The following is a 96,615-nucleotide window of genomic DNA, read 5'->3' as shown; positions in this document are numbered from 1 at the left end:
CGTCCAGTGATACCGGAAACAAACTGTCCTGATTGCGCGCCTCGCCTTGGATGTAATGCATAACCAAAAATGCCCATATCTCACGATATGGGCATTTTCTACATCTCCAGCTCAGACCGCCAGGTTTTCACACAGTCTGCTAGGGCCGGTTTCTCTGGGTCTGTAGCCTGGTAGAGGCTTACAGATACTGCTATTTGGTGCCGAGGGAGACTATAACTATCCAGTAAATACGTGGCCTGTAGGCTTGTTGGCTGCTTAGGGATACACGTGGGGATACACCGCGCCGGCTGCTGGCCTGTTTGTGATCGTTTATTAGCCAGACTCAACTCACAGTCGCGCACCTTCGAAAAGGCCCCCCCACCCTATTTTTCCCGCCGTTGTGAACGAGGTTCCCCCCGTCGTTCGACATCCGGCCTTGGCTAGATCTTCGACCCCCCCCTATCTGAAATCACAGCGTGCGGCGCTACGTGGCTCCCCCCGTCGTTCGGGCGTACCAAGCACTAGAGGACATGCACCCCCCCTACCCAGCGCCATAGCTCGCCAGTGCCACGCACGGTAACGAAGCGTACACGCGCAGCTCATCGCAGCAACCGGCCCGTACACAGCAGCCTAAGCCGCTGCCTTTAAGGCTGGTACGGTGTGATATTGCCAGCAAAACACCAAGAAGTTGCCGGCATAGGGGACTAATTGGCTGTCTGGTATATGGGCTAGCTGGCTTGTAAGGGATGGACGCGGGCGGTTGTAGACAACGGTTGTCAGCAGACTTCGAGCCAACCCCCTACATGAGTGGTTTTCATTGAGACCAGCACGGCACATAGACTTCGGCCGCTGCTGGCCTATTCAATTGTCGGGGCGTTGGGGGCGGTGCTTGGCCATGCCCTTTAAAAAGCCGTGTTCTTGGTGTTCTTCGTGTTCCGCACCCACTGCAAGCCAGTAGCGGCGCGCCTTACAGCCAGAACACCAGAGGCAAAAAAACTGGAACACGTGGTGTTCTGAGCTTCCAAGGTGTTCCGCATTAAGGCCGTGCGCGGGAACACCGAGGAGGTGAGTGGATCGGATTGAAGGAGGCCGGAGGCTGAATACTCGGCCGGGCACAGCAGGCCAGCAGGCAGGCGCAGGCGGCCGAATGGAACACTAACCACGCACTAATTGGCGGCTAGATGGGTTGGCCACGGAGTTGGTCGGCTTACTTGTTCCAGTGACGTTTGATCGTCGGCAGGCTTAGCCCAAGCTCGGTAGCCGTCTGGCTTTGGCTTAGCTCCTTTAGCTTGCAGGCTTGCACCGCCTTGGTGGTGTCTACAGCCTCAGGGCGTCCGCCTTTCTTGGTGGTGCGAGCCAAGCCTTCCTTGGTGCGCTCTTTGATTCGGTCACGTTCAAAGGCGGCGACGGCGGCCAGTACAGTAAGTTGCAGCTTGCCGGCTGCGCTGGTCAGGTCTACCCCGTCAAGGTCAAGGCTGCGCACATGGATATTGCGAGTGGCTAATACTTCGATTGTGGCAAGCACGTCTTGCACGTCACGGCCTAGGCGGTCGAGCTTGAGCACTACCAGCACGTCGCCGGCTTCCATGCGGTCTGCCATGCGGGAGAACTCAGGACGTTGCATGGCAGGCACGCCGCCAGATACCTGCTCGGCAAACCAGCGGTGCGGTTGAATGTCGAAGCCCTTTTGTTGCAGTGCCACCCATTGGTTTTCAGTTGATTGCTCTAGGGTGGAAACGCGACCGTATGCAAAGACTCGATTCATGGTTGTTCGCTCGACTGGTATCAAATAACGTGGGTTCATTATTGTTGGGTATCAACAATATGTAAACCACTATTTGTTGATACCAGATAGAGAGGGTGTTTTTCTGGTGTCTTAAAACGGTCGTTTGTTGATACCGGCGCGGTCGCGGCTGCCGGGTGCGCGCCTCGGTACTGTCGCAAAGTGCTGGTGATCAATGGCGACAAGCGGCTAAGTCAGGCGGCGGCCGCCAAGGGTTCGTCATCATCAGCCAGCAACGCGCTGGCATTAATCACATAGGCCCGCCCCTTGGGCATGCCCGGCAGGGTGACCGACTGGGACGCCTTGCCGGCTGAATCGGCAATCAGTATGCCGCGCGCGATTAGCTCCCGATTCACTGCGCGCGGGTTCATACCCTTAAACACGTCGTCACTCCAAGCGGTGGCGAAAAAGTAAAAGGTGTTGGTGGTGTAAATATCATCACCGACGCCGTGCATTAAGCCGCGCCGAAAGCCAAGGCGGTTTACCGTGCGCGCCGCGTGGTCGTCAGTCTTGGCGGCGATGGAATCCCAGCGGGTAAAGCGGCTTTCACCGTCGCGCTCAATAACCAAGCGCAGGCGGGCGACAATGGCGTCACCTTCCAGATTACCCACACTGCCGCGCTCGCCAAGCCAAGCGGCAAAGCAGGCGCGACACGCCTTGGTAGCGGTGCCATCAGCCCAGCCAGTGACGCCCCAGCTAGTGGCCAACTCACCAGCGGCGGCGGCCAAGGCAAAGCGACCCGCCACGCGGACAATCTGCGAGTCTGCGCCGGGTGGCACGGCGTCTTTGATAAACCGGCTGATAGTGGCGCGCACAATACCCGGCACGGCGTGGTAAGCATCGGGCTTGCACAGCTCTTCCAGAAAGGCCCGGAATGGGTGCCCGTAGTCTTTGCTTACGCGCTGCTCTAACGCCTTGGCCAAAGCGCCGGAATCATCAAAGCCGTGCAGGCTCTCGAACACGCCAAAGCCACAGCCGGCATCACCGGGGATACCAGGCATGCGCACATCTAGGCCGGCATCCATATCAATGCGCCCGCGCTCAAGGTGTTGCTTGATGGTCAGCTCACCATTGGACAAAAATATAAGCCGCCATTGGTTGTCGGGTCGCGCTGTGCCTCGGTCTGTCGAGCGGGCTTTGCCTTTGCCGTTGCCCATCATGTAGATGGCCTTGCTCGCCACCTCGGCGGTGCATTCGCGCATTTCATCAAGTATCAGCAGGCCGTCGTTATGCGCCACGCACTTGCCTTCCAAGGCGTTGTCGGTAGCGCGCCACGTGCCGCGCATATCGGGGGTGCCCAGCACCGAAGCGGCCACGCGCAGCGCCACTGTCTTGCCCTTTGAGCTTGAGCCGTAGAAGTGAAAGCCGCCCGACTCAGCACCGATTAGCGCCAGCAGCGGCCCCGAGAATGCTGCGCTGATAGCCAGCATTAAACGCGTGCTTGAAGTCGCCAGCGCCGCCACATTGGTTTGCCAACTTGCAAGGCTGCCAAGGCAATCCATCGGCGGCAACGGTGCGCCAGCGTCACCAAAAACCAAGCGTTCGCGGTTATCGCCTATCTGCTCATCCGGGCGCAGGTACGCCGCGCCATGCCAGCCCAGCTTGTTGACTAGGCGGGCGCGCTCGGCACTCTCGAAGCCTTGCAGGTAGCTTTGCAAATCGTTGCGGGCATTGCGCCCTGAGCGGCTGCCAGCCAGGCGCAGGCCCATATCAACCAGCGGGCCTAACACCTCTTTGCCGAAGTCGCCGGCCATGCTGCGTTGTGGAATGTTCCAGCGTTTTTTGTTGCCGTCGGGGTCGTCAAACTCAACCAGCAAACCCCAGTTGCTGGCGACGGCATCACGGGTGCGCGCCAGTATCTCTAGGTGTGAGCACACTGGTCGCGCCTCGCCATCGTCGCCCGCATAAAACACCCCGTCCGCCGTCACGCGAAAGCCACCGGGTAGCGTATCGGTCTTGGGCTTTGGCTTGGCGGTTGCCTTGCGACTGTTGGCCGGTTTGGCTGGCGACTTATCGGCAATGAGTGCGGCGGCTGCCGGCGCTGGTGCTGGTGCTGGTGCCGGGGCGAACAATTCACCGCTGCGCACCAGCACGGCCAGGTGGGCAGGCGTCCAACTTTTGGCCACGGCATCGGCGGCATCATCACCAGCGGCCCATGCGCCACCGAAGGCTAAGGCGGGTTTGCCGTGAGTTAGGCACGGCTGCTGGCTAAAGCCCCCCATCGCCACTACGCGCACAGAAGCGGCCCCAAGCTGGCGCAGGTGCTCGGCTAGGGCCGCCATGCAGGCGAGGCCGGGGGCGTCATTGTCGGGCCATAGCAGCACGTCGCGGCCGGCCAGTGGGGCGAAATCGGCTTTCTGCCAAGCGTTGGAACCGTTCGGCCAGCAGGTAGCCACATGGTCGGGCAACAGTTCGGCAGCGGCATCGGCGGATTTCTCGCCCTCGCACACGACAACCGGGGCCGCGTTACGCTGTGCCAGCTGGTCAAGGCGCAGCAGCGGCCGCGCCTCGGTCAAGCCTTGCCAGCGCCATTGCAGCGTGCCGTCAGCGGTCGAAGCGCACCACGTCAGCGGGGCGAATACTTTACGCGGCTTGCCGTCTGCATCCGGGCCAAGGTCAAAGCGATACAGCACAAACAGCGGTTGGGCGGCGGCGTCTTTGTAGATCCACAGCTTCGACGGCTTGCCGTGCTTGTAGTGCTTGGCCAGGATGCTTTGCATAGCGTCAGCTGGGATCGGTAGCACTGCCACCCAATCGGCTACTTTGGCCTTGCTGGTGCTGGTGCTGGTGCTGGTGCTGGTGCTGGCCGGCGCTGCGCTGCTGGTCGCGGTCACGTTAAGGAAGTCCGCCAGCTTGTTGCAGGCTTCTATATCGGTGCCGCCGTCCAAGTAATGCACCAGGTCAATCAGGTCGCCGCCTTTGGCACCCGTGGCAAAATCCGACCATGCGCCCTTGGCCAAGTTGACCTTGAGCGAGCCGGCGCGCTTATCGGTGCGGGTCGGGTTGGGCACGGTGTATTCCTTGCCGCCGTCTACGCGCTTGCCACCGGGTAACCAGTGAGCCAGCACGCTATCAATCGCACGCAGGGCCGCGTCTTTTACTTGGGCAAAGGTCGGGTGTTTAGGCTTGCTGTCTTTGGGTTGGGTCATTGCTTGACCTCCGAATAAAAGGCACCCGAGGCGCAGGAATCAATCAGCGCTTTAACCATCTCGGCTAGGTAATGAACGGCGAATGCTTCACCCCCTTCGGCTGTTTCGGTTGCGACAGTCAGAGATAGGCGCGCCGCGCATTCCATCAGGCAGGACGCATGCTCTAGTGCGTCAACCGCTGGCACGTCAGCGTTAACGGAAAATAGGGGCTTACCGCCAATAACGCTAAACGGCTGTGCTGTGGTTAGGGTCGGGCGGGCGCGGCTCATGGGCGCACCTCCTCAAGCGCGGCTTGAGTAAGCCGGCTGCTGAATCCCTCAATATCCACGTCCAGCATGTTGGCCCAGTCTTCGGCTATGTACTTGCCGACCATGGCCAGGGCGACTGTTTCTTCATTGCCCAGTTTGCCTATGGCGGTAAACAAGCCACGCAGCATAACCAGCCCGTCATGGGCCGCTTCCAGTCGGTCGATTGCGTCCCGGATGGTTTGATTTTTAGTCGTCATTGCACACCCCCAGCTTCCAAGGCTCGGGCTTTGGTCATGTGGTGCTGATAGCGGGCGACGCGGGTGCTCAGGCTTGAGTCAGCATGCAGGGCAGCGAAGGCCATGCGGCGGTGGGCGGCGGCGCGGAATTTGGACGGATTGAGGGCGTGCAGGTATTTCATGGGCGGTGCTCCTAGAGTTGAGGAGCTGCCACGTCCGTGACCAAACGAATGGGTGGCAGCTGTGCGCAGGTTGGTCAACCGGGACTCTAGGCACCCGGCGCACCCGAAGGTGCCCCACGCACAGCCGCCATAAAGCATTGCGGCAGGCACAAAAAAAGCGCCTGCAATACTTATGGTGGCGCTTGTGCGCCTAGAGATGCTCGAGTGACCAAACCCGGTCGCTGATTTTGCAGCGACGGCGGCAGAGTAGCGTGGCGGTTTGGGGAGTGCAAGCGCGGTTAGCGGGCGCAGGGCTTGCGCGATGACTGACCAAGGCATAAATTGAGCGTGCATAGTGATTTACCTCTAACGCCTCCGGTTACAGCCGGGGGCGTTTTCGTTTTAGGCGTGGGAGTCGAAGCGTATGGCCAGCAGGGGTAGGCGATTGACGTTGGTCAGTTCGCTGGCTTGTCGGTAGGCATCGGCCTTTTGTTCGTCCGATAGCAGCACGGCGCGCAGGTGGCCGGCATGCAGCGCCAGTACGCACCATGTGCCATCTGGCCAGCTCAGCAGCAGCACGGCAGCGCCTTGCCGTTCGCGCTTGCGCCGGTAGCGCTCTAGCCGTTGCAGGCAGGCCGCAGACACACCGGCTTGACGGATAAGGGAGAACGGATGCAGCCGGCCAGCACGGGGCAGGGCAATCGCAGCAGGGCAAGATTGGGCGGCAGTCACCAGGCCGCCCCTTGCATCAGTGCCAGTAACGGCGGTTCGCCTACATCACCGCGCAGCCAAGCGGCTACGGCATCGTCTTTGGCTTTTTCTTGGCGGTAGTGTTCCGCCAATTCGTCGCGGCGTGCGGCCAAGCCCTCGCGTAAGTTGCGCTCAAGGTCGGGCGCTTCTATGGCTTGGGGCTGGGCTTGGGCAGGCCAAGGCAATGCAATCTCACTGGTCTGCTCGGCAAGCTGGCGGCGGTGCAGTATGTTGTACAGCTCAACCAATGCCGGGTGGCCCGCCTCGATAACCCGCCGCTCTTCCTCAAGCTCGCGGGCTACATGCGCGGCCCATACAGCAGGGTCGTTGGCGTACCCGTTCGGCTGCGCAAGGTGGTAGATAATCCAGCGCTTAAGCTGGCCCGAGCTGGCCATGCCACTGACCCGCGCAGGCTTTAGCGCGAACTGCCCAAGCCCTTCTAAAAAGCCGTACTCCCGCGATACAGCACGGGCCAGCAGGTGGCGCAGTTCGTATGGGTGCGGTTCCAGCGGCACGGCATAACCGGCGGCGTTAAGGAATATCGCGTCTTCGCGATCAAGCGGACTACAGCAGACAGTCACAATCGAACGCGCCCGCCAGTTCATCACCGCTGGGTGTGGCGGTGTGAAGCCAAGGGCGGCGTGGTCGCAGTAAGGGCCATCGAATGGCACGCGGCGAAAGGTCACGCTGCCACCTTCCCGCGTGCCGCAATGCGCCCGAGCACCCAGCTTTGCACCTCAGCCAAAACCCATGCAACCGGCGCGCCACGGGCGGTGCTGTCGCTTAGCGGCACCGGCTTGGGGAAGGTCGGATCATCCTTCAAGCGCTTGTACACCGTGGCCCGTGCATAGCCGGTTAGTGCCTCAAGTTCTTGCATGCGGATTAACGTGGTTGCCGGGTCGAACGTGTGCCGCGCAGCGGCCGCCGGGCGCAGCGGTTTAACATTGTTGGGCGGCGATATCGGCGCAAGTGCAGCAGGGCCGGCAGGCAGGGCGGTGCGTGTTGAAGCCGATTGCTTGGGCTTGGTCATCACGCCGCCCCCTTCACTGCGTTAGCAGTGCTGGTGCTGAGCCGGCCTTGCAGCCAATTGGCCAGATCGTCGCGCCGGTAGCGGATGCGGGCACCGCAACGCAGGAATGGCAGTGCATAACGCCCTGTGCTGCGCCAAGTGGCTAGCGTCTTATCTGATAAGCCAAGCACCAGTGCCGCTTGCTCGGGCGTTAGTAGGTCGGCAGGGTTAAGAATTACATCAGCGGCGGCGCGCTGGTGCTGGATAGCTGCCGAGATAGGCGGCGATATTTGGGCGTGCATGTGGTGCCTCCGAGTTTGCTTGTGATCCCGGCGGCATGTTCGATGGCGGCGTTAAGTTGGTCAGCCCTGAGTCTTGAGATACATGTTTTTTTGGCGCGTGTATTCGGCGGCAAACCATCGCTTAAGGGTGTCAATTGCGCTACGGGTTGGCCCGCCATCTTGCTCGGCTGGTGGCATGTAAGCGTCTGTTTCGGTACGGCCATGTTCTCGGAGCATTGCCCACACCGCGCGCGCCAATGTCACTTGGTTTGCCGGCTTGCCGTTGCTGCCAATAAAGTTTGCCGCGACGTATTGGCGCGCTCGTTTTTTGGCCTTGTCGGTATTGCCGTCGCGGGCAAGTTGCGCAGCCTTGGCCTTGCTGATTGCGGTCGGTCGTTGGGTATCAGCATAAAACGCCACGAGCTGCGCCAGCCTGTAGCAAAGACGCCACAGCTCGCATTCAGTTTGCGACCAGTGCGAGTCGGTAAATGTCATCGCCAGAAAGAGCGCGTCAGCAAGGCACAGCCCGCGCGGATCGTGAATGTAGGAATCATAAAATTGGGCGGCATGCTGGGTGTCGCTGAGCGTGTCGAGCCTGTCGCTATATCCATAGGCGCGTAGACTTTTGGCAAGGACAGGCACAAGCACTGCGCATGCGCTGTTTTTTAGGATGCGTTCGCGCACAGCGGGTAGCGAAGAATACTCACCCTGTAGTTCGCTAAGCGTTTCCGTCATGTGCTCCCGGAATACCTCAATATCCTCGGTGCTAGCAATTAAGCCGCCCAGCGTGTCGTCGTGTTTAGCGTTTTCTTTGGCCATCCTAGCGCCCAATTATCCCAATCTTAGCCATCCCCTCGCCCCGTTCAACGCTCGGCATATCCGCGCCCGAATGCGCTGCCGTGTGCTGGCGCTTGCCCGACAAAGAGCGGCCAGCAGGCAAGAGCAGGCGGCTTGTCGTGTTCGCTACGGCACGCTGCTGGTGCCGCTCGATTAGGTCGGGCGTGTTCCGCTTGCGGGTCATCAATGCGGAACACCTTGGCGGCGCTGAACACCACGTGTTCCAGTTTTTTTGCCGCTGGTGTTCCGGCTGTAAGCCTCGCCGTTGCTGGCTTGCGGTGGGTGCGGAACACGTTGAACACCAAGAACACGGTTTTTTAGAGGGGTACGGGTACGCATGCCTAAACCGCCTTGCCAAAGTGACCTTGCACCACGTTGCCTTTTGCTAATTCGTCAAGGTAGTCGGCATACCACTGCATCATCACTACGCGCTTTTCTAGGTACTGGGCTTTGTTGTAGATACCCGATATGCCCTCTTCCTTGTGGGCGAGCTGCGCCTCTACATGTTCTTTTGGCCAGCCATGTTCGCGTAGCAGGGTGCTGGCGGTATGGCGGGTGCCATGCCCGACCAAGCGACCCTTATAGCCGATGGTGGCAAATACCTTGTTAATGGTGTTTTCACTGATAGTCGGGTTCTTGCTGCCGACTCCCGGAAACAGCCAGCGGCTACGCCCCGTCACCCGGTACAGCTCACGCAGGGCAATGACTGCTTGCTTAGGCAGAGGTGCCACATGGTCGCGGCCCATCTTCATCTTGGCGGCCGGGGTAGTCCAGGTGCCTGCATCAAGATCAATCTCTAACCACTCAGCCAGGCGCACCATACCGGGCCGGGATGCCGTCCAGATGCAAAGCCAAGCAGCGGTCTTGGCCGGCAGGCGACTGGGGGTGGTCTTCAGTGCCCGAAGAAACCCCGGTAACTCGGGTTCAAGTAGGTGTGGGTGCTGCTGGGTCTTGGGTGCCGGGGCGGCTATATCGCGTAGCCGGCTGGCGGGGTCATTCTCGGTCAGCCCTAAGCCAATGGCCCGGCCAAATATCTGATTGATCCAGGTGCGGCATTTCTCGGCTACGTTGTGGGCGTTGCGCGCTTCAATCGAAGCTTGCAGGGCGGCGCAGTCGGTACGGGTGATTGCATCAAGTTGCTTGTCACCGAGGGCGGGCAATATGTCCTTGTCCAGATAGGTGCGTATCTTGTTGAGGGTGGAGTCAGCCAGCCCCTTGTCTACTTTGGCTTTAAGCCAGCCATCCGCCGCCGCTCGGAATGTTCGGGTGCTGGCTGAATCAATAGCCGCCTTGATAGTGCGCTTTTGTTCCTGTGGGTCTATGCCGTCGCTGATCGTGTTGCGCAGATCGGCAGCTTTCTTTCTGGCCAGCGTGCCACTCACCTCGGGATAACCACCAAGGCCAAGCCATGCCCAGTTGCCGGCGCTGTTTTTGTAGCGCAGCTGCCAAGACTTGCCGCCATCGGCCTTAACTCTGAAGTACAGACCTTGGCCGTCTAGCTCGCGGTACTCCTTGGCGTCTGGCTCAAGGGTGGTTAGCACGGTATCTGCCAGCGGGCGGCGCTTTATCTCTAAACGGTTCATGCCATGTATCCCAAAGTTAGGGCTTTTGCTAGGGATACAGGTGGGGATACACGGTGTCAAGGTATAGGCATAGACAAGGAGATACAGCCAGAAACAAGAAAGCCCGCACGGGGCGGGCTTTCTAAGGGGTTTGCAAGACTGGTAGAGACTTGCAAATACAGCTATATGGTGCCCCGAGGGAGACTCGAACTCCCACTCCTTTCGAAAACGGATTTTGAATCCGCCGCGTCTACCATTCCGCCATCAGGGCTCAGTGGGCGCGAATTCTAGAGACGGTTCTGGATTCTGTCAATGCGTGCGCGTGGTCTATTTTCACTATTTCCGTTAGACTTTGCCGCCCGATAAAACGACCTTTTTAACATGCGCGTTGCTGATTTTAACTTCGAGCTGCCCGAAGCCCTGATTGCCCGTCACCCGCTGGCGGTGCGCAGCGCTAGCCGTTTGCTGACCCTGGATGGGCCGAGCGGGGCGTTGGCCCATCGGCAATTCCCCGATTTGCTTGAGTATTTGCGGCCAGGCGACCTGATGGTGTTCAACAACACGCGGGTGATCCCTGCGCGCTTGTTCGGCCAGAAAGCCTCCGGCGGTAAGCTGGAAATACTGGTTGAGCGGGTGCTCGACAGTCGCCGGGTGTTGGCCCATGTGCGCGCCAGTAAAGCCCCTAAGCCCGGCTCGATGATTGTGTTCGAGGGCGGCGCCCAGGCCGAGATGCTCGCCCGTCACGACGCCTTGTTTGAGTTGCGCTTTAGCGAGCCGGTGTTGCCGTTGCTGGAGCGCGTCGGCCATATGCCGTTGCCACCTTATATAGACCGCCCGGATGAGGCCGCCGACCGCGAGCGTTATCAGACCGTGTACGCCGACCGCGCCGGTGCCGTGGCGGCGCCGACTGCCGGCTTGCATTTTGATCAGGCGCTGCTGGCGGCGATTGCCGAACTTGGGGTCGAAACCGCCTTTGTCACCTTGCACGTCGGCGCCGGCACCTTTCAGCCGGTGCGGGTCGAGCGCATCGAAGACCATCATATGCACAGCGAATGGCTGGAGGTCGATGCCTCGGTGGTGGCCGCAGTCGAAGCCTGCAAGGCGCGCGGCGGACGGGTGATTGCGGTGGGCACCACCAGCGTGCGCTCGCTGGAAAGCGCCGCCCGCGATGGTGTGCTCAAGCCCTTTAGCGGCGATACCGATATTTTTATTTACCCCGGTCGGCCGTTTCATGTGGTCGATGCCTTGGTCACCAACTTTCACTTATCCGAGTCGACCCTGCTGATGCTGGTGTCGGCGTTTGCCGGTTACCCTGAAATCATGGCTGCCTATCAGGCCGCCATTGAGCAGGGTTATCGTTTTTTTAGTTACGGTGATGCCATGTTCATCACCCGCAACCCCGCGCCGCGCGGGCCAGAGGAATCTGTATGACGCGCACTTGTCGCATGTCTTTTGAATTGTTGGCGACCGATGGCCGCGCTCGTCGTGGTCGTTTGACCTTCCCCCGTGGTGTGGTGGAAACCCCGGCGTTTATGCCGGTGGGTACCTACGGCACGGTTAAGGGCATGTTGCCGCGCGACATAGTCGCCACCGGTGCGCAGATGATTCTCGGTAACACCTTTCACCTGTGGCTGCGGCCGGGCACCGAGGTGATTAAGAAGCACGGCGACCTGCACGACTTTATGCAGTGGCAGGGCCCGATCCTCACTGACTCCGGTGGTTTTCAGGTGTTCAGCCTGGGCGCCATGCGCAAGATTAAGGAGGAGGGCGTGTACTTTGCCTCGCCGGTGGATGGCGCCAAGGTGTTTATGGGGCCGGAAGAGTCGATGCAGGTGCAGCGCGATCTCGGCTCCGACGTGGTGATGATTTTTGATGAGTGCACACCTTATCCCGCCGATGAAGAGGTGGCGCGGGTGTCCATGGAGTTGTCGCTGCGTTGGGCGCAGCGCTCCAAAGACGCCCATGGCGACAACACCGCGGCGCTGTTTGGCATCGTCCAGGGCGGCATGCATCAGGATCTACGCCTGCGCTCGCTGGCCGGCTTGAATGAAATCGGCTTCGACGGTTTTGCCATCGGTGGTTTGTCGGTGGGCGAGCCGAAAGAGGAGATGATCCGTATCCTCGATTTTCTGCCGCCGCAGTTGCCGGCCGACAAACCACGTTACTTGATGGGCGTTGGCAAACCGGCCGACTTGGTTGAGGGTGTGCGCCGTGGCGTGGACATGTTCGACTGCGTGATGCCGACCCGCAATGCCCGTAACGGCCATCTGTTTGTCGACACCGGGGTGTTGAAGATTCGTAACGCCGTACACAAGCACGACGAGTCGCCGCTGGACCCAGCTTGCGACTGCTACACCTGCGCCAATTTCTCCCGTGCCTATCTGCATCATCTGGATAAGTGCGGCGAAATGCTGGGCAGTATGTTGAATACAATCCACAACTTGCATCACTACCAGCAGCTGATGGCTGGTTTGCGCGAGGCAATTCAACAGGGTACATTGGCCGCCTTCGTGGATGCCTTCTACGCTCGGCGCGGGTTAGCAACACCGCCGCTGGACTAAGTTAATCCGAGATTTATCGCCCTAATATCGCCTTTATAGGAGTGCAACATGAGCTTTTTGATTTCCTCAGCTTTTGCTGATGCCGCAGCCCCGGCTGCCGCTGCCCCAGGTGGCGAATACATCCAATTCCTGTTCCTTGGTGGTTTCGTGGTCATCTTTTATCTGATGATCTGGCGGCCACAGGCCAAGCGCGCCAAAGAGCAGAAAAACCTGCTGGGCAACCTGCAAAAGGGCGACGAAGTGGTTACCGCTGGCGGCATCGCCGGCAAGATCGTCAAGGTCTCCGACGAGTTCGTGGTGCTTGAGGTGTCCAACACCGTTGAGCTGAAAGTTCAGAAGTCGGCCATTGCCGCGACCCTGCTCAAGGGCACGCTGAAAGCAATCTGATTGCTAGCGGTACAACATAACTATAAACATCGACGGGGCGCGCAAGGCGCCCCGCGTCATAAGCGGGCGGCGTCATGCTCAATAAATACCCTCTGTGGAAATACCTGCTGATCCTCGCCGTGTTGGCGATTGGCTTTATCTATAGCGCGCCAAATCTGTATCCAGATGATCCGGCCATTCAGGTCAGCGGTGCCAGCACCACGCTGCAGATCAGTCAGGCTGATCTCGAGCGCATCAATAAGGCCTTGGGCGCTGCCGGAGTCGGTGTCAAATCGGCGGTCTTGGCGAAAGAGGGTAAGGCGGGGCTGATCCGACTGCTGAAGAAAGACGATCAGCTGGCGGCCAAAGACGTCGTGCGTAAAGCGCTTGGTGACGATTATGTGGTGGCCTTGAACCTTGCCCCAACCACGCCGCAGTGGTTGCGCGCAGTGGGCGCCAGCCCGATGAAGCTGGGCCTGGATCTGTCCGGTGGTGTGCACTTCCTGCTGGAAGTGGACATGGACAAAGCCATTTCCGCCCGCGTTAAGGTTTACGAGGGCGAAATCAAGAGCATGCTGCGTAAAGAGCACCTGCGTTATCGCAGCTTGCCACCGCAGACCGCCGGCATCAGCTTGGGCTTTACCGATGCTGAGCAGCTGGAAAAAGCGCGCAGCCTGATTCAAAAGAGCTTTAGCGATTTTGCCCTGACCACCACCGAGCGTAATGGCTTGCAGGTGCTGGCCTTGGCGCTGACGCCGGCCAAGATCACCGAAATCCGCGAATACTCGATCAAGCAAAACTTGACCACGGTGCGTAACCGCGTCAACGAATTGGGTGTGGCCGAACCGTTGGTGCAGCGCCAAGGCGCTAACCGCATTGTGGTTGAGCTGCCAGGCGTGCAGGACACCGCCGAAGCCAAGCGGATTCTCGGCAAGACCGCCAACCTGGAGTTTCGTCTGGCCGCCGAAGCCGATGCTGGCAAGGCCACCACTGAGTCCTTTGAGTTCCGCGAGGCGGGCCGGCGTCCGGTGCCATTGGAACGCGGCTTGATCATCACCGGCGATCAGGTCACCGATGCCCAGGCCAGCTTCGATGAGAACGGTCGCCAGCAGGTGAACATTCGCCTCGATGGTCACGGTGGTGATCTGATGAGTCGCGCCACCCGCAATAACGTCGGGCGCAGCATGGCGGTGATCTTTATCGAGCAAAAACCGCTGACCAAGTACGTTAAGCAAATGGTCGGCGGCGTCGAAAAAGAAGTGCCGGTACAGACTTTTAAAGAAGAGAAGAAGGTCATCAGCCTGGCGACTATTCAGTCGCCGCTCGGCAGCCAATTTCGCATCACCGGCCTAGACGGTGCGGGCGAGTCCTCGGAGCTGGCGTTGCTGCTGCGCGCCGGTGGCTTGGCCGCCCCTATGTACTTTGCCGAAGAGCGCACCGTTGGCCCAAGCCTGGGTGCCGATAACATCGTCAAGGGCATCGATGCTTCGCTGTGGGGCATGCTGTTCGTGTCGATCTTCATCATCGCCATCTACCGCTTCTTTGGCGTACTGGCCACCGTAGCGCTGAGCCTGAACATGGTCATGCTGTTGGCGCTGATGTCGTGGCTGGGTGCGACCCTGACGTTGCCAGGCATCGCCGGTATCGTCTTGACCATGGGTATGGCGGTGGACGCCAACGTGCTGATCTTCTCGCGCATCCGCGAAGAACTGGCCAATGGCATGAGCGTGCAGCGCGCCATCAATGAAGGTTTCGACCGGGCCTTTACCGCCATCATCGACTCCAACCTGACCACCTTGCTGGTCGGCGGCATCTTGTTTGCCATGGGCACTGGCCCGGTGAAAGGCTTCGCGGTGACCATGTCACTGGGTATCTTCACCTCGATGTTCACCGCGATAGTGGTGACCCGCGGCATGGTCAATCTGATCTTCGGCGGCCGTGACTACAAGAAATTGTGGATTTAAGGGGTAATCATGTTACGTACGATAAATTTTATGGGCGTGCGCAATCTTGCGTTCGCCATGACCATGTTGCTGACCGTGTTGGCGCTGGGCAGCTGGTACTTCAAGGGCTTGAACTGGGGGCTGGATTTCACCGGCGGTACCCTGATTGAGCTGACTTACGAGAAACCGGCCGATCTGAATCAGGTTCGCACCCAGCTCAAAAAAGCCGGCTACGAAGATGCCGTGGTGCAGAGCTTCGGCGCCAGCACCGATGTGCTGGTGCGCATGCCAGGCGATGACCCACAACTGGGTAATCACATCGCCGCGGCGCTGCTGCTGGCCGATGCGAGTAACCCTGCCGAAGTTAAGCGCGCCGAGTTTGTTGGCCCGCAAGTCGGTGAAGAGCTGCGCGATCAGGGCGGCATCGGTATGTTGCTGGCCTTGGGCGGCGTCATGCTGTATCTGGCCTTTCGCTTCCAGTGGAAGTTCGCCGTCGGCGCCATCGTCTCCCTGGTGCACGACGTTATAGTGACCATGGGTTTCCTCTCGCTGTTTCAGATCACCTTCGACCTGACGGTGCTGGCGGCGATACTGGCGATGATCGGTTACTCGCTGAACGACACCATCGTGGTGTTCGACCGGGTGCGGGAGAACTTCCGGGTACTGCGCAAGGCGAGTCTGATCGAGAACATCAATATCTCGACCACCCAGACCTTGCTGCGTACCGTGGCGACCTCGGTATCGACCCTGCTGGCAATCTTCGCCTTGCTGATGTTCGGCGGCGACAGCCTGTATGGTTTTTCCATCGCCTTGTTTGTTGGGGTAATGGCCGGTACTTACTCGTCGATCTATATCGCCAACGTGACCTTGATCTGGCTCAGCCTGAGTTCCGAAGACCTGATGCCGCCGGCGGTGGTTGAAGACGCCGACGAGCGTCCCTGACCCAGTGTAATGCTGCTCGCGAATTGCACTAAATGAGGCCGCCGGCGCTGAACTCGGCGCCGGCGGCTCAGTCCAATTCTACAAGTGGGGGCGTTGATGCCTCTTTACGTGAACGGCAGGAGTTTCAAGTGAACAAATCAATGCTGGTTGGTGCGGTGCTGGGTGCGGTTGGTGTTACTGCCGGCGGTGCGGTGGCAACTTACAGCGTGCTCAACAGTGGCCCTGAGTATGCGCAAGTGTTGGCGGTTCAACCGGTTACTGAAACCATTAAAACGCCACGGCAGGTCTGCAAAGAAGTCACCCTGACCAAGCGTAAGCCGGTCAAGGACGAGCATAAAATTGCTGGCACCTTGCTCGGTGCAGTCGCCGGTGGTTTGCTCGGTAATCAGGTCGGTGGTGGTACCGGCAAAAAAATTGCCACGGTAGCCGGTGCGGCTGCCGGTGGTTATGCCGGTAATACCGTGCAGGGCAATATGCAGGAAGGCGACACCTACACCACCACCGAAACCCGTTGCAGCAACGTGACCGACAGCAGCGAGAAAGTGGTGGGTTATGATGTGAAATATCAGCTCAACGGCTTGGTGAATCAGGTACGCATGGACCGTGATCCGGGCGCGCAGATCCCCGTCAACAAAGAAGGCCAACTGATTCTGGGCCAAGCGTCGGCGCAGTAAGTCAGTAGCTAAACAAAAAACGCCCTCTCGGGCGTTTTTTTATGGGTGGGATTTATGTTTAGCGCGGCGCCGCCGCTTAAAACACCTGCAACACCTCAAACTGCTGCACCTGGTTGGCAACCTTTAGCTCGAACTCAGCGCCGGGCGCTTGCCCAAGCAGGCTCTGGCCCATGGGTGAGTGCGGGGTAATCAGCATGATCTCCCGCTCGCCATCGATGATTTTCAACCCGGCGGCATCCGGTGCCAGCAGTAGCCAGCGCCGCTGGTCGGCGGCGTCGGCCAACAGCACCAAGGCACCCAGCTGAATACCGCGTTGCGGGTCAAAGTCGCTGAGCGGCAACTGCTGCAAGGCCAGCAGCGCTTGCTGGATTTCCGCCAGCCGTCGCGCCTGTCCGGCGGCAAGGTAGGAGGCCTCAAGCCCTAAGGTGTCGTATTTGTTCTCGGCAATGTTGGCTTTGTCGGTGGCGGCCTCATAGGCCGTTTGTGCGGCGCGCTGGGCGATCTGCAAATCGCTGCCGAGCTGTTCGAGAATGCGTTGCTGAAGCAGGGCTTTATTCATGGTGGTGACAGGCGAGGGCGGTTGCGCAGGATAACGCATCTTTCATGGCTGCGGAGTCGCGCAGCCTTGGTGCGCTGTTGGGTGACTTGCCAGGCTGAATCAGTCAGTTGTGTACCCCAGGTTGGCCGGCCTCTGCACGGCTAAATGGCTGGTTAAAGCGTGCTTGAGCGGCGGCTTTTAGGTATCCCTGCGGGCGCCCTGTCTGGGCCGGCCTGCACGGGCTTTTAGCAGTGAAAAAACTTCGCCAAAGCGCTGAAAAGACGCACTTGCGGGGTTGACGTTGCAAAGTTGTGCACAATTGCGAGGCGTTCTGCTGGGCTGTGACACAAAGTCGCTGAAACTCTGGTGGTTTTCTAATTGACTTTTTAAGTTGCTGATTTATATAGATTTTTTTTGATGGTTAAAAAACGATCAGATTGACTCAAGGGCCCGCCAGCACGGCTTTTTAGCAACTTCTGCAGAACTTACCCACTGAGTTATCCACAGAATCTGTGGATTGTCCTGAGCGCCCGCTCTAGGTTGCCCTCGGTATTTTTTGCAAGGTTTTTTATCGGTTGAAAGCGTATTTTTTCAGCACGTTTTCCACTCAAAAAGCGCGGCCTAACAGCAACTCGCGCTACCGACTGGCTGGGTATACTGACCGCCGCTTTTACTGGAGTCGGCGCATGCCTATCGATTTACCCAATCTGCTGCTTGGTTTGGCGCTGGCCGCGCTGCCCCTGATATTTTTGCTCTGGCAGTTGCAACAGCGTGGGCAACTCCTGCGCCAAGAACGCCTGCTGTTGGATGAGCGTTTGAGCACCGCCCTGTTGGCGCAAGATGGCTTGAGTGCGCAACTCGATGACAGTCGTGCCGAGATCCTGCAACTGCACCGCAGTCAGGCGCAGTTGCAAGCCGAGCTGGCAGTGGCCCGGCGTGAAAGCGAGTTGCTGTTGCTGGAGAACGGCAACGCCCGTGACGCGGCCCAGCAATGCACCCATAGCAGCGCGCAAAAAGACGCCGAACTGCGCCGCCTGGATGCCGAGCGGGCCGGTCTGGCCGCCGAGTTGCGCGAACAACAAGACAGCCACCAGCAACGCCTGGCCGATTTGCAGGGCTCGCGCGATGAGCTGCGGGCGCAGTTCGCCGAGTTGGCCGGGAAGATCTTCGACGAGCGCGAGCAGCGCTTTGCGCAAAGTAGCCAGGAGCGCCTCGGGCAATTGCTCGACCCGCTCAAAGAGCGCATTCAGTCGTTCGAAAAACGTGTCGAGGAGAGTTATCAACTGGAGGCCCGCGAGCGTTTCTCCCTGAGCAAAGAGTTGCAGCGCCTGCAGCAACTCAACCAGCGCCTGGGCGATGAAGCCACCAACCTGACCCGCGCCCTGAAAGGGCAGAAAATCCAGGGCAACTGGGGTGAGTTGGTGCTGGAACAGGTGCTCGAACACGCAGGATTAACCAAGGGCCGCGAGTACCTGACTCAGGTCAGCCTGACCAGCAGCGATGGCATGCGCTTTCAGCCGGATGTGATCATCCAGTTGCCCGGCGACAAGCAGGTGGTGATCGATGCCAAGGTCAGCCTGACCGCCTATCAGGCGATGATCGTCAGCGAAGACGACGCCGGTCGCGCCCTGGCCCTCAAGCAGCATGTGTTGTCGCTGCGCAGTCACCTAAAGGGCCTGTCGCTGAAGGATTACCAGCGCCTGGAAGGCTTGCACAGCCTGGATTTCGTGCTGCTGTTTGTGCCGATTGAGGCGGCCTTTGCCGCCGCCCTGCAGGCCGATCCGGGCTTGTTCCAGGAGGCCTATGCCCAGCACATCGTCATCGTCAGCCCAACCACGCTGTTGGCCACCCTACGGGTGATCGATAGTCTGTGGCGGCAAGAGCGGCAGAGCCTGAATGCGCGGGAAATCGCCGAGCGCGCCGGCGCCCTGTACGACAAGTTTGTCGCCTTTGTGCTCGACTTAGATGAGTTGGGCACCCGCGTGCAACAGCTGGATAAAGCCTACGCCGCCGCCCGCAACAAGCTGGTGGATGGCCGGGGCAATCTGGTCGTGCGGGTGGAGAACCTCAAACAACTGGGCGCCCGCGCCAGCAAGAGCCTACCGGCCGAGCTGCTGGAGCGGGCCGGCGGCGAAGCCTTGCTCGATGAGTTGGACGATTAAGTCGGCGCAGCATCTGGTTTGTGACCCAGGTTAATGAGGGGGAAAGAACGGCTGTGGCCCTGCAGGATTGCTTCGCGGATAAATCCGCTCCTACACAAGCCCGGCACCTGCAACAACTTATCGGCTGATCAACCCTGTAGGAGCGGATTTATCCGCGATTGGTCGGTGCAGACAGCACAAGTGTCAAGGCAATTCCCTCTCTCGAAAGGTTACGTCCTTTGCAACACATAACTGATCCATATCCTTCAAATTAACCAAAGGGTAGCCAACCCCGCCAACAGCCCGGCCGCCATAATCGGCAGGGTGCGCAGGGCCAGCTGGCGGCCGCTGATCAGCAGGATCAGCAGGCCTTTAACCAGGCTGTTGCTAAAGGCGGCCAGATAAATCCCTTGTACCGCCACCTGGTTGTTGAGCGCGCCCTGGGCGTTGCGCGCCAGCGACAGGGTGATGGCGTCGACGTCGGTCAAGCCGGACAGCAGCGCGACCAGGTAGACACCGACATCGCCCAACCAGTGCTGGGCGGCTTCGACCATAAAGGCAATCAGCACCAGTAAGGCGGCGAAGCGCAAGGCTGGGCCCAACTCGAAGGGGTTTTTCAACAGCGGCTCGGCGCTGCCTTCAGGTTCGCTGCCGGCGCGGTGAAAATAAAACAGCGCGCCGCCGGCGTAGATCAAGGCGCTTACCGTCAGTGGCCAGATCAGTTGGCCGAGTAACGCCGGGTTGACCAGTCCCACCTCCAGCAGCACCCGCGGGAACATCAGCGCCGAGGTGGCCAGCAGCCCACAGGCCAACATGGCCGGCAGTTTGCCGCCTTGGTGCAGGCGCGCCAGGGTGATGGTCATGGCGGTGGAGGAGACCATGCCGCCGAGCAGCGCCGTCACCAGCAAGCCTTTGCGTTGGCCGATCAGGCGGATGGCAACGTAGGCGGCAAAACCGATGGCGGCGATCAGCACCACCATCCACCAGGTGGCGTAAGGATTGAACGCTTGCCACGGGCCATAACCCTGGTTGGGCAGCACCGGCAGCAACACCAGGGAGATAAACAACAGCTGCAGCGCCCCGGAAACCTCCGCGGCCGAGAGTTTGCGCAAGGCGCTATGCAGCGGTTGCTTGAGGCTCAGCAACAGGGCGATCACCACCGCGCAGGCGGCGGCCAGAATGCGTTGCTCGCTAAGGGCCAGGCTACCGAGCAGGAAGGTCAGCAGCAGGGCGATGGGGCTGGTCAGGCCCAGATCGCCGGTGTTGCGTTGCTCGCCCAGGTAGCCGGCGATCACCAGCAGGCCGAAGATTAGCGTCACACTGATCCAGGCATTCAGGCCGTAATGGGCGCCGAGCAGGGCGGCCAGACCGCCGAGCAAGCCGCTCAGACCAAAGGTGCGAATGCCGCCAATTAACTGGTTATCTTCGCTGTCGCGGGCGCTCCAGCTGCGCTCGGTGCCAATCAACAGGCCGACGGCCAGGGCCGTGGCAAAGTTCAGCAGCAGTTCCAGCGTGGCGGGCATGGGGCGTCCTTGGCAGTGACAACTGCACTGAGTTTAGCGCCCTTGTTTGCCATTGGACCTGCTTGAGATCAACGCGTTACTCAGGCTAGGTCGACCAGCACCAGCTCGCTGTCCTCCAGGGCGGTGATGCGCAGCAGTTGTTCATCGGTCACCGCCAATCCATCACGGGCATTGGCGCGCAGGCCATTGACCTCGATCACGCCGCTGGCCGGCACCAGATAGGCCTTGCGGCCAGCGCCGAGGGCGAACTCGAGGCTGTGTCCGGCCAGCAAGGTGGCGGCCAGCACCCGGGCATCTGCATGAATCGGCAGGGCTTCTGCGTCCCCGGCATGCCCGCTGGCCAGCACCACGAACTGGCCGGCGCGCTCGCCCTTGGGGAAGCTGCGGGTGCCCCAGGACGGCGCGTGGCCATGCTGGTCGGGCATGATCCAGATCTGGAACAGCGTGCTGGTGATGGCTTCGCGGTTGAACTCCGAGTGGCGGATGCCGGTGCCGGCGCTCATTACCTGCACGTCACCAGCCACGGTGCGGCCATGGTTGCCGAGGCTGTCACTGTGGCTGATAGCGCCTTGGCGAACATAGGTGATGATCTCCATGTCGCGGTGCGGATGGGTGGGGAAACCGCTGTCGGCGGCGATTTCGTCATCGTTCCAGACCCGCAGTGCGCCCCAGTGCAGGCGCTTGGGATCGTGGTACTCGGCGAACGAGAAGTGATGGCGGGCATTCAGCCAGCCATGTTGGGCGTGGCCGAGGGACTGGAAGGGGCGTAATTCGATCATGGTCGGGCTCCGGTGGCGGCGTCGCAAAACGGCGGCGCGGCGTTATGGAGTTGATGATCTATCGGATTTGTTTGGATAAAAAGCGCAAAAATTGCGTTTTAACTATCTACTTATTGGATATTTTAAGGTTGTGCTCTGAGCCGTTAAGGTCGTGTTTTCAGCCGCCGCTGAGCGGCTGGAAACATATCGCACTCAGCTCGGCCGGGCTTGCGCCGCCGCCCGTTGCGCCGCCGGGGATTGTTGCAGATAGGCCTCGGCCACGGCGATATTGCCCTCTGTGCGCGGGTGGAAGCTCGGTACGAAGTAGCGCAGCACCGCCCGACCAATGCTGCCCAGAGGCGGCAGCACGTCGCGCTTGCCGAGCGCCGCCCAGAGGCTGAGAAAGCCCCGGCTGTAACGGGTTCGCGGGTCCTGGCGCATCATCATCTGCGAGCCGCTGCTGAACAGGAACATCAGCAGCGGCGTGGCGATCAGCATATACAGCCAGCGCGCCAGCAGGCTGCCACCCAGGTGCACGTGCAGATCGTGGGCGACGCAGCGGTGTTCGATTTCTTCGGCGCCGTGCCAGCGCAGCAGGTCGAGCATCACCGGGTCGGCGTCGTCCAGGCTGCGGGTGGTGATGATCCAGTCGCCGAGCACGCAGGTGAAGTGCTCCACGGCGGCAATCAGCCCGACCCGCTGGCGCAGCCACCAGGTTTGCAGCCAGCGGCTCAGGGCGTTTTCCCCCAGCGGATGATCGCTCAGGGCCTTCTCGAACAGCCAGTCGAGGCGCTGGGTGTAGGGTTTTGGATCGATGCCGTGGCGCAGCAGATAGGGCGTCAGGGCGCTGTCGTGGGCACGGGCGTGCTGCGCCTCCTGGCGGATAAAACCGCGTACCTCCTCGCGCAGCTCAGGGTCGCTGACCTGTTTCACCGCCAGGTTGTACACGCGGCAGAACCAGAACTCGCCGGCCGGCAGCAGGATGTGCAGGCAGTTCATGATGTGCGAGGCCTCCGGCTCGTTCGGCACCCAGTGCAGCGGGGTGTCTTTGAAGTCGAAGCGCACCTTGCGTTGTGGCAGGCGTTGTTGCGGTTCTTGCTGGTCTTGCGGCTGTTGGGCTTTTTTGCTCATGGGGATTCTCCTCGTTAGGCGGCCAGGTTTTAGGCGGCCAAGTTCAGGCGGGCCAGCAGACGCGACAGCCAGGGGGCGAAGCGCCATTGGGCGACGCTCAGGTGGGCTTCGCTGCCGACGGCGATCACCGCGCGGTTACGTTCGATGGCGCGGATCAACTGCTTGGCGACGGTCTCGGGGCTGAGGTTGCGACGCTGATACAGGCGCTGGGCGCGGGCTTTTTGTTTGGCTTCGGCTTCAGCGCTTAAGCCATGGAAACGGGTGGCCTGAATGATCCCGGTATTGACCAGACCCGGGCACACGGCCGTGATGCCAATCCCCTGACCGGCCAGTTCGGCCCGCAGGCATTCACTGAGCATCAGCACCGCGGCCTTGCTGGTGGCGTAGGCGGCGTAGTTGCGCGACGGCACGAAGGCCGCCGCCGAGGCGATATTGACGATATGCCCGCCCTTGCCAGCATCGACCATCTGCCGGGCGAACAGCCGGCAACCGTCGATCACGCTCCACAGATTGACCCGCAACAGGCGCTCCCAGTCGGCGGCGCTGGTGTCGAGCATGGCGCCGGCCATACCGATGCCGGCGTTGTTGACCAGTATGTCGAGGCTGCCGAAGCGCTGTTGCACCCAGTCGGCGCAAGCCTGCATGGCCGCGCTGTCGCCCACGTCCAGTTGATAGGCGTGGGCCTCGGCACCGAGGGCACGGGCCAGCTCGGCGCTGCGTTCGGCGGCGGCCAGGTTGATGTCGGCGGCCAGCACGCAGGCGCCCCGTTCGGCAAAATCCAGCAGGGTGGCGCGACCGATACCGCCGCCGGCACCGGTCACCAGCACGGTCTTGCCAGCATCCGGCCCGGCATTGGCCAAGACCCGCGCCCGTTGCAGCGCCGGGTTGCTCTCGCCGCCTTGCAGGTGGGCGATAAATTCGCGCAGCCAACCGGCCAGTTGCGTCGGCTCGGCCAGCAGTTGCCAGTGCCCGGCGCGCACCTCGCGGCGCCACAGCTGTGGCGCCCAGCGGCTGAGTTGTTCGAACAGTTGCGGCCGCACATAGCGGTCCAGCCCCGGCACTATCAGCTGCACCGGCACCGTGGTGGGGCGCTGGCGTGGGTGCAGCAGGCTGCGGATAAAGTTGGCTCGGTACAGCTTGACCCCGTGTTGGCCATCGGCGCCCAGGCTGGCGCTGACCTGAGGATCGCGCACTCCCTCAACTCGCCGCAGGTACTTGGGCCAGAGCTTGGCCAGCCCGGTGCGCCAGAACAGTTCAGGCAGTAGCGGGGTATGAAACATGCCGATGTACCAAGAGCTGAGCAACTGGCCGATTACCTGACCCCAGGCCTTCGGATTTTTTTGCTGTAGGCGGTCGCGCATCCAGTGACCGACGTGATCCAGGCAGGGCCCGGAGATACTGGTGTAGGAGGCCAGCAGCGGCGCCAGGCGCGGTTCGGTGACCGCCTCCCAACTCTGGATCGAGCCCCAGTCGTGGGCGACCAGGTGCACCGGCTGATTGGGGCTGGTGGCCAGAATCACCGCTTCCAGGTCATTGGCCAGTTTTGTCAGGTGATAGTCCAGGCGTTTGCCGGGTTTGTCCGAGGCGCCAAAACCGCGCACGTCATAGGCGATCAACTGATAGTCGGCGGCCAGCGCATGCACCAGCGGCAGCCAGACCTCGTGGTTGTCCGGGTAGCCATGCACCAGCAACAGGGTTGGGCCCGCGCGATTGCCCCAGCGGTAGGCGGCCAGCTCGACGCCATCGCCCTGCACCCGCAGTTGCTCGGCGACCCAGGGTTCGGCGCGCAGCGCTGGTACTGGCAAAGCCTGCGGCGCGTTCATGCCGCCACCGGCGTACGGCTCAACAGGCCACGTTCCAGCCAGCGGCGCACATGGGGCAGGTCGTCATCCAGCCAGTAGGCGTCCGATTCGGTGACCACCAGCAATTCTTCAAACTTGGCGCCGACGCCGCGAAAGCCCAGGTGTGGTTCCACCGCCCAGAGCCCCGGCGTCGGTGGATGCAGCGAACGCGAGTGGCTCGACCAGAGTGGCGACCAGCCTTCACGGCGGCCGGTGACCAGGGCGTTTTTCACCAGGGTGGCGACATTGCGTACCCCGAAGCGCGCCAGCGCCAGTTTGGTCTGGCGAGTGCCGAGCTTCTCGACGCGATGGGCCAGCACCTCGAACGGATAGGCCTTGTGCCGTGGCAGGGTGCCTTGTTCGGCACAGAGTTGATCGACCGCCTGGCTGACCTGGGCCAGCGGCAGGCGCTGCTTGACCTGCTGCACAATCAACTCGCGATGAGCCATCAGGTCATCCTGTAGGCGCTCCATCAACAGGTTCGCGCCCAAGGCGCCGGAGTAGCCGACATCGGCGGTGTAGGCGCCAAGGGTCGGGGCGACGTCGAGGATAAAGGGCATGCCTTCGGCCAGCTGGGTTTTGCCCGGAAAGAACGCCAGGTTGAAGCCGCGCAGATGGCGCAGGCCATCGAAGCCTTCGAAGGCGGTGCGCCGGCCGAACCAGGCGAAAGGTTCGTGGAACCACTCCTTGACCCCATGATCCTGCAGCCAGGTCTTCATCAGTGCCGCCGCGGCTTTTTCGGTGATGCCCGGTTGCAGCTCCTTGGCGATGCTTTCTACACACTGGTAAGCGAGCTGCTGGGTGGCGCGAAATTGCGTCAGGTCGTAAGCGGTCAGGCTGGGGGCGCTGGCAGGCATGGGAGGCTCCGGGGGTGATTAACTGTTACATCATTCAATGTCACATTGATTATTGGTGAGGATGGCCAGCGCTGGCCAGTGCCTTGATGGCCTGAGTTGCGGTGCTGTTACCGCTGTTACTGCAACCCTGGGGGCCTTGCTGGCGCTGGCTTGGCGGTGGTTTTGCGAGTGGCGGACGCGGGCGGTCCGTGGTAAGTCCAATCCAAGGTTGGGCGGGTTAAGCCGGTTCCTAAGTCGGTTCTTAAGCCGGTTGTTGGCGGCCGCCAGGGCCGGCTATGATCGCCGCCATGAAAACTCTCCCGTCTTTATTACAACGCCTGCTGCCCCAGCCTGCCGAAGCGCAGGCCGCTGCAGTGGCGGTTGAATTCACCGTCGATGAACTGGCCCGTGAAGCCGGCACCACGGTGCGTAACCTGCGCGCCTATCAGGATCGCGGCCTGCTGCCAGCGCCGACGCGGCGCGGTCGGGTGGGTATTTACAGCACCGAGCACTTGCAGCGGCTCAAGCTGATCGGCGACTTGCTGGAGCGTGGCTACAGCATTGCCAGCATCCGCGAACTGCTGCTGGCTTGGCAGCAGGGCCAGGGGCTGGCCCAGGTGCTGGGGCTGGAGCAGGCAATTGTCGGCCCCTGGAATCAGGAGCAGGCCGGGTGCCTGGGCTTCGATGAAGTGCAGGAGTTGTTTGGCACGCAGCTCGATGATCAGCTGCTGGATCAGGCGCAAGCCCTGGGGCTATTGGAGTTTGCCGGCGACCATCTGCGGGTGCCCAGCCCCCGGCTGTTTGCCGCCGGGGTGCAGCTGTTTCAGGCCGGCATTCCGTTGCCTGCGCTATTGAATGAGTTGGCGGCGATTCGTGGCCAGGTCGAGCCGCTGGCCGCCGGTATAGTGCAGATGATCGTCAGCCATCTGGTCAATCCGCTGCTGCTCAACGCCATGCCACGAGCCGAGGAGCTGGAACGGCTCAGCGCGCAATTGCTGCAATTGCGCCCGCTGGTGGAAGAGGTGGTAGAAACCGAACTGGCCCGTGGCCTGCAACAGTCGGCCAACCGCGAACTGGGCGAGCGGGTCGGCGATTTGCTCAAGGGTTTTGTTAAACCGTAAGACTGGCCGCAGGCAGTAGGCCAATGGTTGCTGGCTGGCCTACCCCCGGAGTACCCAGAGCTGCCGCTCTTTCGCGTGGTGATCGACTGGTTAGTTCAGCAGGCTGAGCAGGCTAAGACGCGCTTGTCAGCTCAGTTCTGACGCGACGCGCAGGTTTGGCCGCCGAATGCCTAAATCTGCGACAATCGCGGCCCTGATAAATTTGCCCGCGATGACCTGATGACCGATACCGCTGCCGTCCTCGATACCCTGCATAAATCCGTTGGGCTGGCCATGTTGGTGGACCGGAGCAAATTGCGCCGGCAGTTGCACGAGCTGGCCAAGCGTCCCGACGCGATCAAGCAGGCGCAGTGGGCCGAGCGGTTGCAGGCATCCATCGCCAAGGTCGAGGCGCGGCGCCTGAGTATTCCGCACATCCACTATGACGACAGCCTGCCGATTGCCGCCAAGCGCGACGAGATCAAGGCGGCCATTGCCAAGCATCAGGTGGTGGTGATTGCCGGCGAAACCGGTTCGGGCAAGACCACCCAGCTGCCGAAAATCTGCCTGGAGTTGGGCCGTGGCCTGACCGGCTTGATCGGCCACACCCAACCACGACGGATCGCCGCCCGCAGCGTCGCCACCCGGGTGGCCGAAGAGCTGAACACGCCGCTCGGCGGCTTGGTCGGTTATCAGGTGCGCTTCGAGGATCAAAGCAGCGACAGCACCATGATCAAGCTGATGACCGATGGTATCTTGCTGGCCGAAACCCAGCACGACCGCTACCTGGACAAGTACGACACCATCATTGTCGACGAGGCCCACGAGCGCAGTCTGAACATCGACTTCCTGTTGGGCTTCCTGAAAACCCTGCTGGTGCGCCGCCCCGATCTGAAACTGATCATCACTTCGGCGACCATCGACCTGGCGCGGTTTTCTGCGCATTTTAATGATGCGCCCATAGTCGAAGTCTCCGGTCGCACCTTCCCGGTCGAGACCTGGTATCGGCCGCTGTTGGGTGAGCAGGACGAAAACGGCGAGATGGTCGAGGACGACCTAAGCGTCGATCAGGCCATCATCAAGACCCTCGACGAGCTGGCGGCCTTCGAGCGCAGTGAGGGCAAGTTGCCCGGCGATGTGCTGGTGTTCCTGCCCGGCGAACGGGAAATTCGCGATTGCGCCGAGATGCTGCGCAAGGCCAACCTCAAACACGCCGAGATTCTGCCGCTGTATGCGCGGCTGTCGCCGGCCGAGCAGCAGAAGATTTTCCAGCGCCGGCCGGGGCGCAAGATCGTGCTGGCCACCAACGTCGCCGAGACCTCGCTGACGGTGCCGGGCATTCGCTATGTGATCGACAGCGGCACGGCGCGCATCAGCCGCTACAGCTACCGCGCCAAAGTGCAGCGTTTGCCCATCGAGGCGGTCTCCCAGGCCAGCGCCAATCAGCGCAAGGGCCGTTGCGGTCGGGTCGAGCCGGGCCTCTGTGTGCGCCTGTACAGCGAGGAGGATTTCAACAGTCGCCCGGCCTTTACCGACCCGGAGATTCTGCGCACCAACCTCGCGGCGGTGATTCTGCAGATGCTGCATCTGCGTCTCGGCGCCATCGAAGATTTCCCCTTTATCGAGCCGCCGGATGGCAAGGCCATCAGCGACGGATTCAACCTGCTGCAAGAGCTGTCGGCGGTTAATCGCGAGAGCCAGCTGACCCCGCTGGGTCGCCAGTTGGCGCGCCTGCCGGTGGACCCGCGCCTCGGCCGCATGCTGCTCGAAGCCGCCAAGCAGGGCAGCCTGCAAGAGGTGCTGATTGTGGCCAGTGCGCTGTCGGTGCAGGACGTGCGCGAGCGGCCACCGGAGCGCCAGCAGGCGGCCGATCAGGCCCATGCGCAGTGGAAGGATATCGACTCGGATTTCGCCGGCTTGGTCAATCTCTGGCGCGGCTTCGAGGAGCAACGTCTGAGCCTCGGCGCCAGCCCGCTGCGCAGCTGGTGCCGGAAGAACTTCCTGAATTACCTGCGCCTGCGCGAGTGGCGCGACTCCCATCGCCAGCTCAGTTTGATCTGCAAAGAGTTGCAGCTAACTCTGAATACCACCCCGGCGGATTTCCCCAAACTGCACAAGGCGGTGCTGTCCGGGTTGCTCAGCCAGATCGGCCAGAAGACCGAAGACGGCGACTACCTCGGCGCCCGCCAGCGGCGCTTCTGGATTCACCCATCCTCGGGGCTGGGCAAGAAGCGTCCGCAATGGCTGATGGCCGGCGAGCTGGTGGAAACCACCAAGCTCTACGCCCGCCAGGTGGCCAAGATCGAACCGGACTGGATCGAGCCGCTGGCCGGCCACCTGATCAAGAAAAACCACTTCGAGCCGCACTGGGAGAAGAAACGCGGCCAGGTGGTGGCCTTCGAGCAAATCACCCTGTACGGGCTGATTGTGGTGGGCAAGCGGGCGGTGCATTACGGGCCGATCGAGCCGGTGTTGTCCCGCGAACTGTTTATCCGCGACGGTCTGGTGCGTGGCGAGATACTGTCCCGCGCCCGTTGCCTGAAGGCCAACAGCGAGCTGCTGGAGCTGCTCGACGAGCTGGAAGCCAAGGCCCGCCGCCGCGACATTCTGGCCGACGAAGAAACCCTCTACGCCTACTACGAGGCGCGCATCCCGGCCGAGATCCATCAGGCCGCGACCTTCGACAGCTGGTACAAGATCGAGAGCGGCAAGAACCCGCAGCTACTGATCATGCGCGAGGAAGACGTGCTGGCCCGCGAGGCCAGCGAAGTCACCGCCGCCCTGTACCCGGACAGCCTGCAACTGGGCGACTTGCGCCTGACCCAGACCTATCACTTCGAACCCAACCACCCGCGCGACGGCGTGACCCTGCGGGTGCCGGCGCCGCTGTTGCCGCAATTGCCCAGCGAGCGGCTGGAATGGCTGGTGCCCGGCCTGCTGGAGGCCAAGTGCATCGCCCTGGTGCGCAACCTGCCCAAGGCGCTGCGCAAGAACTTCGTGCCGGTGCCGGACTTTATCAAGGCGGCTTTAGAGCGCATCAACTTCGGTGAAGGCTCGCTGCCGGCCGCCCTGGGTCGCGAGCTGCAACGCATGACTGGGGTCAAGGTCAGCGAGGAGGCCTGGACCCAGGCGCTGCTGGAGCTGGACAACCACCTGAAGATCAATCTGGAAGTGGTGGATGCCAGCGGCAAGTTCCTCGGCGAAGGCCGCGACCTGAGTGAGCTGAATGCCCGCTTCGTGCAGGCCAGCCACGCCGCCTTGGCCATAGTGCAGAACGCCGGCCAGCAGCGTCCGGTGGAAGCCAAGGCCTTTGCCCAAGTGGCGGCCAGCACCCAGCAAAACATCGCCGGGTTATCGATGACGGTCTATCCGGCCTTGGTCGAAGGCAGCGTTGGCGATGAGCGCGGCACGGTCAAGGAAGGCCGCTTCCCGACCCTGGCCGAAGCCGAGTTCCAACACCGCCGCGCCTTGCAGCGCCTGTTGCTGCAACAACTGGCAGAGCCTGCCAAATACCTGCGCGGCAAACTGCCGGGCCTCACCGAGCTGGGTTTGCTCTATCGCGAGCTGGGCCGGGTCGATGCCCTGGTGGAAGACATTCTGCTGGCCAGCCTGGACAACTGCATCCTCGCAGGCAGCGAGCCGCTGCCGCGCGACGGCGCCGGGCTGGCAAAACTGGCCGAACAAAAACGCGGCGGCTGGGCCGAACAGGCCGAGCGTTTGGCCAAGCGGGTGCTGGAGGTGCTGAGCCTGTGGCACGGCCTGCAAAAACGCTTCAAGGGCAAGATCGACCTGGCCCAGGCCGTGGCGCTGAATGACATCAAGCTGCAGTTGAGCAATCTGGTCTATCCGGGCTTCGTGCGCGAGACGCCGATGGAATGGCTGAACGAGCTGCCGCGTTATTTGCGCGCCATCGAGCAGCGCTTCGACAAACTCGGCAGCCAAATGCAGAAGGACCGGGTCTGGAGCGGCGAGCTGAATGCCTGCTGGGCCCAGTACCAAACCCGCCTGAGCAAACACACCAAAGAAGGTAAACGCGACCCGCAACTGTTGCTGTATCGCTGGATGCTGGAGGAATACCGGGTGTCGCTGTTTGCCCAGCAGCTGGGCACCAAGATGCCGGTGTCGGATAAGCGCGTGGCCAAACAATGGACGGTGGTGGAGGGCTGACGGCCTTAGTGCTGTCGCTTGCAAACGCACTCCGCCGCTGTGTTGGCGGTCGGATCACTCAGGCGTTCACGGCCCTTGTAGGAGCGGACTTGTCCGCGAAGCGATGGAGCCGTCCCCACTAAACCTCGTCACCTACTGCGGTCGAGCTTTCGTGGGGACGGGCAGGGCGCCGGCTAATCTGAACCTTGAGGTGCTGATTAGCCGGCGAGTTTCAGTGGCGAAATTACCCCCCCCTGGGTTGGCGCTGCTGTCGGCGGTGATGGGGTTTTCAAGCCCCGTCGCTGTTTAACTGCCAGCTTTTTGCCGCGTTACCCGAGGGCCTTGACCTATGAGATAACACTCCGCCGAAAGAATCGAGGCCTGTTAGCTACATTACATCAGTATTTAAGACTCGCTATGAGTGACAACTGATTTGATGAGTATTCGCTATCATTCCACTTATAGTCGTATTGCCCTTTGACAGTCCAAGAGTTGTTATCGCAATTGCAGGAAAGGAATGTAATACCCGCGCCGACATTGTACAAATCCCGATTCTGCTCTATCCCTTCCACGTTAAACTCTGAGCCTCCACCCGTGAACACTGCCGTCTGCTCCGTGGTTGTATCGCTGAAATCATGCAACCATTTGACATGAGCCTCAGGGGAATAGGTGCTAGCGCCGGATTGAATAACACGTTCAATCTTCACGCCCAAGCCTGATTGAGTAAAATTATAATCTTGGTCGTCCACACGATGATTCACGTCACCAGCACCGCGTTCGGTATAACTGTCGACTTTGATAAGCGATGTCTGTAATGACGCGAACGGTGTAACAGTGACCGCTTGGTCAAAGTAAAAGTGTTTGCCGGTCGAGACGAGAGCGGTGTACTGCTGCCCATCGTAGTCAGATTTCGCGACGCGACTCACGCCTGGAAGTATGATTTGGCGCTCCCCTTCATAGTTGTCTATCCCGGCAGTCAAAGCACCCTGTACATACCAAGGGCCTGGCGTGTAGTTGAGATAACCCGTCAGCTGGTAAGAATCGATAGTTGTCTCACCAGAGGAACCGTTTCCGTCAATTGAGCTATTCGCATAGCCTGCGCTCACACCAAGGCGGGTGTCCTCGCTCACCGGGCGGTCATAGCCCAGCACCAGGCCATAGGTTTTAGTGTCATAGCCGACACTATTATTGACGTCGTTTTGGTTGCCTAAATTACCAAAGCTCTTAGCCCACAAGTTGTTCTGTTGCTCTTCACCATTACACTTACGCACTTCTTGGATTTTATTTGGCTCACAATTGGCGTCACAACACATGTCTTGGATCTCGTCCACACGAGCCAGCAACATGTCTTCCATAAGGCGCGTCGCCTGCCCTGCAACCCAGGGCGCTGCCAGGTTGGTGCTGCTGGGAGCCAGTTGAGCCAGGGCATTGTTGACGGCGACTGCACTGGGAAGAGCAAGGAGTGCGCCCTGAATGGCAAGCAAATCGGAACCCGCTGGAGCCGGTGTGCCAATCAATGCCCCCGCTGTTGTGTCGACAGCAGGCGAGCCCAAGGAAACCGACTCAACAGTTATGAGCACATCGCCAGTGGTCGTAGGTACGCTCGAGAAGGTGTAAAGCGGGTTGGTATTGAGGACAGTCACGGTCGCCCCGATGGTGCCGGATAGGCCACCGACAATCCTGAACGTCGTACCGGGAGTCAGTACTCCGGTTACGGTTGGAATTACGGTAATGCCGGCGGCATTAATATTCGAGGAGCCGGACGGCTGGATATTACCGTACACGGCATTACCGGCCAGCGTGGTCGCAATAGTGCCGTTGGCGTTAGTGGTCAACGCCCCAGTAATGCTCAAGGTGTTCGCTCCGAGGCTGAAGCCTTGAGCTTGCACCGCACCGGTAATAGACGCATTACCGCCCGATACAATGATTTGCTTCAGCCCACTTGCACCACCAATGGCCCCGGTTACATTACTGCCGCTATTGAGCGTCAATGTACCGGTATTTGCGGTATTGGTCGTGATGGCGCCCGTCAGCAAGCGACCGGCACCGAGATTAAGAAAACCATCACCGACAAACACCGGGGCCGATATAACGTCACCATTGAAGTTTATCGTCCCGGTCTCACTAATCTGGGTTGTAGTTGCATGGACATCGCCATTGAAGGTTACCGCTTTACCAGTAGCGCCGGCACTGATATTGAGGAATAGAACCCCCGGTTGACCGGTAGAGCCGGTTACGGTCGAGTCGCCAAGGAACAGGAGGTTACCCGTATTGCTGGAAGCAGTGGTGAAAGCACCGCCGAGATCGTTATTAGTATTGATATTCTGGCCATCGGTAACGGTCAATGTGGCACCACCCGTTGTGTCTACGCCATTCAGCACACCTTCCGCTCCGACTACGCCTGGAAGCGCGACGGCCTCGCGAGCCGAGCTAATTGGTGCCCACGCCACAATGGCAGCGGCCACAGCTAGAGAAACTAAGCTGGCTTTCATATCAGGACCTATAAGTTAGGACGTCAGAATTGACACTTCAGCCTAGGTCTAGAAAATATAATGAGCAAATAGATAGGGGGGTGATCGTAAGCACCGAGGGCCCGAGCTTATCAGCTTGGAGCTGCGCAGCCTCAGCCATGCCGAGCTGCAGCAGCTGTGGACGGCGCTCAACACCGGCTACCGGCCGTCGTTGCTCTACAAGGTATGGGTGCTGGCGGCGGGCTGAGGCCCGGCCACCTCAGCGCGCCACGGCCTCGCAGCTGTCGGTTTGGGCCATGACCCAGATGCGCTGGTAAAACTCGCAGTCACCTTCGACTTAACGCACTGGGGCCAAGAGCGGGCTCTGCTGCGCGGCTTGTAGCCGGATTAGCGGGCTTGGTCGCACTGCGCGGTGTTTGCTTAGCGCAGGTTGCCGGGCCTGACCGCTGGGCGGTGCCGGCGGCTTTGCGCGGCGCGGCTGGGGAACTCGCAGCGCGGTTCGGCGGTCGGAGGCTGTGCGCGTGTTGTCGGCGCGGCTGTTGTTTGATTCTGATTTGGCGGCTTTTTAGCGGGCCAGTTTTCGCCAAAATTCTTAGTTCGGTGGGCATTTAGCGGTGCGGTCTGAGGCGTTGCCTCGGGCTTTTTATGCTGCGGGCCGGCCAATCATTGCGAGTATTGAATATGTTGGAACAATCGTTAAATCAGTTGGAGCAGTTGGTGACCGATCTGCTACAGACCAATCAAAGCCTGCACAGCGACAACGCGCAATTAACCGCGCAGTTGCAGCAGATCAAGGATGAAAACGAAAGTTTGCAGCTCAGCGCCCTTGAGCAAGACGATCAGCACAGCGCCACCATCGCCCGGATTCAGGCCTTGGTGGCCGTGGCCTCGGCCGGTCACGGCGGCGCCTCGAATGCGGGTAACCCATGAGGAAAGATGGCGCCGGGGTGACGTTGATCAATGTTCTCGGCTGCGACTACAGCGTCAAGGCACCTGCCGGCCAAGACCAGACGCTGGTGGCGGCGGGGCAATTGCTGCAGGAGTTGTTGGCCGAGACCAAGGCGCAGGCCCCGGCCCTGGTGCGCGACAAGTTGCTGGTGATGACGGCGCTGAAAATCTGCGCCCAACTGCAGGCGCAGCAGTACAACCGCCAGCAGGGCGTGGCGCAGATCGAAGCGCAGGTCAGCGCCCGCATTGATGCAATCGCCCAACTAATTAGCGCGCCCTAATAGCCTCTTGGGCTTAGCTGTCCGTAGCGAGGTCAGGCTCAGTACTGGGCTTTGATCACGCTGATGCCTTGGTTCAGCACCTCGCGCCAGGCTTGGCGGGTGTGGTTGTCGCAGAGTTGGTCGTGGTCGGCAACCGCTTGCAGCAGTGAGTCGAGCCACAGTTGGTAGAGTTCGGGTTGGATATCCAAGCCACCACGGGCGTGGCTGCAGCCCAGCGCCCGCAATTTGCTGTCGGGCATGCCGCGGGCGTGCATCACCAGGTTAAGGATGCCGTGGCGCAGCAGTTGTTTTTGCGTAGGCATGTCGGTGTCGATGAACTTGGCCCGCACTGCTGGCGAGCTGGCGAGAAAGTACAGGTAAAAGCTGTCGAGGAAGCCGTGGCTGGCACAGCAGCGGCCATAGCTTTGCATAACGAGATCGGCGGAGTTCATGGGGTTCCAAGGGTTGGGCGGTGACGCAGGTCGGCGGCCCGTGTGGCTGCTCGGGTCTGCGTAAGGTCGCGCAAACTACCGGAATAGAGCGCCTAAGCACAAGTTAATCAATGCTGTTGGGGCGTGCGAGTTGATCGCTTGCTCAGCTATTGATTGCTGGGTCACGGCCTGCTAGATGGGGATGTTCGATTAACTGTTGAGCGCCGCAAACCTCATGGGCTTTAGGATTCACATGGATGTGGGAAATGCGCTGCGCCGTATGGAGCGACTGCCGCCCGCGATGCTTTGCGCTGTGTCAGCTAGCGCGGTGGGTCGCGGGTCGCGGTTAAAGCCCCTCCTACAAACAGCTACCTTCTGGTGCAATAGCTAAAGGGTTTATGGCCAGGTTTCAGGCTTGCTTGGGCTTGTTCGTGCGCCTGCTCACGCGCTTGCTTGGGGCGCTTGAACAGGCGCAGCACTCAGATGCTGATGAGCTGTTCGCTGAGGTTGCTGGCGCTGTCATTGGCGCTGTCGCTCAGTGGTTTTGGCTGCGGTTGCTCGGCGACGCCGGCTAAAAACTCATCGCCCCAACGGCGAATGTCGTTGTAGCTGACGATGTCGTACAGCTCGCGCAGTCGCGCCTGGGCCTCGATCTTGGGCATGTTCAAGGCCTGATAGCAGACTTGCACCATGTCTGCCGGGTCGTGGGGATTGGTCAGTAGGGCGCCTTTGAGTTCAGCGGCGGCGCCGGCGAATTCCGACAGCACCAGCACTCCGCAGCCACCGAGCAAACCCTGGGCGGCGACGAACTCCTTGGACACCAGGTTAAGCCCGTCGCGCAGTGGGGTAATCCACATCACGTCGGCCATGGCGTACCAGGCGCTGACTTCTTCAAAGGGCAGGCTGCGAAAGAACAGTTGCAGGGGCGTCCAGCCGATGCGCGCAAAGCGGCCGTTGATGCGCCCGGCGACTTGCTCGATCTGCCCTTGCAGCTCGTCATAGATGGTCATTTCTTTGGCCGCCGGCACGCAGACGCAGACCAGGGTGACCTTGCGCAGCAGTTCGGGGTTTTCCGCCAGCAGCCGCTCGTAGGCCTGAAGTTTCTCTAGGGTGCCTTTGGTGTAGTCGAGGCGCTCGACCGAGAGGATCAGTTTGACGCCGTCCAGCTCGCTGCGTAGGCGCTCCATCATCTGCTGGATTTTCGGCGCGGCTAACGCTGCGCTGACCCGCTCAAGATCCAGCCCCACCGGGTGGGCGCCGAGCTTGACCACGCGGTTGCCGGTATCCACCGCAGTGGTCATGCGCTCCAGGCCCACGGCGCAACCGTAGGTGATAAAGCGCGGCGCACAGTTTTGCCGGCTGATGGTTTGCAGCGGAGTGACGCCACGGGCGGCGTCGACAAAGTTCTCCACTTGGCGGGGGATATGAAAGCCGATGTAGTCGCATTGCAGCAGGCTGCCGATGATCTGCCGGCGCCACGGCAGGACGTTGAACACGTCGGCCGAGGGAAAGTAGGTGTGGTGGAAAAACGTGATGCGCAGGTCCGGGCGCAGCTCGCGCAGGTAGCCAGGCACCATCCACAGGTTGTAGTCGTGCAGCCAGACAATTGCGCCTTCGGCGGCTTCCTGGGCGGTGCGTTCGGCGAAGGCGCGGTTAACCTTGAGGAACACCTGCCAGTCGTCTTCGCGAAACTGCGCACGCTCCCAGAAGGTGTGCAAGGTCGGCCAGAAGGCTTCCTTGGAGAAGCGCTTGTAGAAAATGTCGACCTCGTCCTTGCTCAGCGGCACGCGGGCGGCGGTGAGCTTGGGGTAGTGCTCGGCATCCACCGTAGTGTGGGTTTCGAACGGCTCGCCGGCCGCGTCTTCGTGCTCGGCCCAGGCCACCCAGGAGCCTTTGCGGCCATCGCCGAAGAAGCTCAGCAGGGTCGGGATAATGCCATTCGGCGAGGTCGGACGGCGGCGCTGCAATTTGCCCGCGACCCGATGCTCTTCGTAGGGCAGGCGGTGGTAGACCATCACCAGGTCCGATTTGCCCGGTGGCAAGGCCAGCCGTTGTTCGGCGGCGATCCCGCTTGCGCCGAGAAAGCCAAAATGCACTATGGCTTCGAGAATGCCGCCACAGCCTGGCCGCTGGGCGTGGAAGATGCGCGAGTGACGGGCCGTGGCCTGCAACAGCGCGGTTTCGGCGGCGCCGACACACACGCCTTTGAACTGGCCGCTGAGCATGCTGAGGTCGTTGAGGGTGTCGCCGGCGGTCAGTACCTGGTTGATGTCCAGCTCCAGCCAGTCGATCAGCGCCTGCAAACTGCTGCCTTTGTTGACGCCCTTGGGGAGAAAGTCGAGGTAGCGTTCGGCCGAGTAGAGCAGGTCGCAACCCAGGGCTTCGGCCGCCGCCAGCAGGGCCGGATTGGCGGCTTGTTCGGGGCTGCAGTAATACGAGCAGCGGCGCATCTGCGGGATGTCCTGGCGCTCCAGACCGAAGCTTTCGATGGCGCTGGCGACCTGGCTTTCACCGGGCCAGAGGGCGTCGACCGCACCTTGCAGCGGCTGGATCAGTTGCAGGCTGTCGCCATGCACCAGGCTCGCGCCGACGTCGGCGATGATGAAGTCCGGTTGCGGCAGGGTCGGGTCGGCCAGCAAGGGCAGCACCGACTCCAGGCTGCGGCCAGTGACATAGGCCAGGCGGATTTCCGGGTGGGCGGCGAGGGTTTGGTAAAGGCTTAGACGGTCGGCGGGATTGCCGGCGAGAAAGGTTCCATCAAGATCGGTGGCAAGTAACATGCGCTGTCTCCTGTCCATGCGGACTGCGTTGACGCGCCGACCTGGGCCGACGAGTTGAGTGGGTGGGTCATGTCGACCCTGTTGTTAGTGGCTATGTGTCCGTTAATGGTGAGCGTGGCAAACCTTGTAGGAGGGGCTTTAGCCGCGACCCGCGTTCCACAGCACTCAGTGACACAGCGCAAGGTATCGCGGCTAAAGCCCCTCCTACGATTCGGTTCAACCCATCACGGTGCATAGTCTTGTTATTGAACGGTGCAATGTGCGCTTGGCGCACTTAAGAGGTGGCGGCGGTTGGCTGCGCGGCAGCGCTCTCTGGCTCTGGTTCTGTGGTCGGTGCTTCGGGCATGAGTTCGAGTACCGTGTGGCTGGTGCGCAGCATCGGCATAAAGTGCCCATGGGGTTCGTTGATCAGGTCGCTGACGTGGCGCAAGCGGTAGAGCGTGTAGGCCGCCAGCAGGCTTAGGCTCGCGGCGAAATGCAGCGGCAGGGCCAGGCCGCCGAATTGCTGCATCAGCAGGCCGGCCAGCAACGGGCCGCAGACCGAGCCGATGCCGTTGACCATCAGTAGACCGCTGGAGCCGGCGAGAATTTCATCGCTGTGCAGTTGGTCGACCATCTGCGCCACGGCCAGCGGGTAGATGGCAAAGGCCAGGCCACCCCAAACGAACATCGCCGCCAGCAGCCAGGGGCCGGCCGACAGCAGCGTCATCAGCAGCGCCACCACGACCGCCAGCAGCACCACCCAGAGCAGCACCTGGCGGCGGTCATGGCGGTCGGAGTAATGGCCTATCGGCCACTGCAACAGGGCACCGCCAAGAATGGTGCCGCTCATCAACAGGCCGACGCCGGGCGCATCGAAACCGCTGAGGCTGGCATAGACCGGCGCCATACCCCAGAACGCGCCCAGGGCCAGGCCCGACAAGCCGGCGGCGGCCATGGCCACGGGCGCCACTTGAGCCAGTTGGCGCAGATTGGTGTGCAGGGTCTCGGGCATGCTCGGCTGGGTTTGCCGGGTCAGGGTGATGGGCATCAAGGCCGCGCTGATCAGCAGCGCCGCCAGCACGAACAGCACAAAGTCGCTGGGGCTGGCCAGGTTTAATAGCTGCTGGGCGGCGGCCAAGGCGCCAAGGTTGACCATCATGTAGATGGCAAACACTTGGCCGCGTTTCTCGCTGGGTACCTGGGCGTTGAGCCAGCTCTCGATCACCATATACAGGCTGACCAGCGCCAGGCCGTAGAGCACCCGCAAGCCCAGCCAGACCCAGGGGTTGACCAGCAAAATATGCAGCAGCGCGGTGATGGCGGCCAAGGCTGCAAAGAAGGCAAACGCGCGGATATGCCCAACGCGGCGAACCAGCGGAATCGCCAGCCAAGTGCCAAGGAGAAAACCGACGAAGTACCCGGACATTATCAGTCCGAGCATCCCGGTGGAGTAGCCTTCGGCGACGCCACGCAGGGTCAGCAGGGTGTTAAGCAGACCGTTGCCAAGCAGGAGTAATGCAACTGCGCAAAGCAATGAGCTGATGGGAGCCATCAGAACCAACATAGCCAGCTACCCTAGGCCAATGGCCCCCCGAGGGCAACCTTAAGTCCTCGATCGGATTCTATGATTATTAGTTAAGTTATTGATTTTAATTGATTATTAAAACTGCTGAACGGTCTTCGGCCAGTCTGCTGGCAGGGCCGCTGAATGCTGCGAGTGAGCATCTGGGCTGTTTACCAGGTGCTTGCGCGGTTGCGCGTGTGGTTCTCGCTGGCAGGTTGTTTTAGATAAGCATTGCTAATCAATACCGCTAAAATTCGTCGCGTTTCATTGGCGGCTGAATCTTTAAAATGGGCCGTACCTTTACAGCCAAGTGGATTGACCTATGCAACGCGAAAGCTCATTCAATTGCACCGCCGCCGGTTTTCGGATGCCTGCCGAGTGGGAGCCGATGGCCGCTTGTTGGCTCGGCTGGCCGGTGCTGGAAAACCGTGAAGAGCTCTGGGGCAGCCATTATCAGCAGGTTTGCCGGGAATTTGCGTTGTTCGCCCAATGCATCGCCAAGTACCAGCGCTGCATAGTCACCGCCTATGAGCCTTTGGCCGAGCAGGCGCGCGAGCTCTGCGGGCCGACGGTTGAGGTGGTGGCCGCCGCCGCCGAAGACAATTGGCTACGCGATTGCGGGCCGATTTTTTTGAACGGCCCTGATAAGCAACAGATTGCAGTGGTGTATGAATTTAACGCCTGGGGCGAAAAATACCGCCCCTATGATGGCTGCAAGCAAATCGGCGGCGACATCGCCCGTTTGGCTGGCGTTGAGATCGTCCGCTCGGCGATGGTGCTGGAAGGCGGCTCTTTTTATGTCGACGGCGAGGGCACCTTGCTGACCACCGAGAGTTGTTTGCTGAACAAAAATCGCAACCCGAATATGAGCAAAGAGCAGATCGAAGCCGAGCTGATCCGCACCCTGGGCGTGCAGAAGATCATCTGGCTGCCTGGCAACCCGGCGGAAACCGAAACCGATGGCCATATCGATGGCATCGCCTCGTTCACCGCACCCGGCAAGATTTTGTTCAACTCCGCCGACGCCGACATGGGCGAGTATTACGACTGCATGATGGCCAACCGCCGTGTGCTGGAGCAGGCCACCGATGCCAAGGGCCGGCGCTTCGAGATTATCGACCTGCCAACCCCGCGCACCGACACCACCCTCAACCCCGAACGCGGTAATGATCGCGACTGCGACATCTACTCCAACTACATCCTGGTCAACGGCGCGGTGATCAGCACGGCGTTTAACGTGCCACAAGATGCCATCGCCCGTAAGGCGTTCGAGCAGGCCTTTCCGGGGCGGGTGGTGGAGTTGTTGCCAGTCACCACCATTGGCTTGGGCGGCGGCAGTTTGCACTGTTCGACCCAGCAACAGCCGGCCAAGGCTTAAAAGCCGACGGTGCTAAACGGCGCGCTGGGGCATTTTGCTGCGTGGTTGTTTTCCTTCAGCCGGCTAAGCCGCTGTCGACCCTCTTGGGCTTGGCTTTGTGCGCGTCGCGCATCAGCAAGAGATCGAGCACCGAGGGCGGGGTGGCCAATTGAAAGCCGACTTTGCCGGTGAAACGGTGCGGGTTGACGAAGGTGCCGAAGAGCATGTCCCACAGCGGCAGGTCGCTGTAGTTGCGGCCATGGACTTGATATTCGTGGTGCAGGCAGTGCGATTCCGGCCGTTGCACCAGATAGCCCAGCCAGCGCGGGGTGTTGATATTGCTGTGCTGAAACAGGCTGGTAAGGGCCACGAACAAACCCACCAGCGCCGTGGTCAATGGCGTTAAACCGAGCACGAAGCTGGTGATCAGCGTACTGCTGCCGACCTTCAGCGCTATCTCCAGCGGATGGGCGAAATAGGCGCCGGCCACATCGACCCGATCAGGGCTGTGGTGCAATTGGTGCGCGCCCAGCCACAGCCAGTCGAAGCGATGCAGGGCGCGATGCAGCCAATAACCCACCAGGGTCACGGCCAGCACCCCCGGCGCAATAGCCCACAACCCCAGATCATTGAGGTTAAGCAGGCTGTGTTGCTGCAACCAGGGTACCGGGATCAGTAGCGGCACAACCGAGCCGACCATCAGCACCATGACGAAGAACAGCGCACCGGCCATTCGCCAATTGCGCACGTCGCTAAAAACTCGGGCCGGATAGCGGGCTTCGATAATCAGTAGCAGGGTAAAAGCCAGCGGGATGGCAATCCCGATTAAGTCTGCAAGTGGCATGCTGTTCTCCAAATGGGTTGCTATTTTATGAGTTTATAGGCACCGATATGCCTATATTTGGGTAAAAAAATTAGCTGTCAGGCACTGCGCAGCACAGCGGCACCAAGGCTTGAATCAGGGCGGAAATTCGCTGGACCCGCGCGGCTATGGTCGGCCCGTCAATCTGGTAATAGGTGTGCCGGCCTTCAGTCTGGGCGCGCAGCAAACCGGCGCGTTCCATGGTTTGCAAATGCCGGGCAATCACCGAGCGGTCTTGCGGCATCGCCTGGGCAATGCTGCCAATGTCGGAGCGGCCTTGCAGCACCAGCACGCGGAAAATCTGGATGCGCGCAGGCTCGCAGAGGGCCCGAAAGAAATCGGTATCGAGAATCTCAATACAGGCGTCGGCGGCTTCGGTACGGGTCGTGGGCTTGAGCTGGTTCATGGCTTGAGCATATATGCACGCTAATGCATGCGTCAACTGAGAGTTGTTGTTCGTATTGACTTGCTACGCAGCTAAATGGGCAAGGCTTAAGCGGCGCTTGGATGGTTGCGTTGCGCGCCTAGCTTCTGCGGGGGCTTTTCTTTATTCTCTGCGCCCGAAAAAAAGCCTGAGTAATCAATATGTTGGAAAAGTCCTTAAGTCAGTTGGAAGCACTGGTCAGCGAGTTGCTAGTCGCCAATCAAGGGCTGCTGAGCAGTAATGCACAATTAAGCGCAGAGCTGGCGCAGGTTAAGGATGACAACGACAATTTGCAGCTCGGCGCCCTCGAGCAAGACGAGCTGCAAAACGCCACCCTGGCGCGGATTCAGGCCTTGGTTGAGCGCGCAACCCTTGGCCAGAACGCCGCTGGCAGCCCCGTTTGTCCATGAGTGGCGGCGATCAGGTCACGGTTATTTCAATTCTGGGCAGTGACTACAGCATCAAAACCCCTGACGCGCAGCAGCCGGCCTTATTGGCAGCGGCGCAGATGCTGCAAGACTTGCTGGCCGCGACCAAGGCCAAGGCGCCGGGTTTGCTCGGCGACAAACTGCTGGTGTTGGCGGCGCTCAAGCTGTGCTCGGAACATGCTGAATTACAGCAGCGCCAGCTAGATGTGCAGCGGGTCGAGGTCAAGGTTAGTGCGCGCATCGATGCCTTGGCCAGTTTGATTCAGTCAGCCTGAGCGTCTTTGCCTTAGCGCGGCATAGCCGAGCGCAGTAGTTTTTCAGCGTCCTGTTAGTCGTTGGCGTGGCGCTTGAGGATGGTCTGGTAGGTGCCGTCGGCCTGCATGGCGCGGATGGCCTGGTTGAAGCCGTCGATAATCTGCTGGTGCTGTGGATGGCTGCGGCGCACCAGAATATGCAAGGGCGACTCCGATAGCGGTTTGGGCAAAAACTCCAACTCGTCGCGAATATCGCGCAGCTCACCATTAAACGCGTGCTGCGCCACCGTCTCATCTTCCAGGGTCAGCTGTACGCGCCCCAACGCCAACATGCGGGCGGCGCTGGCGAAGCTGGTGACCGGGTGTTTCTTCAGGCTGGCGTCGCTGTCGAAGGCCGGGGCATAGGCGTAACCGCGCACCACGGAAATTAAATAGGGCCTCAGGTCGCTCAGTTGCTTGAATTCTACGTGGCTGCCTTTTTTGCGGATAAAGCGAATGGTGTTGGTGAAGTAGGGGTCGGAGAACTGACCATAGACGGCCCGCTCTGGCGCAAACCAGGTGGCGACGGTGAGGTCATAGCGGTCGTGCTGCAGGCCTTCTATGGCACGGGCCCAAGGTACTTCTTGGTACTCGCTGGCAAAGCCGGCGCGGCTCAGTGCGGTGCTGACCAAGTCGACGGCTAGACCATTGTATGGCAGGGTTTGGTCGGTGAACGGCGGGAAGTTGTTGGCCACCATTTGCAGGGGCGCAGCCAGCGTTGCTGCGTTGAGGAGCAGGGCGCACAAGCAGGCGTAAACAAAATGACGGCACATATTGGCGGTCTCCGTTGCGGCGTATTGGTAGCTTAGTCGCTGCCCCGGAAACTGCTAAATGGCGCGACCAGACGCTGCCTGGTCGCTGTTTGCGACTTGCGCTTAGGGCTTAGTAGTTGCCCATATAGTCGCGCTTGCCGACTTCGATGCCGCTGTGGCGCAAGATCGCGTAGCTGGTGCTGACGTGGAAGAAGAACTGCGGAATACCGTAGCTGAGTAAGTAGTCTTGGCCGTTGAATTTGCGCTCTTTCGGGGTGCCCGGACGGGTGATGATTTCGCGCTCTTCCTGGCCGTTGATCTGCTCCGGGGTAAAGCTGTCGAGGTAAGCCAGGGTCTTGCTGAGCAAAGCTTGCAGGTCGGCAAAACTGTGCTCGTTGTCCTCGTACTTGGGCACTTCGACACCGGCCAGGCGCGAGCTGATGCCTCGGGCGAAATCGGCGGCGATTTGCACTTGGCGGGTCAGGGCGAACATGTCCGGGAACAGCCGCGCTTGCAGCAGGGCGTGAGCTTCGATGTTCTTAGCGTCGGCGTGGGTTTCGGCTTTATGCAACACGCCACTGAGGCTGTTGAGCATTTGCTTGAACACGGGAACGGATGCGGCGTACAGGGAAATGGTCATGATGGGCTCCTGGATAAATGTGCCCATGAGTATAACGATAAGCCGGCTGTCGGCCTTGCTCCGTTATTGGCTTTTCAGCTCGGTTGCTAGCTGGGCCGTTGGTCGGAGAGGGCGGCGTCGGCGCTCAAGTTTCACCGCCAGGCGCCGTCAACCAAACAAACACACCCACCAGGTACGCTGCCATGACCAGTCTGGCTTCGCTGTCGCCGAGCGCTTCGCGCCCATCTTTCCTCAATCAGCAGCCGGCCGTGCGCAACGCCGCCGATGCTCAGCAAACCTTGGCCAATCGTTTGGCTGAGCGACTAGGCCTCAAACCCGGCGACTTGAGCGCTAAAGCTGACGACTACAGCCCGGCCAAGGTTGCCGAGCGGATTCTTGGTTTTGTCGGTGGCAATATGGCCCGCGAGGCGGCTGCCGGTGCCGACTCGGAGCAACTGCAAAAGCATCTGCAGGAGTTTCGTAAAGGCGTGGAGAAGGGCTTCGCCGACGCGCGCAAAATTCTCGATGGCATGGGCGTGCTGAACGGTCAGGTAGCGGCCAATATCGACGACACCTACAAACGTATTCAAGACGGTTTGGGCGAGCTGGATCAGCGTTACGCCGCCCCGGCTAGCAGCAGTAGCGGCAGCACTGCGGTGGCCGCCTACAGCGAGCGCTTTGCCGCGCAAGCGCAAACGTTTGAGCTGGATATCACCACCCGCGATGGCGACAAACTGCATATCGCCGTGGCCCAGGCCTCGGCCAGTTACTCGCAGAGCAGTGTGGCCGCCGCCAGCAATGGCAGCGGCAGCGCGGTGCAAGCCAGCAGCCAGTCGAGCAGCCTGCAGATTGCCGGTTTACAGATCAGCGTCGAGGGTGAGTTGGACGATGAGGAGCGTGCCGCGCTGACCAAGCTGTTTGGCCAGGTGCAGGAACTCTCCGACAAGTTCTACGCCGGGGATCTGAACGGCGCCTTCGACCAGGCCCTCAAGCTTGAATTGGACGGTTCGCAATTGGCCTCGTTGTCGCTGCACCTGACGCAAACCAGTATTCGTCAAGCCACCGATGCCTACAGCGCGGTCGCCGAACAAGGCGGGCAACCCGCCAGCGCGGTAAATAACGCGTTGATCGATTATGCCAAGGGGCTGCTCGAGGCATTGCGCAGCAGCAACGAGGCCAGCGACAACGCGCGCGGCACCCTGGAGCAATTGCTCCATGGCACGCTTGCCCTGGATGAGCGCTTCGATAAACCGCGCTTAGACAAAGCCGATAGTTTCAATCAGCGCTTGCTCGATGGCTTGCAACAGTTGCTGGAGCCGAGCGCTGAGCCGGCGATAACCAGCGTCTAAGGGCGGTGCTAAACTGCGCTTCTGACTGTTAGTAGGAGCGCTGCGATGATTCCTGAATGCCAATTGTTCGGCACCCTCGGCTGCCACCTCTGTGAAGTGGCAGAGGCGGTGTTGGTGCCTTTTGTCGAGCACGGTTTACTGGTTGAATTGGTCGATATTGCCGAAAGCGAAACCTGGGTCGATCAGTACGCCCTGCGCATTCCGGTGCTGCGTCGTACCGACAATGGCGCCGAGCTGGATTGGCCGTTTGAGGCCGAGCAGGTAGTGAGTTTCTTGCGTTAATTTATCCGGCTGCAGGGCGTGCTGACTGCAGCGTTGCTCAGCAACTCTGGGGTATTCAGATTGGCCAGGCGCGGATCATCCACTGCGCAGTCCAGCGCCTTGGCGCCCAGTTGACGCAGCAACCGTTGCGGGCTGCGTTCACCGGTCTGCCAGGCTGCTTCAATCGCCGCGCTCAGGTTGGTTGGCAGCAGACTAAACAGCGGCTGCCAATGCTCGCCTTGCCGTAGTATCACTGGCTGTTCGCCGGCCATGCTCAGCAACTCCTCCAGCAAGGCTCTATCCAGGCACGGGCTGTCGCAGGGCAGCACCAGCAAATGCGGATGACGGGCCAGCGCTAAACCTGCGCGAATGCCCGCCAGGGGGCCGGGAAAGTCGCTTTCCGCGTCCTCCACCACGCGATCAGCGTAAGCGCGATAGCGTTCGGCGTTGCGGTTGCAGGAGATGATCAGGTCATCGGTCAGCGGCCGGGTCAGCGCGTGCAAATGGGCAATCAGCGGCTGCCCGTGCCATTCCAGCAAGCCTTTATCCTGGCCACCCATGCGCTGGCCGCGACCGCCGGCGAGCAGCAAGATGGAGACGTTGGCTAGGGGCTTGGCAGTGCTCATGGCGGCGCTCTGGCTGGGGCCTGTGGTATAACTTAAGGCTGTTTTCATCATAACCGGATTGCGCCATGAGCCATAAGGCTGATGCGGCTTTTGTGCCGCTCAACATTGCAGTATTGACCGTCAGTGACACCCGTACCCAAGCCACCGACACCTCGGGGCAGATGCTGATTGATCGCTTGACCGTCGCCGGACATAACTTGGCCGAGCGAGTGTTGCTCAAAGATGACCTGTACAAAATCCGCGCCCAGGTCGCCACCTGGATCGCCGAAGACCAGGTGCAGGTGGTGTTGATCACCGGCGGCACCGGCTTTACCGGCCGCGACAGCACCCCGGAAGCCGTCAGCTGTTTGCTGGACAAGCAGGTGGAGGGTTTTGGCGAGCTGTTCCGGCAGATTTCCGTAGCTGATATTGGCACCTCGACCATCCAGTCGCGGGCCTTGGCGGGTCTGGCGAACGGCACTCTGGTCTGCTGCCTGCCGGGTTCGACCAATGCTTGTCGCACCGGTTGGGACGGCATCCTCGCCGAACAGTTAGACGCCAGCCACCGACCCTGCAACTTCGTGCCGCACCTAAAGGCGGCGGTCGCCTGCCCGAGCCGGGGCTGAGCATGAGCGATTGCTGCGCAGAACCTTCGTTGCTGCCGGTCGAGGCCGCGCTGCAGCGGCTGCTGGAACTGGCCGAGGCGGCGCCTATTAGCGAGGTTGAGTCGGTGGCTTTGGCCGACGCCGATGGCCGGGTGCTGGCCGAGGCGTTGGTTGCCGGCCTCGATCTGCCGCCCTGGGACAACAGCGCCATGGACGGTTATGCCCTGCGCCTGGCCGATTGGCAGGGCGAGCCGCTGGCGGTCAGCCAGCGAATTCTCGCCGGTATGGCGCCTGATGCGCTGCTGCCGGGCACCTGTGCGCGAATTTTCACCGGCGCGCCGCTGCCGGCCGGTGCCGATTGCGTCGAGATGCAGGAAAACGCCGAGGTTCTGGCCGATGGCCGGGTGCGTTTCACTCAGGCCATCAAGCTGCGCCAGAACGTCCGCCCGCAAGGCCAGGAAACCCGGATTGGCGAGCGGGTGCTGGACGCCGGCACGCGCCTGGGGCCGATCGAGCAAGGGCTGATCGCCTCGCTTGGCATCGCTTCTCTTAGCGTGCGCCGCCGCCCGCGAGTGGCGGTGTTATCCACTGGAGATGAGCTGATCGAACCGGGTCAGCCGCTGGGCGCCGGGCAAATCTACAACAGCAATCGCCAGCTGCTAATCGGCTGGTTGCGGCGCCTCGGTTGCGCGGTGGTGGATGGCGGGATTCTGCCGGATGACCTGGACAAGACCCGCAATGCATTGGCGGCTTTGAGCCAGGTCGATTTGATTCTGTCGACCGGCGGCGTCTCCGTCGGTGAGGCGGATTTTCTCGGCGCGGTGCTGCGCGAAGAGGGCGAATTGACCCTCTGGAAGCTGGCGATCAAACCGGGCAAGCCACTGACCTGCGGGCATTTTCGCGGTGTGCCGGTACTCGGCTTGCCGGGTAACCCGGCCTCCACCCTGGTGACCTTCGGCCTGCTGGCCCGCCCTTACTTGCTGCGTCGTATGGGCGTGGTGGATGTCGAGCCCTTGGGTTTTGCGGTACCCGCTGGCTTTGCCTGGAACAAAGCCGGCAAACGCCGCGAATACCTACGCGCCCGGATGGAGAATGGTCGCGCCGTGCTCTACCCCAACCAAAGCTCCGGCGTGCTGCGCAGCGCCGCTTGGGCCGATGGTTTGGTAGAAGTGCTGGAGAACCGCACCTTGGCGGAAGGCGAGCTGGTGCGTTTTATTGCCTTTAGTGAGTTGCTGGGCTGAGTGCACTTTGCCGGTGACGCTCGCGAAACTCCCCCGGCGTCATGCCGGTCCAGCCTTTGAAGCTGCGGTGGAAGGAGCGCGATTCGGTGAAGCCCAGGTAATGGGCGATGTCCTGGATCGCCAGGTCGCTGCGTAGCAGGTAGTGCTCGGCCAGTTCCTGGCGCAGTTGGTCGAGGATTTCCTGGTAGCTGCTGCCGGCCTGCTGCAGGTGGCGCTGCAGGGTGCGCACGGTCATGTTGAATTTCTCCGCCACCCGCTCCTTGCGTGGCAAGCCATCCTTGAGCAGCAGGCGCAGGGCGTTCTTGACCCGCAGCGGCAGCGGTTCGTCACCATCCAGGCCGGCCATCAGGGTCAGGGCGTGTTCTTCTAAAGTGCGCAGCAGATTGGCGTCGGCCTGGCGCAGGGGCACAGCTAAATACTCCAGCGGCACCAGCAAGGCGTTGCAGCTCTGTTCGAACTTTATCGGGCAGCCAAACACCGCCTCATAGTCGCTCAACTCGGTGTCCGCCGGCAGTGGGTGTTCGAACCAGACTTCCCGTGGCGAGCGTTCCATGTCGGCAATCCAGCGGGCATACAGCAGCCAGGAGGCCAGTACGTTCTCGACCATATGCCGGCGGATTTCCGGGTTCTGATGGCGGCAATTCCAGATCATCTGCACATGATCGGCTTCGGCTTGGATACGGCTGACGCCCATGTCGCCGACCAGTTTTTCAAACGGCATGACCCGGCTCATGGCCTCGCCCAGAGTCGCGCAGTTCATGGTGATATAGCCGAGCACGCTCCAGGAACCGGGCTGCACAAAGCGCGCGGCATGCAGACCAAACAGCCGGTCGTGGCTGACCTCGATCAGGTGCGCCAACAGTTGTTCGTGGGCCTCGCTGGGCATTCGCTGGCTGTTGTCACGCAATTGCTCGGCGGTTATCTGCGCAGCGCTAAGGGCGGCGTCGGTGTTCAAGCCGAGGTGTTCGGCGTAGCGCAGGTATTTAAGCAGCGCGGGAACTGAGGTGTAACCAAGGCTAGGCATCTTGTAGTTCTTATTTGGGTGGCTTGGCTTGATTGGCAACTGGCACTGGCATCTTTGCACAGTACCGGGCTAGTTAGGCGCAGCCCATGGCTCTGTTCTGTCTTGATTGGTTACCAGGACTGGCACCTTTGGACAGTGACGGCGCGCGGCGGCCGACTAGTATAGGCAGCCTAGGGGCAGGTTCGAAACTGACATTCGGTCGCCCCACAGATAATCGAACGAGGAGAGCGGCATGCGGCGTTGGAACGGTTGGGGTGATGAGGCGACGGTCGTGGAGTTACCCGCGCATGGTGCGGCGTTTCTGGCTGATTTAATCGGCGCCGGTCAGGTGTTGCCGGATGCCAGCTTGGCCGAGGTGTTGGCCAAGGTGCCGGCCTCGCGTTTGCCCGCCCATGAGTTGGTGGTCACTACCGCTGAAGACCGCGTGCGGCATGCCCGTGGCCAGAGCCTGCCGGACTGGCTGGCGATGCGCTCCGGCGATTTTGGCGTGTTCCCCGATGGCGTCGCCTACCCGGAAACCGCCGAGCACATCCGCCAGCTGATGGTCTGGGCCGCCAGCCATGATGTGTTGCTGATCCCCTACGGCGGTGGCACCTCGGTGGCCGGCCATATCAATCCGCAAGCCGGCGACAAACCGGTGCTGTGCCTGTCCCTGGAGCGCATGAGCCGCTTGCTGGAGCTGGATGAGCAGAGCCAGATCGCCACCTTTGGCCCCGGCGCCAATGGCCCGCAGGTGGAAAGCCAATTGCGCGCTCGCGGCTACACCCTTGGGCATTTCCCCCAGTCCTGGGAGCTGTCGACCCTCGGCGGCTGGGTGGTGACCCGTTCCAGCGGTCAACAATCGCTGCGTTACGGGCGGATCGAGCAGGTGTTTGCCGGCGGCAAGCTGGAGACCTTTGCCGGCACCCTGGAGATTCCGACTTTCCCGGCCTCTGCTGCAGGTCCGGATTTGCGCGAGCTGGTGATGGGTTCGGAGGGGCGCTTCGGGATTGTTTCCGAAGTTAAAGTGCGGGTTACCCGTCTGGCCGAGCAGGAGCGTTTCTACGCGGTGTTCTTGCCGTCCTGGCCGCAGGCCTTGCTGGCGGTGCGCAACCTGACCCAAGCGCGGGTGCCGCTGTCGATGTTGCGGGTCTCCAACGCCATCGAAACCCAAACCCAGCTGGCCCTGGCCGGTCATCCGGGGCAGATCGCCCTGTTGGAGAAATACCTCAGCTTGCGCGGCGCCGGTGCTGGCAAGTGCATGCTGACTTTCGGCGTCACCGGCAATCGCCCGCAAAACGCCGCCTCACTGAAACAAGCGAAAAAATTACTCAAGAGTTACGGCGGGGTGTTTACCGGCACCTTGCTCGGCAATAAGTGGGCCGAAGGCCGGTTTCGCTTCCCGTACTTGCGCCATGGTTTGTGGGAGGCCGGTTACGCGGTGGACACCTTGGAGACCGCCACCGACTGGTCGAACGTTGACAACTTGCTGAACAAGCTGGAAGCCAGCCTGCGTGATGGCCTGAGCAGCGAGGGTGAGAAGGTCCATGTATTCACCCATCTGTCCCACGTCTATGGCGAAGGTTCGAGCATCTACACCAGCTACGTGTTCCGCCCCGCCAGTACCTATGCGGGCACCTTCGAACGCTGGCAGAAGCTCAAGCACGCCGCCTGCAGCGCCATCGCCAATAATCGCGGGACCATCAGCCATCAACATGGCGTTGGCCGCGACCACGCACCCTATTTGCCGGTGGAGAAGGGCGAGCTGGGCATGGCCGCGCTCAAGGCCATGGCCGTGCATTTTGACCCGGATGGGCGCCTGAATCCTGGCGTGTTGTTGCAGGATTGAACATGACTGGTCTTGTGCAAGACGGCTGCTGGAACGCCGCGTGGCGCGCGCAAGCGCTGCCGGAACTGGCTGCGACTGACTGGGATTTAATTGTGGTCGGCGGCGGCATCAGTGGCGCCGGGATTTTGCGTGAAGCCGCCCGGCGCGGCTGGAAATGCCTGCTGATCGAGCAGCGCGACTTTGCCTGGGGCACCTCCAGTCGCTCCTCGAAGATGGTCCATGGCGGTCTGCGTTATATCGCCAAGGGCCAGTTTTCCTTGACCCGCGATTCGGTGCGCGAGCGTCAGCGCTTGCTGACCGAGGCGGCCGGGTTGGTGGACCCCTTAAGTTTTATCTTCCCGCATTATCGCGGCGGCTTCCCCGGTCCCAAGGTGTTTGGCGGTTTGCTGGCGCTGTATGACGCCCTGGCCGGCAAACGCAATCATCTTTATTACCCGCTGCAGCAATTGCGTTATTTGCTGCCGGGTTTGCGTGAGGAGGGACTGCTCGGCGCTACGCAGTTTTTTGATGCGGTTACCGATGACGCCCGGCTGGTGCTGCGCGTATTGGGCGAGGCCCGTGGCGACGGCGGCGTGGCGGTCAATGGCCTGCGGGTGGTTGAGCTACTGCGTGAAAACGATGCGGTGGTCGGGGTAGTGGTCGAGGACGCCGAAAGCGGCCAGCAGCTTAGTTTACGCAGCCGCGCGGTGGCCCAAGCCACCGGCGCCTGGGCCGATGAGTTAAGGCGCAAAACCGGCCTGGAACATATTCGCCCGTTGCGCGGCAGCCATTTGCTGTTGCCGGCCTGGCGCTTGCCGCTGGCCCATGCCTTGAGCTTTATGCACGCCGCCGATGGCCGCCCGGTATTCGTCTTCCCTTGGGAAGGTGCGACCGTGATTGGCACCACCGATCTGGATCACGTCGAGGGGCTGAATACCGATGCCCGCATCAGCGCGACCGAGGTCGAGTATCTGTTGGCCGCCTGCGCCCAGCAGTTTGCCAACGCGCAGATTACGCGCTTGGACGTGCTCTCCAGCTGGGCCGGGGTACGGCCGGTGGTGACCGATGGCCAGCCGAATACGGCGGACAAGAAACCCTCCGATGAGAAGCGTGAGCACGCCCTGTGGATTGAGCCCGGTTGCGTGACCTTGGCTGGCGGCAAACTGACCACCTTTCGCTTGCTGGCGCTGGAAGTGCTGCAGGCCTGCGCCGCCTTTGTCGGCCAACCGGTAACTGATGTGGGCAGTGCGGTGTTTCGCCCGCAGCCTGAGTTGCCGCTGGCGGGGCTCAGTCACAGTCAGCAACGCCGTTTGGCCGGTCGTTATGGCCGCGAGTTGCCAAAGGTGGCGCAGTCAGTGGCCGAAGTGGGCACTGAGTTGGTGGGCGCTACCGAGACCTTGTGGGCCGAGTTGGCCTTTGCCGCCGAGCATGAACTGGTGCTGCATCTGGATGACTTGCTGCTGCGCCGCACCCGCCTGGGCCTGTTGCTGGCTGGCGGTGCGCTGGCCGAGTTACCGCGCATTCGCAGCCTGTGTCAGACGCGCCTGGGTTGGGACGATGCCCGCTGGATGCGTGAGCAACAGGACTATTTAAGCCTTTGGCAGCGCTGTTACAGCCTGCCGGCAGAAGGCTGATGGGTATCGCTTTGCTCCACCCATCCTACAAATTCTGTGCTCGGCCCTAGACCGTAGGATGGGTTGAGCGCAGCGATACCCATCGACTGAATAAGCTGTAACGAATCACTAGAAGGATTGCGTCTTGAGCGACCAAAGCTATTTGCTGGCCATCGACAATGGCACCCAGAGCGTGCGCGCCCTGTTGTTTGACCTTGAAGGCAATTTGCTCGGCAAAGGTAAGGTCGAGCTTGAGGCCTACTATTCGACCCAGCCCGGCTGGGCCGAGCAAGACCCGGAATATTACTGGGCCAGCCTCGGTGAGGCCTGCCGGCTGCTCTGGGAAGAGGTGAAGATCGACAAGGCGCAGATCAAGGGCGTGTCGCTGACTACCCAGCGCGGCACCCTGATTAATGTCGATGAACAAGGCAAACCGCTGCGCCCGGCGATGCTCTGGCTCGATCAGCGTCGCGCCGCCGTGCGTGGCAAGATCAAGGGCCCCTGGGGCTGGCTGTTCAAGTTGATCGGCGAGGAGGCGACGGTGGATTACTTTCGCGCTCAGGCCGAAGTCAATTGGATCGCCCAGGAACAGCCGGAAATCTGGGCCAAGACCCACAAGATGCTGCTGTTGTCGGGTTTTTTGACCCATCGCATGACCGGCAAGTTTGTCGACTCGGTGGCCTGCTGCGTGGCCTATTTGCCGTTCGACTACAAGCGTTTGAAGTGGGCCGCGCCGCGCGACTGGAAATGGCAGGCGATGCCGATCCGTCGCGAGCAGTTACCCGACTTGTGCAAACCCGGCGAACTGCTTGGTCATGTCAGTGCCGAGGCCAGCCGTCACACTGGGATTCCTGAAGGTTTGCCGCTGATCGCCGCCGGGGCCGACAAGGCCTGCGAAGTGATTGGCTCCGGTGGCGTCGAGGCGAGCACCGCCTGCCTGTCCTATGGCACCACCGCGACCATCAACACCACCCGCAGCAAGTACCTGGAAACCATCCCGCTGATCCCGCCATACCCCTCGGCGATTCCCGATCACTTCAACACCGAGGTGATGATTTTTCGCGGTTTCTGGATGGTTAGCTGGTTCAAACAACAGTTCGGCCTGCGCGAGATGCAGCGCGGCACCGAGCTGGGCGTGGCGCCGGAGACGCTGTTCGATGAGCTGGTCAATAGCGTGCCGGCCGGCTCCATGGGCTTGATGCTGCAACCTTACTGGTCACCGGGTATTCGCGAGCCGGGGCTGGAGGCCAAGGGCTCGATCATCGGTTTCGGCGACGTGCACACCCGCGCCCATCTGTACCGGGCGATTCTCGAGGGCCTGGCTTACGCCCTGCGCCAAGGCAAAGAGAAAATCGAGAAGCGTTCCGGCACCAAGATTCTACGGCTGCGCGTCTCCGGTGGCGGCTCGCAAAGCGATGCGGCGATGCAGCTGACGGCGGATATTTTTGGCCTACCCGCCGAGCGTCCGCACACCTATGAAACCTCCGGTTTGGGCGCCGCGATTGATTGTGCCGTGGGCCTTGGCCTGCATCCGGACTTCACTACTGCGATTGCCGCCATGACCCGCGTCGGTCAGGTTTTTCTGCCGCAGCCCGAGGCGCAGCAAACCTATGAACGGCTGTACACGGAGGTTTATCAGCGCATGTACAAGCAGCTTAAGCCGCTGTATCAGAGCATTCGCGAGATCACCGGTTACCCGGCCTAAGGTGGTTTAGCGGGTCGTTGAAAACGACTATGCCGTTAGTGGTTGAAACACTTCGATTGACTTGATGCCCGTTCGCACAGCATCAAAGGATGCGCCCGTGCCCCGTATAGGGCCATGATGCGGGCTGTCCAGGCCGGTGCCTCGAGGGAGCTGCAATGCACGAACGTAAAGCCTTGTTGATCTTGCACGGCAAGCAAGCCCTCAACAACGAGGTGCGCTCTGCGGTGACGGCGCGCCGTGAGGAGGGCTGGCAGCTGGATGTACGCCTGACCTGGGAAGCCGGCGATGCCCAGCGGCTGGTCAACGAGGCGCTGCAGGTGGGTTATCCCATCCTGATTGCCGGTGGTGGCGATGGCACCCTGCGCGATGTGGTCGAGGCGATGGTGCAAGCTAAAGCCACGGCCAGTCTGGCGCTGTTGCCGCTGGGTACGGCCAACGATTTTGCCCGTGCCGCCGGGGTTGCGCTCGAGCCCCTGGCGGCGCTGGCGCTGTTGGATGAGCCGGCGCAGGCGATCGACCTGGGCGAGGTCGACGGCCAGGTATTTCTCAATATGGCAACCGGCGGCTTTGGTTCCAACGTCACCGCCAATACTTCGGAAGAACTCAAGCGCGTGCTCGGTGGAGCGGCATATTTTCTCACCGGCTTGACCCGTTTCGCCGAAGTGCATTCATCCTTTGGCCGCTTCAGTGGGCCGGGCTTTAGCTGGGAGGGCGAGTTTCTCGCCCTGGGTATCGGCAATGGTCGTCAGGCCGGTGGCGGGCATCTGCTCTGCCCGCAGGCGCGGGTCAATGATGGTTTGCTGGATGTGTGCATAGTGCCGGCCCCTGCGGATGTGGTCGGTACCCTCGGCACGCTGCTGTCTGGCGGCATCAACGGCTTGCAAAGCGTGGCCCTGAGCGCCCGTTTGCCCTGGTTGGAAATCGAGGCCCCCGAAGGACTGGACATGAACCTGGACGGCGAGCCGATGGAGAGCAGTCGCTTGCGGTTTGCGGCCATGCCGGCAGCCTTACGGGTACATTTACCGGTGGATTCACCGCTGTTGCGCGACTAGAAAGGTTCAATGGCCACTCAGGCTAGCCTCTGCTCCGGGCTTCGCGCATGATGGTTTACCGTCGTGCGCCTTCAGATGCAGCACGCATGGCCGATACATTGGCCTATGGCTATTTGAGCTAGGCTAGATAGATAAAGTGAACAGGAGCGCATGATGGCCGGCATTCTCGACTCAGTAAATCAACGTACCCAGTTGGTTGGCGCTAACCGTCTCGAAATTTTAATGTTTCGTTTGGCCGGTCGGCAGTTATTTGCCATCAACGTGTTCAAAGTGCAGGAAGTGTTGCAGCTGCCCAAGCTGACCCTGATGCCGCAGCGCCATCCGTTCGTCTGCGGGGTGGTGAACTTGCGGGGTCACACCTTGCCGGTAATCGACCTGTCGCAAGCCATTGGCATGCGCGCGCAAGTGCCGAGTGCAACCAGCACCATTATCGTCACCGAATACAATCGCTCGGTGCAGGCGTTTTTGGTTGGCGGGGTGGAGCGCATTCTTAACCTCAACTGGGAGGCGGTGATGCCGCCGCCCGGTGGCGCCGGCCGTCAGCATTATTTAACGGCCATCACCAAGGTCGATGATCAGATTGTCGAGGTGATTGATGTCGAGAAAGTGCTCTCGGAAATCTCGCCGATGAGCAGCAAAATTTCCGCCGAGAAACTCGAAGATCCGCTGCTGGATAAGGCCCGTGGTCGTGAAGTGCTGCTGGTCGATGACTCGCGGGTGGCGATGAATCAGCTCAAAGACACCATGGCGCAATTGGATATTAAAACCCATTCGGCCGGCGACGGATTAAAGGCCTTAAACCTGCTGCAAAAGTGGGCAGATGCCGGCGTCGACGTGCAGGCAAAACTGCTGATGGTGATTACCGATGCGGAAATGCCGGAGATGGATGGCTATCGGCTGACCACCGAAATTCGCAACGACCCGCGCCTGAAGGACTTGTACGTGGTGATGCACACTTCGCTGTCCGGCAGCTTCAACGAGGCGATGGTGAAGAAGGTTGGCTGCGACGATTTTCTGTCCAAGTTTCAGCCCGACAAGTTGGTGGAAATGGTTCGTCAGCGGCTACTGCTCGACGAGTAAGCTGCGCCACACAGCCTGAGGCGCGGCGTCATTCGGGGCGGCTCAACTGCTGACGCAGTTGTTCCACCCGCTCACGATTAACGCCAAAATCTGAACGTCCCAAGCGCGATGCCGAGCGCACCTCGATGGCCTGCGGGCCAAGCAAAAACTCCACGTCATCGACAAAACCCATGATCTGGCTGGTAAATTCTGCCCTCAGGTAGTTGTCTTGCTGAGCCACGAGCTTGGCTTGCGGCAGGCTGGCGAGCAGGGTCAAGAGCCGGGCGCGGGTCTGCGCCGGGTCGTCACTGAGCGGCAACGGCGCGATCTGGTGCTCACTGTCGGTGGCTTGACTGCTGACGCAATTGGGGCTTGGCGGGCAGTCCCTCAGGTGCCCCCCGTGCACGCCAAGGTCGGTTGGCGGGGTGCCGCTGCAGGCACTGAGTAACAGTCCCAGTGCCAAAACTGGATAAGCTCGGGTAGCTTGTGCGGTCATGTTCTTCAGTTCAGGAAGTTTGTGCATGTTAAGTCTCAGTGCTTTGTATCGTTTTCCGCTGAAATCCGCGGTCGGTGAAAGTCTACAGCTGGCTCAATTGGATACCTTGGGGCTGAGCGGTGATCGTCGCTGGATGATAGTCGATGCCGCTAATGGGCGATTTCTAACTCAGCGGCTGCTGGGGCAGCTCACCCAGCTTAAGGCGCAATGGCTGGACGCGCAGCATTTGCGCCTAAGTGTCGCCGGTCGCACTGATCTGCTGGTGGCGCTGCCGAGCGCGGCTGCCAAGTTGCGCGCCGTGACCGTCTGGGGCGATAGCCTGCAGGTGCCGGATGCCGGTGATGCGGCCGCGCTCTGGTTGAGTGACTGGCTGGACCGGCCTTGTCGTCTGGTGCAGGTGCCGGCAGAGCGTGCCCGGCAGGTCGATCCAGACTACGCCAAGGTTGGTGATCGGGTCGGTTTTGCCGATGGTTTCCCGTTGTTGCTGATCGGCCAGGCATCGCTGGACGATCTGTCAGCGCGGGTCGGTCGCCCACTGGAGATGCTGCGCTTTCGGCCCAACCTGGTCATCAGCGGCAGCGCCGCCTACGCCGAAGACAGCTGGAAACGTATCCGCATTGGCGCGCTGGAGTTTCGCCTGGTCAAGGGCTGCTCGCGCTGCATCATGACTACCCTCGATCCGCTGACGGGTTTACGCAGCGCGGATCGTGAGCCGTTAGCGACGCTGAAAACTTACCGTGAGCGTGATGGCGAAGTGTATTTCGGCCAGAACCTGCTGCACAGCGGCCCCGGCGAGTTAGCGGTGGGGATGGCGGTTGAAGTGCTGGAGTAGGGTGGGTTAGTGGCGTAGAGCAGGATTTGAAAATCAACTGCGCAATGTGTGCGCCACGTAACCCACCAAGCGGTGATCGGCCTGCCCCATCTGGTGGGTTACGGCGCAACTGACTACGCAGCAACAGATAGCCCGTGGTCATGCGCCTAACCCACCCTACAAATTACTGGTCATCGAAGAAGCGTTCGTGCCAGTCCACCAGCGGCTGCGGGTTGTTGAGTTTCTTGCCGTAGATGACCGAGTAGGACAGTACGTTCTGCACGTATTGGCGGGTTTCATCGAAGGGAATGGTTTCTACCCACACATCGAAAGGCAGGTGGTTGGCGCCTTTGAGCCACTGCCGCACGCGGCTGGGGCCGGCGTTGTAGGCGGCGGTGGCGAGTATTCGATTGCCGTTGAACTGGCCGTGGATCTGGCTCAGGTAGGCGGCGCCGAGCTGGATGTTGGTGTCGGGGTTAAGCACGTGCTGCGGCGAAGCCAGCGGGATGTTGAAGCGCTTGGCGGTCTCCTTGGCGGTGGCCGGCATCAGTTGCATTAGGCCGCTGGCGCCAACGCCGGAGCGGGCATCATTCATAAAGGCGCTTTCCTGACGGGTGATGGCAAACACCCAGCTCGACTGCAGGCTGCGGGCTTTGGCGGCGCTGGTCAGGCTGCCTTGATAGGCCATGGGGAAACGGATGTCCAAGTCGTCCCAATACTTTGCCTGGCTGATGGTGTGGATGGCCGGGAAGTACCACTGCATGTCATAGGCGATTCGCGCCTGGGCGACCATCTCGTCGCGGCTAAATGAGCGCGTGACGTTGTACCACTCACGGCGCCCATCGACGATCTGGCCGCGGGCATGGAACTCCAGTGCGCGGCGGATGCCTGGGGTGTTGCGGACCTTCTCGGTGAGTTGCGAGCTTAATACCAGCGGTTTGTTATTCAGCTGATAAGGGCTTTGCAGGCGATCAGCCGACATAAAACCGTAAAAGTCGCGCTCATTGGCGACGGGTTGATAGAGGCTGATGGCTTGCTGGCTTTGCGGTTGGGCCAATTGCAGGCTGCGCGCTTGCCAGTAACGCCAGCGGTTGGTATTGGCCAGCTCCGGTGGCAACTGCAGGGTGAGCTGGTAGGCCTCATCCCAGCGGCCGAGGCGCAGCAGCAAGCGGGCACGCCACTCGGAAACGTTGTTGTCGAGTAGCTCTGGGTCGTATTTGGCCATGATCGGCAGTGCCCGGCTGTCGAAACGCTTGGCCAGGGTCAGGCCGATTTCACGGGCGATGGCGACTTTTTCACTCTTGGAGAACGACAACCTAAGGGCGTAGGTGTCCAGCAGGCTCAAGGTTTTTTCTGGGTCTTGGCGGGCCAGGCGGCGCAAACCTAAGCCCACCACGTCGGCCATCGCCTGGCTGGCCGGAGTAAAGCGCTCGGTCTTGTTCAGTAATGCCGGGTTTTGCGCCACTTCAATCAGCAAGGCGCCTTGTTTGCCCAGACTGGGCAGTTGGGTCGCCAGGTGGCTGGCCAGAGAATAGTTGCGCGCTTCAGCGGCCAGTTTCAGGCGTTGCCAGCGCTTATTTTCGGTGAGTTGGCCGGTGCTCGCCCACTGATCGAATAAGGTGTCACAGGCTTTGGGCTGCGACTTACCCACCAGCCAGAGTTTTTCCGCGCTGGCATTGCCCGCCGCAGTCAAGCCGTGGCTGAGCTGATATTGACCATTGAGGCAGTCCAGTTCGGTGAAGTTCAGCTTGGGGTCGTAATGAGCCACAAAGGGCTGCCAGTCGCCGCGCTCGGCCAGCCAGCGCAACCAGCGCAACTTCATCCAATTGGCTTGGGGCAGATCGCCGTGCTCGGCCAGAAATGCTTCGATCTCGCCATTGCTAGCGGTTTTCAGCCGTGCGGTGAGCTCGTCATAGGCCAGATACGGCGTGAGCGGGTAATCCTGCAAGGCGTTGGTATAACGCCGATAAGGTCCACCGTCGCCCTTGCTGAGCGCCAGTTTGGCCTCGTCGTAATACTGGCGTTGTTGCAGCAAGCTCACCGCTTGCGCGTCAGCCAGGGTGGGTAGCAGGCAGAAAGAGGCAAGCAGGACGCTGGGAAACAGGCTTAACAGGCGAGAGCGCATGACAATTCCGCTGTAAAAATCAAGATTATCGGCAGTAGCGTCACGCAATGCCGTTATTTAGAGCGCTAGCTTAGCCTTTTGCCGGCGGCAGGAGAACGGCTTGCGGCGGTTGTTGCCGGGTTGCGACAAAAATGCAGCGCTTCCCCGGCCGGTAACTCAGGTAGAATGCGCGCCCTGTTTTTGGAGAAGCTCATGACCCTGCTCAAGTTCACCGATGTGTCCCTGGCCTTCGGCGCTATGCCGCTGCTAGATAAGGTCTCGTGGCAGATCGCGCGTGGCGAGCGGGTGTGCATCATTGGCCGTAACGGCACCGGCAAGTCGAGCATGCTGCGCCTGGTTAAGGGCGTGCAATTGCCCGATGACGGCAGCGTCTGGCGTGCGCCGGGTCTGAAAATCGGGGAATTGCCGCAAGAATTGCCGCTCGCCGACGAGCGGACGGTGTTCGACGTGGTCGCCGAAGGCCTGGACGGTGTCGGCGCCTTGCTCGCCGAATACCATCACCTGAGCCAAAACATTCACACCGATGCCGATCTGGACAAGCTGATGCATGTGCAGCAGGACCTCGAAGCCCGTGATGGCTGGCGCCTGCAGCAACTGGTGGACAGCACCCTGAGCCGCCTGCAATTGCCGGCCGACAAGACCCTGGCCGAGCTGTCCGGTGGCTGGCGCCGGCGGGTATTGCTGGCCCAGGCGCTGGTTTCTGAACCGGACTTGCTGCTGCTCGATGAGCCGACCAACCACCTGGATATCGGCGCCATCGCTTGGCTGGAAGAGGCCTTGCTGGGCTTTCCCGGCGCCGTGGTGTTTATCACCCACGACCGGGCCTTCTTGCAGAGCCTGGCGACCCGCATCCTCGAACTGGATCGTGGCGGCCTGATCGACTGGAACGGTGACTACGCCAGCTTCCTGGTGCACAAAGAGGCCACTCTGGCTGCCGAAGAGACTGCTAACGCGCTGTTCGACAAAAAGCTGGCCCAAGAAGAAGTGTGGATTCGCCAGGGCATCAAAGCCCGCCGCACCCGTAACGAAGGTCGCGTACGCGCCCTGAAAGCCCTGCGTAACGAGCGCAGCGAGCGCCGTGAGCGGGTTGGCGCGGCCAATATTCAGCTGGACACCTCGGAGAAGTCCGGCAAGCAGGTGATGGTGGTCGATAACGTCACCTTCGCCCACGCAGGTGGCCCGGCGCTGATCAAAGATTTCTCGATGGTCTTGCAGCGCTCCGACCGCATCGGCTTGCTCGGCGCCAACGGCACCGGCAAGACCACCCTGCTCAAATTGCTGCTGGGCGATTTGCAGCCCACCAACGGCAGTGTCGATGTCGGCACCCGTCTGGAAGTGGCCTATTTCGATCAGCTGCGCCATCAACTGGATCTGGAAAAAACCGTTATCGATAACGTCGCCGAAGGCCGCGACTTTATTATGATCGACGGCCAAAGCCGGCATGTACTGAGCTATCTGGGCGACTTCCTGTTCAGTCCGCAGCGTGCCCGTACGCCGGTTAAAGCCCTGTCCGGTGGCGAACGTGCACGCCTGTTGCTGGCTAAGCTGTTTAGCAAACCAGCCAACTTGCTGGTGCTGGACGAACCGACCAACGATCTGGACGTAGAAACCCTCGAGTTGCTGGAAGAAGTGCTGCAAACCTTCCAGGGCACGGTATTGATGGTCAGTCACGACCGGGCATTTCTCGATAACGTGGTGACCAGCACCCTGGTGTTTGAAGGTGAAGGCCTGGTTCGCGAGTACGTCGGTGGTTATCAGGATTGGCTGCGTCAAGGCGGCTCACCGCGTCTGCTGGGCGTTGGTGAGAGCAAGTCGGGTAAAGCTGCGCTGGCCACGGCCGTGGTTCCTGCGGTAGCGAGCACGCCTGTGGTCACAGCGAAGAAGAAGCTAAGTTATAAGTTGCAGCGCGAGTTAGAGGCTATTCCACTGCAGATCGATGCGCTGGAGCAGAAGATGGCGGCGGTGCAGGCTGAAATTGCCGCCTCGACCTTCTATCAGCGTCCGGCGGCTGAGACCAGTGCGGTGTTGGCGAGCCTGGAAAGCTTGCAGCAGGAGATGGATGGCCTGTTGGAACGCTGGGCCGAACTGGACGCTTAAATTGTCTGCTGGAGAGCGCAATGGCTATTGAGTACCGCGTCACCCTGGATGACGCCCACGAGTTCAGTTACCGGATTGAACTGGACCGCGAATACGACCAAGACGCCGCAAACGCGGCGCCGAAGTGGACGCGGCTGGAACATCAGCAGTGCAGCAACTGCCCGTTAAGCAAAAATGATTTCAGCCATTGTCCGGCGGCGGTCGATTTGCATCAGGTGATTGGCGACTTTCACGGTCTGCCCGCGTTTAAAAAGGCGCTGGTTTGGGTGCGTACACCTGAGCGTGAGTACACCAAATTGGTCGGGCTGGAGGAGGGCTTGCGCTCGCTGCTGGGGGTGATCATGGCCACCAGCGCCTGCCCGATACTGGGACGCTTGAAGCCAATGGCGCAGAATCATTTGCCGTTTGCCAGCAATCAGGAATTCGCCCTGCGCTCGGTGTCGCTGTACCTGACCCAGCAATACTTCAACTTTCGCGAAGGCCGTCCGGCGGACTGGGAGTTGAAGGGTTTGGTCAGCCAGTTTCAGCAGCTACAACTGGTCAATCAGGCGTTCTGGCAGCGTATTCATGACACCTGCGAAGGTGACTCGAATCTGAAGGCGTTCCTGACGTTCTTCTCCATGTCGTCGAGCATGACTTACTCACTGCAAACCCAATTGCAAAAAATCCGGCCGCTGGTCATGAGCTCCGGAGATGTCTTGGGCTGAACGGCAGTGAGTCGCTAAGGCTTCCCGGCGACTGTGCAATGACGGCTCTAGCGGTGCGCTTAAAGCATCGTTAGAGCCGTTTGCTTATGCGGGCTGTTTAAGCCGCACCGCCAGCACGTCGCAAGGCGCGCCGTGCAATACATCATTGGCGGTTGAACCTAGCAATAAGGCCAGGCCGTGTCGACCATGGCTGCCGACTACGATCAGGTCGCAGCCTTGCTCTTTGGCCAGGCGGTGGATTTCCTGGCGCGGCTGACCATAGATTAAGTGACATTGCTCTGGGCTGAGTTCTGGATAGGCTTTTGCGAAGCTATCCACTCGTTCGCGGGCTTGCTCAAACTGCTGCTGTTGCAGCATGGATAGATCCATGGGTACGTCGCCGGCAAATGCCATCGCCATAGGTTCGACAACATTGATCAGCGATAGCTTGGCATTACTGCTGTTAGCCAGCGTTTGTGCACGCAAGATAACGGGGTGGCATTCGGCGGTTAGATCGATGGCAACCAAAATATGGGTATAGGACATGACTAACTCCTGCTGCGTGGGGACGTATTTGTCAGTATGGCGCTTTTGTCAGCCTTTAGCTTTTGAGAGTCATTATGAGTTTTTGGATAGTCGCACTATTGATCGGTGTCGCGCTGAGCCCCTTGGCTTGGCTGCGCCCTTCGCCGCGTCAGAGTCGGCAAATGGCTCGGCGTATGGCGGCGCGAGGCATGGGCCTGGGGATGCAGTTGGCGAGTGAGACCTGGCCGCACTGGCTGCCCAAAGAACCGCCGAGCCGTTGTCCGCAATATCATCGGGGCCGTCGCCGTGGCAATGACGATCAGTGGTGCTATTGGCAAGCGGGTGCCGGGCAGTGGCTAAATCAGTGGCAAGAGCCTTGCGTTGACGAGCGCGTGCTTGAGCAGTTGGCGCGTTTACCCAGCGATGTGTACAAAGTCGAGGCGGGTAAGCAGATGATTTCGGTGTTTTGGGGCGAGGGGGCAGAGCCGCAAGCGCTGGAGAATATTGTCGCAGCGCTGGATGTGCTGGCTTAACAGGATTAGCCCGGCGCAACGCCGGGCAGACTGTGTTGCTGATAAGACTGCGGTGGGCTTAGAGCTTTTTCGCCGCGTACTGGGCGGAAAGCGCTTCCAGTCCATCGGTGATGCTGTTGGAATATTTGTTGACCAGAAACGGCACGCTTTTTTCGTTGTAGTTCTTTAGCGACTTTTCGATATAGCGCCATTTGACCGCGATGGCCGCAACGGCTTGGCGGGTCTCGGCGGTGTTTTGTGGCGCCTGTTCGAGCTTGTTTAGGCTGCTGGCAAAATCGCTGGACAGCGCATCAATACTTTTACTGTTTTTATCGCTGCCGCCAATAAAAGTGCCGCCAATCGAGGCGCTGCGCGAGGCGTAGTCGACCGCAATACTTTGCATCAGCAAGCTTTCATCGCGGCTTAGCTGCGTCAGCGCCGGCACGTTGCTGCCGCTCTCCTGCTGAATCTTGCTGTACAGCTCAGTGCTTAGGGCCAGCAGTTGTTGGCTGCGATTGGCAAGGTCGGCGACTGGCTGTAGATCGGTATAGCCCTGGGTTTTGAGGGTGTCGGTGAGCGAGTTGAGTTCGCTCTCATAGCCGCTCCACTGCTGCTCAAGCTGTGCCAGTAAGGCTTTTGAGCCCTCGCCGGGCATGGTTTTGATTTTTTCCAGCAGCGTATGGCCGGTTTGCAGGGATTCCTTGATCAGGCGTGCGTAACGTAGATCACCCTCCATGGCATTAAGCATATAAAAGTCGCCGAGGCTTTTTTGCGCTGCAAGGCGTAGCTGATGGAGCTTCAGTAGCTCTTCAGACTCATTGCTGACGTTGGCGCTGTAAGCTAAAGAGGAGAAGCTAAAGGCGAGCAAAGCGCTCAGCGAAACGGCAAGCAGACTACGGCTCGACATGGTGTAACTCCGAAGGGTTCTAGTTTGTTGTTGTTTTGTCACAAACAAGCCCGCGCGCTTGTGCTGCTGCGACTCTACCTGCCGCCGCTTGATTTGGCTAGACGTGCGCAAGTTCGCGGTATTTGACTGGGTAGTCACGCTAGTGGAGGGCTATTTAGCCCGCTTATCGGTGCTGTCCAGAGTGCCCTGAAACTCAGTTTTTGCGCTTAAGTCGAGGGGTAATGGGTCGAAGAATTTTGCTGCGTAATTGACAACTGCGAGCTTTTCTATGAAGGTGTGCGCACCCAAATCAAACGGGCGTATGAATTTTGTGTTTGCCTTGGGCCACACAGGATTACACACGAATATCGCGTCGGTGGGTGAGCTGGGCAAATTGGACTATCCTCGACGGCTCTGCCGTGGGTTAGTCTGGCTTCGGCGTCCGATGTGTACTGTTTAGCTTCCATACCGTGGAGATCAGTTGATGATTTACGAAGGTAAAGCCATCACGGTTAAGGCTCTTGAGAGTGGCATCGTCGAATTGAATTTCGACCTCAAGGGTGAGTCCGTCAACAAGTTCAACCGTCTAACCCTGACCGATCTGCGTCAGGCGGTAGACGCCATCAAGGCCGATGGATCGATCAAAGGCGTAGTCGTTAGCAGTGGCAAAGACGTATTTATCGTCGGCGCCGACATTGCTGAGTTCGTCGATAGCTTCAAGCTGCCTGAAGAAGAGCTGGTTGCCGGTAATCTGGAAGCCAACAAAATCTTCAGCGATTTCGAAGATCTTGGTGTTCCGACCGTTGTGGCCATCAATGGCATCGCTCTCGGCGGTGGTTTTGAAATGTGCTTGGCGGCTGACTACCGTGTCATGTCCGAAAAGGCCGTGATTGGTCTGCCAGAAGTTAAACTGGGCATCTACCCAGGTTTTGGCGGCACTGTGCGTCTGCCGCGGGTTATCGGTACCGATAACGCCATCGAGTGGATTGCCTCCGGTAAAGAAAACAAAGCCGATGCTGCCCTGAAAGTCGGCGCAGTGGATGCAGTTGTGGCCCCGGCCAAACTGCTGGAAGCCGCTTTGGACCTGGTTAAGCGCGCTATTTCTGGCGAGCTGGACTTCATGGCCAAGCGTCAGCCAAAGCTGGAAAAAATCAAGCTCAACGCTATTGAGCAAATGATGGCGTTCGAAACCGCTAAAGGTTTCGTTGCCGGTCAAGCGGGCCCGAACTATCCGGCGCCGGTTGAAGCGATCAAAACCATTCAAAAAGCGGCCAATCTTGGCCGTGACAAAGCGCTGGAAGTGGAAGCTGCCGGCTTTGTTAAGCTGGCCAAAACTTCGGTTGCGGCGAGCTTGATTGGTCTGTTCCTGAACGATCAGGAATTGAAGAAAAAAGCCAAAGACTACGACGCTATCGCTAAAGAAGTGAAACTGGCCGCCGTTCTCGGCGCTGGCATCATGGGTGGTGGTATTGCCTATCAGTCGGCGTCTAAAGGCACGCCGATCATGATGAAGGATATCCGTGAAGAGGGTATCCAGCTGGGCTTGAACGAGGCCAGTAAGCTGCTCAGTGGTCGTGTTGCCAAGGGTCGTTTGACCGCTGATAAGATGGCTCAAGCGCTGAATGCTATTCGTCCAACCATGTCGTACGGTGACTTCGGTAACGTCGATATCGTGGTTGAGGCCGTGGTTGAAAACCCGAAAGTTAAGCAGATCGTGCTGGCTGAAGTGGAAGGTTACGTTCGTGAAGACGCGATCCTGACCTCCAATACCTCGACCATTTCCATCAGCTTGCTGGCTCAGGCCCTTAAGCGTCCGGAAAACTTCTGCGGTATGCACTTCTTTAACCCGGTGCACATGATGCCGCTGGTTGAAGTGATTCGTGGCGAGAAGTCCAGCGAAGTGGCCGTTGCAACTACCGTTGCCTACGCCAAGAAAATGGGTAAAACCCCGGTCGTGGTTAACGATTGCCCAGGCTTCCTGGTCAACCGCGTACTGTTCCCGTACTTCGGTGGTTTCGCCAAGTTGGTCAGCGCCGGTGTGGACTTCGTCCGTATCGACAAAGTAATGGAAAAATTCGGCTGGCCTATGGGCCCGGCATACCTGATGGACGTGGTCGGCATCGACACCGGTCACCACGGTCGTGACGTCATGGCTGAAGGCTTCCCTGATCGCATGAAAGATGATCGTCGTTCGGCAGTCGATGCACTGTACGAAGCCGATCGCCTGGGTCAGAAGAACGGCAAAGGTTTCTACGCTTACGAGATGGACAAGCGCGGCAAGCAAGTCAAAGTTGCCGATCCGGTTGCTCTCGAAGTGCTCAAGCCAGTGATTTACGAGCAGCGTGAAGTCACCGATGAAGACATCATCAATTGGATGATGATTCCTCTCTGCCTGGAAACCATTCGTTGCTTGGAAGACGGCATCGTTGATACCGCAGCTGAGGCCGATATGGGTCTGATCTACGGCATTGGCTTCCCGCCGTTCCGTGGTGGTGCGTTGCGTTACGTCGATAGCATCGGTGTAGCCGAATTCGTAGCCCTGGCCGACAAATATGCCGACCTGGGTGCGTTGTACTTCCCGACTGAAAAACTGCGTGAAATGGCTAAAAACGGCCAGAAGTTTTTCGGTTAATCGCGGAACGAACAGAGCGAGAATAAATTTATGAGCCTGAATCCAAGAGACGCGGTCATTGTTGACTTTGGCCGTTCCCCAATGGGGCGTTCCAAGGGCGGCATGCACCGCAACACCCGCGCCGAGAACCTGTCAGCCAACCTGATTACTGGTGTGCTGGCGCGTAACACCAAGCTCGATCCGGCTGAAGTAGAAGACGTGATCTGGGGCTGCGTAAACCAGACCCTGGAGCAGGGCTGGAACATTGCGCGGATGGTGTCGCTGATGACAGCAATCCCGCACACCAGCGCGGCGCAAACTGTTAGCCGCCTGTGCGGTTCGTCCATGAGCGCGCTGCACACTGCTGTGCAAGCGATCCAGACCGGCAATGGTGACGTGTTCGTTATCGGCGGTGTGGAGCACATGGGCCACGTCAGCATGATGCACGGCGTTGATCCTAACCCGCACATGTCGCTGTACGCGGCTAAAGCCTCGGGCATGATGGGTTTGACCGCTGAAATGCTTGGCAAAATGCACGGCATCAGCCGTGAGCGCCAAGATGCATTCGGTGAGCGTTCGCACCGTTTGGCGCACAAGGCCACTCTCGAAGGCAAGTTCAAGGATGAAATCATCCCGATGCAAGGCTACGACGAGAATGGCTTCCTGAAGGTTTTCGATTACGACGAAACCATTCGTCCGGAAACTACTCTGGCCAGCCTCGCGGCACTTAAGCCTGCGTTCAATCCAAAAGGCGGCACCGTGACTGCGGGTACTTCCTCGCAAATCACCGACGGCGCTTCTTGCATGATCGTGATGTCGGCTCAGCGTGCTAAGGACCTGGGCATTGAGCCTATGGCCGTAGTTCGCTCGATGGCAGTTGCCGGTGTTGATCCAGCAATCATGGGCTACGGCCCAGTGCCATCGACGCAGAAGGCGCTTAAACGCGCTGGCTTGAGCATCGATGACATCGACTTCTTCGAGTTGAACGAAGCCTTTGCTGCACAGGCTCTGCCAGTGCTGAAAGACCTGAAACTCGTCGACAAGATGGAGCAAAAGGTTAACCTGCACGGCGGCGCTATCGCCCTCGGTCACCCATTCGGCTGCTCGGGTGCGCGGATTTCCGGCACTCTGCTGAATGTGATGAAGCAAAATGGCGGCTCGCTCGGCGTAGCTACCATGTGCATTGGCCTTGGCCAAGGCATCAGCACCGTTTTCGAACGCGTTTAAGCGTTCGTTAGGGTAAAGCCGGGGCCTAGTGCCCCGGTTTTTGTTTTTCTGGGTTAATTATTTTTAGGAGCGTGGCGATGTTTATTCAACCAGGCATCTATCGCCATTACAAAGGCCCGGAGTATCGGGTGTTTGGTTTGGCTCGGCACAGTGAAACCGAAGAGTGGATGGTGGTTTACCAGACCCTCTATGGCGATTACGGCCACTGGGTTAGACCCTTGAGCATGTTCACCGAAGTGGTCGAGGTGAATGGCCAAGCGGTCCCGCGTTTTGCTTTGATTACGGCTGAAGAGTCGACCTATTCCAGCCCTTAAGCTTAGGCTGCGCAGTTACTGCGCTTGACCTGAGCTCTATGGCCACTATATATAGCGGTGCCGTATAAGCCGCCTCGTGCTTTTTCTTCTCTGAATTCAGGAACTTTCCGATCCATGGGCAAATCGCTGGTAATCGTGGAATCCCCGGCCAAGGCCAAGACCATCAACAAGTATTTGGGTAACCAGTACGTGGTGAAGTCGAGTATCGGCCACATCCGAGACCTGCCTACCAGCGGTTCGGCAAGTGCTGCCAAAGAGCCAGTCAAGCGCGGTAAGGCCGCAGCTGACGCGCCCGTGCTGACGGCCAAGGAGAAATCCAAGCGCCAGTTGGTCGCGCGTATGGGGGTTGATCCTGAGCATGGTTGGAAGGCTCATTACGAGATTCTGCCCGGTAAAGAGAAGGTCGTCGAAGAGCTGCGGCGTTTAGCCAAAGATGCCGACACCATCTATCTCGCAACCGACTTGGACCGCGAGGGGGAGGCGATTGCCTGGCACCTGCGCGAGGCCATAGGTGGGGACGACAGCCGCTATAAACGCGTGGTGTTTAACGAAATCACCGAAAAAGCCATCAAAGAAGCCTTTTCCAAGCCCGGCGAACTCGATATCAATCGAGTCAATGCCCAGCAGGCGCGACGCTTTCTCGATCGCGTAGTGGGTTACATGGTCTCGCCACTGTTGTGGGCGAAGATCGCCCGTGGCCTGTCAGCTGGTCGGGTGCAGTCGGTTGCGGTCAAGTTGGTGGTTGAGCGTGAGCGCGAGATTCGCGCCTTCAACCCCGAAGAATATTGGGATATTAATGCCGACCTCGGCACCGTCAAAGGCGCCAATGTGCGCTTTGAAGTGGCCCGCGAAAACGGCGAAGCCTTCAAGCCGCTGAATGAAGCTCAGGCCATGGCCGCGCTGGAGAAGCTCAAAGCCGCCAGCTACAGCATCGCTAAGCGCGAAGACAAGCCCACCAGCAGCAAGCCCAGCGCGCCGTTTATTACCTCCACCCTGCAACAGGCGGGCAGCACTCGTCTGGGCTTTGGTGTGAAGAAGACCATGATGATGGCGCAGCGCTTGTATGAGGCCGGCTACATCACCTATATGCGTACCGATTCGACCAATCTCTCGGCCGATGCGGTGGAGATGGTGCGTGGCTTTATTGAGACCGAGTACGGCAAACAATATCTGCCGGCTGCGCCCTTGGTGTATTCGAGCAAGGCTGGCGCTCAGGAAGCGCACGAAGCTATTCGTCCTTCCGATGTGAATTTAAAACCGACCCAGCTAACCGGCATGGAACGCGATGCCGAGCGGTTGTATGAGCTGATCTGGCGCCAGTTTGTGGCCTGCCAGATGCCGCCCGCCGAATACCTGTCGACTACCGTCAGCGTTGCTGCGGGCACCTTCGAGTTGCGCGCCAAGGGCCGTATTCTGAAGTTCGACGGTTATACCCGTGCCTTGCCGCAAGTCAGCAAGCCTGGTGATGACGATGTGCTGCCCGACATGCTCAAAGGCGAAACGCTGAAGCTGATCAAGCTTGATCCTTGCCAGCACTTCACCAAGCCACCGGCGCGCTTCTCTGAAGCCAGCCTGGTTAAAGAGATGGAGAAGCGTGGCATCGGTCGCCCTTCGACTTACGCGGCCATCATTTCGACTATTCAAGATCGCGGTTACGTTGCTCTGCATAACCGGCGTTTCTACTCGGAGAAGATGGGCGACATAGTCACCGAGCGCCTCAGCGAAAGTTTCTCCAATCTGATGGACTACGGCTTTACCGCCGGCATGGAAGAGCATCTGGATGACGTCGCTCAGGGCGGGCGTGACTGGAAAAACGTGCTGGATGAGTTCTATGGCGACTTCAAGAAAAAGCTCGAAGTAGCGGCCGAGGGCGATACCGGCATGCGCGCCAACTTGCCGACCCCAACCGATATTGCCTGCCGCGTTTGTGCGCGGCCGATGATGATTCGTACCGCCTCCACCGGCGTATTCCTCGGCTGCTCCGGTTACAGCTTGCCGCCTAAGGAGCGCTGTAAGGAGACCTTGAATCTGGTGGCCGGCGATGAAATTGCCGCCGACGACGAAGGCGAGTCGGAATCCTTGGTATTGCTCGGCAAGCATCGCTGCCCTAAGTGCAGCACGGCGATGGATGCCTACCTGCTGGATGAGACGCGCAAACTGCATATCTGTGGCAACAACCCAGACTGCACGGGCTACGAGATTGAGAATGGCCAGTACCGGATCAAGGGCTATGAAGGCCCGAGCCTGGATTGCGACAAGTGTGGCAGCCAGATGCAGCTGAAAACCGGTCGTTTCGGCAAGTTCTTCGGTTGCACCAACAGCGAGTGCAAGAACACCCGCAAACTGATGAAAAGTGGTGAGGCCGCACCGCCGAAGATGGATCCGGTGAAAATGCCGGAACTGAAGTGCGAGAAAGTCAATGACACCTATGTGTTGCGCGATGGCGCGGCGGGGATGTTCTTGGCGGCTAGCCAGTTCCCGAAAAACCGTGAGACCCGCGCGCCGCTGGTGATCGAGATCATCCCCCACAAGTCCGAAATCGACCCTAAGCACCACTATCTGTGCGATGCGCCGAAAAAAGACCCGGATGGCCACCCAGCGATCATTAGGTACAGCCGTAAAACCCGTGAGCAATACGTGCAGACGGAAGTGGAAGGCAAGCCGACGGGCTGGCGCGCCTTCTTCAGCAACGGTGCTTGGAAGGTTGAAGGCAAGCGTTGATGGCGTTGCCGGCGTCTACCCTAAGTAGTGCCGGCTAACAGGCCGTTGAAAAATGTAGCGAGCGAAGGTCGGGCAAGGCGAAATCAGCCGAAAAAGCGCAGTTTACTGGTCGTAAATGAGCATTTTGAGGCTGATTTCAACGCAGCATGGCCGAGCGCAGTAGTTTTTCAACGGCCTGCTAAACGCTGCTTACTGATATTGAGGCTGCTGTAATGGCTTACGAACTCTATACCCGCACTAATCAAAAAATTTACTACGCAGGCCTCGCCCTTGCCGCATGGCAGAAGGCTATCGATGGGCGGGCGCTGAATGCCCAGGCCTTGATTCAGGCCGAGCGTGAAAGCAGTTTGTTTCACCTGTATGGCGCGTTGCTTGGGCTTTGCCATGAGATCGCCGGTTTCTATCACATCCTTGGCGCGAATGCGCCGCGGGTCGAGTTGCTGCTCAATAAAGACGTGCTAGCGGCGGCGCCCAGCCCGGAAATGGCTGAGTTGGTTGAGTTGGCGGCAAACCAGCAGACGTGGCTGGCGCAGCTGCTGGCCGCTTATGCCGGTCTGTTTGTGCCGCCGCAGGCGCCGAAGAAGGCCAAGGTTGATCCAACGCTGCCGCTGATTACTGCGGTTAGCCTGGATGAAGAAGTCCCCGAGCTATCTCGTGAGCAACTTGAAGCCTGGCGCCAGCAGCTAAAACAGTTGGCATTGCGCTTTCGTGAGTCGTTGAGTGAGTGCTGACTGGCGCTGATCTAAGCCCTGCGGGCTGTTACAATGGCCGGCTTACGTGGAGATCAGAGTTTATGCCTACATCATTTCTGGAAATCGTCGAGCTGCCGGATGGGCGTATTGCGCTGCGTCGCGCCGATGACGAGCAGGCGTTAGTTACTCTGGAGTTTTCCGGCGATGCCAAAGCGTTTTTGCATGGTCAACATATAGAAGTGGCCAAAGCCATGCTGAGTGTGGGTGTGCAAATGGCTGGGCGCTTAGCTGAGGGTGAACTGCCGCGCGATGATACACCGCAGGTGTTGCACTGAGGTTGGCGTTTACCGGTCATCACTGAGCATTGAATGCTGCGCTACAGCACTTCTCTAGGCACCTTCGGGTGCCTTGTTTGTTTTTGGCTGGTACCAGCGCTGCTTAGCGCTGGTTGATGTTCAGGCATTGGCTGCCACCTGCTTGGGCGGCACTGGCGAGTAGTTGTTGGGTCAGGCGATCCAGTGGTTGTAGCCAGCTAACCACGGTATGACTGCGGCCCAGATGCAAGGCCGAGCAGGCCAGGTCCCGTGCGCTTTGCTGGCCGTGGGGATGCAGCAGCAAAATGCGTTCGCGGTTTAGTCCAGCGTCACGCAGCCAGATTCGGGTCAGGCTGCTGGGCGGCGCTATAAGGGTCAGCCAGCGCGCATCTTGATTTTGGCTCAGCTCGCGCAAAATCGGTGCGAGTAGGTTTAGGCAGTGGCCAGAGGCGCCGCGCAGCGAGAGCTCGCTGACCAGGTGCGTCTCTTCAGTCCAATTCAGTTCAGTGCTATCGGTGAAAATTGGCGCGAGTGATTGCGCCAAAAATGCTTCAAATAACGGTAATTGCGCCTGATCAAACGACTGTGGCAACTGCATAAAGCCTCCTCTAGCGGCGGATTACGCCGACGCTTAAACCTTCAATCACCAGGTCTTGTTGTTCGAGATCGATTTCAATCGGTGCAAAGTCTGGGTTTTCGGCAATTAAACGTACTTTCGAGCCTATGCGTTCAAAGCGTTTCACCGTGACCTCATCGTCGATGCGCGCCACCACAATCTGGCCGTTGCGCGCCTCGCGGGTGGTGTGTACCGCTAGCAAGTCACCATCGAAAATCCCGACATCCTTCATGCTCATGCCGCGTACGCGTAACAGGTAATCGGCGCGTGGATGAAAGAACCCCGGATTGATCTGGCACGACTCTTCGATATGTTGCTGGGCCAAAATCGGTGCGCCGGCAGCGACCCGGCCGATTATCGGTAACCCATCTTCTTCGCTGCGCGGCTCAAAGCCGGGGATGCGAATGCCGCGTGAGGCGCCCGGCGTCATTTCAATCGCGCCCTTACGGGCCAGCGCTTTGAGATGCTCTTCAGCCGCATTGGGTGATTTGAACCCGAGTTCTTGGGCGATTTCCGCGCGGGTCGGTGGAAAACCGTGGTCTTCCAGGCAGCGCTTAATGAAAGCGAGAATTTCTGTTTGGCGTGGCGTTAGTTTGATCATGGTGATGGTCTGTCTGTTTATACAGGTGCTGTGATTATATACAGTGAAATGCGCTTGGCAATCTTTGTCTGCTTAATCAAGTTGTAAAGCCTTCTGCGGCTCTATGTAACCTGCTCGCGTTACTCGGCGTCTGGCTTATAGCTCCGGCGGCTGGGGTTTGCGTGGGAGATGTTGCGAGATGTTTGCGGCCATTCAGTTAGCATGCTAAAACATACGTTTTAAACAAGTGTGCGTTAGGCGGAGCAAGCATGGCCCAGTCGGAAACTGTCGAACGAATTCTCGATGCAGCAGAGCAATTATTTGCTGAGAAGGGTTTCTCTGAGACCTCGCTGCGGCTGATTACCAGTAAAGCTGGGGTCAACCTCGCTGCGGTCAATTATCACTTTGGCTCGAAGAAAACGCTGATTCAGGCGGTGTTCTCGCGGTTTTTGGGACCGTTTTGCTTGAGCCTTGAGCGCGATCTCGATCGCCGGCAGACCAAGCCTGAGTGCAAGCTGACGCTTGAACAGTTGCTGGAAATCCTGGTTGAGCAGTCGCTGGCGGTTAACCCGCGCAGCGGCAATGATCTGTCGATTTTTATGCGTTTGTTGGGCTTGGCGTTCAGCCAGAGTCAGGGCCACTTACGACGTTATCTGGAAGATATGTACGGCAAGGTGTTTCGCCGTTACATGTTGCTGGTGAATGACGCCGCGCCACGGATTCCGCCGATTGAGCTGTTTTGGCGAGTGCATTTTATGCTCGGCGCTGCGGCATTCAGCATGTCGGGGATTAAAGCCTTGCGGGCAATTGCCGAGAATGATTTCGGGGTGAATACCTCCATCGAACAGGTGATGCGCTTGATGGTGCCGTTCTTGGCCGCCGGCATGCGCGCCGACACCGGCGTTACCGATGAAGCGCTGGCCAGTGCGCAGCTTAAACCACGCAGCAAAGCCGTCCCGCAAGCGGCTAAGTAACTCGCACGGCAGGCCGCGCCTGTTTTTAACGCCGCATAACCGAGCGCAGCAGTTTTCACGCAGCCTGACGGGTGGGCTTGGCGAGGCTGATCGGCTAAGCTAGCCGCCCATGCGTACCCTCGATTTTCTGCATATCTCCCTCGCCGATCAGCAACTGTATGGCTTTGCCAGCGGTCAATTGCTGCTGCGTCTGCCCGTCTCCACGGCCTTAAATGGCGCCGGCGAATTAAACGGCTCCGGCTGTACCCCGCGTGGTTTGCATCAGGTGCGGGCGAAGATTGGCGCGGGGCTGCCCAGTGGCGCGGTATTGCGTGGTCGGCGCTGGACCGGTGAGCTTTGCTCGCCCGAGCTGCAGGCAGCGTTTCCGGCGCGTGACTGGATTCTGACCCGAATTCTCTGGCTCAGCGGCTGTGAGCCCGGGCGTAATCGCCTCGGCGCCGTCGACACCTTTCGCCGCTACATCTACCTACACGGCACCCCCGACAGCGAACCTATGGGCGTGGCGCTTTCCCATGGCTGCGTGCGCCTGCGCAATGCCGATTTAATTGAATTGTTTGCGTGGGTGCCGCTGCACTGCCCGCTGATGATTGATCCAGCCGCTTGCCCTCAATGGGCTACGGCGGACTGCACTGACCAGGTTATTTAAAGTGACTACAGCTGTTATGCAAGGCTCATTAATGCTCGATATTGCCGGCACTTGGCTCACCGCCGAGGACCGTCAACTGCTGCGTCAACCGCAGGTCGGTGGCTTAATTTTGTTTGCCCGCAATATCGAATCGCCCCGGCAAGTGCGCGAGCTGAGCATGGCGGTGCGCGCTGTGCGGCCGGACGTGTTGCTGGCCGTCGACCAAGAGGGCGGTCGGGTCCAGCGTTTGCGCCAGGGCTTTGTCCGCTTGCCGGCGATGGCTGCAATCGCCGGCAAGCCTAATGCTGAACAATTGGCCGAGCACTGCGGCTGGCTGATGGCCACCGAGGTGCTGGCGGTGGGCCTGGACCTGAGTTTTGCGCCGGTGCTGGATTTGGATTTCCAGCGCAGCAAGGTGGTCGGCAGCCGCTCCTTCAATGGTGATCCGCAATTTGCCACGCTGCTGGCCGGCGCCTTTATTCGCGGCATGCAGGCTGCAGGTATGGCGGCTACCGGCAAGCATTTTCCGGGACATGGTTGGGCCGAGGCCGATTCCCACGTGGCCATCCCGGTGGATGAGCGCAGCCTCGAGCAGATTCGCGCGGCCGACTTGCTGCCATTCAAGCTGCTCAGCAAGCAACTGGCCGCAGTGATGCCGGCCCATGTGATTTATCCGCAGGTCGATGCCTTGCCGGCGGGGTTCTCGCGCCGTTGGCTGCAGGATATTTTGCGCGGCGAGTTGCAGTTTGATGGGGTGATTTTTAGTGATGACCTGTCGATGGCCGGCGCTCATGTGGTGGGCGATGCTGCCAGCCGGATTGAGGCGGCCTTGTCAGCCGGCTGCGACATGGGCCTGGTCTGCAATGATCGCGGCGCCGCCGAATTGGCCTTGAGCGCCTTGCAGCGACTGCGGGTCGCCGCGCCTTCGGGCTTGCAGCGGATGCGCGGGCAAGCCGTGGCCAGTACCGATTATCGCCAGCAGCCCCGTTGGCTGACGGCCGTGGGGGCCTTGCGGGCCGCCCAACTGATTGACTAGAAGTTAAGGATTAAGCATGACTGTTTACGCAATTATCGGCGGCACCGGCCTGACCCAATTAGAAGGCTTGCACATTGAGGCGGAGCTGCAGATCGATACGCCCTACGGTGCCCCTTCGGCGCCGGTGTTGCGCGGCAGCTATGCCGGCCGTGAGGTATTGTTCCTCGCCCGGCACGGTCACCCGCACCGTATTCCGCCGCATCAGGTCAACTATCGCGCCAATCTCTGGGCGCTCAAACAGGCCGGCGCCGAGGCGATCATCGCGGTGAACGCGGTTGGCGGTATCCATGCCCAGATGCCGGCCGGGCATTTTTGCGTGCCTGATCAAATCATCGATTACAGCTATGGCCGTGAGCACACCTATTTCGAAGGTGAGCTTGAGCACGTCACCCATGTGGATTTCAGCTATCCCTACGACGAACCGCTGCGGGCCAAGTTGCTGGCCGCTTTGCAGGAGCAAGGCTGCTCGTTCAGCGACTTTGGCGTGTACGGTTGCACCCAAGGGCCACGTTTGGAAACCGCGGCGGAAATTGTGCGCATGCAACGCGACGGCTGCGACATTGTCGGCATGACCGGCATGCCGGAAGCCTTGTTGGCCCGTGAGTTGGAGCTGCCTTATGGCTGTTTGGCGCTGGTGGTCAACCCGGCCGCCGGCAAATCGGACGAGCTGATCACCATGGCCGAAATCGAACGGGTGCTGGCCCAAGGCATGGATAAGGTCAAGGCAACCTTGGCGCAGGTATTGGCTGGCTAAGCACTGCGACCGCATAAAAAAACCGCCGGGGTTCGGCGGTTTTTTTATGCTCTGGATTTAACCGTAAAGATCAACGCTTACAGCGGCGTTACCTTGATCAGTACACCCAGGCTGCCGTGGTCGAGGTAGGTCACTTGGCCGTTTTTTAGCCGGCTGCTTTGCTTGATATGTTCGCTGGCAGTGACTAGCCCGTCGGCGTCAAATTGGTTGACCCAAAAGTCGGCGGTGATATCGACAAAGCTCTCGCGCTTGATGCTCAGGGTGCCTTCGGCCGGGTACTGGCCCAATTGCTCCTGGCCGTTGCTCAGGGCGATTTTTACCGGGTTCGGGCCAACGCTTTGCTGCCAAGCCTGGTGCAGCAACACCTCATAACCATTGGCCGGGCTCAGTTTGGCGGCCTCATTGTTCAGCGCGGTGCTGCGCTCGCTGCCGCTGGCCGGCAGTTGAGCGTCGCCGGCCCAATCATCGGGTGCCGGTTGGCTGGCGAGCAGCGGGGTGCTGGCTTGGCGAAACAGGATCAACTCGACCTGATAATTGCTGTCGGCAAAGGCCAGCGGGCTGAGCAGGGTGAGTAGCAGTGGCAGGAGGCGGAACAAACGCATGGATCAGTCCTTTTTAGGCATGGCAATCGGGGGTGCGAGGCGTTCAAGCAATGCCTCTACTACGTTAAAGCGCTCTTCCGGGCGCTCCATGGGGATTTGGAATTTGAACTGGGTGGCGCCTTCGAACTTGTAACGGTTCGGTTGGCCCTGGATCAGCTTGATCAGGGTCAGCGGCTCGACGCAGGTGTCTTGGGAGAATTCCAGGCGGCCGCCTTGGGGGCCGGCGTCGATCTTCTTGATCCCGAGTTGCTCCGCCTGCAATTTCAGCAGGGTCAGGCGCACCAGGTTTTTTGCAGGCTCCGGCAGCAGGCCGAAGCGGTCGATCATTTCCACCTGCAGCTCCTTCAAGCCGTCTTCGTCGGCGGCCGAGGCGATGCGTTTGTACAGAATCAGGCGGGTGTGCACGTCCGGCAGATAGGCGTCGGGGATCAGCGCCGGCACCCGCAAGTTGATCTCCGGGCCACCACCCAGCGGCTGGTCCAGATTGGGTTGCTCGCCCTTGCGGATCGATTTGACCGCGCGCTCGAGCATCTCCATATAGAGGGTGAAGCCGACCGCCTGAATCTGGCCGCTCTGGCCGTCGCCGAGCAGTTCGCCGGCACCGCGAATTTCCAAGTCGTTGGTGGCCAGCAAGAAACCGGCGCCCAGATCCTGGGTGTTGGCGATGGCCTCCAGGCGCTTCTCGGCGTCCGGGGTCATCTGCTTGCGCGGTGGGGTGAGTAAATAGGCGTAGGCCTGGTGGTGACTGCGACCGACCCGGCCACGCAACTGGTGCAGCTGGGCCAGGCCGAACTTGTCGGCGCGCTCGATGATGATGGTGTTGGCGCTCGGCACGTCGATGCCGGTTTCGATGATGGTCGAGGCGATCAGCACGTTGAAACGCTTGTGATAAAAGTCGCTCATTACCTGCTCAAGATCGCGTTCGCGCATCTGCCCGTGGCCGATGCCGATGCGCGCCTCGGGCACCAATTCGGCCAAGTCCGTCGCGCATTTCTCGATGGTTTTCACATCGTTGTGCAGGTAATACACCTGGCCGCCGCGCAGCAGTTCACGCAGCAGCGCTTCCTTGATGACCGGTTTCTGCTCCTCCATCACAAAGGTGCGCACCGACAGGCGTCGGGCTGGTGGAGTGGCGATGATCGACAGGTCGCGCATGCCGGAGACGGCCATGTTTAGGGTGCGTGGAATCGGCGTGGCGGTCAGGGTGAGGATATCCACCTCGCTGCGCAGGGCCTTCATCTGCTCCTTCTGGCGCACGCCGAAGCGATGCTCTTCGTCGATAATCACCAGGCCGAGGTTTTTGATCTTCACGTCGTCTTGCAGCAGCTTGTGGGTGCCGATGACGATGTCGATCTTGCCCTCGGCCAGTTGCACCACTGCGGCATTTACTTCTTTAGCCGACTTGAAGCGGCTCATCACCTCGACCGTTACCGGCCAGTCGGCGAAGCGGTCGCGAAAGCTGTTGTAGTGCTGCTGGGCGAGCAGGGTGGTGGGCACCAGAATCGCCACCTGCTTGCCGCTGTGTACCGCGATAAAAGCGGCGCGCATGGCCACTTCGGTCTTGCCGAAACCGACATCGCCGCAGACCAGGCGATCCATCGGCTTGCCGGACAGCATGTCGGCTTTGACCGCATCGATGGTGGTCTGCTGGTCCGGGGTTTCCTCGAAGGGGAAGCCGGCGCTAAAGGTCGCGTAGTCGGCCATCGGGTCGGCAAACGCATAGCCTTCGCGGGCGGCGCGGCGGGCATAGATGTCGAGCAGCTCGGCGGCGACATCGCGCACCTGTTCGGCGGCTTTGCGTTTGGCTTTCTGCCAAATCTCCGAGCCCAGCCGGTGCAGGGGCGCCAGGGCGTCGTCGCTGCCGGTGTAGCGGGCGATCAGGTGCAGGCTGGCGACCGGTACGTAGAGCTTGGCTTCCTCGGCGTACATCATGGTCAGGAATTCGGCGGCCTGGCCGTCGATTTCCAACGTCACCAGCCCCAGATAACGGCCGACGCCATGGTCGATATGCACCACGGGTGCGCCTTCGCGCAGTTCGGTGAGGTTCTTGATCACCGCATCGTGGCTGTCGGCGCGCTTCTCGCGGCGCCGGCGTTGCATCACCCGCTGACCGAACAACGGGCTCTCGGCGATCAGGGCCAGCGCCGGCTGTTCCAGCAGCAGGCCGTCGTCCAGTGGCGCGATACAGATGGCCAAGCGTGCGTCACTGGTGACGAAATCTTCCCAGCTCTCCACCGCTTGCGGGCGCAGTTGCAGGCGCGCCAGCAGCTCCAGCAGCACCTCGCGGCGGCCGGCCGATTCGGCGGTAAACAGCACGCGGCCGGCAAACTCATTGAGAAAACGCTCCAGGTTGCCCAGCGGCTGATTGGCCTTGGATTCAATCGCCAGCTCCGGCAGCGCACGGGACGGCAAGCGGTGCCGGCCGACGCCGCTGTCGATGTCCTGCTGGCTGACCACCACCCGTGGCCATTGCTTCAGCCGGGCGAAGCAGTCTTCCACTGGCAGAAACAGCTCGGCCGGCGGCAGCAATGGCCGCTCGGGGTCGACGCGGCGCTCCTCATAGCGGTTGCGCACATCGCTCCAGAACTGTTCGGCGGCTTTTTCCACCCCCGGCAGGGAGAACACCTGGGTGTCGCCGGGCAGGTAGTCAAACAGGGTGGCGCTGTCCTCGAAAAACAACGGCAGGTAGTACTCGATACCGGCCGGAGTGATGCCGCTGTTGAGGTCTTGATAGATGGTGCAGCGGCGGAAATCCACGTCGAAACGCTCGCGAAAGCGCGCCCGAAAGCCGGTGATGGCTTCTTTGGTCAGCGGAAACTCACGAGCCGGCAGCAGGCGGATCGACTCGACCTTGGCGATGGAGCGCTGGGTCTCGGGGTCGAAGGTGCGCAGGGTTTCGATCTCATCGTCGAACAGGTCGATGCGATAGGGCAGTGGGTTGCCCATCGGGAACAGATCGACTATGGAACCGCGCACGGCAAATTCGCCGTGCTCATAAACAGTGTCGACGCAGCGATAACCGCTGGCCTGCAGGCGGCTGCGCATCTGCTCGACATCGAGCTTCTGGCCGACATCCAATACCAGGCTGGAGCCGAGCAGAAACCGGGTCGGCGCCAGGCGGTGCAGAGCGGTAGTGATAGGCACCACCAAAATGCCGTGGGCCAACTCCGGCAATCGATAGAGGGCGGCGATGCGCTGGGAAAGGATGTCTTGGTGCGGCGAGAACAGGTCGTAGGGCAGGGTTTCCCAGTCGGGAAAGTGCAGCACCGGCAACTCTGGGGCGAAAAAGCCCAGCTCTTGCTCCAGGCGTTCGGCGCTCTGGCTGTCTGCGGTTAGCAGCAAGGTAAAGCGCTTGGCTGCGCTGGCGGCCTCGGCAATCGCCAGGCTCAGTGCGGCGCCGGGCAGGTTGCCCCAGGCCTGCTTGGCATTGATCAGATTGCCGCTGGCGGCGGGCAGAGTCGGTAAGCTCAGTACTGGCACGGTCGGCTCGCGGGCGTGACGAGAAAGGCTGCGATTGTAGCGGCCAGCACCACCGAATGTCAGTCATGCTCATGCATGTCAGTCGTGCATGTCAGTTACGCAGATCAGTCATGACCGGCGTGCATTGCTCCTATCGGCTTGCGCCGTCATAATGTAGTCCCTTTTTTTAGCCCCTACATATCGTGGAAGGTACTGCCTGTGACCCAGAAGTCTGACCAGTGTCTCAGTGAGTGGATTGACCGTGAAGCCCTCGCCGAGGCGATGATTCCGCTGATTGGCCAGCTTTACCGCAATAATAATGTGGTGAGTTCGATCTACGGCCGCAGTCTGATCAACCGTTCGGTTATCTCCATTCTCAAAGCCCACCGCTTTGCTCGCCACCGCTTGGCCAATGATGCCGAACTGGCGGTGCAGGACACCTTCCCGCTGCTCAAAGTCATGAGTGAGCTGAAACTCGGCGCCGCCTCGGTTGACCTCGGGCGGATGGCCAGCAAGTTCAAAGCTGAAGGCAATGGCCGCAGCGTTGAGCAGTTCGTGCGCGAAGAAATGGCCGCGGTTGTAGGCCAGCAAGGCGTTAAAGCCAGTAAAGGCACCGACGTTGTGCTCTACGGTTTTGGTCGTATCGGCCGCCTGTTGGCGCGCATCCTGATCGAGAAAACCGGTGGTGGCGATGGCTTGCGTCTGCGCGCCATTGTCGTGCGTAAGGGGGCCGACAATGACCTGGTCAAGCGTGCCAGCCTGCTGCGCCGCGACTCGGTGCATGGCCCGTTCGATGGCACCATCACCATCGATGAAGCCAACAACACCATCACTGCCAACGGCAACCTGATCCAGGTTATCTACGCCAAAGACCCGAAAGAAGTCGACTACACCCAGTACGGCATTCAGAACGCTCTGCTGGTCGACAACACCGGCGTTTGGCGCGATGCCGAGGGCCTGGGCCAACATTTGGCTTGCCCAGGTATCGACCGCGTGGTGCTGACCGCACCGGGTAAGGGTGAACTGAAGAACATCGTGCATGGCATTAACCATGGCGAAATCAGCGCCGATGACAAAATCATCTCGGCCGCCTCCTGCACCACCAACGCCATCGTGCCGGTGCTTAAAGCGGTGAATGACAAGTTCGGCATCCTCAACGGCCACGTTGAAACCGTGCATTCGTACACCAACGACCAGAACCTGATCGACAACTTCCACAAGGGCGATCGCCGTGGTCGTTCGGCGCCGCTGAATATGGTGATCACCGAAACCGGTGCCGCCACTGCTGCCGCCAAAGCGCTGCCAGTGCTGAAAGGCAAGTTGACCGGCAACGCCATTCGCGTACCGACGCCGAACGTGTCAATGGCGATTCTCAATCTCAACCTTGAGAAAGCCAGCACCCGCGAAGAGATGAACGAGTACCTGCGCCACATGGCCCTGCACTCGGACCTGCACAAGCAGATCGATTTCGTCCAGTCGCTGGAAGTGGTTTCCACCGATTTCGTCGGCTCGCGTCATGCCGGTGTGGTCGATGCCGAAGCCACCATCTGCAACGACAACCGCGTCGTGCTCTACGTCTGGTACGACAACGAGTTCGGCTACAGCTGCCAGGTAGTACGGGTGATGGAAGACATGGCCGGGGTTAACCCGCCAGCTTTCCCGCGCTAATACAGGCGACGGGTAATAACAAAACGGGAGCTTCGGCTCCCGTTTTGCGTTTTGGCGAGGAATGTTTTTGCGCAACTGGCCTTACTGGAGGCGGATCGGTGTAGCCCTGCCGGGGCTGGCCGAACTGTATGTCAGGCGACTGAAGGTGGTGGGGTGCAATCAGGTCGATGTCGATGACTTTACGCGCCAGCGTTCACACCAGGGCCATCGGCTTTGGCGTAAACGCCAAAGCCGATGGCGGCAGCGAGCCCCCAATTAGCCATCTACGGCTCGGTTCTGGGCGGCATGTGTGCCGGTGCCATTCGCTTGGCCGGCACCGAGGTGGGAGTGCTCTATCTCTTTAATTGGTATTTTATATTCTAAAATTATAAATTAATTCAATTTAATCGATAGTAAGTATTCTTTATGCTAATGTTGATTTTCGAGTAAGGGGAGGCTTTGGGTATGGCAAGCGCACTTGTGTGGTTCGTGTTTTCGCTGGGGGTGGCGCACATCGTCTTTGGCGTGGTCAAGTTCAAGAGGCCTTTGCTGGCGGCGGTTTCTGCCGGCTACGTCGGGCAGTTCGGGGTGCCAGAGGTGCGCCGTAGCGCTTTTTGGTTTGTCATTTTCGGCCCGCTGCTCATGCTCGCCGGGCATATGGGCATCCACGCGGTTGCAGTTGGCGACCTCGCGCTGCTCAAGCTCCTCGGCATCTATACGTTTGTAATCGCCCTGGTAGGGGTTACAGCCTTCCCCAAGTCGCCGTTTTGGGCGGCGCTGTTTGTCAGTCCTTTGCTGATTGCTGCGGGCTACGGTCTGTTGCCCTAACCGCGGCGCAAGCCCTGAGGTTCCCACTATGCGTACCACCAAAGCCCAGCAGGCTAAAAACCGCCGCTTGATCATCCAAACTGCGGTTGACTTGATGACCCAGCACGGGTTTGAAGGCACCACGATGAAGCAGATTGCCCGGGCCGCCGACCTGGGAGACGCCACCATTTACAAGTATTTCCCCAGTAAGGAAAAGCTGGTGATGGCTTACTTTGAACAAGCCATCGCCGACGCCCTGGCGCAAATGCAGTCCACCCGTGGGCAAGCGAGCTTCACGCTGCAAGAGCGCCTGCAGTTGTTGATCGACAGCCTGCTGGAGATTGTCTTGGCCGACCGCGAGTTTGTCGGCATTGCGCGTGGCCTGATTGCACGCACGCCCATGCTGCTGATGGGCCAAGAGCTGCCAGCCAAGGCTCTGCTCCAACAGGCTTTCGCCGAGATGCTGGAACATGCCGAAACGGCCGGTGAAATCCTCCCCTGTGGCTTCAAGCCCAGCCTGGCCGGGTTGCTGGCGGACTATGTGTACGCCGTGCTGGCTTACTGGTTACGTGACAAAACTGACGTCTTTGCCAATACCACTCAAATGGTTGATCTGAGCCTGGGAGTGCTGGTGTTGGCCTTGCGCAGTGGTTTGATCGACAAGGTGCTGGAGCTGGGTGGCTTTGTGCTACGCAGCCAAATGGCGCGGCTGATGCACGAGGGCAGTGGGTTGATGGACCTGCTCCAGCTCGCACGTCGGGGCATGGAGGCGGCGCGCAAATGAGTGCTCCACTGAATCTGTGGCTGGTCTGGGCGGCTGGGCTGAGTGCCGTGGCTGGCCTGCTGCACCTGGGCATTATCGTCGGCGGCGCGCCGTGGTACCGCTACTTTGGTGCCGGTGAAGATATGGCGCGTATGGCTCAGGCCGGTAGCTGGTATCCGGCCCTTATTACTGCGGGCATTGCGTCGGTGCTGTTTCTCTGGAGTGCCTATGCGCTGGCCGGGGCCGGTTGGCCGCTGGCGCAAGGTGTGTTTGCCTGGCAGCGACCAGTCTTGGGTCTGATCACGGCAGTTTATTTGCTGCGGGGGCTGGCCATAGTGCCCTGGCTACTTTTCAAACCGGCACTGGTCAGCCCCTTCATGCTGTGGAGTTCGGTGATTTGCTGCGGTTTTGGTTTGATTCATTTACAGGGAGTGCTCCAGGTTTGGAGCCGCTTATAGAAGATACCGCTGTGTGCTGCGATCTGGGCGCTGACTGGTTAACGTCGATCCAGCTCACCCTTAGAACGCTTGCAGTACGGGTATTTATCACTGGAGAAATCTATGTTCGCAAGAATTACCCATGTGCAGTCCAAGCCAGGCAAGACGGATGAAGTCGTGCCCTCTACAGCAATGGGTTTCTTCTCGAGCAAGTGGTCAGAGTAACTCCATTGTTAAGCGTCACGGAGCCGTCCCATTATCCTGCAGCGGCTAGGTTCCTCGACGAAATGAGCAAACCAAGTTACTAACACGACGAGTCAAGGAGAAATTGATGAGCGCATATCTGGTTGCCAACTTCGAACTCACGAAGCCGGAAGGCTTTAAATTTTATGTCCCCGCCGTTTTTCCGACGCTGGAAGCGCATGGCGCAGAAGTACTCGTAGCCGATTACGAATCGGAACCGTTAGAGGGTGAGCCAGGCTCGATGACGGTCGTTATTCGATTCAAATCAAAGGAAGCGCTTAATAGTTGGTACCACTCACCCGAGTACCAAAAGATCATTCATCTGCGCACAGACAATTCAAAAGGAATTGCTGTCACGGTAGAAGAATTGGACTTAGAGAAGAATCTCCGTCTGTTGGAAACGATGTGAATGACGCCTAGCCAGCCGTTCGAGCGGACGCCTCCGCGCTACGCGCTCCGGCGCCGCTCAACGGCGCGTTAGACCTCAGAACCCAGCCACTGGATCGCACACATGTCAACTCAACAGCATCGCGCAACGCCTGTATCGCTTCCTCCGGAGTCGGCAATTTCCGGAGCCTACGCAACGACGAATCTTGCTGACGCTTACTCAATCGAGCTTCCGCCCGGAGCGTCGACCAATCCCGAACTGTTGGCGAGGTTCATCTTCTCCCAACAAGCACCGTGGGTCAGCAGCCTCATGGCAGTCCGAGATACGGTGGTCGGCAGGTTCGGCCTCAAAACTGCCAAGCAACTTGCGTTACTTGGTGCGGAGAGCACGACAGGCCGCGTCGGCATCTTCAGGATCTACGGCACCAGTCCGACCGAAGTTATCCTTGGAGAAGACGACAAGCACCTGGACTTCAGGCTCTCCGTCCTCTGTTCCAATCAGTCGTCGGCGGGAGGCAAACGTCACCTGACTCTGTCAACCGTGGTCCATTGCCACAACCGCCTGGGTCGTCTCTATATTCTTGTCATCGCCCCGTTCCACCGCTTGGTCGTTCAATCCAATCTCCGTCGTGCCGCACGAATCGGTTGGCCAATGGCCACGGAGGCGTGAGCAAAACTCCCAGTCGCCATGCGCAGCCTAACCAGTCGTTCGGGCGGAACGCGCCTTTTGCGGGCTTCGCCCGCTTCATGCGCGAACCTCAACTCGGTCGTTAGACGCTTGGAACCCACATTTATGGCCACCGTCGCTGATCACTACGAGATCCACCTCGCTCCTGTCTACCTGTGGATGGCCGGCGGCTTTGATGCCGCCGTATCTCGGGGCGAAGCCGAGATCGAAGCCGTTCTCCCAACTCTAGCCAGTGGAACCACCGCCGTTGATCTCGGCGCGGGCTTCGGCATGCACACCATTCCATTGGCTCGCCGCGGCTGCTCAGTGGTCGCAGTGGACACATCCTCTATCCTGCTTGACGAGCTGCGGGTGCACGCTGAAGCGCTGCCCGTCAGAGCGGTCGAGGATGACCTCTTGTCATTTCCGCGCCACCTCGACGCAAAGGCAAATCTAATCTTGTGCATGGGAGATACGTTGACTCACCTGCCAGAACTGGCGTCCGTCGAGAAGCTGTTCTCTCTTGTTGCGGAATCGTTGCGGTCGGGTGGCAAGTTCATCGCCACGTTCCGAGACTACACATCTCCACTTGTTGGCCAAGGGCGCTTTGTCTCCGTAAAGAGCGACACTGATCGAATATTGACCTGCTTTCTTGAGTACGCCCCCGATTACGTCAATGTGCACGATGTGCTCCATGAACGAATTGCTTCTACTTGGCGGCTGCGGGTCAGCGCCTATCGGAAGCTCAGGCTTTCGCCAGAATGGGTATCCACGGCACTTCAGGCGAACGGCTTTTCCGTTCACGTCGAGCCAGGGCTTGAAGGTATGGTCCGTGTTGTAGCAACAAGCGTCTAACCATTCGTCCCAGCGGACGGCCTTCGGCCGCCGCTGAACTCAAACGTTAGCGACACCACCAGTATCAGAAGGCTTGATCAGCAACCTCAGGGGCTAACTTGTGGCAGTGCGCTAATGGGTGCGCGCCTTGTTGCTCTTGCTGAAATTTTTTTGGCCAATAACTTGCGAGGGATAGTGACGTGAAGACTTCGGCAGAGCAGCCACCCCGCACCGGTCGACTCGCCCGCAGCGCCATTGCCGGCGTGGCGGTGGCGCGGGCCGGCATCGCGCACCTGGGCCATAAGGCGCAGACCCTCACCCTGTCTGACGAGCAGGCAGCGCAAGCGCGCGTCGAGCATGAGAAGGCGCTGGGCCGTATTCTGTTTACGGCGTTGAACCAGCTCAAAGGCACGGCCCTGAAAGCCTCACAACTTCTGAGCATGGAGTTGGGTTTTTTACCGGAGGGCATGCGTACCGAGCTGGCCCGGGCGCACTACCAGGTCACGCCACTCAATCGCGCGCTGGTGATCAAGGTCATGCGTCAGGAGTTTGGTCAGGACCCGCATGCCTTGTTTCAGCACTTCGACGCCCAGGCCTTCGCCGCAGCCAGCTTGGGCCAGGTGCATGCAGCGACGTTGATCAGTGGTGAAACCGTGGCCGTAAAACTGCAATACCCGGGCGTGGCCAGCTCGATTGGCAGTGATATGCGCATGCTCCGCAGTTTGCTACAAACCTTTGGCGCGGGTTCCGATGCCTTGCCCAGGGCGGACATCATCGAGCGCGTCCTGGCCGATGTGGAACACAAACTGAGCGAGGAGTTGGACTACCTACACGAAGCCGATCAGCTCACCTGGTTTGCGCAAAGACTGCTGCTGCCCAACCTGGTGATTCCCCAGCCGGTGGCGCATCTCAGCACCCGGCGCGTACTCACCATGCAGCGCTTGCAAGGTGCACACCTGAACGAGTGGTTGCGCGGTCAGCCTAGTCAGGCCCAGCGCGATCACTTTGGGCAATTACTGTTCGACACCTTTCTGCACTGCGTATTCGTATTGCGGCGCTTGCAGGCCGACCCGCATCCTGGCAATTTTTTGTTTATGCCGGATGGGCAATTGGGTTTGTTGGACTTTGGTTGCACCCGCGCGCTGGGCGAAGAGTTTTGTTTGGCCATTGGCGCCGTCTGGTCGGCCATGGTGCGTGAGCCGGTTAACGCGGACCAATTGCAGCAGGCTTACCTGAGCTTGGGACTGGTCTCCCACGCGCTCAAGCCGCAGGACTTTCAATCGCAGCTCCTGCCCGCGCTGGCCACACTGCAGGCCTGGCAGCGGCTGCCGTTTTTGCTGCCGGTTTACGACTTTGGGCAGCTCCCGCCCTATCCGCACCTGAACTCTCAGCACCAACGCCAAGCGCTGCAGCACTTGCACGGCATGCCCCCCGACCTGCCTTATTTTGACCGGACCTACCTGGGCCTGACTCAATTGCTCAAAGCCCTGGGTGCCCGTGTACGCACCAGCAATCCCTGGATTCACTAAGAAACCATCTGATTCTATTGGTATTTTTATTGGGTACCGCAGGCTGATGACCCTTGGCGAAATTTATAGACCCGCCGCCGAGCCTTGATGAACTACAACTTATAGGGCAACACCGCTTCGATTTTTATTGCGCTAGACTCGGAGGTCATCATGGAAAAAGGTATTCGCGTCGCTAGTCTGCTGCTCATCACTGCGTGTGCTCTACCGGCCCAAGCCAAGTACTGTACGCAACCCACCGCTATTGGCGCGGGAATGAATTGGGTGCAAACCGCCACGGCTCAACCGGTATCGTTCACTTGGTACGGTGGCATTAACCGGTTGCGGCTCTATGAGAGCGGCAATGTGGTCGTGTATGACGGCCCGCCGGTCAGCTCCTGGAACTCCCAGGGGATGCTGGGCTTGCTGGTAGATGCGACCCCCAACGCGAGGGTGGACATCACCACCGACTTCGCAATGCCACTGCCGGAATGCAAGTAAGCGGTAACCCTTAACAGGACTGCCCGCGCAAGTTTACTCAGCCAGTTCTTCGGGTAGGGTTTCGGGGCAGGCCAGGCCAAGGAAAGAGACCGAAAAATAAATCTGTTCCCTTTTGACGACATGGCCGGGGTGAACCCGCCAGCCTTCCCGCGCTAAACTAGCGCTGGTGCAACACAGTGAAACGGGAGCCTTGCAGACTGTGTGAAAACTACTGCGCTCGGTTATACGGCGTTAAAAACAGGCTCAAAATGCTCATTTACAGCTCGTAAACTGCGCTTTTTCGCCTGTTTTTGCCTTGCCTAACCTTCGCTCGCTACGTTTTCACTCGGTCTGCTTGGCTCCCGTTTTGCATTTATACGCGCTCAGGGCGGCGATCCCGCGTTGAGCTAGACCACGACCAGGCGTACAGCGCCGCAGTGATGAGGCAGTGAGAATGGATCAGCCGCAACCAACCGGTGAGCTCAAGCGTGGCTTGTTAAATCGGCATATTCAGTTGATTGCCCTGGGTGGCGCCATCGGCACCGGGTTGTTTCTCGGCTCGGCCGGGGTGCTTAAATCTGCCGGGCCGTCGATGATTCTGGGTTATGCGATAGCCGGCTTTATTGCCTTTTTAATCATGCGCCAGCTCGGCGAGATGATTGTCGAGGAGCCAGTGGCCGGCTCCTTCAGCCATTTCGCCCACCAGTATATTGGTGGTTATGCGGGCTTTTTGTCTGGCTGGAACTACTGGGTGCTCTACGTGCTGGTGGGCATGGCCGAGCTGACGGCGGTGGGTAAATACGTGCAGTTTTGGTGGCCGGAGATCCCCAGCTGGGTTTCCGCGGCGGTGTTTTTTGTCGTGATCAATGCTCTCAACCTAAGCAGCGTCAAGGTCTTCGGCGAGACCGAGTTCTGGTTTGCGCTGATTAAGGTGGTGGCGATTATCGGCATGATTGTGCTCGGCCTGTACCTGCTGATCAGCGGCCAGGGTGGCGAGCAGGCGGCGGTGAGCAATCTGTGGAGCCATGGCGGCTTCTTCCCCAATGGCATCGAGGGGCTGGTGATGGTGTTGGCCATCATCATGTTTTCCTTTGGTGGCCTGGAGCTGGTGGGCATCACCGCCGCCGAGGCGGCCGAGCCGAAGAAGGTGATCCCCAAGGCGATCAATCAAGTGGTCTGGCGGATTCTGATTTTCTACATCGGCGCCTTGAGCGTGCTGCTGATGCTCTATCCCTGGGACAAGCTGCTGGAAACCCTAAATGCCGCCGGCGACCCATACAGCAGCAGCCCCTTTGTGCAGATTTTCTCGCTGATCGGCAGCGACACGGCGGCGCACCTGCTCAATTTTGTGGTGCTGACGGCGGCGTTGTCGGTCTACAACAGCGGTGTCTATTGCAACAGCCGGATGCTGTTTGGCCTGGCCGAGCAGGGCGATGCGCCCAAGGCGTTTATGCGGGTGAATAAGCGCGGGGTGCCGGTGTTGGCCATAGGCGTGTCGGCGTTGATTACCCTGTTGTGCGTGCTGGTGAATTATCTGGCGCCGCAAAAAGCCCTGGAAATGCTGATGGCCTTGGTGGTCTCGGCCTTGGTAATTAACTGGGCGATGATCAGCCTGTCGCACTTGAAATTTCGCCAGAGCCTGAACCTGCGCGGTATCGAGCCGGGCTTTAAGTCGCTCTGGTACCCCTTTAGCAATTACCTGTGCCTGGCCTTCGTGGCCTTGATTCTCGGCGTCATGCTGTTGATTCCGGGGATCAACCTGTCGGTCTACGCCATCCCTTTCTGGTTGGCGTTTATTGCTGGTTGCTACTGGCTCAAATTGCGCGCGCAGCGCGTGGGTTTGCAGGGCGATCTTGTTTAAAGGCAGGTTGCGCGGCTGTGGCGCTGGCGCACTTGTGCTGGCGTGTCTCGGCTTGCTCGGCTGTGGCGAGTCACCACTGGAGTTCGGCGGCCCAACCATGGGCAGCAGTTATTCGATCAAGTACCTGCCGGCTGCTCATGGGCCGACTGTGGCGCATGCCCAAGCGGCCACCGAGGCGATTCTGGCCGAGGTCGATCAGCAGCTCTCGACCTATCGCAATGACTCCTTGATTGCCCGCTTCAATGCCTTGCCAGCCAATAGCTGCCAGCAGCTGCCGGCTGAGGTGTTGGGGTTGGTGCGTTTTGGCGAGCAACTGTCGCAGCAGAGCGCGGGCGCCTTCGACATGACCGTAGAGCCGCTGCTGAACCTTTGGGGCTTCGGCCCGCAAGCGCGAGATGAACGGGTGCCGACGGCCAGCGAGATTGCCGCCGTGCGCTTGCGGGTGGGACATCAGCATGTGCGTATCGACGGCCAGCAACTGTGCAAGGATGCGGCGGTTGCCCTCGACTTCAACAGCATCGCCGCCGGCTATGCGGTGGATCGCATCGCCGCCAAACTGGGCGAGCTTGGTGTGGGCAGCTATCTGGTGGAGGTCACTGGTGAGGTGAAAGCCCAGGGCCAAAAAGCCGACGGCAGCCCCTGGCGTATCGCCATCGAAGCGCCGCTGGATAACCAGCAAGTGGCGCAGCGGATTCTGCCCTTGGACGGTTACGGGATTTCCACCTCCGGTGATTATCACAATTATTTTGAACAAGACGGCCAGCACTATTCCCATACCCTCGATCCACTCACGGGCGCGCCGATCAAGCATGGGTTGGCGCAGGTCAGCGTGGTCGATCGCGCGGTGCAGCGCGCCGATGGCTTGTCGACCTTGTTGATGGTGCTGGGGCCTGAGCGTGGTCTGGCCTTTGCCGAGCGTGAGGGGATTGCCGCGCTGTTTGTCAGCCGCGTCGGGCCAGGCTTTGTCAGTCACAGCAGCAGTGCCTTTACTCGGCTGTTTGGGGCAGAACAGCCCTGATAGGCTGTGACAAATTGCAGCAGGGCAAGATGTAGTGCAGGCAATGCTCGCCTACCGCGCGACCAAGGGCTAATGTGCAGCCCCATAAACGGCAGCTAAGCTGCTGTAACTATTGAATACTTCGGCAGTACTTGCCGCAGTGATGCCGAGTTTGCCAGCGCGGCGGCCCGGCCAGTTACCAAGGAGTAAGCATGGCGGTCTATAACTACGACGTGGTGGTGCTGGGCTCAGGCCCCGCCGGTGAAGGCGCGGCCATGAACGCGGCCAAGGCCGGGCGCAAGGTGGCGGTGATCGATGATCGCCGGCTGGTCGGCGGCAACTGTACCCACCTGGGCACCATCCCTTCCAAAGCCCTGCGCCACTCGGTGCGGCAGATCATGCAGTACAACACCAACCCGCTGTTCCGGCAGATTGGCGAGCCGCGCTGGTTCTCTTTCCCTGATGTGCTGCAGAGCGCCGAGCGGGTGATCTCCAAGCAGGTCACCTCGCGCACTGGCTATTACGCGCGTAACCGCATCGATGTGTTCTTCGGCTCGGCCAGTTTCGCCGACGAGCAGACCATTCAGGTGGTCTGTCCGAATGGCGTGGTGGAAACCATAGTGACCAAGCAGGTGGTGATCGCCACCGGCTCGCGCCCATACCGTCCGCTGGATGTCGATTTCAGCCACCCGCGGGTGTATGACAGCGACACCATTCTTAACCTCAGCCACACGCCGCGCCGGCTGATCATCTACGGCGCCGGGGTGATCGGTTGCGAGTACGCCTCGATCTTCAGCGGCCTGGGCGTACTGGTCGACCTGATCGACAACCGTGATCGGTTGCTCAGCTTTCTGGACGATGAAATTTCCCAGGCCCTGAGTTATCACCTAAGCAACAACAACGTGATGATTCGGCATAACGAAGAGTACGAGCGCATTGAAGGGCAGGAGCACGGCGTCATCCTGCACCTCAAATCCGGCAAGAAGATCAAGGCCGACGCCTTGCTCTGGTGCAACGGCCGTACCGGCAACACCGACAAGCTGGGGCTGGAGAATATTGGCCTGAAGGCCAACGGCCGTGGCCAGATCGAAGTCGATCATCAGTACCGCACCCCGGTGCAGAACGTGTATGCCGCCGGCGATGTGATTGGCTGGCCGAGTCTGGCCAGCGCCGCTTATGACCAGGGTCGTTCGGCCGCGGGCAATGCGGTGGGTAATGACAGCTGTCGGTTCGTCAACGATGTGCCGACCGGTATCTACACCATTCCGGAGATCAGCTCGATCGGCAAGAGCGAGCAGGAGCTGACTGCCGAGAAGATCCCCTATGAAGTCGGCAAGGCGTTCTTCAAGGGCATGGCCCGGGCGCAGATTTCTGCCGAGCCGGTGGGCATGCTGAAAATTCTGTTCCACCGCGAAACCCTGGAAATCCTCGGGGTGCACTGCTTCGGCTACCAGGCCTCAGAAATTGTGCACATCGGCCAGGCGATCATGAACCAGCAGGGCGAGGGCAATACCATCAAGTACTTCGTCAACACCACCTTCAACTACCCGACCATGGCCGAGGCTTATCGGGTGGCGGCGTTCGATGGCCTCAACCGGCTTTTTTGAGCGGCTCCGGCCGGTGGTCTGAGCCGGGCGGGGTAGATCCGTTCAGAGATTCTCATCTGTGGCGCTGGCCCAACCGTGAGAGCTTTTGAGTCAGGCAATAAAAAACCGACCCGCGAGGTCGGTTTTTTATTGCGCGAAGAGCGCCGCTAAGAGTTCAGGGTCGCCACGGCCAAACCGGGAAAGTCGGTAATCAGGCTGTCGACGCCAAAGTCCGCGAGCCTGCGCATCAGCGCGGGTTCGTTGACCGTCCATACCGACACGTGCAGCCCTTGTTTTTGGGCTTTTTGCAGGCGCTCGGGGGTGCACAGCGTCCAGTTCAGGGCCAGCAGGCTGCAGCCGTAACGTTTGGCGACCTTTAGTGGGTCGAGCCAGTCGTATTCGGCCACCAGGCCGCGCGCTATGTCCGGAACCAGGCGTTGCCCGGCGCGCAGCACTTCGCGCGAGCTGGAGGTGATGCAGATTTTGTCGAGTAAACCGTAACGGGCGGCCAGTTCGCGGATGGCCAGTACGGTGTTGGCGGCTTTTACTCGGGAGGCGCTTTTTACTTCCAGCTGCCAGTGTTCGAAGGCGCAGTGTTGAAATAACTCCTCCAACCGGGGGATCGGGCAGGGCTGCAGCCAGCCGGGGCCGCCAAGGCGGGCGTCATAGCCGATCAGGTCGGCGGCCAGGTGCTGACTGACCTTGCCGCGCCGGCCGGTGGTGCGCTTGAGCGTTGGGTCGTGAATCACCATCAGCTCGCCATCGCGGGACAGGTACAGATCCAGTTCGCAACGTTTGACGCCGTGGGCCAGGCACTGCTGAAAGCTGGCCAGGGTGTTTTCCGGTGCTTCGCCTTTGGCGCCGCGGTGGCCATAGATCAGTGTCACGTTTGCTCCTTGAAAGTGGTCTGCGTTGCGGCGGCTTAGACTTGTTCGCGCAACTGCCGGCGCTCCAGCGCCTGGCGCTGCAGAATATGCCGGGCCATCAGTTGGCGTTGGGCATCGGTAAGGGCTTCGAACTCGATGCCGATTTCATACTGGCCATCGTCGCGTAGCCGGCAATTGACCACCTGACCGCGCAGTAACAGGCCCAATGCTTGCGGCATCAACACCATTTTGATCGCCAGATGGCTGCCGACTGCAAGCTCTTGCAGGTTGTTAAAGCTGATGCCGCTTTCGGACATGGTCACCTGGCGCGGCGCGCCGACATCACGCAACAGGTTTTGCGCCAGCGCCTGGCCGAGCAGGTCGATGCGCTTGTTCATCACCTTGAGATAGTTGGCCAGGGTGCGATCACGCTCGCTGATTTGTCGCAGCAAGTGCTGGGCTTCGAAGTCCAGTAGATGCAAATCGCTGAGTAAGTTGAACAACGGCGAGGCGTCGTGCAGGACGTCAGTGGCCAGCGCATTGGCGCCAGACAAGAGGGTGAAATCCAGTGCGATAGTGTCGCCTATACGGTAATATTCGCGGCGATCGTCTACGTCTTGAGTCGACATGCTGAACCCATGGCCTGAGTGATTGTCGGAGTGTAAAGCTGCCAGCCAAGCCCTGCCAACACATGACGGTGAAAACCACGGCAGTTGAGTGGTGGCTGGGTCAAAAGCGGCAAATCGGCAGTGTGACCTGGCTCGGCACAGTTGATTCGCTGGCAACTCGGCAGTAACGCGGCGCAGTGGTAAATCGCGCTTGACCCGGATGTCTCCTCTTTCGCCTGCGAATATTTTTATGTCCATGTTTAGACCGCTGTCTATCTATATCGGTGCGCGTTACACGCGGGCCAAACGCCGTAACCACTTCGTTTCCTTTATCTCCCTGACCTCGATGATCGGCCTGGCACTCGGCGTGCTGGTGATGATTGTGGTGCTGTCGGTGATGAATGGCTTTGACCATGAGATGCGCACCAAGGTGCTCGGCATGGTGCCGCATGCCACGGTTGAAAGTGCGCAACCCATCGATGACTGGCGCAGCATCGCCGCCCCGATGCAAAAGCATCCGCAAGTGCTGGCCGTCGCGCCCTTCGTGCAAATGCAGGGGCTGCTGACCTATGGCGATCAGGTGCAGAAGGTGCTGATTAACGGCATCGATCCGGCCGAGGAGAGCAAGGTGTCGATCATCGGCGACTATTTTGTCGACGGCCAAGGCAGCCTCGCTGAACTTCAAGCCGGCGAATTCGGCATCGTCATCGGCAATATTGCGGCGCAGAAACTCGGGGTCAGGGTTGGCGATAAAGTCACCTTCGTCGCCCCCGAAGTCACGGTGACGCCGGCGGGCATGTTCCCGCGCCTCAAGCGTTTTACCGTGAAGGGGATTTTCCACGTCGGCGCCGGCGAGCTGGATGGCTTTGTGGCCATGGCCAATGTGCAGGATCTGGCCCGTTTGCACCGCTGGAAACCCACCCAGGTGCAGGGCTTGCGTTTGAAATTTGCCGACTTGTTCCAGGCGCCCAAGGTGGCTTGGCAGTTGGCGGCGCGCTTGAGCGATGATTTCTATGCCCGCGATTGGACTCGTACCCAGGGCAACTTGTATCAGGCGATCCAGATGGAAAAAGCCATGATCGGCCTGCTGTTGCTGCTGATAGTGGCGGTGGCGGCCTTCAATATTATTTCCACCCTGGTGATGGTGGTCACCGACAAGAAATCCGATATCGCGATTTTGCGCACCCTGGGCGCCACGCCCGGGCAAATCATGGCGATCTTTATGGTCCAGGGCACTGTGATTGGCGTGGTGGGTACCCTGCTGGGGGCGCTGCTTGGCTGTTCGATTGCTCTCTATATAAGCAGCTGGATCAAGTGGCTTGAGAAGTTTTTGGGGCATAAGATCCTCGATGCGACTGTGTACTTTATCGATTACATCCCCTCGCAATTGCAGCTCAATGATGTGCTGTTGGTTTGCTCGGCGGCCTTGCTGCTGAGCTTTCTCGCTACCTTGTATCCGGCGTGGCGTGCGGCGCGCACCCAGCCGGCGGAGGCCTTGCGCTATGAATGATTCAACGTTGAATGCCCAAGTCTCAACGCCCTCGGCGGCCAATAAGCCTGCGGTACTCAGTTGCCGCAATCTGGGCAAGTGCTATGACGAAGGCCCGCAGGCGGTAGTAGTGCTGGCTGAACTTGAGTTGGAGTTGTTTCCCGGTGAACGGGTGGCGATTGTCGGCAGCTCAGGCTCGGGCAAAAGCACCTTGCTGAACATGCTCGGCGGGCTGGATACGCCGAGCAGCGGCAGCGTCTGGTTGGCCGGTGAAGAACTGTCGGCCCTCAACGAGAAGCAGCGCGGCTTGCTGCGTAACCGCGCCCTGGGTTTCGTCTATCAGTTTCACCATTTGCTGGCCGAATTTACTGCGCTGGAAAACGTCTGCATGCCCTTGCTGATCGGCAAACTGCCGATCCCCGAGGCACGCAAGCGGGCCACGGCTTTGCTGGAGCGGGTCGGCTTGGGGCATCGGCTTGAACACAAACCGGCCGAACTGTCCGGCGGTGAGCGCCAGCGGGTGGCGATTGCCCGGGCCTTGGTCAATCAGCCAGGGTTGGTGATGCTCGATGAGCCCACCGGCAACCTCGATCACCATACCGCCCAAGGTATTCAGGACCTGATGCTAGAACTCAGCACCTCCTCGCACACGGCTTTTTTGGTGGTGACCCACGACATGCAGTTGGCGCGGCAGATGGATCGCGTACTGCGTCTGGAAGACGGCCGGTTGGTGGCTGCCTAATATGTTCCGGCCCCTAAGTATTTTTATCGGCCTGCGCTATACTCGC

Annotated in this window: 89 protein-coding genes, 1 tRNA gene and 1 pseudogene (1 of these 91 cut by a window edge); 53 read left to right on the top strand and 38 right to left on the bottom strand. The window is 59.9% G+C overall.

Going from position 1 to position 96,615, the window contains the following annotated elements:
• Positions 1-1,186 precede the first annotated feature (1,186 nt).
• From Q8R10_RS03800 to Q8R10_RS03745, 12 genes are all read right to left on the bottom strand, one after another.
• Positions 1,187-1,744, bottom strand: a complete 558-nt coding sequence (locus tag Q8R10_RS03800) for a recombinase family protein (protein ID WP_305651157.1) — start codon at positions 1,742-1,744, stop codon at positions 1,187-1,189.
• Positions 1,745-1,956: 212 nt separating this feature from the next.
• Positions 1,957-4,911 carry a DUF927 domain-containing protein gene (locus Q8R10_RS03795; RefSeq protein ID WP_305651155.1) on the bottom strand — a complete coding sequence of 985 codons (2,955 nt, stop codon included), beginning with the start codon at positions 4,909-4,911 and terminating at the stop codon, positions 1,957-1,959.
• Positions 4,908-5,180, bottom strand: a complete 273-nt coding sequence (locus Q8R10_RS03790; protein WP_305651153.1) for a DUF3077 domain-containing protein — start codon at positions 5,178-5,180, stop codon at positions 4,908-4,910. The genes Q8R10_RS03795 and Q8R10_RS03790 overlap by 4 nt, the downstream gene beginning before the upstream one ends.
• Positions 5,177-5,416, bottom strand: a complete 240-nt coding sequence (locus tag Q8R10_RS03785) for a hypothetical protein (RefSeq protein ID WP_305651151.1) — start codon at positions 5,414-5,416, stop codon at positions 5,177-5,179. Before Q8R10_RS03785 ends, Q8R10_RS03790 begins: the two co-directional genes overlap by 4 nt.
• The gene (locus tag Q8R10_RS03780) at positions 5,413-5,577 is read right to left on the bottom strand and encodes a hypothetical protein (protein WP_305651171.1); all 165 of its coding nucleotides are present in this window, start codon (positions 5,575-5,577) and stop codon (positions 5,413-5,415) included. Before Q8R10_RS03780 ends, Q8R10_RS03785 begins: the two co-directional genes overlap by 4 nt.
• A 381-nt stretch (positions 5,578-5,958) precedes the next feature.
• The gene (locus Q8R10_RS03775; RefSeq protein WP_305651149.1) at positions 5,959-6,288 is read right to left on the bottom strand and encodes a hypothetical protein; all 330 of its coding nucleotides are present in this window, start codon (positions 6,286-6,288) and stop codon (positions 5,959-5,961) included.
• Positions 6,285-6,992: a hypothetical protein gene (locus tag Q8R10_RS03770; protein ID WP_305651147.1), complete on the bottom strand. Its 708-nt coding sequence runs from the start codon at positions 6,990-6,992 to the stop codon at positions 6,285-6,287. The genes Q8R10_RS03775 and Q8R10_RS03770 overlap by 4 nt, the downstream gene beginning before the upstream one ends.
• Entirely contained in the window at positions 6,989-7,336 is a 348-nt protein-coding gene (locus tag Q8R10_RS03765) for a helix-turn-helix transcriptional regulator (protein ID WP_371133285.1), read from the bottom strand. Before Q8R10_RS03765 ends, Q8R10_RS03770 begins: the two co-directional genes overlap by 4 nt.
• On the bottom strand, positions 7,336-7,617 hold the full coding sequence (locus Q8R10_RS03760) for a helix-turn-helix domain-containing protein (RefSeq protein WP_305651145.1): 282 nt from the start codon (positions 7,615-7,617) through the stop codon (positions 7,336-7,338). Before Q8R10_RS03760 ends, Q8R10_RS03765 begins: the two co-directional genes overlap by 1 nt.
• Before the next feature lie 60 nt (positions 7,618-7,677).
• Positions 7,678-8,415, bottom strand: coding sequence for a hypothetical protein (locus Q8R10_RS03755; RefSeq protein ID WP_305651143.1), 738 nt, complete (start codon positions 8,413-8,415; stop codon positions 7,678-7,680).
• A 359-nt stretch (positions 8,416-8,774) separates the two neighbouring features.
• Entirely contained in the window at positions 8,775-10,016 is a 1,242-nt protein-coding gene (locus Q8R10_RS03750; RefSeq protein ID WP_305651141.1) for a tyrosine-type recombinase/integrase, read from the bottom strand.
• A gap of 166 nt (positions 10,017-10,182) precedes the next feature.
• Positions 10,183-10,266 (bottom strand) — tRNA-Leu (locus Q8R10_RS03745).
• A gap of 110 nt (positions 10,267-10,376) precedes the next feature.
• Between Q8R10_RS03745 and queA the strand changes: the two genes are divergently transcribed.
• From queA to Q8R10_RS03715, 6 genes are all read left to right on the top strand, one after another.
• Positions 10,377-11,426 carry a tRNA preQ1(34) S-adenosylmethionine ribosyltransferase-isomerase QueA gene (gene queA / locus Q8R10_RS03740; RefSeq protein WP_305651139.1) on the top strand — a complete coding sequence of 350 codons (1,050 nt, stop codon included), beginning with the start codon at positions 10,377-10,379 and terminating at the stop codon, positions 11,424-11,426.
• A gap of 14 nt (positions 11,427-11,440) precedes the next feature.
• Positions 11,441-12,556 (top strand): tRNA guanosine(34) transglycosylase Tgt, encoded by a 1,116-nt coding sequence (gene tgt, locus Q8R10_RS03735; RefSeq protein ID WP_305651167.1) that lies wholly within the window; start codon positions 11,441-11,443, stop codon positions 12,554-12,556.
• A gap of 48 nt (positions 12,557-12,604) precedes the next feature.
• Positions 12,605-12,943, top strand: a complete 339-nt coding sequence (gene yajC / locus Q8R10_RS03730; protein WP_305651137.1) for a preprotein translocase subunit YajC — start codon at positions 12,605-12,607, stop codon at positions 12,941-12,943.
• Positions 12,944-13,017: 74 nt separating this feature from the next.
• Positions 13,018-14,886, top strand: a complete 1,869-nt coding sequence (secD, locus tag Q8R10_RS03725) for a protein translocase subunit SecD (protein ID WP_305651135.1) — start codon at positions 13,018-13,020, stop codon at positions 14,884-14,886.
• 9 nt (positions 14,887-14,895) lie between these two features.
• A complete protein-coding gene (gene secF / locus Q8R10_RS03720; protein WP_305651133.1) occupies positions 14,896-15,807 on the top strand; it encodes a protein translocase subunit SecF in 912 nt (303 codons plus the stop codon).
• A gap of 128 nt (positions 15,808-15,935) precedes the next feature.
• Positions 15,936-16,481, top strand: a complete 546-nt coding sequence (locus Q8R10_RS03715) for a glycine zipper 2TM domain-containing protein (protein WP_305651132.1) — start codon at positions 15,936-15,938, stop codon at positions 16,479-16,481.
• Between the two features lie 76 nt (positions 16,482-16,557).
• On the opposite strand, the gene Q8R10_RS03710 is transcribed toward Q8R10_RS03715, so the two are convergent.
• Positions 16,558-17,040, bottom strand: coding sequence for a GreA/GreB family elongation factor (locus Q8R10_RS03710; protein WP_305651131.1), 483 nt, complete (start codon positions 17,038-17,040; stop codon positions 16,558-16,560).
• 665 nt (positions 17,041-17,705) lie between these two features.
• Here Q8R10_RS03710 and rmuC point away from each other — a divergent pair.
• Positions 17,706-19,181: a DNA recombination protein RmuC gene (rmuC, locus tag Q8R10_RS03705; protein WP_305651129.1), complete on the top strand. Its 1,476-nt coding sequence runs from the start codon at positions 17,706-17,708 to the stop codon at positions 19,179-19,181.
• A 245-nt stretch (positions 19,182-19,426) separates the two neighbouring features.
• On the opposite strand, the gene Q8R10_RS03700 is transcribed toward rmuC, so the two are convergent.
• The 5 genes from Q8R10_RS03700 to Q8R10_RS03680 form a co-directional block, all read right to left on the bottom strand.
• Positions 19,427-20,683: an MgtC/SapB family protein gene (locus Q8R10_RS03700; RefSeq protein ID WP_305651127.1), complete on the bottom strand. Its 1,257-nt coding sequence runs from the start codon at positions 20,681-20,683 to the stop codon at positions 19,427-19,429.
• Positions 20,684-20,763: 80 nt separating this feature from the next.
• On the bottom strand, positions 20,764-21,462 hold the full coding sequence (locus Q8R10_RS03695; RefSeq protein ID WP_305651125.1) for a pirin family protein: 699 nt from the start codon (positions 21,460-21,462) through the stop codon (positions 20,764-20,766).
• A 192-nt stretch (positions 21,463-21,654) separates the two neighbouring features.
• A complete protein-coding gene (locus Q8R10_RS03690; protein WP_305651124.1) occupies positions 21,655-22,572 on the bottom strand; it encodes a metal-dependent hydrolase in 918 nt (305 codons plus the stop codon).
• Between the two features lie 29 nt (positions 22,573-22,601).
• A complete protein-coding gene (locus Q8R10_RS03685; RefSeq protein WP_305651122.1) occupies positions 22,602-24,395 on the bottom strand; it encodes an SDR family oxidoreductase in 1,794 nt (597 codons plus the stop codon).
• Complete coding sequence (locus tag Q8R10_RS03680; RefSeq protein ID WP_305651120.1) at positions 24,392-25,270, bottom strand: M24 family metallopeptidase; 879 nt, start codon at positions 25,268-25,270, stop codon at positions 24,392-24,394. Before Q8R10_RS03680 ends, Q8R10_RS03685 begins: the two co-directional genes overlap by 4 nt.
• A 287-nt stretch (positions 25,271-25,557) precedes the next feature.
• Between Q8R10_RS03680 and Q8R10_RS03675 the strand changes: the two genes are divergently transcribed.
• Together Q8R10_RS03675 and hrpA are read left to right on the top strand one after the other, a co-directional pair.
• Positions 25,558-26,370 (top strand): MerR family transcriptional regulator, encoded by an 813-nt coding sequence (locus Q8R10_RS03675; protein ID WP_305651118.1) that lies wholly within the window; start codon positions 25,558-25,560, stop codon positions 26,368-26,370.
• Between the two features lie 219 nt (positions 26,371-26,589).
• Entirely contained in the window at positions 26,590-30,516 is a 3,927-nt protein-coding gene (hrpA, locus tag Q8R10_RS03670) for an ATP-dependent RNA helicase HrpA (RefSeq protein WP_305651116.1), read from the top strand.
• Positions 30,517-30,893: 377 nt separating this feature from the next.
• Here hrpA and Q8R10_RS03665 read toward each other — a convergent pair whose 3' ends face one another.
• The gene (locus Q8R10_RS03665) at positions 30,894-32,987 is read right to left on the bottom strand and encodes an autotransporter outer membrane beta-barrel domain-containing protein (RefSeq protein WP_305651114.1); all 2,094 of its coding nucleotides are present in this window, start codon (positions 32,985-32,987) and stop codon (positions 30,894-30,896) included.
• Positions 32,988-33,090: 103 nt separating this feature from the next.
• Between Q8R10_RS03665 and Q8R10_RS03660 the strand changes: the two are divergent.
• The 3 genes and pseudogenes from Q8R10_RS03660 to Q8R10_RS03650 form a co-directional block, all read left to right on the top strand.
• Positions 33,091-33,213: pseudogene (locus tag Q8R10_RS03660) on the top strand (Pvc16 family protein); the annotation flags it as partial.
• Positions 33,214-33,647: 434 nt separating this feature from the next.
• On the top strand, positions 33,648-33,896 hold the full coding sequence (locus Q8R10_RS03655; protein WP_305651113.1) for a hypothetical protein: 249 nt from the start codon (positions 33,648-33,650) through the stop codon (positions 33,894-33,896).
• The gene (locus Q8R10_RS03650; RefSeq protein WP_305651111.1) at positions 33,893-34,195 is read left to right on the top strand and encodes a cell division protein ZapA; all 303 of its coding nucleotides are present in this window, start codon (positions 33,893-33,895) and stop codon (positions 34,193-34,195) included. Before Q8R10_RS03655 ends, Q8R10_RS03650 begins: the two co-directional genes overlap by 4 nt.
• 38 nt (positions 34,196-34,233) lie before the next feature.
• Here Q8R10_RS03650 and Q8R10_RS03645 read toward each other — a convergent pair whose 3' ends face one another.
• The 3 genes from Q8R10_RS03645 to Q8R10_RS03635 all read right to left on the bottom strand — a co-directional run bounded on the left by Q8R10_RS03645 (position 34,234) and on the right by Q8R10_RS03635 (position 38,931).
• Positions 34,234-34,626 carry a globin gene (locus tag Q8R10_RS03645; protein ID WP_305651109.1) on the bottom strand — a complete coding sequence of 131 codons (393 nt, stop codon included), beginning with the start codon at positions 34,624-34,626 and terminating at the stop codon, positions 34,234-34,236.
• A 458-nt stretch (positions 34,627-35,084) separates the two neighbouring features.
• The gene (gene ggpS, locus Q8R10_RS03640; protein ID WP_305651107.1) at positions 35,085-37,385 is read right to left on the bottom strand and encodes a glucosylglycerol-phosphate synthase; all 2,301 of its coding nucleotides are present in this window, start codon (positions 37,383-37,385) and stop codon (positions 35,085-35,087) included.
• Positions 37,386-37,659: 274 nt separating this feature from the next.
• Positions 37,660-38,931, bottom strand: coding sequence for an MFS transporter (locus Q8R10_RS03635; protein WP_305651105.1), 1,272 nt, complete (start codon positions 38,929-38,931; stop codon positions 37,660-37,662).
• Between the two features lie 322 nt (positions 38,932-39,253).
• On the opposite strand from Q8R10_RS03635, the gene Q8R10_RS03630 reads away from it, so the two are divergent.
• The gene (locus tag Q8R10_RS03630; RefSeq protein WP_305651103.1) at positions 39,254-40,309 is read left to right on the top strand and encodes an agmatine/peptidylarginine deiminase; all 1,056 of its coding nucleotides are present in this window, start codon (positions 39,254-39,256) and stop codon (positions 40,307-40,309) included.
• 55 nt (positions 40,310-40,364) lie between these two features.
• On the opposite strand, the gene Q8R10_RS03625 is transcribed toward Q8R10_RS03630, so the two are convergent.
• Complete coding sequence (locus Q8R10_RS03625; protein WP_305651101.1) at positions 40,365-41,132, bottom strand: sterol desaturase family protein; 768 nt, start codon at positions 41,130-41,132, stop codon at positions 40,365-40,367.
• A gap of 70 nt (positions 41,133-41,202) precedes the next feature.
• Positions 41,203-41,556, bottom strand: coding sequence for a helix-turn-helix transcriptional regulator (locus Q8R10_RS03620; RefSeq protein ID WP_305651099.1), 354 nt, complete (start codon positions 41,554-41,556; stop codon positions 41,203-41,205).
• Between the two features lie 179 nt (positions 41,557-41,735).
• Between Q8R10_RS03620 and Q8R10_RS03615 the strand changes: the two genes are divergently transcribed.
• Both Q8R10_RS03615 and zapA read left to right on the top strand, forming a co-directional pair.
• Complete coding sequence (locus Q8R10_RS03615; RefSeq protein ID WP_305651097.1) at positions 41,736-41,984, top strand: hypothetical protein; 249 nt, start codon at positions 41,736-41,738, stop codon at positions 41,982-41,984.
• Positions 41,981-42,277: a cell division protein ZapA gene (gene zapA / locus Q8R10_RS03610; protein WP_305651095.1), complete on the top strand. Its 297-nt coding sequence runs from the start codon at positions 41,981-41,983 to the stop codon at positions 42,275-42,277. Before Q8R10_RS03615 ends, zapA begins: the two co-directional genes overlap by 4 nt.
• Positions 42,278-42,330: 53 nt before the next feature.
• Here zapA and Q8R10_RS03605 read toward each other — a convergent pair whose 3' ends face one another.
• Both Q8R10_RS03605 and Q8R10_RS03600 read right to left on the bottom strand, forming a co-directional pair.
• Complete coding sequence (locus tag Q8R10_RS03605) at positions 42,331-43,068, bottom strand: ABC transporter substrate-binding protein (RefSeq protein ID WP_305651093.1); 738 nt, start codon at positions 43,066-43,068, stop codon at positions 42,331-42,333.
• 109 nt (positions 43,069-43,177) lie between these two features.
• On the bottom strand, positions 43,178-43,687 hold the full coding sequence (locus Q8R10_RS03600; protein ID WP_305651091.1) for a DUF1993 family protein: 510 nt from the start codon (positions 43,685-43,687) through the stop codon (positions 43,178-43,180).
• A 182-nt stretch (positions 43,688-43,869) separates the two neighbouring features.
• Here Q8R10_RS03600 and Q8R10_RS03595 point away from each other — a divergent pair, with 182 nt between their 5' ends.
• Positions 43,870-45,015, top strand: coding sequence for a DUF5610 domain-containing protein (locus Q8R10_RS03595; protein ID WP_305651089.1), 1,146 nt, complete (start codon positions 43,870-43,872; stop codon positions 45,013-45,015).
• A 45-nt stretch (positions 45,016-45,060) separates the two neighbouring features.
• Positions 45,061-45,297, top strand: coding sequence for a glutaredoxin family protein (locus tag Q8R10_RS03590; protein WP_305651087.1), 237 nt, complete (start codon positions 45,061-45,063; stop codon positions 45,295-45,297).
• Here the strand turns inward: Q8R10_RS03590 and mobA are convergent.
• Complete coding sequence (gene mobA / locus Q8R10_RS03585; RefSeq protein WP_305651085.1) at positions 45,294-45,902, bottom strand: molybdenum cofactor guanylyltransferase MobA; 609 nt, start codon at positions 45,900-45,902, stop codon at positions 45,294-45,296. The two genes, Q8R10_RS03590 and mobA, sit on opposite strands and share 4 nt — an antisense overlap.
• A 65-nt stretch (positions 45,903-45,967) precedes the next feature.
• On the opposite strand from mobA, the gene moaB reads away from it, so the two are divergent.
• Positions 45,968-46,507 carry a molybdenum cofactor biosynthesis protein B gene (gene moaB / locus Q8R10_RS03580; RefSeq protein WP_305651084.1) on the top strand — a complete coding sequence of 180 codons (540 nt, stop codon included), beginning with the start codon at positions 45,968-45,970 and terminating at the stop codon, positions 46,505-46,507.
• A gap of 2 nt (positions 46,508-46,509) precedes the next feature.
• Complete coding sequence (gene glp, locus Q8R10_RS03575) at positions 46,510-47,727, top strand: gephyrin-like molybdotransferase Glp (RefSeq protein WP_305651083.1); 1,218 nt, start codon at positions 46,510-46,512, stop codon at positions 47,725-47,727.
• On the opposite strand, the gene Q8R10_RS03570 is transcribed toward glp, so the two are convergent.
• Positions 47,708-48,751: an AraC family transcriptional regulator gene (locus tag Q8R10_RS03570; protein WP_305651082.1), complete on the bottom strand. Its 1,044-nt coding sequence runs from the start codon at positions 48,749-48,751 to the stop codon at positions 47,708-47,710. The two genes, glp and Q8R10_RS03570, sit on opposite strands and share 20 nt — an antisense overlap.
• 232 nt (positions 48,752-48,983) lie before the next feature.
• Between Q8R10_RS03570 and Q8R10_RS03565 the strand changes: the two genes are divergently transcribed.
• From Q8R10_RS03565 to Q8R10_RS03545, 5 genes are all read left to right on the top strand, one after another.
• Entirely contained in the window at positions 48,984-50,579 is a 1,596-nt protein-coding gene (locus Q8R10_RS03565; RefSeq protein WP_305651080.1) for an FAD-binding oxidoreductase, read from the top strand.
• Between the two features lie 2 nt (positions 50,580-50,581).
• Positions 50,582-52,192, top strand: a complete 1,611-nt coding sequence (locus Q8R10_RS03560) for a glycerol-3-phosphate dehydrogenase/oxidase (protein ID WP_305651078.1) — start codon at positions 50,582-50,584, stop codon at positions 52,190-52,192.
• Positions 52,193-52,316: 124 nt separating this feature from the next.
• Positions 52,317-53,876, top strand: a complete 1,560-nt coding sequence (locus Q8R10_RS03555; protein ID WP_305651076.1) for an FGGY-family carbohydrate kinase — start codon at positions 52,317-52,319, stop codon at positions 53,874-53,876.
• A gap of 155 nt (positions 53,877-54,031) precedes the next feature.
• Positions 54,032-54,928 carry a lipid kinase YegS gene (yegS, locus tag Q8R10_RS03550; RefSeq protein WP_305651074.1) on the top strand — a complete coding sequence of 299 codons (897 nt, stop codon included), beginning with the start codon at positions 54,032-54,034 and terminating at the stop codon, positions 54,926-54,928.
• Positions 54,929-55,081: 153 nt separating this feature from the next.
• Complete coding sequence (locus Q8R10_RS03545) at positions 55,082-56,008, top strand: chemotaxis protein CheV (protein ID WP_305651072.1); 927 nt, start codon at positions 55,082-55,084, stop codon at positions 56,006-56,008.
• Between the two features lie 28 nt (positions 56,009-56,036).
• On the opposite strand, the gene Q8R10_RS03540 is transcribed toward Q8R10_RS03545, so the two are convergent.
• On the bottom strand, positions 56,037-56,510 hold the full coding sequence (locus tag Q8R10_RS03540) for a DUF1499 domain-containing protein (RefSeq protein WP_305651070.1): 474 nt from the start codon (positions 56,508-56,510) through the stop codon (positions 56,037-56,039).
• On the opposite strand from Q8R10_RS03540, the gene Q8R10_RS03535 reads away from it, so the two are divergent.
• Positions 56,509-57,315, top strand: coding sequence for an MOSC domain-containing protein (locus Q8R10_RS03535; RefSeq protein WP_305651068.1), 807 nt, complete (start codon positions 56,509-56,511; stop codon positions 57,313-57,315). The two genes, Q8R10_RS03540 and Q8R10_RS03535, sit on opposite strands and share 2 nt — an antisense overlap.
• Positions 57,316-57,478: 163 nt before the next feature.
• On the opposite strand, the gene Q8R10_RS03530 is transcribed toward Q8R10_RS03535, so the two are convergent.
• Entirely contained in the window at positions 57,479-59,419 is a 1,941-nt protein-coding gene (locus tag Q8R10_RS03530; protein WP_305651066.1) for a transglycosylase SLT domain-containing protein, read from the bottom strand.
• Between the two features lie 192 nt (positions 59,420-59,611).
• On the opposite strand from Q8R10_RS03530, the gene Q8R10_RS03525 reads away from it, so the two are divergent.
• Entirely contained in the window at positions 59,612-61,516 is a 1,905-nt protein-coding gene (locus tag Q8R10_RS03525; protein ID WP_305651064.1) for an ATP-binding cassette domain-containing protein, read from the top strand.
• 20 nt (positions 61,517-61,536) lie between these two features.
• Positions 61,537-62,223, top strand: coding sequence for a hypothetical protein (locus Q8R10_RS03520; protein ID WP_305651062.1), 687 nt, complete (start codon positions 61,537-61,539; stop codon positions 62,221-62,223).
• A gap of 84 nt (positions 62,224-62,307) precedes the next feature.
• Here the strand turns inward: Q8R10_RS03520 and Q8R10_RS03515 are convergent, their stop codons facing one another.
• Complete coding sequence (locus Q8R10_RS03515) at positions 62,308-62,748, bottom strand: universal stress protein (protein WP_305651060.1); 441 nt, start codon at positions 62,746-62,748, stop codon at positions 62,308-62,310.
• 74 nt (positions 62,749-62,822) lie between these two features.
• Between Q8R10_RS03515 and Q8R10_RS03510 the strand changes: the two genes are divergently transcribed.
• The gene (locus Q8R10_RS03510) at positions 62,823-63,260 is read left to right on the top strand and encodes a hypothetical protein (RefSeq protein WP_305651058.1); all 438 of its coding nucleotides are present in this window, start codon (positions 62,823-62,825) and stop codon (positions 63,258-63,260) included.
• 58 nt (positions 63,261-63,318) lie between these two features.
• Here the strand turns inward: Q8R10_RS03510 and Q8R10_RS03505 are convergent, their stop codons facing one another.
• Entirely contained in the window at positions 63,319-64,146 is an 828-nt protein-coding gene (locus Q8R10_RS03505) for a hypothetical protein (RefSeq protein WP_305651057.1), read from the bottom strand.
• Between the two features lie 463 nt (positions 64,147-64,609).
• Here Q8R10_RS03505 and fadB point away from each other — a divergent pair, with 463 nt between their 5' ends.
• The 6 genes from fadB to Q8R10_RS03475 all read left to right on the top strand — a co-directional run bounded on the left by fadB (position 64,610) and on the right by Q8R10_RS03475 (position 72,025).
• On the top strand, positions 64,610-66,757 hold the full coding sequence (gene fadB / locus Q8R10_RS03500) for a fatty acid oxidation complex subunit alpha FadB (protein WP_305651056.1): 2,148 nt from the start codon (positions 64,610-64,612) through the stop codon (positions 66,755-66,757).
• A gap of 30 nt (positions 66,758-66,787) precedes the next feature.
• The gene (gene fadA / locus Q8R10_RS03495) at positions 66,788-67,963 is read left to right on the top strand and encodes an acetyl-CoA C-acyltransferase FadA (protein WP_305651054.1); all 1,176 of its coding nucleotides are present in this window, start codon (positions 66,788-66,790) and stop codon (positions 67,961-67,963) included.
• Between the two features lie 77 nt (positions 67,964-68,040).
• The gene (locus Q8R10_RS03490) at positions 68,041-68,277 is read left to right on the top strand and encodes a DUF1653 domain-containing protein (RefSeq protein WP_305651053.1); all 237 of its coding nucleotides are present in this window, start codon (positions 68,041-68,043) and stop codon (positions 68,275-68,277) included.
• Between the two features lie 114 nt (positions 68,278-68,391).
• Complete coding sequence (gene topA, locus Q8R10_RS03485; protein WP_305651052.1) at positions 68,392-70,998, top strand: type I DNA topoisomerase; 2,607 nt, start codon at positions 68,392-68,394, stop codon at positions 70,996-70,998.
• A gap of 212 nt (positions 70,999-71,210) precedes the next feature.
• On the top strand, positions 71,211-71,729 hold the full coding sequence (locus tag Q8R10_RS03480; RefSeq protein ID WP_305651051.1) for a DUF6586 family protein: 519 nt from the start codon (positions 71,211-71,213) through the stop codon (positions 71,727-71,729).
• A gap of 62 nt (positions 71,730-71,791) precedes the next feature.
• Positions 71,792-72,025 carry a hypothetical protein gene (locus tag Q8R10_RS03475; protein ID WP_305651049.1) on the top strand — a complete coding sequence of 78 codons (234 nt, stop codon included), beginning with the start codon at positions 71,792-71,794 and terminating at the stop codon, positions 72,023-72,025.
• A gap of 103 nt (positions 72,026-72,128) precedes the next feature.
• Here Q8R10_RS03475 and sulA read toward each other — a convergent pair whose 3' ends face one another.
• Both sulA and lexA read right to left on the bottom strand, forming a co-directional pair.
• A complete protein-coding gene (gene sulA / locus Q8R10_RS03470) occupies positions 72,129-72,602 on the bottom strand; it encodes an SOS-induced cell division inhibitor SulA (RefSeq protein ID WP_305651047.1) in 474 nt (157 codons plus the stop codon).
• A gap of 10 nt (positions 72,603-72,612) precedes the next feature.
• Complete coding sequence (gene lexA / locus Q8R10_RS03465) at positions 72,613-73,221, bottom strand: transcriptional repressor LexA (protein ID WP_305651045.1); 609 nt, start codon at positions 73,219-73,221, stop codon at positions 72,613-72,615.
• A gap of 248 nt (positions 73,222-73,469) precedes the next feature.
• Here lexA and Q8R10_RS03460 point away from each other — a divergent pair, with 248 nt between their 5' ends.
• The 4 genes from Q8R10_RS03460 (at position 73,470) to Q8R10_RS03445 (ending at position 76,589) form a co-directional block, all read left to right on the top strand.
• Positions 73,470-74,174, top strand: a complete 705-nt coding sequence (locus tag Q8R10_RS03460; protein WP_305651043.1) for a TetR/AcrR family transcriptional regulator — start codon at positions 73,470-73,472, stop codon at positions 74,172-74,174.
• A 109-nt stretch (positions 74,175-74,283) separates the two neighbouring features.
• Entirely contained in the window at positions 74,284-74,820 is a 537-nt protein-coding gene (locus tag Q8R10_RS03455; protein ID WP_305651041.1) for a L,D-transpeptidase, read from the top strand.
• A 16-nt stretch (positions 74,821-74,836) separates the two neighbouring features.
• Positions 74,837-75,835: a beta-N-acetylhexosaminidase gene (nagZ, locus tag Q8R10_RS03450; RefSeq protein WP_305651039.1), complete on the top strand. Its 999-nt coding sequence runs from the start codon at positions 74,837-74,839 to the stop codon at positions 75,833-75,835.
• 16 nt (positions 75,836-75,851) lie between these two features.
• Positions 75,852-76,589 carry an S-methyl-5'-thioinosine phosphorylase gene (locus tag Q8R10_RS03445; protein WP_305651037.1) on the top strand — a complete coding sequence of 246 codons (738 nt, stop codon included), beginning with the start codon at positions 75,852-75,854 and terminating at the stop codon, positions 76,587-76,589.
• A 77-nt stretch (positions 76,590-76,666) separates the two neighbouring features.
• On the opposite strand, the gene Q8R10_RS03440 is transcribed toward Q8R10_RS03445, so the two are convergent.
• Together Q8R10_RS03440 and mfd are read right to left on the bottom strand one after the other, a co-directional pair.
• Positions 76,667-77,191 carry a CsiV family protein gene (locus tag Q8R10_RS03440; RefSeq protein WP_305651036.1) on the bottom strand — a complete coding sequence of 175 codons (525 nt, stop codon included), beginning with the start codon at positions 77,189-77,191 and terminating at the stop codon, positions 76,667-76,669.
• Positions 77,192-77,194: 3 nt separating this feature from the next.
• Complete coding sequence (gene mfd, locus Q8R10_RS03435; RefSeq protein ID WP_305651034.1) at positions 77,195-80,671, bottom strand: transcription-repair coupling factor; 3,477 nt, start codon at positions 80,669-80,671, stop codon at positions 77,195-77,197.
• Positions 80,672-80,869: 198 nt separating this feature from the next.
• Here mfd and Q8R10_RS03430 point away from each other — a divergent pair, with 198 nt between their 5' ends.
• The 12 genes from Q8R10_RS03430 (at position 80,870) to sthA (ending at position 92,885) form a co-directional block, all read left to right on the top strand.
• The gene (locus Q8R10_RS03430; protein WP_305651032.1) at positions 80,870-82,318 is read left to right on the top strand and encodes a glyceraldehyde-3-phosphate dehydrogenase; all 1,449 of its coding nucleotides are present in this window, start codon (positions 80,870-80,872) and stop codon (positions 82,316-82,318) included.
• Positions 82,319-82,762: 444 nt separating this feature from the next.
• Positions 82,763-83,125, top strand: coding sequence for a DUF6463 family protein (locus tag Q8R10_RS03425; RefSeq protein WP_305651030.1), 363 nt, complete (start codon positions 82,763-82,765; stop codon positions 83,123-83,125).
• Positions 83,126-83,153: 28 nt separating this feature from the next.
• The gene (locus Q8R10_RS03420; RefSeq protein ID WP_305651028.1) at positions 83,154-83,888 is read left to right on the top strand and encodes a TetR/AcrR family transcriptional regulator; all 735 of its coding nucleotides are present in this window, start codon (positions 83,154-83,156) and stop codon (positions 83,886-83,888) included.
• Positions 83,885-84,325 (top strand): hypothetical protein, encoded by a 441-nt coding sequence (locus Q8R10_RS03415; protein WP_305651026.1) that lies wholly within the window; start codon positions 83,885-83,887, stop codon positions 84,323-84,325. Before Q8R10_RS03420 ends, Q8R10_RS03415 begins: the two co-directional genes overlap by 4 nt.
• A 310-nt stretch (positions 84,326-84,635) precedes the next feature.
• Complete coding sequence (locus Q8R10_RS03410; protein ID WP_305651024.1) at positions 84,636-84,956, top strand: DUF1330 domain-containing protein; 321 nt, start codon at positions 84,636-84,638, stop codon at positions 84,954-84,956.
• 102 nt (positions 84,957-85,058) lie between these two features.
• The gene (locus Q8R10_RS03405) at positions 85,059-85,604 is read left to right on the top strand and encodes a DUF2867 domain-containing protein (protein ID WP_305651022.1); all 546 of its coding nucleotides are present in this window, start codon (positions 85,059-85,061) and stop codon (positions 85,602-85,604) included.
• Between the two features lie 123 nt (positions 85,605-85,727).
• Positions 85,728-86,456 carry a bifunctional 2-polyprenyl-6-hydroxyphenol methylase/3-demethylubiquinol 3-O-methyltransferase UbiG gene (locus tag Q8R10_RS03400; RefSeq protein WP_305651020.1) on the top strand — a complete coding sequence of 243 codons (729 nt, stop codon included), beginning with the start codon at positions 85,728-85,730 and terminating at the stop codon, positions 86,454-86,456.
• A gap of 179 nt (positions 86,457-86,635) precedes the next feature.
• On the top strand, positions 86,636-87,964 hold the full coding sequence (locus Q8R10_RS03395) for an AarF/ABC1/UbiB kinase family protein (protein WP_305651018.1): 1,329 nt from the start codon (positions 86,636-86,638) through the stop codon (positions 87,962-87,964).
• A 150-nt stretch (positions 87,965-88,114) separates the two neighbouring features.
• Positions 88,115-88,441, top strand: coding sequence for a hypothetical protein (locus Q8R10_RS03390; protein WP_305651016.1), 327 nt, complete (start codon positions 88,115-88,117; stop codon positions 88,439-88,441).
• Positions 88,442-88,874: 433 nt separating this feature from the next.
• A complete protein-coding gene (locus Q8R10_RS03385) occupies positions 88,875-90,281 on the top strand; it encodes an amino acid permease (protein ID WP_305651014.1) in 1,407 nt (468 codons plus the stop codon).
• A gap of 7 nt (positions 90,282-90,288) precedes the next feature.
• On the top strand, positions 90,289-91,299 hold the full coding sequence (locus tag Q8R10_RS03380; RefSeq protein WP_371133286.1) for an FAD:protein FMN transferase: 1,011 nt from the start codon (positions 90,289-90,291) through the stop codon (positions 91,297-91,299).
• 191 nt (positions 91,300-91,490) lie between these two features.
• On the top strand, positions 91,491-92,885 hold the full coding sequence (gene sthA, locus Q8R10_RS03375; RefSeq protein ID WP_305651012.1) for a Si-specific NAD(P)(+) transhydrogenase: 1,395 nt from the start codon (positions 91,491-91,493) through the stop codon (positions 92,883-92,885).
• A gap of 146 nt (positions 92,886-93,031) precedes the next feature.
• Here sthA and Q8R10_RS03370 read toward each other — a convergent pair whose 3' ends face one another.
• Both Q8R10_RS03370 and Q8R10_RS03365 read right to left on the bottom strand, forming a co-directional pair.
• Entirely contained in the window at positions 93,032-93,751 is a 720-nt protein-coding gene (locus Q8R10_RS03370; protein WP_305651010.1) for a glycerophosphodiester phosphodiesterase, read from the bottom strand.
• 35 nt (positions 93,752-93,786) lie between these two features.
• On the bottom strand, positions 93,787-94,359 hold the full coding sequence (locus Q8R10_RS03365; RefSeq protein WP_305651008.1) for a PilZ domain-containing protein: 573 nt from the start codon (positions 94,357-94,359) through the stop codon (positions 93,787-93,789).
• 235 nt (positions 94,360-94,594) lie between these two features.
• Here Q8R10_RS03365 and Q8R10_RS03360 point away from each other — a divergent pair, with 235 nt between their 5' ends.
• The 3 genes in view from Q8R10_RS03360 to Q8R10_RS03350 are tightly spaced (at most 1 nt apart) and all read left to right on the top strand, a layout consistent with a single transcriptional unit that may run on beyond the window.
• Positions 94,595-95,848: a lipoprotein-releasing ABC transporter permease subunit gene (locus Q8R10_RS03360; protein WP_305651165.1), complete on the top strand. Its 1,254-nt coding sequence runs from the start codon at positions 94,595-94,597 to the stop codon at positions 95,846-95,848.
• Positions 95,841-96,569, top strand: coding sequence for a lipoprotein-releasing ABC transporter ATP-binding protein LolD (gene lolD, locus Q8R10_RS03355; protein WP_305651006.1), 729 nt, complete (start codon positions 95,841-95,843; stop codon positions 96,567-96,569). The genes Q8R10_RS03360 and lolD overlap by 8 nt, the downstream gene beginning before the upstream one ends.
• 1 nt (position 96,570) lies before the next feature.
• Positions 96,571-96,615: the 5' end (the start) of a lipoprotein-releasing ABC transporter permease subunit gene (locus Q8R10_RS03350; protein WP_305651005.1), read on the top strand. The gene runs 1,200 nt beyond the window's last position; 45 of the gene's 1,245 nt are visible here — the first part of the coding sequence; its start codon is at positions 96,571-96,573; the stop codon falls past the right edge of the window.

Source organism: Pseudomonas sp., from assembly GCF_030698175.1.
In the GTDB taxonomy this organism is placed as follows: Bacteria; Pseudomonadota; Gammaproteobacteria; order Pseudomonadales; family Pseudomonadaceae; genus Aquipseudomonas.
Note: the sequence above shows the minus strand (reverse complement) of the source record. Positions and strands in the feature narration are given on the sequence as shown.

What these genes read in the sequence shown, in the direction of transcription:
- Q8R10_RS03410 (WP_305651024.1), top strand. Translation starts at nt 84,636, where the DNA reads ATGAGCGCATATCTGGTTGCCAACTTCGAACTCACGAAGCCGGAAGGC.
- Q8R10_RS03415 (WP_305651026.1), top strand. Translation starts at nt 83,885, where the DNA reads ATGAGTGCTCCACTGAATCTGTGGCTGGTCTGGGCGGCTGGGCTGAGT.
- Q8R10_RS03620 (WP_305651099.1), bottom strand. Translation starts at nt 41,556, where the DNA reads ATGAACCAGCTCAAGCCCACGACCCGTACCGAAGCCGCCGACGCCTGT.
- sthA (WP_305651012.1), top strand. Translation starts at nt 91,491, where the DNA reads ATGGCGGTCTATAACTACGACGTGGTGGTGCTGGGCTCAGGCCCCGCC.
- Q8R10_RS03665 (WP_305651114.1), bottom strand. Translation starts at nt 32,987, where the DNA reads ATGAAAGCCAGCTTAGTTTCTCTAGCTGTGGCCGCTGCCATTGTGGCG.
- Q8R10_RS03520 (WP_305651062.1), top strand. Translation starts at nt 61,537, where the DNA reads ATGGCTATTGAGTACCGCGTCACCCTGGATGACGCCCACGAGTTCAGT.
- lexA (WP_305651045.1), bottom strand. Translation starts at nt 73,221, where the DNA reads ATGATCAAACTAACGCCACGCCAAACAGAAATTCTCGCTTTCATTAAG.
- Q8R10_RS03525 (WP_305651064.1), top strand. Translation starts at nt 59,612, where the DNA reads ATGACCCTGCTCAAGTTCACCGATGTGTCCCTGGCCTTCGGCGCTATG.
- queA (WP_305651139.1), top strand. Translation starts at nt 10,377, where the DNA reads ATGCGCGTTGCTGATTTTAACTTCGAGCTGCCCGAAGCCCTGATTGCC.
- Q8R10_RS03425 (WP_305651030.1), top strand. Translation starts at nt 82,763, where the DNA reads ATGGCAAGCGCACTTGTGTGGTTCGTGTTTTCGCTGGGGGTGGCGCAC.
- Q8R10_RS03420 (WP_305651028.1), top strand. Translation starts at nt 83,154, where the DNA reads ATGCGTACCACCAAAGCCCAGCAGGCTAAAAACCGCCGCTTGATCATC.
- Q8R10_RS03790 (WP_305651153.1), bottom strand. Translation starts at nt 5,180, where the DNA reads ATGAGCCGCGCCCGCCCGACCCTAACCACAGCACAGCCGTTTAGCGTT.
- Q8R10_RS03700 (WP_305651127.1), bottom strand. Translation starts at nt 20,683, where the DNA reads ATGCCCGCCACGCTGGAACTGCTGCTGAACTTTGCCACGGCCCTGGCC.
- Q8R10_RS03535 (WP_305651068.1), top strand. Translation starts at nt 56,509, where the DNA reads ATGTTAAGTCTCAGTGCTTTGTATCGTTTTCCGCTGAAATCCGCGGTC.
- mobA (WP_305651085.1), bottom strand. Translation starts at nt 45,902, where the DNA reads ATGAGCACTGCCAAGCCCCTAGCCAACGTCTCCATCTTGCTGCTCGCC.
- Q8R10_RS03680 (WP_305651120.1), bottom strand. Translation starts at nt 25,270, where the DNA reads ATGCCTGCCAGCGCCCCCAGCCTGACCGCTTACGACCTGACGCAATTT.
- Q8R10_RS03480 (WP_305651051.1), top strand. Translation starts at nt 71,211, where the DNA reads ATGGCTTACGAACTCTATACCCGCACTAATCAAAAAATTTACTACGCA.
- rmuC (WP_305651129.1), top strand. Translation starts at nt 17,706, where the DNA reads ATGCCTATCGATTTACCCAATCTGCTGCTTGGTTTGGCGCTGGCCGCG.
- Q8R10_RS03445 (WP_305651037.1), top strand. Translation starts at nt 75,852, where the DNA reads ATGACTGTTTACGCAATTATCGGCGGCACCGGCCTGACCCAATTAGAA.
- Q8R10_RS03615 (WP_305651097.1), top strand. Translation starts at nt 41,736, where the DNA reads ATGTTGGAAAAGTCCTTAAGTCAGTTGGAAGCACTGGTCAGCGAGTTG.
- Q8R10_RS03785 (WP_305651151.1), bottom strand. Translation starts at nt 5,416, where the DNA reads ATGACGACTAAAAATCAAACCATCCGGGACGCAATCGACCGACTGGAA.
- Q8R10_RS03455 (WP_305651041.1), top strand. Translation starts at nt 74,284, where the DNA reads ATGCGTACCCTCGATTTTCTGCATATCTCCCTCGCCGATCAGCAACTG.
- Q8R10_RS03655 (WP_305651113.1), top strand. Translation starts at nt 33,648, where the DNA reads ATGTTGGAACAATCGTTAAATCAGTTGGAGCAGTTGGTGACCGATCTG.
- Q8R10_RS03365 (WP_305651008.1), bottom strand. Translation starts at nt 94,359, where the DNA reads ATGTCGACTCAAGACGTAGACGATCGCCGCGAATATTACCGTATAGGC.
- secF (WP_305651133.1), top strand. Translation starts at nt 14,896, where the DNA reads ATGTTACGTACGATAAATTTTATGGGCGTGCGCAATCTTGCGTTCGCC.
- yegS (WP_305651074.1), top strand. Translation starts at nt 54,032, where the DNA reads ATGCACGAACGTAAAGCCTTGTTGATCTTGCACGGCAAGCAAGCCCTC.
- Q8R10_RS03530 (WP_305651066.1), bottom strand. Translation starts at nt 59,419, where the DNA reads ATGCGCTCTCGCCTGTTAAGCCTGTTTCCCAGCGTCCTGCTTGCCTCT.
- Q8R10_RS03635 (WP_305651105.1), bottom strand. Translation starts at nt 38,931, where the DNA reads ATGTTGGTTCTGATGGCTCCCATCAGCTCATTGCTTTGCGCAGTTGCA.
- Q8R10_RS03760 (WP_305651145.1), bottom strand. Translation starts at nt 7,617, where the DNA reads ATGCACGCCCAAATATCGCCGCCTATCTCGGCAGCTATCCAGCACCAG.
- Q8R10_RS03645 (WP_305651109.1), bottom strand. Translation starts at nt 34,626, where the DNA reads ATGAACTCCGCCGATCTCGTTATGCAAAGCTATGGCCGCTGCTGTGCC.
- Q8R10_RS03505 (WP_305651057.1), bottom strand. Translation starts at nt 64,146, where the DNA reads ATGTCGAGCCGTAGTCTGCTTGCCGTTTCGCTGAGCGCTTTGCTCGCC.
- Q8R10_RS03750 (WP_305651141.1), bottom strand. Translation starts at nt 10,016, where the DNA reads ATGAACCGTTTAGAGATAAAGCGCCGCCCGCTGGCAGATACCGTGCTA.
- Q8R10_RS03780 (WP_305651171.1), bottom strand. Translation starts at nt 5,577, where the DNA reads ATGAAATACCTGCACGCCCTCAATCCGTCCAAATTCCGCGCCGCCGCC.
- fadA (WP_305651054.1), top strand. Translation starts at nt 66,788, where the DNA reads ATGAGCCTGAATCCAAGAGACGCGGTCATTGTTGACTTTGGCCGTTCC.
- Q8R10_RS03590 (WP_305651087.1), top strand. Translation starts at nt 45,061, where the DNA reads ATGATTCCTGAATGCCAATTGTTCGGCACCCTCGGCTGCCACCTCTGT.
- moaB (WP_305651084.1), top strand. Translation starts at nt 45,968, where the DNA reads ATGAGCCATAAGGCTGATGCGGCTTTTGTGCCGCTCAACATTGCAGTA.
- secD (WP_305651135.1), top strand. Translation starts at nt 13,018, where the DNA reads ATGCTCAATAAATACCCTCTGTGGAAATACCTGCTGATCCTCGCCGTG.
- Q8R10_RS03360 (WP_305651165.1), top strand. Translation starts at nt 94,595, where the DNA reads ATGTTTAGACCGCTGTCTATCTATATCGGTGCGCGTTACACGCGGGCC.
- Q8R10_RS03595 (WP_305651089.1), top strand. Translation starts at nt 43,870, where the DNA reads ATGACCAGTCTGGCTTCGCTGTCGCCGAGCGCTTCGCGCCCATCTTTC.
- hrpA (WP_305651116.1), top strand. Translation starts at nt 26,590, where the DNA reads ATGACCGATACCGCTGCCGTCCTCGATACCCTGCATAAATCCGTTGGG.
- Q8R10_RS03560 (WP_305651078.1), top strand. Translation starts at nt 50,582, where the DNA reads ATGACTGGTCTTGTGCAAGACGGCTGCTGGAACGCCGCGTGGCGCGCG.
- yajC (WP_305651137.1), top strand. Translation starts at nt 12,605, where the DNA reads ATGAGCTTTTTGATTTCCTCAGCTTTTGCTGATGCCGCAGCCCCGGCT.
- Q8R10_RS03490 (WP_305651053.1), top strand. Translation starts at nt 68,041, where the DNA reads ATGTTTATTCAACCAGGCATCTATCGCCATTACAAAGGCCCGGAGTAT.
- Q8R10_RS03675 (WP_305651118.1), top strand. Translation starts at nt 25,558, where the DNA reads ATGAAAACTCTCCCGTCTTTATTACAACGCCTGCTGCCCCAGCCTGCC.
- sulA (WP_305651047.1), bottom strand. Translation starts at nt 72,602, where the DNA reads ATGCAGTTGCCACAGTCGTTTGATCAGGCGCAATTACCGTTATTTGAA.
- lolD (WP_305651006.1), top strand. Translation starts at nt 95,841, where the DNA reads ATGAATGATTCAACGTTGAATGCCCAAGTCTCAACGCCCTCGGCGGCC.
- zapA (WP_305651095.1), top strand. Translation starts at nt 41,981, where the DNA reads ATGAGTGGCGGCGATCAGGTCACGGTTATTTCAATTCTGGGCAGTGAC.
- Q8R10_RS03630 (WP_305651103.1), top strand. Translation starts at nt 39,254, where the DNA reads ATGCAACGCGAAAGCTCATTCAATTGCACCGCCGCCGGTTTTCGGATG.
- Q8R10_RS03765 (WP_371133285.1), bottom strand. Translation starts at nt 7,336, where the DNA reads ATGACCAAGCCCAAGCAATCGGCTTCAACACGCACCGCCCTGCCTGCC.
- glp (WP_305651083.1), top strand. Translation starts at nt 46,510, where the DNA reads ATGAGCGATTGCTGCGCAGAACCTTCGTTGCTGCCGGTCGAGGCCGCG.
- Q8R10_RS03545 (WP_305651072.1), top strand. Translation starts at nt 55,082, where the DNA reads ATGGCCGGCATTCTCGACTCAGTAAATCAACGTACCCAGTTGGTTGGC.
- fadB (WP_305651056.1), top strand. Translation starts at nt 64,610, where the DNA reads ATGATTTACGAAGGTAAAGCCATCACGGTTAAGGCTCTTGAGAGTGGC.
- Q8R10_RS03515 (WP_305651060.1), bottom strand. Translation starts at nt 62,748, where the DNA reads ATGTCCTATACCCATATTTTGGTTGCCATCGATCTAACCGCCGAATGC.
- nagZ (WP_305651039.1), top strand. Translation starts at nt 74,837, where the DNA reads ATGCAAGGCTCATTAATGCTCGATATTGCCGGCACTTGGCTCACCGCC.
- Q8R10_RS03390 (WP_305651016.1), top strand. Translation starts at nt 88,115, where the DNA reads ATGGAAAAAGGTATTCGCGTCGCTAGTCTGCTGCTCATCACTGCGTGT.
- ggpS (WP_305651107.1), bottom strand. Translation starts at nt 37,385, where the DNA reads ATGTTACTTGCCACCGATCTTGATGGAACCTTTCTCGCCGGCAATCCC.
- Q8R10_RS03510 (WP_305651058.1), top strand. Translation starts at nt 62,823, where the DNA reads ATGAGTTTTTGGATAGTCGCACTATTGATCGGTGTCGCGCTGAGCCCC.
- Q8R10_RS03625 (WP_305651101.1), bottom strand. Translation starts at nt 41,132, where the DNA reads ATGCCACTTGCAGACTTAATCGGGATTGCCATCCCGCTGGCTTTTACC.
- Q8R10_RS03570 (WP_305651082.1), bottom strand. Translation starts at nt 48,751, where the DNA reads ATGCCTAGCCTTGGTTACACCTCAGTTCCCGCGCTGCTTAAATACCTG.
- Q8R10_RS03460 (WP_305651043.1), top strand. Translation starts at nt 73,470, where the DNA reads ATGGCCCAGTCGGAAACTGTCGAACGAATTCTCGATGCAGCAGAGCAA.
- Q8R10_RS03540 (WP_305651070.1), bottom strand. Translation starts at nt 56,510, where the DNA reads ATGCACAAACTTCCTGAACTGAAGAACATGACCGCACAAGCTACCCGA.
- Q8R10_RS03475 (WP_305651049.1), top strand. Translation starts at nt 71,792, where the DNA reads ATGCCTACATCATTTCTGGAAATCGTCGAGCTGCCGGATGGGCGTATT.
- Q8R10_RS03800 (WP_305651157.1), bottom strand. Translation starts at nt 1,744, where the DNA reads ATGAATCGAGTCTTTGCATACGGTCGCGTTTCCACCCTAGAGCAATCA.
- Q8R10_RS03650 (WP_305651111.1), top strand. Translation starts at nt 33,893, where the DNA reads ATGAGGAAAGATGGCGCCGGGGTGACGTTGATCAATGTTCTCGGCTGC.
- Q8R10_RS03400 (WP_305651020.1), top strand. Translation starts at nt 85,728, where the DNA reads ATGGCCACCGTCGCTGATCACTACGAGATCCACCTCGCTCCTGTCTAC.
- Q8R10_RS03795 (WP_305651155.1), bottom strand. Translation starts at nt 4,911, where the DNA reads ATGACCCAACCCAAAGACAGCAAGCCTAAACACCCGACCTTTGCCCAA.
- Q8R10_RS03405 (WP_305651022.1), top strand. Translation starts at nt 85,059, where the DNA reads ATGTCAACTCAACAGCATCGCGCAACGCCTGTATCGCTTCCTCCGGAG.
- Q8R10_RS03565 (WP_305651080.1), top strand. Translation starts at nt 48,984, where the DNA reads ATGCGGCGTTGGAACGGTTGGGGTGATGAGGCGACGGTCGTGGAGTTA.
- Q8R10_RS03440 (WP_305651036.1), bottom strand. Translation starts at nt 77,191, where the DNA reads ATGCGTTTGTTCCGCCTCCTGCCACTGCTACTCACCCTGCTCAGCCCG.
- Q8R10_RS03605 (WP_305651093.1), bottom strand. Translation starts at nt 43,068, where the DNA reads ATGTGCCGTCATTTTGTTTACGCCTGCTTGTGCGCCCTGCTCCTCAAC.
- Q8R10_RS03385 (WP_305651014.1), top strand. Translation starts at nt 88,875, where the DNA reads ATGGATCAGCCGCAACCAACCGGTGAGCTCAAGCGTGGCTTGTTAAAT.
- Q8R10_RS03690 (WP_305651124.1), bottom strand. Translation starts at nt 22,572, where the DNA reads ATGAGCAAAAAAGCCCAACAGCCGCAAGACCAGCAAGAACCGCAACAA.
- Q8R10_RS03755 (WP_305651143.1), bottom strand. Translation starts at nt 8,415, where the DNA reads ATGGCCAAAGAAAACGCTAAACACGACGACACGCTGGGCGGCTTAATT.
- Q8R10_RS03600 (WP_305651091.1), bottom strand. Translation starts at nt 43,687, where the DNA reads ATGACCATTTCCCTGTACGCCGCATCCGTTCCCGTGTTCAAGCAAATG.
- Q8R10_RS03685 (WP_305651122.1), bottom strand. Translation starts at nt 24,395, where the DNA reads ATGAACGCGCCGCAGGCTTTGCCAGTACCAGCGCTGCGCGCCGAACCC.
- tgt (WP_305651167.1), top strand. Translation starts at nt 11,441, where the DNA reads ATGTCTTTTGAATTGTTGGCGACCGATGGCCGCGCTCGTCGTGGTCGT.
- Q8R10_RS03695 (WP_305651125.1), bottom strand. Translation starts at nt 21,462, where the DNA reads ATGATCGAATTACGCCCCTTCCAGTCCCTCGGCCACGCCCAACATGGC.
- Q8R10_RS03710 (WP_305651131.1), bottom strand. Translation starts at nt 17,040, where the DNA reads ATGAATAAAGCCCTGCTTCAGCAACGCATTCTCGAACAGCTCGGCAGC.
- topA (WP_305651052.1), top strand. Translation starts at nt 68,392, where the DNA reads ATGGGCAAATCGCTGGTAATCGTGGAATCCCCGGCCAAGGCCAAGACC.